We start from the raw sequence: 115343 nt of genomic DNA, 5'->3' as shown, positions 1-115343 counted from the left end.
AAACAACGCGCCAGTCAGGTTGATATTCCTTTACTGGTTCTGGGGTTTGATGATGACCCTTGGGCCAATCCGCGGGCTATTTCCCGGCTGCTGGAACCACTAAGCAAGGCCCCTATAGAAAGGCTGCAACTGGAGCATAAAAAGCTGGGTTTGGTACATATTGGTCACATGGGCTTCTTTCGTAAACGCAATGCCGAGGCACTTTGGCCTATAGTGATCGACTGGCTGATCGCACAAAGCGAATCCGGCCCAGCATCGAACTCGTAACGTCTAACCGATACCTATCCAGCCGTCGCCGAAATGAGCCAGAAATCACAGCCACGTTTTGTCTTTTTGTTGAACCACGCCCACAAAGCATTGCAGCGCTGGATTCAAAAGCAGCCGTCGGCCTGGACAGATATCAGCGCGGCCCAAGTTGGCATGCTGTTTTTGATTCGCTCTCAAGGCTCGGTCACGGTGGGAGAAGCAGCCAGCGCCTTGCAAGTCGCACCGGCTGCGATTACAGGATTGTCCAAACGCATGCAAGCAGCAGGCCTGATTCAACGCCTGACTGACGACGTGGATACGCGCAAGATTTGCTTGACGCTGACTCCTGCCGGAGAAGAAGCCAGCATCAAGGCCAAATCGACCTTGCAGGACTTGAATCGGCAATTGTCCGATGGCTTTACTGAAGATGAGCTGAAGGTGGTGGCACGCTGGTTGGGTCAAGTAGTGAATCTAGACCAGCCTGCTGACAAAGATATCGCTCAGAAGGACGAGCAGCCTGCCTGATCGGATTGCAGTCCGCAACGACGCAGCTTGAACCCAAGGCATTGTTGCGGGCCACAAAAGCAGAATGATCGCGCTTAAACCTCCACCTGCTCGAAGCGCGCGGCCGCATTCATCACCGCCACCACACTGGCCGTAATGATATTCGCATGTTTGCCTACGCCAAATTTCACGCCTGGCACACCGGGCATAACCGCCTCCACAATGGCCATCGCGCACGCATCCGCACCAGAACCCAAACTGCGTTCCTCGTAACTGTCGATACGCAAAGGCAGATTCAAGGCCGCCACCGTCGCCGCAATCGGGCCATTGCCTGTTCCGGTATAGGTTTCAGTCTCGCCATTGGCACTCACGCATTGCAGCTCTATGCCCTGCTGCCCTTGCGCCTCATCGAACAGACGGTGCGCACGGTAGCTGGTGTGCCCTTGACGCTGATTGGCTTGCAGGTAGGTGGTTTCAAACAGTTCCCAGATCTGCTGACTGTTCAACTCCGTTTCGCTGGAGTCCGCTATCTGCTGAACGATGGCACTGAACTCCACCTGCATACGGCGCGGCATCACAATGCCGTAGTCGCGTTGCAGCAGAAAAGCGATGCCACCTTTGCCGGACTGGCTGTTGACACGCACGATGCTGTCGTAGGTGCGGCCCAAATCCTTAGGGTCGACTGGCAAATAAGGCACACGCCACGGTGCATCCTCTTTCTGCACCGCAAAGCCCTTGGCAATCGCGTCCTGATGAGAACCGGAAAAAGCGGTAAAGACCAGATCACCCACATAGGGATGACGCGGGTGGATAGGCAAGGAGGTCGCCTCTTCCGCAATACGGGCCACCGCCGAAATATCGGAGAAGTCCAGGTTTGGAGAGATGCCCTGGGTATACAGATTCAGAGCCAAAGTCACCACATCCAGATTGCCGCTACGCTCGCCATTACCAAACAGGCAACCCTCGACACGCTGTGCACCGGCCAGCATGGCTTGTTCAGCGCAAGCAACGCCTGTGCCACGGTCGTTATGCGGATGCACCGACAAGACGATATGTTCACGTCTATCCAGATGGCGATCCATCCATTCAATCTGATCGGCAAAAACGTTCGCGGTCGTCACTTCCACCGTGGTGGGCAGATTGATGATCATGGGTCGCGTTGGCCCCGCGGCCCAGGCATCAATGGCCGCGTTGCAGACAGCCAGCGACACGTCCAGTTCTGCCATGCAAAAGGTTTCAGGCGAATACTGCAACACCCACTCCGTTTCCGGGTGCTGGGCGGTCAGGCGCTTGAACAGCTCCACATGGCGCCGCACCATGTCGATGATGTGCGGCACCTCCATCTTGAAGACGATTTCCCGGAAAGCGGGGGCAATTGCATTGTAGAAATGCACAATCACACGACGCGCCCCCGCCACGCTGCGTACCGTGGTTTGAATCAGATCTTCACGCAATTGGGTAATGACCATAGGCGTGACGTCGTTCGGGATCATGCCCTCATCAATCAGTTGCCGGACGATATCAAAATCCGTTTGCGAGGCAGACGGAAAACCCACCTCGATTTCCTTGAAACCAATGCGGACCAGCTCCTGAAACAGGCGCAATTTGCGGTCGCGATTCATAGGCTCGAACAGGGCCTGGTTGCCATCACGCAAATCGGTAGACAACCACACAGGCGCCTTGTTCAGGGTACGTTGGGGCCACTGGCGATCAGGCAAGTTGACGACAGGAAAGGGACGGTATTTGTGGGAAGGATCAGTCAGCATGAGAACCTCGAATATAGGGAATGACATACCTGGCTTCCCTACTCCAAGGAGCTGGCTACAGTCGGGGTCTGGGGAAACCAGGATAGGACCATTCGCACACACAGGCGTACGGACCCCGACCGGATGTCAGGGCGAGTAGGCCTAGCGATAGCAAGTGCAAATGAGTCACGGCAGGTCCAATCCCAAAGTGCTTGATGAAGACGATAAAAGCACTTTAGACTGCAAGGCACTTGGCCTTCTATCAAAAAATAGTCATTTGTTTTATTTTTTTGGACATTTCTGAATATGGGCTACGCATCCCCTGAACGCGGTGGGCGAGCGCTGGACTTGTCTCACTCCGATACCTCGCCCTTGCTGGTCAGCGGGGTGATCGAGCATTACCCTGCCGGGCATGAAGTCCCCCGCCATAGCCACCACTGCGGGCATCTTTTGTATGCCACTGAAGGGGTGCTGCTGGTGCAGGCCGATACCGGCCAGTGGCTGGTGCCCCCTACTACGGCCGTCTGGTTGCGGCCCGGTGTGCCGCATCAGCTCAACGCCACCACCGCAGTGAATGTGCATGGCTTGTTTATTGATGAAATTCTGGCCGCGCAGTTACCGGACCATGATTGCGTGCTCCATGTCACACCACTGGTGCGTGAATTGATTGCTGCGCTGGTACAGGTGATTCCGCAAGCAGCCCCACCTTTACGAGACGCTCTGCTGGGCCAGCTATTGCTCGAAGAGCTGCGTGTGCTCCATCCCCTGCCTTTTCATTTACCCTGGCCGAAAGATGATTTAATGCGGCGGATTTGCGCAGATCTGGTGCGCTCGCCAGCTCTGCAGCAAACAATGATTGAGGTGGCACAGCAATACGCCTTGACGCCGAAAACCTTGCATCGGCGTTTTCTGAAAAGCACGGGGATGAATCTGGGGAAATGGCGGCAACAGATGCGGCTGATGGCCTCGATCCAGTTGCTGCTGCAAGGCAAGTCCATCACGCAGGCGGCGCTGGAAAGTGGCTATGAAAGTTTGAGCGCTTATTCAGTAGCCTTTAAAAAGACCTTTGCCTATCCACCTTCGGAGTTTTTGGCGACCTTGAGCCAATACCCAGATACAGGACAGGATGTTGGCATGGTCTGAAGCCGATCTCTACGACAAGAATATCTGGCAGACTGAAGTAGCCACTCAGTCTGCCGGCCTGCTTCCTGGCTGATTCAATGCTCTATGTCGATATTCATCCGACCACCCCCAGGCTCTACAAGACCCATCGCCCTCTTGAGCACGTCAAGAAATTGGCCGCTGAGCAGAAATAAAAATACGGTGTGGTCAGGCTAGAACCACGATAGCAACCAAGTATCATCAGCTCTTGCAGACTTCCTGCCGCAATTGCTCTGCCGAGAGCTTGATCATCTTACCGTTCTCCACCAACACCACCGAGGTATTGGTTTGCATGGCCACAAAACGTGCCGACTGTGCGGCACGCTCCAAGGCGGCCAGGGACGCCCGCAAGTCCGGGTTCTTTGCTTTGGAAATATCTTCTTTATTCATCTTTCGCTCCCCACTCCAACAGGACTGGCGCACTGCCTGCGTTATCGTACAAACTCCAAAGCAGTTTTTCAGGCAATAAAAAAGCTCCTTGAGCAGGATAAACCTTCCCAAGGAGCAGGCGGGGATGCCCCGCTATCAGGCAATAGGGACTGATTTACTGACGCTTTTTCAGCGGGCAGGTGCTCAGACCCAGCATGGGGTACAAGGGGCAAAAACCAACCAGGCCCGTGATCAGGGGAATCAGGCCCAGCCAACCCCACCAGCCGATGACATTCGTGACTGCCAGCGCAATCAACACCACACCGACAAGGATACGGATAATACGATCTACACTACCGACGTTGCTTTTCATGACTCATCCTCTCAACAAAAAAGTAAGGAAAAAACGGAGCGGGTGAAGGTACCTACACGCAGGATACTGATGCTGCCCAGCCCCCTAACACCCGCCAGTTCAGGGACAAAAAATATCCTTCAAGGTGCCAATCAACTTGGCGACGTTCGGGTCCTCAATCCGGTAATACAGGGTTTGCGCCTCGCGCCGGTAGCTGACCAAACCTTCCTGGCGCATGCGTGCCAGATGCTGCGACAAGGCCGAAGGGCTAAGCGTCACCATCTCGTTCAAGGCTCCCACACTCATCTCGCCTTGCTGAATCAACAGACACAAAATGACCAGACGCTTGGGATTACCTACCGCCTGCAACAAGGCGGCCGCCTGATCAGCACTTTCTTGCAAAAGCTCGATGTCGGATTTGCGTTGCATCATGGTTTATCCAACTTTTTTACGCATTAATTTAGATAAATCTTAATTTAGCATATACTGAATTAATGCAGTCAATAATTTCAGCATTTCTTTGCTTTTGTTAAGTACAAAGGACCTTACGCATGAGTGAAACCAGCTACAAACAATTAACCCACGGTATTTCCAGCAATCTGGCGCAACTGCGCCAGACACAACCCGATGTCATGAAGGGCTTTGGGGAAATAGGCAAGGCAGCCATGAGCGGTGGCGCTATTGATGCCAAAACCAAGGAGCTGATAGCCTTGGCAATTGGCGTGGCCACGCGCTGCGAAGGGTGCATTGGCTTTCACAGCAAGGCACTGGCGCACATGAATGCCAGCCTGGAGGAAGTCCATGACGCCTTGGGCGTTGCCATTTATATGGGCGGTGGCCCGTCCGTGATGTACGCCGCCAATGCGGTTGCCGCTTTTAATGAATTCAAGTCTTGAACCGGAAACAAGGAGAACTGTGATGCCTAAACCCGCTGCTTTCGTATCCACGCTGTTTCATGCCCAGGGCAATCCCGACAAAGTGACCGTGGCTCTGACCATGGCGGTCAATGCCGTTCAGAAAGGACATAGCGCCTGCCTGATTCTGATGGCTGAAGGGGTCGCCCTGGGTGTACCCGGCGCCGCTGACCCGATCCGTATTGGCGAGCCTTTTGAACCGGCAGCAGATCTATTGAAGAAGTATCTGGAGCAAGGTGGACGCATCGCTGTGTGCAAGTCCTGCATGGTGCATAACGGTCTAAGCGCCGAGCAGATGGACCCACGCTTTGAAATTATTACCGCACCGGATGTGATCGACCTGCTGATGGGTGCAACAGGGTCCTTACAGATTTCCTGATTCGCTGCATCGCCCAATGCCATGCAGGCCAACACCCTTTCTGTGTGTTGGCCTGCTTTTTTCTGCACGACGAGATATTGCTATTGCGTACGGCAATCGTGCTTGGCATCCTCGTTTTATGGACCGGCCTTACGCCAGGAAACGTACACCATCGATCGCGCGGCCCCCTCGATCACGCAAAGGGGCAAGTAACCGAGCTATCAGTCCATCAAGCCAAATGCGCCAACAAAGCCTCCAGCAAAAAGAAGCTGGCGCAAGCCGACTCCACTAACTCCGACTGCCCCGGCGCAACCTTATAAAGATGCCCCACAAAACGACCTGTCTCACTTAACTCAGGGGTCAGCAAGGCATCCAGATACAGGCGCGATTGCTCGTGCAGCCATGGTTGCTCCGGCAAAATCTGCCACAGCTCATACATAGCCAAAGAAGCAATCGCCCAGGCCGAGCGGTCCACCGGACTCAGTGGGGACTTCTGCCTCAAAAAGCCATGTGCATATTTCCCCCAACGCTCGTGCCAATAGCGACAAGCCTTCAAAGCCGCGTGAGCATAGGACGCTCTGTCGTACAGTCGCGTGGCGCTTGCCATGCCCAACATGGCCCAGGCTTGCCCTCGTTGCCAGGTTTGAGCGCCCTGCTCGGCCAGCACATCGTTCCCGCGTAGCAAGACGGTATCGCGCCAGGCTCCACTACGCTTTTGCAAGTAACGCAGACAAGCATCCACATGCCATTGCCCAAATTGACGCGCCACCGGCCCACCCTGTGCATTCAACACCAACAGCGTCGGCGCCAACGCATCCACATTCAACATGTGATTACCTGATTCTCCGCCCCCCATCCCAGAACCCAGGGGCCAGAAGCCACTGGAGGCATCGAAACTGTTCAGCAAGGCTTGGGCCGCCAGATCTACATTCGCTTCCGCCTGCCTACTCCCATGCCAGATACTGCCTAAGCCAGCGCCATACCAGAACACAAAGCTGCGATTGATACTGGGCTCTTGCAGCCAGACTTGCAGCTTCTGGCTCCAGCGCAGCGCCTGGCGCTTGTCCTGCTCCCGACCGCTGATCAGGGCACGTCGCCACCATAATCCAGCCCAGAAGCCCCCCAACCAGGATCCACGCCGCGACAAGGTCCATTGCTCGGACGAGGACTGTCTGAACAAGGGAAACTGCTCCCCACATTGCTCGGCAACCTGATCCATATTGGCAAAGATAGCCTGTATGCTGACTGATCCCAAGACATCGACAGACATTGCATCACTCTCCTTTCGCGATGCGACGCACCTGGTACAGAATCAGGCACAACAAGCTGGCGCACACCAAAATACCCATCAAAAACGGCCAGGCGGCGGCAAAACCTTCAGGCGAGCGCAGCAGCACGCCAAACAAGGGCGGGCCAAAGGCGAAGCCACCAAAAAACCCGACGGACAAAAGCCCTGCCGTGCGGGCGGGAGCACCAAAGCGGGCATCACGCAACAACATACTCATGGCAATGGCATTGGTCGCAACCAGGGTCAAGCCAATCACCAAAACCCCTACCCCCAAGGGCCACAGCCTATCCGCGGCGGCCATCATCATCAGCAACAAGGCCACAACCGGGATCACAAACAGGATGCCAAGCAGCAAGGTTTCATCGCCGAAGCGGGCGGCGATAGGCGTCAAAAGAACGCGGGACACAATCCCCATCACCCCAAAGCCACTGACCAGCATCCCGATCCAGTACGGCGACACACCCAACTGCTGGGCAAAAACGCCCAGAAAAGTGATGAAGGACGACAGCACCAGACCCGCGCACAACTGAATAGCCATCAACAGCCAAAGCTGTGGGCTGGGCCAAGGCAAACGCCAAGACATGCTGGCGGCGACGGTATTGGCTCTGGCAGGCAAAAGCTGCAAGGCAAAATAGGACAGGCACAACATGGCAGGCACCCACACCACAAACGCCCCCCGCCACCCCAGCTTGTAGGCCAGGGTGGGCAAGACCAAACCGGCCAGCAAGGCCGAAGCCTGCACGCCGGATTGCTTGATACCGACCAGCCCGGCCTTGCGCTCTGCCGGAACCAACTGGGCAATGGCCTGATTGGTCACCGGGTTCGCCAAGGACTGCGCCAGGCCGCACAAAAGCAAGGCTGTCAGCACGCCCCAGAAACCCGGCAATACCGCGATCAAACTAAAGGACATGGCCACCAGCAGGAACAGCAAAAACAAACCTTGCCGATTACCCATGCGCTGCACCAAGGCCCCCGCCCACGGCGAGAGCAAGGCAGCCAGACCAAAGGTGCTGGTGGTCAACCAGCCCAATTGTTCGCGCGAGATGTCCAGATCCTGAATGATTTGTGGACCCAGGACGCCGATAGCGTAAAACACCATCATGGGCATGCCCATCGCCAGCGTCATCAAACTGGCCAGCACCCAGGGTGAACGACCTGCCCGTGTCGATAACATCATGCGACTGCCTTGTTCATCTCTACTGTCTCTTGAATGGCGGAGTGCGCTTGCAGCAAGTGCTTGCCAACCGTGCTGATCAAGGCATCGTCCGCCCCATCCAGAATGTGCGTGGTACGCGCTGCCCGGTAGATGCCGGACAAGGGACTCCAATCGGCCAACCCTTCGGCCCCCATGATCTGGATGGCGGAGTCTGCCGCCTCGCTGACCGCATCCGACGCCGCCAGCTTGGCCACATTCACCTCCACCGAATTGGGTAAACCCGCATCGAACTTGACAGCCGCTTCGCGCAGCAAGCAACGGGCCGAGGTAATGGCGCGGTACACCTGATAGACCCGCGCCCGAACCAGTTGCTTGTCCGCCAGACGAGCCAGTTCTCCGCGCTCCGAATGAATGCGCTCGCACATGATGTCAAAGCTACGTTGCGCCAGGCCCAACCATTGCACGGATCGCAAAATGCGGCCCAAGGCAAGACGCTTTTGCATCAGGGCCATGCCCTGGCCGGCACTGCCCAAAACATAGTCCTCTGGCACGGTCACATTGTTGAACAGCAACTCGTTTTGCCCCTGGTAACGACCCAGCAAAGGCAAGGGGCGTACGACTTTAAAGCCCGCCGCGTCTGTGGGCACGATCACCATGGACAAGGACTCATTCACTGGGCCATCCGCGCTGCGCGCCACCACGGTCGCAAAGCTGGCCAGTTGCGCCCGGCAAATAAACCACTTGCGGCCATTCACATGCCATTGCCCGTCTTTCAGGCGAGCCTGACATTGCATGGTGGCCGGAATGGAACCAATGCTGTCCGGCTCGGACATGGCGTAACTGGACACCGCATCGCCCTTGAGCAAAGGGGTCAGAAAACGCTGTTTGACGCTGGCCGAGCCATGATGGCTCAACATATACGCGTCCAGCGTAGCGTCCGCCCCGAAAATGCCAGGGCCGTATTCGGAGCGCCCTTCCTGTTCGGCGACGGGCAAGTACTCGACCAAACTGGCGATCCGACCGCCACGATGCATGGGGTAAAAAATGCCGAACAAGCCCGCCTGTTGAGCGCGACGTGTCAGGTCCAGGGTCAGCTCGCGGGCCAGATTGTCCCCTTGGGCCAGAATGCCCTCGTTAGGAATGATCTCGGTATCCACAAACTGCCGCAGCTTGCGGCTCAAGGCCGCACTGGAAATAGCAAAGTGGCTCATGCGGCGATCCCTGCTGCAGTCTTGGCCCCGGAACCTAAAGCGGCAGCGTCAGCAGCCAAGGCGCGCTTGTCAATCTTGCCCGCCGGCGTCAGCGGCAAGCTGCGGTAAAAACGCAGATACTCGGGCAGCTTGTTCACTTCCAGACCCTGTTCACGCAAGAAGTCGGTGATCTCTTTCAAGGAGAAACGCGGCACGCCTTCCCGCAGCGTCACGCACAAGCAAATACGCTGGCCCAGGTCCGCATCGGGGACCGGCACGCACGCCACGGTAACCACATCCGGGTGAGCCATGACCAGCCCTTCAATTTGCACCGGACTGATATTGGCGCCACCACGAATGATGATGTCTTTCTTGCGACCGGCCAACACCAACTGCCCTTGCGTATTGATATAGCCCAGATCACCCGTTTTCACCCAACCCTGCTCGTCCCGATACTGCGCATCCAACTCCGGGGCATTCACATATTGCATGGGGCTCAAGGGACCGCGTGCAGTGATTTCGCCTACTTCACCGTGCGGCACTTCGGCACCCTCGTCATCAATCAGACGGATCTCGCACACTTGCGGATTGGGGGCCCCCACACTGCTCAAGACCACGTCGATGGGATCGTCCAGCGTGTTGTGGCAGTTCACCCCATCAGCCGAGCCGTACAGGCTGATAAAGCCGCACTCAAACGCTTCCACGCAACGGCGCACGGTCACTTCGTCAATGACGGAGCCGCCCACAATCAAGCCGCGCAAACTAGCTTTATCGGCTTTTTCCAGCTCGGGCGCTGCCGCAATACGCTGGAACATGGTGGGCACGCCCAGAATGAAGCTAGGCTTGAAGGCATTGATGGCGGCAATCGCACTAGGTACATCAAACTTGGGCAAGACCACCAAAGAACCACCTAACCAGCACAGCACGCCAAAGGTGGCCGTAGAGCCAAACGACGAGCCCAGCGGCACCAGATACATGCCCCGGAACTCCACATCATTGGGGGAAATGCGTTGCAGGAATCGGCCGCGCCCGCCCACCAGGGCATTGTGCGAATACGCCACCAGCTTGGGCTCGGATTCGGTACCGGAGGACACCAGCAAACGTACAGGCGAATTGGGGGACACCTCGGGTAATTCGGACAAGGCCAAAGGCTCGCCCTCGAACAGGGAATCCAAGGTCATCCAGCCCGGACGCGATGGGCCTTGCACGATCAGAACACGCAAGGACAGCAACGTCGGCCGCAAGGACTCGATCACGTCGCACAAATCAATGCCTGCATATTCATGCGGCACAATCACCGCCCGTGCATCGCAACGACGCACCAGCGATTGAATATCCAGCTTGCCCCGTCCGGGTGGGAAAGGCGCCACAATCGCCCCCAACGCGGCGGCGGCCAGGTCAATGGCGCAGCACACCCAATGGTTGCTAAGCTGATAGGCCACCACATCGCCCGCCATAATGCCCGCACGACGCAGATTAGCTGCCAGACGCAAGGCCGCGTCCATCAAGGCGCTATAGCTGATATTGCCTTGTGGCGAGAGCACCGCCAGCTTGTCCGGATGGGCCTGGGCTTTTTCCGCGAACAGCGTAAAGACCGGCTTGTTCGGGTAGGTACCGTCCTCTATCCAGCGTTGGCGCAATGACGCGGGGACCAGATCGATGATGCCAGCGTGATTCATACAAACCTCCAGGGAGAATTAACAGACGAATAGCCCTTGTCATGGAAATGGGACGCCAGGCGTGGATCAGCACGCAGTTGCGCCAGATTGCCTGGGACGTGGCGAGCCGGTATGCCCAGCACATCCAGTTGCGCCTCCAGGCTCAGGGCAGACTGGGACAGAAGACGATCCGGCAAGACCGTCCAAACGGCATCGGGCGACACATTCAGCCACCCGGCCAGCGCGTGCAAATGCGTTTGATCCTGGCAGTCGATGACCATAAAGCCATCGCCCGTCTGGAACACCGCCGACACGCCGGTTTTACTAATAGGAGAGGCGGCCTGGGCCAGATGATCGGCCGTGGCCAGCAAGGAACTGTCTACCCGCAAGCCCGACCCGCTCAGGCCCCGGCGCAGCAAGGCGGCACTGATACCCAGCGCGGCCATCACGCCGCCCAGCACATCCAGCACCGTAAACAAAGACCCACCCCGTGCATCCGAGGTTTGAGAAATGGTGTGAGCAATGCCCGACCAGGCTTGCACCGTGAAGTCCGTGCCCGGTGCGTCCACTTGCTCCTGCCCCCAACCGCCCGCATAGGCGTAGACCAGATCCGGGCGCACCGCATGCAAGTCCTGAGCATCCAGTTGCAGTTCGGCCGCCTTGCCCGGCGCCCAGTTATGCAGGAACACATCGGACTGACTCACCAGCTCGTAAATGGCCTGGCGGCCTTGAGCCGACTTGATGTCCACTTCCTGCACCGTCTTGAGTTGATTGAGCGCATCAAAACGCACCGAACAACCATCCACGCAAGGCGGCATAGCACGCAAGGGATCGCCACCGGGCGGTTCCAGACGGATCACTTCCGCCCCCAGGAGCGCCAGCAAATGACCGGCAATCGGCCCTTGAATCCGGCGGCAAGACTCCACTACCCGCAAACCTCGCAAGGGCAAATCGGCATTAGACGGCAAGGTGCGCAAGAAGGAGTCAGACGCGGCATGAATCTGATGCTGCCACAGACCGGCCAAGGCCGCATAATCACTATCGCTCTGGCGTTGAGGCGGTGTACGCACCGGCAAAATGGCCATTCCTGTTTGCACGGCCAATTCCTGCAAGCGGGCAAAGTTCAACGCTCGCAAACGGCGTAAACACGTCTCTGGCATAGGGCACACCGCCTTGGCATAACGCAGCAAAAAGGCTTTCCAGGCCTGACCAGCCAAATCAGCCGGTACGCCCACCGCTTCCCAAAAGGCGCGCCAGGGTCGGGGGTCCAGCGTTTCCAACTCGAAGATCACACCGTCTTGCGAGACAAAGGGCGGCCGCAAGCCGGGATCGTAGCTGCCTGCCAATAACTGCTCGGGATCCTGGGCCGCCGTTGCCCCGGCCAGATACTGACCGATACTGAGCAAGCCACAAGCCAAGGGCGAGACCGACACCGTGGAGAAACGTCCGCCACGCAACTGGCCCAAGGCGGCTGCCAAGGTCGCCTGCAAGCTCATGGCTGAACTGAGTACAGCCAGATAATCCAGGCCCAAGGTACCCGACGGACCACTGGAGCGTCCATGCACGGACAAGATACCGCTGGCAGCCTGCATGCTCAGCTCGCTGATCGCGGCTTGCGTCATGCCGCCTGCCTCGGTTTCCAGACGCGTGCTAATCGTTCCAAAATCAGGCGAATGCAGGCTGAATGCTGCTTCGTCTTGCTGGCCTGCGGTTTGCTCGGACAAACCCAGCAATCGGGCCTGACGGCTCAAGGCAGCGGGCAAGCCCTGCCAGTACGGGGGCGGTGAGCCCATCTGCCAACGTAATCCGCAGCCATGTAGTAATTCAGACATAGTTCCAAACCAGAGTGATGCACACGCCAAGTGCTGATTGCAGAAACCAGCACTTGCACCATGAAAATCCAGACCAGGCGGTCTTAGCCCCCTGCCACGGCAGGCAGTACGGTCAGGCTGTCGCCAGCGCAGGTGGCGGTTTTCAGGCCATTGCTGAAACGGATGTCCTCTTCGTTTACGTAAATGTTCACAAAACGGTGCAGGTCTTCGCCGCTCATCAGACGTGCCTTGATGCCGGGAAACTGACCGTCAAGATGCTCGATCACTTCGCCTACCGAAGTGCCCTGGGCCTGGACTTTCTTCTCGCCATTCGTCAATGGACGCAGTAAGGTCGGAATAGAGACTGAAATGGACATGCTTAAAACTCCTTTGAAATAGTGGTTTCCAACAGCCGGGACGCACGCCCCCTTAGGAGCGACGCTGTTCCCTAGACAATCACAATGGTTTCTTCGGTCACACCGCCATCGATAATCCGGAAGGATCGAACCGGCACCGTGGCCTGATCCCAGGTGGACACGATCAGGTAATGCAGTTCGGGATGGCCCGCAAAATCAATGTCGTCCTTGCTGGGAAACGCCTGGCTGGCGGTATGAGAGTGGTAGATCACGCAGCACTCCTGATCGTCCTCATCCAGACGGCGGTAGACCTGAAATTGCTCGCGCGAATCGAACTGATAAAACACCTCCGAGGCCGCCCGGTTTTGCATGGGCAGCACACGTTCAGCCACCAGCGAGCGTTCCTGGGCGGCAATCAGTCCGCATGCCTCGATGGGGTGATCCTGCTTGGCATGATTCAGAACTTGTTCCAAGGCAGAACGACGAATCTGCAAGGCCATGATGTGCTCCTTCCCGAACTTAGTAAGACGCCAATTCGGGAGCGACCTGCTCTACCCAAGCCAGCACGCCACCTTCCAGATTGCACACCTTGGGGGCATTCAACTTGATCAACTCTTCGCACACGGCCTTGGAGCGCGCACCGGAGCGGCACGAGATCACCAGATCCGCATTCGGACCAAAGGCAGCCAGAATCTCGGCAGCGACGGTGGGAGACTTGGGCATCAGAATGGCGCCAGGAATGTTCACGATTTCCCATTCATTGGGATCGCGTACGTCCACCAGGACGGGGGCTTGCACTTGGTCCAGCCGTTCTTTCAGCTCCAACACCGTCATGACAGGCACGGGAATGGCCATAGCATCAGCAGGTGGGTTCAGGCCGCAGAAGGTTTGGTAGTCACCCAACTCAGTGACCGGCGTACGATTGGGCAGGCGACGGATAGGCAGTTCGCGGTAGCACATATCCAATGCGTCATAAGCGATCAGACGACCGATCAAAGGATCACCAATGCCGGTAATCAACTTGATGGCTTCGGTGGACATGATGGAGGCAATCGAGGCGCACAAGACACCAAACACCCCGCCCTGCGCGCAAGAGGGAGCCAGCTCGGGGGGTGGCGGTTCGGGGTACAGATCACGATAGTTCAAGCCTATGCCACCGGGCGCGTTTTCCCAGAACACCGAGACCTGGCCTTCAAAGCGGAAAATCGAACCCCAGACATAGGGTTTGTCGGCCAGCATGCACGCATCATTGACCAGATAGCGGGTCGCGAAGTTATCGGTGCCGTCCAGAATCAAGTCGTAGCGCGAGAACAGCTCGACCGCCATATCCGGTTCCAAGCGGTCGGTATAGGTTTCTACCTTGATGTGGGGGTTGAGCTGGTGAATCGCACGCTTGGCGCTTTCCACTTTCAGCTCGCCAATGCTGTCTACGGTGTGAATGATCTGGCGCTGCAGGTTGGATTCATCCACCCGGTCAAAGTCGATGATGCCCAGTGTGCCCACCCCGGCCGCGGCCAAGTACAGCAAGGTGGGCGAACCCAGGCCCCCCGCCCCGATGACCAGCACTTTGGCATTTTTGATGCGGCGCTGGCCTTCCATGCCCACATTGGGAATCAAAAGGTGACGGCTATAACGGTTCACCTCTTCGCGGCTTAAGGGCTCACCGGGTTCAACTAAAGGGGGCAAGGTCATCATGACTCCTGGTTAAATACATATAAATACGAACAAGACTTATTCTCAAATATGACTGAAAATGACACAATGGCCTTCGGGCTCTAATTTCTATGCAAAACGGAGCAAAAACGATGAACGCCAACGCAGCCTATGTACGCCGGCGTTTTCAGCAGAGGATTTACTGGCTGCGCAGCAACACTTCAGTGCTGGCACCAACGCTGTGGCGGACGCGCCAAGCCAGTACAAAGGCGAACAGAACGCCTAAGGTCAAGGCACCCAGCATGACGACTTGCCCGAAGCGGTCCAGCACAATGCCCGCCGCAATCGGGACAGCCATGCGCGCCAAGGTGAAGATGGTCGACTGCAAACCGTAGTCGGAAGCATTGCGCTGTCTACGGGTGAAAAACATAGTCAGGCCAAACAGCAAGGCCGACACCGCCCCCATGCTGGCAGCAATCAACAGGGCACTGCTGATCAGCCACACCGGGCCCAGCTTGGCCCAGACCGAGACCATCAGCAAAACCAGAGACAGCAAAGCCGCCAGCAGATAAATAGGAATGGCACGCGCGGCACCCAGGAATGAGGCCAAACGACCACCAATCAGGCTGAACACGGCACCGGTAATGCCACCAGCAATCCCGACCGTCCAGGCTACCTCTTCCAGGGGCATGCCCTGGTCCAGCATCAAGGGTTTCAAGTAAAACCAGACGGCACCAATAAAGGGAAAGCTGGTCAGCAGCAAGCTGGTCCATTGCTTGGCCCCTTCCTGCCCAAAAAAACTGACCCAATCAGCGACAAAACCAGGCGGCGCCTGCTCGGCCTCTGCCACGTGCAAGCCCGCTTTAGAGCGCAGAAACACAAAGGGCAAACAACCCACAACCAGCCCCAGGCCCATCAAGGCGAACGGTGCCCGCCAACCCCAGCGGGCCTGCACCAGCACCATCACCCCTGCCCCAACAATCGCGCCCAGAAACAAGGCGGCAGAACGAATACTGCCCGCACGCAACTGTTCCTCGCGCGGCAGGTATTGCACGGCCAAGGCATTCAAAGGGATGTCCATCCAGGTCGCCACAATGCTGATGGCAAACGTCAGGGCAAACAGCAGGGTCCGCTGATCAATCAGATTCTCGCGGCCTATGCCTACATACAAAGCCAGCAACAAGACCGCCATCAACCACAGCCAATGCACAAAATGCCCGCCCCCCAGGCGAACGCGCTGCACCGGCATGGCCAGCACCAGCTTGAAAACAGCGGGCAAGGCCGCCAACTGAAACAAGCCTATCTCGGTGCCGGACCAGCCATGCTGGCGCATCACCAGGGGCAGGCCCAGCATCAAATAAATACTGGGGACAGCCAGCACCAGATTCATCCAGCCAAACAGCAGCTGTGCCCCCCACGCTTTCCACGTCTTCATTCTCATCACCCTTTGCACGCCTTGCGCGCAATCAATGCAGTGACGGGCGCAACCGGAAAGCGCACCTCATCAAACTGCTGAACCTCATCAAATCCGGCTTGTTCCAGCAACTGGGCCAACTGCCCTTCCGGCAGCACCTGGCGGCCTTGCATACGCATATGCAGGTAGTAATGCAAAATCCGTTTGGCCTTGCTGACTTCCTTATGCACTTCGGCGTGACAGCACACCAGCACCCCACCGGGGCGCAAGGCGCGATACAGACGGGCCAGCAAAGCGGGAATGTCCGGCACAAAATGCAGCACGGAGGAGCACCAGATCAGGTCGTAATCCGCCCCGAAATCGTCCACCAGCAGATCACCGGCCAAGGTGCTGACACGCGTTTCCAGGCCGGCATCAAGAATTTTTTGCTGAGCGACGGCCGCCGCTGCTTCGTACTCGAACACCACGGCATTCAAGTCCTGCTGCTCTTGTGCCAAGGCAATAGCCACCAGGCCCGGCCCACCGCCCAAATCCAGCAAACGTTGCGCCCGCCAGAACTGCGGCACGGCCCCAAAAATCTCACAGGCCACCTCAGCCGTTACCGCCGTTTGCTCCTGGGCAATTTGCGAGCGCGCCGCCGCTGCCCAACCCTGCTGAATCAGGGCCGGATCCGCCGGAGGAGATTTGCCATTACGCAGCAGCTCTTCCAACTGATTGCCCACCTGGCGCAAAACGCCATGCCGAAACAGCAAGGCATCGCCACAATATTGCGCCGAACCCGGATTCAGATAACGCGCCGTTTGGGGCAGGCTGCGATAGCGTCGCGGACAGGTCCACTGACACTCCAGCAGTTCCAGACTCCACAACAACTCCAGCAGATAAGCGGTGTTGTCAGCGTCCCACTTGAGCACAAGCGCCAACTCCTGGGCAGCGATAAACTGATCCAGATGCGCAAACACCCCATACCCCAAAGCCAGGTTCAAGGCATCGGCACTTAAGCCCGCCAATTGCGCGTCCCAACAGGCTTGCAGCGCATGCGACTGCAACAATTGCTCCGGCAAAACAACGTCTCCTTGCGATCGATCCAGCACTGTTTTTCCCTCCGTAAATTCCACAATGGCCCTTCCCTCTGCCATGACAGCTAGAAATGATATATATTTAATGAGAATTATTTGCATTAAGATCTATGCTGAACGGAGCAATTCATATGCGAGGCGCTTTTAGCAGGAGAAATGATGAATACGCGCAAATGTGGCTATCGCTTAACCACGGATGAACCCAGATCATGCCGCGCTCTGAGCGATGGCCGAGTCCGGCTGCAACTTCCCGAAGAACTGGGCCACTGCTATTCCGAATGCGTGGAGCTGGAACACGGGTTTTTGTTAGGCCGTTTGCACTATCACCCCAGCCGATCGCTGGTTGAAGAAAGCAACGGCCCTCATACGGGCCGTGTCATTGTGGTGACCGTGGGTCTGCAAGGACAGTCGGCCTATCAGGGACGGGAGAGTTCAGACCTGCTGTTCAAGGCAGGCCATACCACGGTGACAGCTTTCCGATCCCTGCGGGGGGAACGCCACTATCAAGAGGACCAATCCGTATCGCAATTACGGCTGGTCATCAGCGAGGCGGCCTTGAACAAATACGTGGGCCCGGAACGCGCCACCCAACTGATGGATTGCGTAGGACTGCATCGTCTGTCTTTTCATGCCAGCAGCCAGGCCACCATGGCCCATGCTGCGGCACTGGCACGCTATATGCAGCCGTGCACCCCGGAGCAGCCCATTCATCACCACAGGCTGAACCTGCAAATCCATGCACTAAGCTTGCTGGCCGAGCAGTTCAACCGCCTGGCTCCGCCCGACGCCCCCAACAGCGCCCCGCTGTCGGTAGATGATATTCAACGGGTTGAGCGAGCACGCGATTTGCTCAGCTCGCAACTGGATCAACCTATCACGGTGGAGTATCTGGCCACGACAGTAGGCATTAACGAGCACAAGCTTAAAGAGGGTTTTCGCTATCTGTACGACAACACGCCTATCGGCCTGCTGCTGGAACTGCGTATGCGCAAAGCCTATACCTTGCTGGAGTCCGGCCAACAAGTGGCCCAGGCTGCCTGGCAAGTGGGCTACAAATACCCCAATAATTTTTCCGTCGCCTTTACACGCTACTTTGGCCGCTCACCCAAATCCATTTTTGGCAACAAGCGCGCCTAAACCCTTGTATTTCCGCTGTTTTCGGCCTCTTTATTCATAGAGGCCCACCCTTCTTTTCGGGCCGCCCCCTGCGGCCCTCTCCCTGAAAAGTTCCCCTTCTGCTTTGACAAGTTCCTGCCATTGCAGCGGATTTCCGGTTCTGCATAGGAATTGCTCCGTCCCGCATATCAATCTAAGTGATAATTATTCTCATTAATAGGAATAATATCCCCGTGCCATTCCCCACCTTTTGAGACAAGGGGTGAACCTGGCCAGCAAACGGGAGCCTTTCCCCACGACAGATTGTTATTTTTCACACGGAGCCCTGGTTCGTTCTATGTCCGCTACCCTTTCCCCCCTACACAAAAAACACGCGCTCAAGCCGCTGGTGTATGCCTTGATTCTGGCCTCCTGGGCCGGGCAGACACAGGCTCAAAGCGTGGGCAGCGCCCCACCCTCTTCCCGTCAGGATGAGAGCCAGGATGACACGGACCGAGCCACTCGCCTGGACACCATTACCGTCGTACGAGAAACCCGCGATGAGGCGGGTAAAACCGATGTATTCGAGAAAGACGTCTCCAATGTGTACGCCGGCAAGGAGGAAATCGAGCTATACAAGGGCAGCTCCGTGGGGGACTTGTTCAAGGGCCTGAATGGTGTGTATGCGGGGGACTCGCGCAATAGCGGCGCGCTGGACCCGAACATTCGCGGTATCCAGGGTGAAGGCCGCATTCCACTGACGATTGACGGCACGGAACAGGCCACATCAGTCTGGCTGGGACCGGCCGGGGTCGCCAACCGCAACTATGTTGATCCCAATATGATCAGCAGCATTCTGGTGGAAAAAGGCGTGTCGGCGACGTCGGGCGCCAGCGGGATTGGCGGATCGGTGCAGATCCGCACGCTGCAGGTGGAAGATATTGTCAAACCGGGCGAGACCTTCGGGATTGAGCTGAAGGCGGAGACAGCGACGAATTCAACCAAGCCGAATGAGCGGGCTTTTGGGATTTTCGGAAAGGACTATCGCGATATTCCGGGGGCGGTCTTTGATAGAGGAGGCCTCAACAGCGTTGTTCTACCTGAGTACATTTCTGCAGACCGTATGCCGAAAGTCGGGAATAGCGGCAAGAACTTCAACTTTGAAGATCACTCCTATCGTCTGGCCATCGCCACGCAACAAGAACATTTTGACCTGTTGGCCGCCTACAGCTACCGCAGTCGCGGCAACTATTACAGCGGTAAAAAGGGTAGCGAGAAGTACGAGAACGACACTTGGCAAGAGGACGCAAATAGCGACTACAACCCGTCGTACTCCTTCCCCAGAGTGAGCTACATCGCCAAGTACTACCGTCCTGGTGAAGAAGTTCTGAACACATCCAGCGAACTGGAAACCACGCTGCTGAAAGGCACGTTGCGCCTACCTCATGATCAAGCCATTGATATGAGCTACATGCGCAGCAACCATACCTTTGGCGAAAACGTGCCATGGAACGTGGTCTGGGCCATCCACGCCCTGGATGGCTATGGCGAAAAAAATATCCTCCAAACCGAAAACCCGTATAGCAAGGTCAAACAAGACACCTGGAACCTGAACTACTCCTGGAATCCCGAAGGCAGTCGTTTCATCAACTTGAAGGCCGGAGCCTGGATTACCCAAAGCGATAGTGAGCGTCATCAGAATGGCGACGTCATTTATGGGATTCAAGGCCAAGGTCTTAATTACGGACGCGATGGTGACTGGGACAACTACACAAATTGCCATGTCCTGGGCACAAACGGCTCTGAATGCGCTTGGGTACCGCCTACCGCCCCAGAAAAGCTGCCCAATACAGACGGACGTTTCAACATCATCCCCAGAGCCTTGCAAATTACCGACCATAGGCGTAGCGGGCTGAACCTTAGCAACGCCATGACTTTGCACCCAACTCTGGATCTGAGCTTATCGGCTGATTTCACACGAGAAAAGCTCAAGCAGCATGACGCGTCGGAGAAGCTCGAGCACCTGAATGAATTGACCTGGGGCGTGAACCACATGGGGCCTCGCTCGGGGACACGTCAGCAATGGAATTTTGGTTTTAACTTCGACTGGCGGCCTGTGGACTGGCTGCAGGTGAATGCTGGTGCACGCTATAGCGACTACTGGTCGTACGACGACAAGCTGGCCGAAATGCGTAGTCAGCAGCATAAAAACTGGGCAATTCAGCCTGCTCTGAAAGGCTATAACTACCAGGTTCAGCGCTTAATGAGCAACCAAGAAGTTGCTGATTACGAAGGCCAAATCATTGAAAGAGAACTCCCCCTGTACAAGCAATATGAAGAAGACTGGCAGTTCATTTCCGATTTAGATCCGAGCATGCTGGAGGCCGTTTTCGGGCATACAAGCAAAAAATCATTTGAAGAAATACTAGGCGATTCATTTCATAAAGGAAAAATTAACGGCTATCGCTATACCGAAGAAACGGTTTTTGTTCCCTCTGGCGAAAGTCACAAAGGTTTTACTGCCAATAACCCCTTTACCAATGGCGAAATTGACTCAACAGAGCAAGTCACCGATGCGCAGGGACAAAAAGGCACAGTAGACAAATACATTGCCTCGATAAGCAATCGCAAACCTGTTTACCAAGACGAATCTGAAATACCCAACAAATGGGAAGAACCTAAAAAACAAAAAGACCATGCTTGGGTTCCTCACATCGGGCTGACAGCCTTCATTACAGACGATATTCGTCTTTATGCCCGTTACAACGAATTTGTACGCTTTCCAAGCCTGTTTGAATCCTCCATGGCATTGGCTGGCGGCAGCAAGCGCTCGACCGGGGCAGCTACTCGTCCTGAACATGCCTACAACTGGGAAATCGGCTATGTCCACAATCTGAGCAGCTACTTCCCAAGCCTGGAATATGCAGACGTCAAGATCAATTACTTCAACAACCGGATCAAAGACTATATAGACCGGGACTGGGACTTCAATACCGTGCAGTTTGCCGAGAAGAAAATGTCCGGTATTGAACTGCAAGCTCGCGTGGATAGCGGTAAATACTTTGCGAACTTTGGCGGCACATACCGCTTGAAGCAACAGCTCTGCGACGCCGACTACGCCCAGACGTTTATGCCCATCCCTGGAGCCGCAGGAAGCGACAACATTCCTGCCTGCGTTGATGGAGGCTTCCCTCGCACCTTTGCCAGAACCAGTCTGCAACCGCAGTACTCCCTGAATCTGGATGTCGGTGCACGCCTGCTGGAAAAGAAACTACTGCTCGGAGCACGTGCGGTGTATCACAGCGCTGCGAAAAACAAAGATGAAGGCCATTTTGGTGGCCTTGGCTGGGCATTTAACAGAACGAACTACTGGAACCCCATTTTGGTGTTCGATGCCTACGCCAGCTATCAGGTACAGAAAAACCTGAATGTGGACGTGGCAATCAGCAATCTAACTAATCAGTACTACCTGGACCCTATGGCCCGCACCTCTATGCCGGCCCCTGGACGGACAGTGCGTGTCGGTATGACAGCACGTTTTTAAGTTAATCGGTTTTTTTGGTCGTTTTCGTAAAAACGCCCTTTTTCTTCACTTAATGGAGTTCGTAATGAAAGCAAGTCTGAATGTACAAAAACTGGCTATTGTTTCGGCTTTCCTGCTGGCCTCCGCCAGCAGCTTCGCTGCCCCCGTCGCTGGTGGTTCCTCGAAAGCATTTGTAGTGGCTAATAAAGAGTCCACAATGATGGCTCAAGGCGAAGCTGGTATCTCCATGCCAGGTACTGACCCATATGACGCCACCAAACAATCGGGTGTGGTGAGCTTCAAAAGCGGTCCTCTTTGGCAAACCAATCAAGTGCTGGGTGGTGCTGATGGCAACGGATATATTCAAATGCCCTTGGGAACAAACATTGCTGAAACATGGCGCCATACCATCACCAGCGGTGTAGGAACAGGCACTCAAATTTACGCCTATCGCCAACTGAACAATCCTCTGCCGGGCTACCCCCACTTCGGTGGCGAAGTAGTTGCCAAGGTTTCCGGCCAGGAAGTGTATTTTGGTGAGTGGGCTCCCCGCATAGCCGGCACACCTCCAGCAAGCAGCACGGATCTGAACCTGAGCCATGCTGACCGCACGGTGTTCTACACTGGCGAAAACCCAACTACAGCCATGCCTAACCTGGTCAATGCCAAGTACGATGTTGTAGGCGTCAACCAGTACAACCCTGGCACTCAAGCAGGTATCTCCAAAGGCACCCTGACCGCCAACTACGGTGGTGGTACAGGTACCCTGGCTGGTCTGGTTGGTACTGTTTTGTTTAATGGCACAACCATTGCTTCCGATGGCTCTTTCGCTAAAAACTTTAGCGGTAGTACAGCCAAAATTGAGGGCCAATTCTACGGCGCAGCCGCTGACGCCCTGGCAGGTATTTACTACAACCCAGCCAACGGTGCCAATGACATGGCCTTCGGCGGTGCCAAACAGTAATCCGCCTCTGACAACACCCTAGTGTTGCCATAAGAAAAGGGGGATCGACAAGCTCGATCCCCTTTCTCTCCGGACCCTGCGTCCATCTCCCCTTTTTCTTGCAAGGTTTTCATTCATGCATGGGCGAGCCCTTCCCCTTTTGTGCCTGCTGCTGGCCATGGCATCCAGCGCGGTGCAAGCCAACGACGACGATACGCGCCGACTTTTGAATCAAATCGACCGCAATCTGAACGAACGCGAACGCTCCCATTTAGTGGAAGAAACCCCGCCCGATGTGGACCCCTCGGCCCTGATCACCATCAACGGCACAACCTATAGCGTTGATGCCACGCTGACCGATCTGGAACCGGCCATTTATGTCGCCATCAATCTGCAGCAGTGGGCCAAGGTGGATCAGTTTGTAGAAAAGTATCAGGAGCTGCCCGGCCACAACCCTGCTTTGGTGCTGATGGCTCAAGGGATGGTGGCCCGTAGCAAGGACAATCACAGCCTGGCGATCAGCAAGCTGCGCCAAGCTCAAGAAAGCGATCCCAATATGATGCGCGCCAAGCTCGAACTGGCCCGCGTACTGTTCGAGGACTATCAATCCAGCGAAGCCAAGGAACTGTTCAGCCAGATTTCCTCTGCCGGTATTCCGGATGAAGTGCGACCCGTGATCGAAGGCTTTCAGGGTGCCCTGCAAGACCGCAATGCCTGGCACGGCTCTGCCTCGATTGGCCTGGGCTACAACAGCAATATCAACAAAGAAAACGGCCAGCAAGACACCTTCCTCACCTGCTATTTCTTTGGGTGCTTTCCGTCGGTACGCAAGATGCCGGACCCGGTCAAATCCACGGCCATGGTCTACGACCTGACCTTGAACCGGCGTTTCCAGCTCAGCGGCAACCACAATCTGCTGCTGCGCGGCCTGAGCTACGGCAATCTGTACGACAAGCACAAGCAAGCCGAGCCCAAGGACATTTATTACAGCGACAACACCAGCATTATTTACGCGGGCTACAACTATCAGGACGCTAAAAACGACCTGTCGATTACGCCCTTGTTCGAGAACAATTACACCAACCGTCGCACCAGCTATCAGTCCTGGGGTGGGCGCGTGGACTGGAAGCACAATCTTAGCGACAGGCTGCAAGTGGGCGTGAATGCCCAGCACAAGAGCCTGTCCTACAAAGGCGATTTACGGCAGTACTTTGAAGGCGTCAAAGAGAACCAGATAGGCTTGTACGGCTCGTATCTGATCGATGCAAAAACCGTGGTCTACGGGGGCCTGAATTACACCCGTAATCTGCAGTCTCAGCAAACCGCACAAAGCCGCAGCTATATGGCAAATCTGGGAATTTACAGGGCCTTTGATGCAGGCTTGAACATCAACGCCACGGCACTGTACCGGCAGACCCGTCACGATGCCGAGGACTTGTTCTTGGGTGGGCTGCGCAAGGACCGGCAACAGATTTATATCCTGAACGTGGGCATGCCACGCTTTGCGTTCCAAGGCATTACGCCCAATCTGTATCTGAAGCACACCTTCAACAACAGCAATATCGACTGGGCTTTCAAATACAAGCAAACCGAAGTCGCGCTGAAGCTGGAAAAGCGTTTTTAAGCAGGGACTTCTTCGACCTTGGCAACTGATCTGGTGCAGTCCCGTTTTAGCATCAAGCGCCTGAAGCAACAGGTATCTTTTTTAGTGACAGGGGGCGTCGTGTCACTGTTGAGAGAAGCGTTTCCAATGAGCTATCGGGGTTCTGTGGCAGGTCTCCAGGCCCAGCCACAGCTTGTAGATCAGCGCCTTTCTCGGATGCTGATCCAAGAAGCAGGACGATAGGGTCTTGTTCTCCCGATCAAATACCAAACAAGCATGAGACTATGACGAACATGCAGGGCAAACCACCCTGCTGTTGATTTGTCTGCCTGCTCGGAACGCGCTTGGGCGCCCCCAGCCCGGACAAAAAAAACCACAAAAATTGCCAAGTGAAAGCCCGGTTGATCATCAGTCGGGATATAGTCGAGCAATCGATTTTCCTTAGCAGACAGAAACGTATCCCTTGGAGTCTTCACCCATGCTTGGCCAAGAAAAAGAAACTCGCTCTGATACCAGCCCTCAAGATAGCGCCTTTCTGGAAGAAAAAGCCTTCCGCGCCCGTACTGTGCTGGTCTTTGGCACCATCACGGATAAGCTCGCCTCGGAAACCGTGCGCAAGCTGCTGGCGCTGGATGCCGAATCCACCGCCCCCATCACCATGATCGTGTCCTCGCCCGGTGGTCACCTGGAATCGGGCGACGCCATCCACGATGTGGTGCGTTTTATTTCCTCGCCCGTCACCATGGTCGGTACCGGTTGGGTTGGCAGTGCTGCCACCCACCTGTTCCTGGGCGCGGCTCGCGAGCGCCGCGTATGCCTGCCACAAACCCGTTTTCTGATTCACCAGCCCAGCGGTGGCGCCGGTGGTCAGGCCAGCGATATGGCCATTCAAGCCCAGGAAATCATGAAAGCGCGCGAACGTATCGCTCAAGTGATTTCCCGTGAAACCGGCCAGCCTATCGAGCGTGTGCGCGACGATATCGAGCGCGACAAATGGATGAGTGCCGAGGAAGCCATAGAATATGGCCTGATCTCACGCATCATTGAACGCCGTGACGAACTGCTGCCTGCCAACAAATAATCTGCGCCTCAGAGCCCCTTCATGCTGACCATTCTTGGCAGAGAATCCTCCATCAATGTGCGTAAAGTCATGTGGACCTGCGCGGAGCTAAGTCTGGAGTTTGAGCGGCAGGATTGGGGCCTCGGTTTCAAGGACGTCAACACGGACGAATTCCTTGCGCTGAACCCTAACGCAAAGATCCCCGTCCTGCTGGATGGGGATCGCGTGCTGTGGGAGTCCCATACCATTGTGCGTTATCTGGCCAATCGCCAAGCGCCCACCGCCTTGTATCCACAAGATGCCTGGCAACGGGCCAAGGTAGATCAATGGATAGACTGGCAGGCGTGCGAGCTGAACCCATCCTGGTCCTATGCGTTTATGAGCCTGGTACGGCAGTCACCCCAACACCAGGATGCGGGGCAGGTCCAGGCATCGTTATCGGCCTGGGCACAGATGATGTCCATTCTGGATAAACAGTTGGCTCAAACCCAAGCCTATGCAGCCGGACCGGCGTTCAGCCTGGCCGATATTATTCTGGGCCTGTCCATTCACCGCTGGCTGAATACGCCGTTTGATCGCCCGAAACTGCAGGCGGCCGAAGACTACTACCACCGCTTGGCCTCACGGCCTGCGTTTCTAGAACAATGTGCCGGTTTTCCCTAAACGCTGCTTTGTCTTAGCTAAGCCAAGCCGCCCCCTGTGTTCGCGGCTTTTTTTACGTGTGATTGACGCTCGGGGCCACTTGACGCCCTTTTAACAAACTAGAGACGTAGACATGGACGAAACCATACGAGTGGGCTGCGGTGCAGTCATTATGCAAAACGACAAAATCTTGCTGCTCAAGCGCGTACGTGAGCCGGAAGCCGAGCACTGGGGCATCCCGGGCGGCAAAGTGGACTGGCTGGAAACCCTGGAGCAAGCCGTCAAACGCGAAATTATGGAAGAAGTGGGGTTGCGTTTGGATAGCCTGGAGCTGCTGGTCAATGTGAACCAGATTGATGCCAACAAAGGAGAGCACTGGGTTGCGCCTGTCTATTGGGTGACATCTTTCACCGGCCAAGCGGTGGTGCAGGAGCCAGAAAAGCACAGCGGCATGGACTGGTTTGCATTGGACCAACTGCCAGGGCCTTTGACGGTGGCGACCCAACTAGCCGTCGCCGCTATTAAACAGCGTAAAGAGTGAAACACTTAAAGTTTGGCGCCAGATAACTGACAAACACCTCATCTGTCGGCCACCTCTTTTGTAATATACTTTTCCGCATGCGCGCCCTGGGTCCCCATTTCGTTTTTCGCGAAATCCGAGTCTGGCAATTTCTGTTTTGCCTGGCTCTGCTAGCCTACGTCTGTCGCGCCATCGTCCCAGCAGGCTATATGCCTACCCGCTCTGCACAAGACAATGGTTTTGCCATTACCTTCTGTACAGCAGGCAATTCAGCCAATACGCTCTGGATTGATCTGATCGGCCAAGATGGCCAGGCGGATTCCGATACACATCAAAACCAGCAGGATTGTCCCTTTGGTATCGCGGCGTCCCCCGCCTTGTTGCCGACCTTGGATGCGCCTGTCCTGATCAGCCTGATTACATATCAGCCGGTTTTGTTGGCCGAGAGCAATCAAACCCGGCCCCCGCTACCTGCACAAGGCCCGCCTTTAGGTTCACGCGCCCCGCCCTTACTCCTCGCTTGATAGGTCCCCGTCCTTTGACGGTCTCTTTTTTCTTATCTAGCCGAGGTTTTCAATGTCGATTTCTTCTATGTCTTCCCGTGCCATTCTGGGCATGGCTGCTGTGCTGTTCGCCTCTTGCGCTGTTGCACACGTTTCCCTGCAAACCAAGCAAGCCCCGGTGGGCAGCAGCTACAAGGCTGTTCTGTCCGTGCCGCATGGCTGCAAAGGCTCTGCCACCACCAAAATCCGTGTCCGTATTCCTGAAGGCGTGGTCGGCGTCAAACCACAACCCAAAGCAGGCTGGACGCTGGAAACCGTAAAAGGTGACTACAAGCAGGCCTATACGCGTTGGGGTGCCAAGGTCAGCTCCGGTGTTCAGGAAGTGGTCTGGGCTGGCGGCCCTTTGCAGGACGAACACTATGACGAGTTCGTGTTCATCAGCTACTTAGGCGATGAGCTCAAACCCAATAGCACGCTCTACTTCCCGGTTGTGCAGGAATGCGAGCAAGGCGTGGAGCGCTGGATTGATCAAGCGGCACCGGACACCCAGAAAGCGGCTGACCATTCCGACGCCCCTGCTCCCGCGCTGCAACTGTTGCCCAAACCGTAGACACCCAGGCGGCGGCTGCCCTTGGACATCAGCCTAAAGGAGATCTTATGCAAACCCAGTCCCTGCATAGGCAGGCATGCTGCCACCCATTGCTTGTGCTGCTAATCGCCTTGCTTTTGCTGGCCTGGGTGCCAGCTCTGCATGCTCATGCGTCCTTGGTGGCCAGCAAGCCCGATAGCGGCACAATACTGGCCCAGTCGCCCAGAACCGCCAGCCTAAGTTTCAATGAGTCCGTCTCCCCCTTGCTGATGGCCTTGATTCGTCCCGACGGTTCCTCCGAAGAACTGGGGGACGTTTTGATGCAAGACCAGCGGCTGGAACTGGCCTTGCCGCCCATGGAGACCGAGGGTACTTATGGACTGAGCTGGCGAGTCATCTCTGCCGACGGCCATCCCGTCGGCGGAACACTGACATTTGCCATTGGAACGCCCAGCGCAAACCTGATGGACAGCACCCGCAGCAATCCCGTCAGAAACGGCCTGATCTGGCTGGCTCGACTCTTGGGCTATCTGGGTCTGTTTACAGGGATAGGCTGGGTGGTCTATCGGGCGCTGACCTCAACATCAAACCAGACCTCAGCCCAGCAAAGTCGTCTCGCACCGCGCATGCTGGCTTTAGGTGCCATAGCCTTATTGCTAAACCTGGGTTTGGTCGGTGTCGATGCGCTGGACTTGCCGCTGTCCGCCTTGTTCGGCACGACGGCCTGGAAAACGGCTGTATCGACCTCGATGGGCGTGGCCGTGCTGCTGGGCTGGGTCGCCCTGGCCTGTGCCGCCCTTTCCTGGCAGGCAAGGAGTCCCACTAGCCAGAAATGGCTGGCCGCCTTAGCGCTGACTCTTTTGGGGGCTTCTCTGGCTTCCAGCGGTCATGCCAGCACGGCAGATCCCGCCTGCTTGTCCCGGCTCAGTGTCTGGCTGCATGTTGTGGCGCTGACATTGTGGATGGGTTCTTTCCTGCCTTTGGCCTACGCGCTTGAACAGGCTCAGGAATCCCGCTTGCTGACCCTGTTCTCGCGCTGGATTCCCGCCATCCTGCTGGTCCTGATCCTGAGCGGAGCCGCACTGATCTACGTGCAATTCGATCAGCTCGCCTCGCTATGGGAAAGCCGATATGGGCAAGTGCTCAGTGCCAAGCTGATTCTGGTTCTGCTCTTGCTGGCTCTGGGAGCCTACAACCGCTATCGCCTGACCCAAGCTGTCTTGCAGCAGCGTAGCGATGCACGACAGGCTCTGCGACGTGTGGTTCGTCTGGAATATGTGTTGGCGGTGCTGATCCTGGCCGTGGCCGCCTTGTGGCGCTTTACCCCACCTCCGCGCGCCTTGGCCCAGCTCGTCTCCCCCACCATTTCCAGCCATATCCATACTGAAGCAGCAAGGGCGGACCTGTTGTACATTCCGGCCACCGCCCAGCGCCCGGCCATTCTAACCGTCTCTTTATACGAACCCGATTTCAGTCCCTTGAAGGCTCAAGAGGTGGAGGTGATTTTCAGCAACCCGCAGGCTGGAGTGGAATCCATTACCTTTCCGGCGAAACTCACGCGACAGGATCAATGGGAAGTCAATACTCTCGAGCTGCCGCATCTAGCCAGTTGGAACATTCGCATTCAAGTGTTGATTTCAGACTTTGAACGCATCCACCTGGATAGCACGCTGGATTTGCAAGCCAACTAAATCGCACACAAAAACAGGCCGCATCACACGGCCTGTGGTCCCTCTTTTGATCTGACTTCCTCTTTCTGGCAGCCATGCCGCCCGCAATTTAACGGGCCAGTAAACGACTGGCCTCAAGCCTGGCTTCGCCTTCATCAACGACAAAGCTGAATTGCAGGCCCAGCACCCGGCCCAAGGTCTGCTGTGCCAGGCGTGCTGCAGCAGGAATGGCCCGCCCCTTGCTGATCACTACCATGCCAGCGCACAAATCCTTCAAGCGCTGCTTGTTCTGCTTGAAGAACAAGGCGCGTTGCTTGCGATCCTCGTGGCTTTCCTCATGGGCATGGTCCCCACCGCCCAACCTGTCAGTCAACAAGACAAAGCGTTGGCCCCGATTCAACAAGGCCTCTAATTGATCCTGCGCCTGTTGCGGTGTTTGCTGTGGGCTGTGTTCTCTTAAAAACACCAATGGAAACTGCGTGTCATCGACTTGCATAAGCGGCTCCTTGCCATCAATAAAGACAGCCACTATCAAAGCGGCGCACGCCTAAATAGGGGATGCCTCCAAAGGCACGCATCAAGCCGCCGGATAAATACAAGCAGGCGGTATCGCGCAGCCAATACGGACGAACCGTTGCGCCTTCACCTCTCATCACAGCCTGGACTCCACAAAATCACGCAATTGAGGGTCCCGAATCTCCAAGGCATCAAACAAGCCCAAGGCTTTCAAGGCTGGCAAGGCCGCCACAATATCGTTCAAGGCACGCTGACGTTGTGCATCGCTGACACCAGGCTGGCGCAACGTCGCTGCATTGGCCAGAAAGGCGCCAACCGTGCCTTTGCGAATAGTGGTGCCAGCAATCTGAACTTCGCTGGCGTGATCGGGAAGAATGTCATGTGCTTGCATGTATCGCTCCTTTGTTCATCAAGGCTTTCAGTGTAAGCACAAAGGTTTTGGCAGATGTACACTGTATCGGTCAATGAATAACAAAATTACGCCATGCCTGAACGAAAAATAGGTCTGCATGATTTTCTGAACTTCCCCGAGCATCCTGTGCTATTCGCCGTCACCGGTAATCACGACTCGGAACTATCCTCGCGCTCCCATCAGCACGCTCGCGGGCAGTTGTTCGGTTCTCTGCGCGGCTTGCTTTCCGTCGGGGTGGAAGACGCCGTTTGGGTGGTGCCCGCTATCCATGCCGTCTGGTTGCCGCCGCATGTCCTGCACTCGGGCCAATCGCACGGCCCTTATCATGGCTGGAGCGTTTATATAGACGAAGCGGCCTGCGCCGACCTGCCCGCCCACGCCTGCACCTTGCGTACCTCGGGCCTGTTGCGTGAAGCCGTGCTGCGCGCCTGCTCCTGGGAGTTGATTCCCGCTGCCCCCTTGCCCCAAGAACAAGCGCATATTGCCTCCGTTATCCTGGATGAAATCCGTACCCTGCCCGTCGAGCCTTTTGGGCTGCCGCTCCCCCGGGACCCGCGCTTGCAACGCATTGCTCGCGCCCTGATTGCCGACCCCAGCAACAACCAGGGCATGGAGCACTGGGCGAGCTGGGCAGCGGTCAGTCTGCGTACCTTAAGCCGCCGTTTCGTTACAGAAACCGGCTTTAACTTCACCGCCTGGCGGCAACGCGCCCGCCTGATGCGCTCCCTGGAAATGCTGGCAGCCGGTGTTCCAGTAGCCACCATTGCCTATGATCTGGGTTATTCCAGCCCCAGCGCCTTTATCAGCCTGTTTCGGCGCAGCTTTGGGCATACCCCGGCCAATTACCGTCACCAACTTTCAACCTAGCCCCTTCTGCGCTGTACGACGCATCGGAAATGTCATAAAGTGATTGAACGAAAACCAAAACATCACTTTTAGACATAGGACAGCCGGTATGGAAATGCGCCAATTACGGATTTTTTGTGCGGTTGCCGAGCATGGCAGCTTTACGGCCGCTGCCCAGAAAGTGCACACCGTGCAATCCAATGTCACCATGCGCGTCAAAGAGCTGGAGGCAGAGCTGGAACAGCAATTGTTCATACGCCAGAAAAGCGGCGTGGTGCTAACTGCGGCTGGCCATACTTTTCTGGACTACGCCCGCCGTATCTTGCAACTGACCGATGAAAGCCGTGCGGCCCTGCAAGACACGGGCACGCCCAGCGGTCTGCTGCGCCTGGGTTCCATGGAAACCACGGCTGCCATCCGCCTGCCCCAGGTTCTGATCCAATACCGCGAGCGCTACCCCCAGGTTCAGTTGTCCTTGCAAACCGGCACCACGGCAGAGCTGATTAAAGCCATCGAGACCCACCAGCTAGATGGTGCTTTTGTCGGTGGTTTTCATCAAAACCCGGCCCTGATTCAAGAAGAGGTGTTTGAGGAAGAGCTGGTGCTGGTCAGCAGCAAGACGGTGGAATCCTTGTCTGCCCTGATCGAAACAATCCCCCAACAAACGGTTCTGGTCTTTAGAACCGGCTGCTTTTACCGCTCTACGCTGGAACACTGGTTTTACCAGGCCGGGCTGGTGCCCAACCAGATCATGGAAATGGGGACGCTGGACGGTATTCTGTCCTGCGTGGCCTCGGGCATGGGCATTACCTTGCTGCCCAAAGCCATCGCCCAGAACAGCAGCTTGCGCTTGCCCGTGCAATGCCACGAGCTACCACCTGAGCTTGCGCGGGTGAAAACCGTGTTTATCCGTCGTGCCGATACCAATCCTGGCTCTGCCCTGCGCAGCTTTGTGGCCCTGGCTCAAGCGCAGTTCGCCCAATTTCCCAAGCCAGATCAAGGCCATGCCGAACTGCCTGCTCTAACCGGCCAGCCTGTGGGTCCGTCCAACAACGTCGCACAGACCTTGCCACAGTAAGCCATCAAGGCAGCCCCAAGACCAGCTCCTCAACCCGCTCTGCCGCTGGCACAATGCTGTGAATTTTGCCCACGCCCTGACCTGCATACAAAGACAGTTTCCTGGCCATTCTGTCCTTGTCAATCGCCCGCGCCCCGCCCCCGACCCAACGCAGCACATTCCACTTGTCGCGGTTGGGAATCACACGATGCGGGGTGCCATAGGGCCAGCCAAAGGAATAGCCGGTGCGATATTGCGTATCGTCCGTACTAGCTTGCAGAATCTTTTGCTTGTAGAGCGGGTGTGCATTGGACTCCTCGCTGGCCAGAAAGGCCGTGCCCACCAGTACACCAGAAGCCCCCAGAGTCATGGCCGCCCTGACATCCTGGCGGGTAACAATTCCGCCTGCGGCCAGTACGGGACGGCCCTGCGCACCGTCCAGAATGGCAGGTAGTAAAGACATCAGGCCAATCGTGCCGCGATTCAGGTGACCACCGCCCTCACTGCCTTGGGCGACGATAATGTCGGCCCCCTGCGCCATCGCTTGGCGAGCCAGTGCCACCGTGCCGGTTTGCACCATCACGATCATGCCGGCGTCTTTGGCGCGGGGAATCAGGTCGGCGCAATAGTCCTCGGCATAGAACAGCGACAAGATGCGGGGGCGCTCCTGCAAGATCACCTGGAACTGGGCCTCGAACACTTCCGGGCCACCAAACTGCGGCACGATATTCACCCCAAAAGGCCGGTCCGTCAGCGCTTTAGTTTCCCGCAGCCAGTTACGCAACGTCAAGGGAGCCAGACGCAAGCCGCCCAGCACGCCCACCCCGCCCGCATTCGCTACCGCCGCCACCAATGGTGGCCCTGAGATCGCAGCCATGCCCGCCAAAAAGATCGGGTATGGCACACCACACATCTGCGTGATGACATTGCCCGCAAAGACTCGGTTTGCTTCGCTCATGATTTACAACTCCACCTGTTTGCCCAGCATTCGCCGCAGGGCCAGATTTTTGAGCACAATATGGTTTTTGAATGCCCCGAAAAGGTGCAAGGCCAACCCCAGCAAAAAGACAGTGGCGCCAATATTGAACAACACATCGACCACGGCTTTGAGCTGCTCATTCGGGCTGATCAAGGTCGGCAAGGCCAGACCACCGGGCAGTTCCACCGCCACCCCCGCTGCCGCTCGGGACAGCCAGACAGCAACGGGCAGCAGCACCATCGCCAAGGCCAGGGCTATCGCCACTGAACGGGCCACTATCACCTCTACCGGATTGGGCGAGCCCACCGGCAAGGGATGAAAAGACGTCACCCGCGCCCAGAAACGGTAGATGGAGATCAGGAACAGCAGCGTCCCCAGCAGATTTTGCAACAGCACCAGCCGCGCCTCACCGGGGCTTTGGGCGATGGCCACCTCCAAACCCAGAATGGAAAACAGCAAGGCCGCAATAAGCCAGTGCAACACAATCGTGATGGGCGAGAACCTGAGTCCGTTGTCTCGCAGTTGCATGATTAGCTCCTTGAAAAGGTCATCGAGGACAAGTCCTTTACCGTGCAATACCCAACGTGATACGTCGTGGGCCGCCTACCCAACACGCACAAGCGGCCAGCTTCGGTCATCACCTTGCCTCCTGCTGGTCTGGGCCTGGGTCACGGTGTCCTCAGAGCCTTGGCTCTGCCAAGGACCGGCGTTTAAGAGCCTTGACGATAGGCGCAGCCATCAATCAAGTAAAATGATGAATATTGATAAATAAAATCTTTTTTAGTGATCGATGAACAGATAGTTTTCCTCATGCCCTCACGCGGCAGACGGGCAACCCTCATCATCTCAGCCCTCTGGCACTGGCTCCTACCTGCAGGCCGTCTGCAAGTACGCCTAAAGCTCGTCCAGACCACGCTTATAGGAATCGCCATTTAATCATTATTAATGATCCATAAATTCACTATTCATCATTTTACTTGATTCATTCAGTCTTCTATCTTCCCTATGGATAGCGCCGCTATCTCAACCTCAAACTAGGAGACTGATACCGTGACTCACCCTGCTGCCTATCTCGTTGACTGTACAAATAGCCACGTCTTGCCTGGCTTTTGATTTGTATGTTGACAGACGCTCAACGCGACATCATCAAGGCGGCTGTGCCGCTGCTGGCAAGCGACGGTGAAGCCTTGACCACCTATTTTTATGAATTGATACTGCGCGACTCCCCACCGCTGAGTCCCTTGGCCAGCCAGATCACCAACAATCGCGTTGCTCTCCAAATCCAGTCCGAGCGTGCCCCACATGCGGACACTTTCCTGCTGCAAGCCCTACGCGAAGAGCTGATCGAGAGGATGGCCAGCAACGAGCTTATTGATGAATGGGCCGCCGCTTACCAGCAACTATCAACCTTGCTCATCGAAGCCGAACGCCTGATGTACGACGATATGGCTATCACTCCCGACGGCCTTGCAGACCGCACTTCCTATCAAGAATGACCCACCATGCCACTACTGAAATTTGACCTGATCCAAGGCCGCAGCGACGACGAACTACGCCAGCTACTGGACACCACGCACCAAGCCATGGTGCACGCCTTTGATGTTCCTGCCAGCGACCGCTACCAATGCGTCACCCAGCACCGTCCCGGCGAGCTGGTGCTGGACGACACCGGCCTGGGCTACCCACGCAGCGACAAAGTAGTGCTGCTGCATATCGTGTCCCGCCCCCGCAGCGAGAGTCAGAAAGTCCAGTTCTACCGTTTGCTGGCAGAGCGACTGGAACAAAACTGTGGCGTATCACCCGATGATCTGATCATCGCCCTGGTCGAGAACAGCGATGCAGACTGGTCCTTCGGGCGTGGGCGAGCGCAGTTTTTGACGGGGGAGTTGTAGGCGAAAGACAGGTATACTCGCCCAGACCGTTTTAACAAGAACGGTCTTTTCACCGAGGGGAGCCTGGCGAGCAGGCTGAGAAACTGCCCGAGCAGATTGCACCGCAGTGACCCGTTGAACCTGATCCGGGTCATGCCGGCGAAGGGACGGGTATGTACCTGCTCGCCGCTTGCTGCCGGATGGCTATCCTTGACTAGGAGTTGCTATCTTGTCGTCTGACCACTCTCCCGCCCCCGTCGGCCCGGTTGCCGCCACCCTGGCTGCCGTCATCCGTCAAGACCAGATTTTGCTGATACGCCGCGCCAATCGGCCCGATGCCGGACGCTGGGCCTTTCCGGGCGGCAAAATCCGCGCGGGCGAAACCATCATGGCGGCGGCCCATCGGGAGTTGGCCGAAGAAACCGGCATACAAGGCCAGGCCTTGCAGGTCTTTGATGCGCTGGATGTGTTTGACCGCGAGCCCAGCACCACACCCTTGGCCTATTCACACTTCATTCTGATTGCTGTGCTGTTTCGCTGGCAGCAAGGTGAGCCACAGGCAGGCGATGATGCCCTGGACGCACGCTGGTTCAGCAATGCGGAACTGAACAGTCTGGATGTGGCACACAGTTTTGACGTCGTCCGAGTTGCCCGTCAGGCATTGGCATTGGCTGCCACTCAAGATCAAGCAGGCCAAGCATGATTCCGAATGTATTGAGTATTGCGGGCACAGACCCGACCAGCGGCGCTGGTATTCAGGCTGATCTGAAAGCCATGTACGCCTTGGGTGCCTACGGCATGAGCGTAATTACAGCCGTGGTCGCGCAAAACACCCAGGGCGTGCGGCGTTTTGTGGCGCTGGAGCCGGACTTTGTGGCGGACCAGTTGGACGCGGTGTTTGAGGATGTGCGCGTGGATGCCATCAAGATCGGCATGATCGCCAACGTAGGGATTGCGGAAGCGATTGCAGACCGCCTACACCATCACGGCCTGGACTGCCCGATTGTGCTGGACCCGGTCATGGTTGCCAAAAGCGGGGACCGTTTGCTCAGCCCCGAAGCCGTCTCCGTGGTGCGCGACAAGCTGCTGCCCATGTGTACCCTGCTCACCCCCAACTTGCCCGAAGCAGGCGATTTGCTGCAAAAACCGGAACCCGCCTCGCTGCAAGAAATGCACAGCACTTTAAAGGATTTGTGCTTGCTGGGCCCTGAATGGGTGCTGCTCAAGGGCGGCCACCTGGACGGCCCGGACAGTGTGGATCTGTTGCAAGGTCAGGGGCAGAACCATGTTTTTCAGTCGCCCCGCATCCCGACACGCAACACACATGGCACGGGCTGCTCACTATCTTCTGCCATTGCGGCCCTGCTACCGGGCCGCAGCGTGCCAACTGCGGTGGGTTTGGCCAAGGAATACCTGAATGGCGCTTTGGCCGCTGCCGACCAATTGCAGATCGGCCTGGGGCAAGGTCCGGTGCATCACTTCCATGCTTTATGGCCTCTCAAGTAAGCTCTCTCCCATTACAACTGATCGCTATGCGATGTGCAGTCTGACTGCCCTGCAGTTTTACGAGTGCGAACAGTCAAGCGGCTCCATTGAATGAGACAAACACTACAGCACGGTGGGATTGGGCACATCCCCATACACTTCTTTGGGATCAAAGGTCTTGGCGGACTCGACAAAGACCAGATCCTGACCTTTGCTATGCTCGGCACCCACCGGCACCTGCCGGTAGAAACAGGAGTAATAGCCCACGTGGCAACTGGCCCCGGAACCGGCTACCCGCACACGTAGCCACACCGCATCCTGGTCGTCGTCGATGCGCATTTCCTCTACCGTCTGCACCAGTCCGCTGCTGGCACCTTTATGCCAGAGCATTTGACGCGAGCGGCTCCAGTAATGGGCTTGCCCTGTCTGTATGGTTTTCTCCAGGGCTTCCCGATTCATGTAACCCAACATCAAGACCTCGCCATTGCTAGCGTCTGTCGTGATGCAAGCAATCAAGCCGTGCTCATCAAACTTGGGAGCCAGTTCGTGGCCCTCTTCCACTTGCTCTACCGAAATTCGGCGTCTTATTTGTACTACCGTATTTTCAGCAGACCTGGTTTCTTGTCCTTTAGTCTTCACGTTTCTTCCTTGTCATCATAGGTTCCGGGCGATATTCGCAATCCGGTGTCAGGCAACGGCCATACAGCACATGGCTATGTTCCAGAACCTGAAAGCCCCGTTCTTGAGCAATCGCTTTTTGTCGCTGCTCAATAGCTTGGTCATGAAACTCCTGCACACGTCCGCAGTCCGTGCAGATCAAGTGATCATGGTGTTCGCCGTCATCCAGCTCATACAGCGCCCGGCCAGATTCAAAATAAACCTGCTTTAGCAAGCCTGCCTGTTGCAACTGGGTCAACACACGGTAGACCGTCGCCAGGCCGATCTCGCTGCCTTGTCGTATCAATTGGCGATACACATCGTCTGCCGTCAAATGACGAATGCCGGGGGCCTGGAATATCTCAAGAATCTGGATACGGGCTGTGGTCACCTTCAAGCCACGCTCTTTAAGCTCTTTTGAATCCGTCATGGCGCACTCCTGATTGAATGGGCGGCTAAGGGACGTCCAGAAAACGCAGCGGCCTGCCTTGCGCCTGCCCTTCCAAGGCTTCATCACGAACCACACAATGGCCGCGCACAATGGTGTGAATTGGCCAGCCTACAACGGGCATACCGTCGTAGGGAGACCAGCCGCTGACACTGGCAATCCAGTCATTGCGGATACGGCGGCGTGCCTTCAAATCCACAATGCTGAAATCCGCATCAAAGCCCACAGCGATGCGTCCCTTGCCTTCCAGACCAAAAATCCGGGCAGGCCCGGCACTGCTCAAATCCACCAGCCGTTGCAGACTCAAGCGACCTGCATGGACATGGTTCAACATCACGGGTAGCAAGGTCTGCACGCCGGTCATGCCGCTGGGTGAAGCGGGATAGGCTTGGGATTTCTCCAGCAAGGTATGTGGCGCGTGATCGCTACCAATGACATCCACCACACCCGAGCGGATCGCCTGCCACAGCGCATCTTGATGAGCTTGCTCGCGCACCGGCGGATTCATTTGCGCCAAACTGCCCAGACGCTCATAGCATTCAGGGGCTTGCAAACTGAGATGATGCGGGGTCACCTCTACGGTCACGCGGTGTTTGTGGGCGGCCAGAAACTGCATTTCCTCTGCGGTGGACACATGCAGCACATGCAAGCGGCGATTCACCTCTGCCGCCAGACGAACAATGCGTTGGGTCGCCTTCAAGGCACTTTCCACATCACGCCAAACCGGATGTTGGCGCACGTCGCCGCTATCCAGAGCGATCTGTTTGCGTTCACGCAGCCTGGCCTCATCCTCCGCATGCACCGCCAGCCGTCTACGGCCATGACGCAAGATACGACGCAAGACGTCGTCCTCATCCGCCAACAGGTCCCCAAAAGAGCTGCCCATAAAGACCTTGATGCCTGCGCAGCCTGGAAGCTGCTCCAATTCCTGCAAAGACTCAGCATTCAAGGCGGAGCCACCGATATAAAAGGCGTGATCACACCAGCTACGGCCTTGAGCAGCATCCAGCTTGGCTTGCAAGTCAGTGGCTCCCAAGGTCAAGGGATGGGTGTTGGGCATCTCGAAAACCGCCGTCACCCCGCCCAGGACCGCGCCCCGTGTCCCCGCTTCCAGATTCTCTTTGTGCTCCAGCCCCGGCTCTCGGAAATGCACCTGGCTGTCGATTACCCCTGGCAATACGTGCAGCCCCGTAAGGTCCAGCACGCAGTCCGCACTCCAGCCGGGCTGCAAATCGCCCAGAGCCATAATCCGACCTTGCACACAGGCGATATCGATAGGCTCGGCCCCGTTAGGGGTCATTACCGTACCGCCACAGAGCAGCAAATCAGCATGGCGCAGATTATGCCGCTTGGTCGTTTCTGCGGTCCGGGAGAGAGGGGCCTTCGGGATTGCTGGTGTCATGGTTTTGCCTTTGCGGCTTCTGCATCCAAAGCGGCTTGCGCCTCCAAACGAATCCGCTCCATCATGTGAAACAGGCCATTGGCACGATTCGGTGACAAGTGCTGCTCCAGTTCAATTGCCTGTAAAAAGTCAGGGGGATGGGACAGGATTTCTTCAGGCAAACGCCCCGAATACACCTTCATCAATAACGCCAACAAGCCGGTGACGATGGCGGAATCACTACGAGCTTGAAAAAACAGCTTGTGATCACGCAATTCAGAGATCATCCAGACCTGTGCCTGACAGCCATGCAAGCGGTTCGCCTGCGTACGCCATTTTTCTGGGAAGTCCGGCAAGGAGCGTCCCAGATCAATCAGATATTCGTAGCGCGCCATCCAGTTACCCAGGCACTGGAAACTGTCCACAATGGATTGCTGCGCCTGGGCTATGGACTCTGGTGCTGCGCTCTTATCCACGGCCATCTCCTGAATGCTTGGGCGTTTGGCTACCCTGATCGCCACGAGCCGGAACAGGGTCATGCCCGCCCGGATGCCAGGGGTGACAACGGACAATACGCCGTGCGGCCAGCCAGCTTCCTTTGAGTGGGCCGTGCGTCTGCAAGGCTTGGATCGCATATTGCGAACAAGTCGGATAAAAGCGGCAACGTGGCCCCAGCAATGGGCTGATAAAAAGCTGATAGCCGCGAACCAGCAAGATCAGGGCAGAGGCAAGAAAGGTTTTCATCGCCGCTCCGATACACGAAAGCGAACCACTCGCTCAGACGGATTAATCGTGATCTGGTTTGTCCTCTCCAGCGGCAAGGACGCGTGAGGGTGCAGTAGTGTTTGGCAAGGATTGATAAATACTAAAACACTCATGACGCCACGCCCCCGTTCAATCGCGCAAAAGGCGTCTCTGTCATCAAAGGCGTTTTAAACGCCACCGCATCATGGGGGTGCAAACTCTCCAGATGGCGGACCTGAATGCCAGCGTTCTGATAGTCCACCAAGGCCGCTTCTATACGACGCGCCGCGTCCTCCACAAACATCAGATTCTGGCCATTCAAGGCCGCAAAGGCTTGCTCATCGGCCCGTTTGACGGCCGTTTGCAAAGGTGTTGCCAGTGCCTTCTCGACACGATCAATCAAGGCTAAAAATCCGAAATCCTCGCTATCTTCCGATACCTGAACCTGAACCAGAGCCTGACTGCGCTGGCTGTGCGCAGTAGCCAGGCTGGCGTGCTTGTGCAGCCAGGCCGCTACCTCCTCAGCACGCAAGTCAGGCTGCCGTCCAAAGGCCTGCATAAAGCCCTGTTCAATCAATTGCCGAGCCAGCGCAGCGGAACAAGGACAGGTCGACGAATAGCCAATCTGAACCTGCATTTTGCACACAAAACTGCCGTCCACGAGACGGGCTTCCAGCACAACGGGATAGGACTTCCATCCTGCCAAGTCCTGCGTCACCAGGGCAGGCCGTCGCAGCAATAAATCAAAGCTGAAACCCAGTCGCGCACTGCGCGTGCCGCAGTCCTCCTGGCTATCCACCATGCTTTGCAAAAGACGCCGCAGCCCCAACAGCGACAAGGCCTGTTCTGGTGGCACGTCATTGAGCAAGCGATACAGCCTGGACATGTGTATCCCTTTCACATGTGCCAGCGGCAAATCAACCTGGGCATCGACACGCGCATGAAGTTGGCGCGTATAGCCCGGTTCGACCACGGTAATAGGTAAATCGATTCCCTCCATGCCCACCCAGGACAGCGGAGTCAGGCCATAAGTGGAATCGTTCAAAGCCGGGTCGGGAAGGACAACAGTCATACTCAACATCCAATCAAAAGGTCTTGCCCAAGCCGACAGGGACTAGGCAAGACCTCATTCCATCAAGGCCAGTCTGAGAACGGATTCGTCCATGTTGTCCAGGTGCTGGGACCGCTGGCCATTTCTTCATCACTTAACAGGCAGGCATCGAAACGGGCACGCAATGCGGCCTCGTCCATATCCATGCCAATCAGAACCAGCTCCTGACGCGCGTCCCCGACGCGCTCATCCCATTTTTCCTTGATCAGGGCTACCGCTTCGGGGTCTTCCGGCCAACGTTCGGGCGGCATGGAAGCCCACCAGTAACCCGCCACGTGATAGCGAGCCACCGCACCCGCCTGTGACCAGGAACCGGCCAAGGTCGGGAAATTCGCCAACCAGAAAAAGCCTTTGGAACGCACCACGCCGGGCCATTCGCTTTCAACGAGCTCCAGAAAACGCTGCGGATGGAACGGGCGGCGGGCGCGGTACACAAAATTGCCTATGCCGTACTCCTCCGTTTCCGGGGTGTGAGTGCCACGCAATTCCTGCAACCAACCGGGGGCTTTGGATGCCTCTTCAAAATCGAACAAACCGGTGTTAAGTACGCGATCCAAGGGCACCTTGCCGAACTCGGCTGTTTCAATACGAGCACGGGGATTAAGGCTATTCAGAATTGCCATCAGGCGTTCACGCTCTGGTTCGCTGATCAAGTCAATCTTGTTCAGAACCAGCACATCACAGAACTCGATCTGCTCAATCAGCAGGTCCACGACGGTGCGCGCGTCGTCTTCTCCCAGGGATTCGCCACGGGACTGAATACTGTCTTGCGAACTGTAATCGCGCAGAAAGTTAAAAGCGTCTACCACCGTGACCATCGTATCCAAACGAGCGACCTCACCCAGGCAACGACCATCCTCGCCTTCAAAGGTGAAGGTTTCAGCCACGGGCAGCGGCTCTGAAATACCGGTGGACTCAATGACCAGTTGATCAAAACGCCCTTCCTTGGCCAGACGGTCGACCTCCAGCAACAAGTCCTCACGCAAGGTGCAGCAAATACAGCCGTTACTCATCTCCACCAGCTTTTCATCCGTGCGCGATAGCTCCGCCCCACCATCACGGACCAGAGCGGCATCAATATTGACCTCACTCATATCGTTCACGATGACGGCGACACGGCGGCCTTCGCGATTGTTCAGGATGTGGTTCAGCAAAGTCGTCTTGCCCGCTCCCAGAAAACCGGACAAAACCGTTACGGGAATGCGGGCCGAGGGATCGACCGGCGTGTTATCGGGGTTCATCGTCATTTCTCTTCGTCCTTGAGCCATCAATGGGCGGTTCCTTGCAAAGGACTCTCGCCAATTATGATATGTTATAACATAACAATAATTGATCAGGAAAAAACCCTCTTGTAAGGAGGGCTTGAAGCGCAGGACGGAGAAACTGGTTCTCACAGAGCGACGTAGCAGGGATCAGGAAACAAGAAGCAGGTGTCAGGTGTCAGGTGTCAGGTGTCAGGTGTCAGGTGTCAGGTGTCAGGCACATAGCTTAGCTCTGTTTGTATTTCGCGCCACTGCTTGAACAAATCAGCCCGATGCCGAGGATAAGACTCTTCCAGACTGACCAATCCTCGTATCCTGTCCGTGCGGAAGTGCCGGAAATCCCCTTTCAATTCACACCAGCCCACCAGAATCCGAAAGTGCTGAAAGTAGCCCAAGGAAAAAGGCCAGATCACTCTCTCCGATTCTTGCCCTGCCCCATCTATATATGTGATGCTCAGCTTGCGCTGCAAACGAATCGCTGTACGCGCAATGCCAAGATCAACACGCTCAGTATCCTGAATCACCCTGGGCCCAACCCGTAAAGCGGTACTGTCCAGGCTGTCTCTCAAGCTATCCGGCAAGACCGTCGAAATCTTGGCCATAGCATCGCCAGCCGCTTTGGTCAGCGGTTCATCCGCGAACTTTTCTACCCAGCGAAAGCCCAGTACCAAGGCATCCAGCTCCGCTTGAGAAAACATCAAAGGGGGCAACATAAAACTGGGTCGCAGCACGTAACCCACACCGGGTTCCCCTTCTATATCAGCACCTTGTGCCTGCAAGGAAGCAATATCTCTATACAGCGTCCGAATGCTGATGCCCAGCTCTTGAGCCAGCCGCGCACCACTTACCGGACGCTTATGTCGGCGTAGCACTTGTAAAAGGGAAAGAAGTCGTTCCGCTCGGGCCATGCTAGATACTGCCATTTTTTGGCAGTATGGTCACCCATAATGATCTTCTCAATAACCATGTTGGAGCGATCATGAATCACCCAAATCTTTTGCTGCTCTACGTCCAAGACCCCGCTGCCAGCCGCCTTTTTTACGAAAAACTGCTACAAAAAGCGCCTGCTGAATCCTTCCCCACCTATGTCGCCTTTGAGCTGAACAAGGGCTTGACGCTGGGCTTGTGGTCTACCCAGGCAGCCAGCTTTGTATCATCCGGAACCGGCCATCGCTCCGAGCTCTCTTTTTTAGTAGACGATGATGCGGCTGTTGATCAACGGCATCAAACCTGGGTAACAGCGGGTATCCCCATAGAGCAGGAACCCAAGACAGCCGTTTTTGGGCGCACATTTGTCGCTCTGGATCCCGATGGGCACCGACTAAGGGTCTGCACGGCAGCGTAAAACGGAAGCTGCCTTGCCTGCAAAGCCGCCAAGATCAAGCAACAAGGGCTATCCAAGACTTAGTCCTGATAGCCCTTTGCTCACTCCATACTTAGTAAGCCGCACCAATCAATCTGCCACCATCGCTCTGCGCATGATTTTCTGCGCGACTGACAAGGACGTTGTCATTCCCAAAGTGCCGTAATGCGCCCCCCAAGTTCCAAGCTCCCCGGAACTACGCGTACTTAAAAACACATCCGCCACTTCCTGCGGGCTATAGCGCAACAGCTCAGCGGCCTGCAAAACACGGGCGACGGCTTCGGTCATAGGGCGGGCCAGGAACTCATCCTCAATCGCGGCTCTCACCAGACGTTCAGTGTGCTGTACCAGGGCATCGAAGCGCTTGTCTTGCCCGACCAAGGGTCTGATTTCATTGAAAACCGCCTCCACCGTGAGCGGATCTCTGATCATGGCGCGCCGCACATCCATGCACATCATATTGGCCGTCCCTTCCCAAACGCTGTTCAAGGGGGACTCTCGATACACACGAGCCATGGGGTTTTCTTCAATAAAGCCATTGCCGCCGTGACACTGCAATGCCTCGTTCGCAATAGAAGGCGCGCGCGAACAATTGAAGTATTTAGCCGCAGGCGTGGCCACCCGCGCCAGCAGCCTTTCGTGTTCACTGCCTTGCATCAGGTCAGTGGTCTTGGCGACTCGCAAGGACATCAAGGTTGCCGCTTCCACTTCTACCGCCATATCCGCCAGCACATTGCTCATCATGGGTCGGTCGGCAATAGAGGTCCCAAAAGCCTTGCGTGATGTGGTGTGACGCAGGGCCAAGGTCAGCGCCTGCCGCATTAACCCCGCCGAGCCAATCGCAAAATCCAGACGTGTCAAATGCGAGTGCGACAGAATTTCCCGAATACCGCGCCCCTCTTCCCCTACCCGAATTGCCAGCGTGCCCGCATATTCCACCTCACTGGATGCGTTGGAGCGATTACCCGCCTTGTCCTTCAGACGCTGCACAAAAAAACGGTTATAGCTGCCGTCCGGCAAGGTACGGGGCAAGAAGAAACACGTGACATCCCCATTGACCTTGGCCAGCGTAAAAAAACCATCGGACTGCGGCACCGAACAAAACCATTTATGCCCCGTCAGCTCATACCAATGCGCCGTGGCACCGTGATAATCCACACTATGGGAGAAGCGCGCGGTCGTCTGCGTCTCGCGCAGATCTGAGCCGCCCTGCTTTTCTGTCATCGCATAACCAATCACCACCGAGGGTTTGACCCCCACTTCGCGGCGACTGTATTCATAGCGTGTCCCTTTGAGCTTGTCCGCCCAGATCGCCAAAGCAGGCTCGGCCTCGAAACCAGCATAAGCCGCATAAGCCATGCCAGTCGGGCAGCCCGTACCGTGCTCCACCTGATTCCACAGATAGGACAAGACGGCGCGGGCGAAGTGGCCGTTTGCCTCTTGGGTACGCCAGCTTAAATTGGGCACCTCGTGCTGCCAGGCCAGGCCCATCAACTCATGCCAGCTAGGGTGAAATTCCAACCAATCAATCCGGTTGCCGAAGCGATCATGCGTTTTAAGCTCAGGAATATGGCGGTTCGCCAAACGAGCCAGTTCCTGCACATTTTCATCGCCGGCCACCGCCCCCAAAGCCTGACAGCGCGATGCGGCCCAAGGGGCTTCACGGCTAATGGCATCACGTAAAACCTGATCGCCCGTAAAAGCATTGAAACCACTGGCGGGCAAGGCCTGATTCAAAACCTGATGTGTGCTGTAACGATCCTCGGGCGCATTCAACATGCTGAGGGAGAGCGGCTGGTTCATGGTTGTCTCCAAACTGTTTTTCTAAGACGTGGCAGAAAGGACTGCCACACTGGCACACGCCATCTGGGCAATCTGGTCAGCCAGCGCGGCCACTTGGCGCTGGTAACTGTCCGTGCCATCGTGCTGCTGACGGCTTAAAGGAGAAAGCGGGCCAATCAACCCTTCCATGAAACCGCCCACGATGACGGTCGCCGCAATATCGGGCTGCACATCCTGGCGCATTTCCTGCGCGTCCTGACCTGTGGAAACAATGGAGTGGATGACCTGGCTGATCGCGGCGCGGTACACCAGACGAGCCGCGTCGATTTCCTTGTCGCAAGGCTCGGCAATCAAGGCATAGGCCAAACGAGGATTACGCATGGCGCGCTTCACAAAAGTGGAGACAGCGGCATGCAGGCGCAACATGGAGGAACCATCGGCCTGTGCAATGTCCGTGAGCACATCGACCTCGCGCTGGGACACCAGCGACAGGACTTGCGCGAACAGCTCGGCTTTGGAGGGGAAGTAACGATAGACCGTCCCCGTGGCAATACCGGCAGCGGCCGCCACACTGGCCACCTGCGCTTCCTGCCAGCCTCCTTCACTGACCAAAGCGCGAGCGGCTTCCAGGATACGGCTGCGATTGTCTTGCAGACGGGCTTGAACGGCGGGGGTTTGACGGTAGGCCATAAAGAAGTGAACCAAAATTCATTACATGAGTGAATCCTAGTTCATTTCTTTGTCATGGACAAGAATTTCTTTAATCAGGGGTGTAAATAGACTCGCCTACTGGCATTGCAGGCTGCTCGGGAGCATCTGTTATTTGAAACCCAGTCCCTAGAGCCTAGGGTTTGGCGTTTGGGCAGTGGAATTACTCATCGCTCTGCCCTTTCTTCCGCCTGTCCTCCCTTTATGCCCGACCCGCCTTAACACCAGGAGCACTGAAGAAACAAACCCAAGGCCCCCAGCAGACCTCCGAAACACGCTGCATTATGTTGCCAAGGCCGGCGCACATGGAAGGATCAACACAATCAGTCGCCCCAATAAAACTGCCCCCAGTCACAGCGATGGCAAAGCCATCAATACTGTTTGCTGGGGGCAGTCTGAACGAGCTAGCGTGCAGGCATCAAGCCTATCAGGCCGACAGTTCCTTACGAACGATTTCAGCACCGGCGCTCAGGGCGTGCAACTTGCCGCGAGCCACGGCACGTGGCAAAGGTGCCATACCGCAGTTGGTGCAGGGGTACAGCTTGTCCGCGTCTACAAACTTCAGCGCCTTGCGCAGTGTGTTGGCCACTTCGTCAGCGGTTTCGATCACGTTGGTGGCTACGTCAATGGCGCCAACCATCACTTTCTTGCCACGGATCAGTTCGATCAAATCCATAGGAACGTGGGAGTTCTGGCACTCCAGGGAAATGATGTCGATCTTGGATTGCTGCAGCTTCGGGAAGGACTCTTCGTACTGACGCCATTCCGAACCCAGCGTCTTTTTCCAGTCCGTGTTGGCCTTGATGCCATAGCCGTAGCAGATGTGCACAGCGGTTTCGCACTTCAGACCTTCAATGGCTCGTTCCAGAGTCGCAATACCCCAGTCGTTCACTTCGTCAAAAAACACGTTGAAAGCGGGCTCGTCAAACTGGATGATATCCACGCCTGCAGCCTCCAGCTCTTTGGCTTCCTGGTTCAGGATCTTGGCAAATTCCCAAGCCAATTTTTCACGGCTCTTGTAGTGGTTGTCGTACAGCGTATCGATCATGGTCATGGGGCCAGGCAGCGCCCATTTGATCGGCTGCGAGGTTTGCTGACGCAAGAATTTGGCATCATCCACAAACACGGATTTGGGACGAGTCACGGCACCCACAACGGTAGGAACACTGGCGTCGTAACGGTCACGAATACGCACAGTCTCGCGCTTTTCGAAGTCCACACCTTCCAGATGTTCGATGAAGGTGGTGACGAAGTGCTGGCGAGTTTGTTCGCCGTCGCTAATCAGGTCAATACCGGCGTGCAATTGTTCTTGTAAAGACAAGCGCAATGCATCTTTCTTGCCTTCGACCAGGTCCTCACCTTCCAGTCTCCAGGGCGACCACAGCTTCTCGGGTTCAGCAAGCCAGGAGGGTTTGGGCAAACTGCCAGCGGTGGAGGTGGGTAGCAATTTTTTCATAATTAAATAACCTTGTTGTTTTTGATGAATCAAAGCGCGTAACTGGCTGCCCATTGATCAAGAATCACTTTGTATGGCTTGATAAAACTTTCTTCGGTAAACCGGCCCTGTTCAACCGCCAGACGGCTACGTTCTTCGCGATCGTAGACAATTTGCGTGATCGAGTGATCGGAATTTTTCAGGCTGGGCTGATAGCGCATTCCTGCGGCCGAGTTGGCATTGTAAATCTCAGGGCGATAGATTTTCTGAAATGTTTCCATCGTGCTGATGGTACTGATCAATTCCAGATTCGTGTAGTCACTGAGCAAATCACCACGAAAGTAAAAAGCAAAGGGCGCAACGCTATTTGGGGGCATGAAATAGCGAACCTGCAGGCCCATTTTTGCGAAGTACTCATCCGTAGGCGAAAACTCATTTTGCTGATACTCAATGCCCAATACCGGATGCTGGTTCCCCGTACGGTGGTAGACCTTGCTGCTGGACACGCTCAGGCAAATCACGGGGGACTTGTTGAAGTTTTCTTGGTACAGCGCAGAATTCACGAAAGACTTAAACAGTTTGCCGTGCAAATCGCCAAAGCCTTCCGGGGCGCTGAAGCCATTTTTGTTCTTGTTGTGCTCCTGCAGAACCACGCTGAAGTCGTAGTCACGCACATACGAAGAGAAGTTGTTGCCGACAATCCCGTCGATACGCTTGTTTTCTTTGTGATCGACGATATTGGTTTTCAGGATTTCAATGGTAGGGAAAGTGGAACCATTACCTTCAACATCAATATCAACAGAGACAATATCCAGTTCGACCGAATAACGATCTCCATTAGGATTGTCCCAATGTGCCAGATTGTTGAAGCGATTGTTAATCATCGCCAGGGTATTGCGCAAGTTTTGCTGACGGCTTTCACCACGGGCCAAGTTGGCAAAGTTGGTGGTGATGCGTGTGTTATTGGATGGACGGTAGTTTTCATCAAAACGAATGCTCTTGATGCTAAACGCGAATTCTTTATTCATTTTTTATGTATGCCCTGATTTCTGATTTCAATCTCGAATTTATTTTTAGTTAATACGTTAATGTATAAAAATAAATTCATCTTATTTATGTATGCCTTGCGCTGATTGTCTGGCCGACTGCTGGGGCCACACTGTTTGCCCTCTTCTTCCTGGTAAAACCAGAAAACAGTGTTGAATCGCCTCCAAACAAAGTCCCGGCTTTGGCCGGGACTCACCGCCAAAACGGTTCCCGACTCAATCAGGCACTTGCCCGCAAGACTTTGGCTGCCGCCACCATATTGGTCAAAGCCGGAATCACCTCAGCCCATTGACGTGTCTTCAAGCCGCAGTCGGGGTTCACCCACAGACGCTCTGCTGGCACGCGCTCGGCGGCTTTCTTCATCAAATTCACAATGTGCTGCTCGGTTGGAATATTGGGCGAGTGAATGTCGTACACGCCGGGGCCAATCTCGTTGGGGTACTGGAAAGTCTCGAAGGCTTCCAGCAACTCCATGTCCGAACGGCTGGTTTCAATGGTGATCACGTCCGCATCCATATCCGCGATGGAGGAAATGATGTCGTTGAATTCCGAGTAGCACATATGTGTATGGATTTGCGTCTCGTCACCCACGCCGTTGGCGGCGATGCGAAAGCTCTCCACCGCCCAGTCCAAGTAGCTTTGCCATTGCGATTTACGCAATGGCAAGCCTTCACGCAAGGCAGCTTCGTCGATCTGGATCACATGCACACCGGCCTTTTCCAGATCCAGCACTTCTTCGCGAATGGCCAGCGCCAGTTGCAGGCAAGAAGCCGAACGAGGCTGATCATCACGCACAAAGGACCAATTCAAAATCGTCACGGGGCCGGTCAACATGCCCTTCATGGGTTTTTGAGTCAGCGACTGGGCGTAGGTAATCCATTCCACCGTCATAGCCTGAGGGCGGCTGATGTCACCAAACAGGATGGGTGGTTTCACGCAGCGCGAGCCGTAGGACTGCACCCAAGCAAACTGAGTGAATGCGTAACCGTCCAGTTGCTCACCAAAGTATTCGACCATATCGTTGCGCTCGGCTTCGCCGTGCACCAACACGTCCAGACCCAGTTTTTCCTGCTCACGCACGCTGCGCTCAATCTCGGCACGCATGGCGGCCTGGTAGCTGTTCTCGTCCAGACGACCCGCCTTGAACTCACTACGAGCACGACGGATTTCTACTGTCTGCGGGAAAGAACCAATCGTGGTGGTGGGGAATGCAGGCAACTTCAAGAACTCAGCTTGCTTGGAAGCGCGCTGTGCGTAGACGCTCTTGCGCTTGCCCAGCTCGGCCGAAATACGAGCTACCGCTGCTTTCACCGCAGGATTGTTCACTCGAGGCGAGTTGCGACGGGCCGTCAACGCGGCCAGGTTCTCGGCCAGCTCTTCCTTGACAGCCTCACGGCCTTGGCTCAAGGCTTTGCCCAATACGCGCAGTTCGTCCAGCTTTTGCAAGGCAAAGGCCAACCAGGACTTCACATCGGCATCCAACTGTTGTTCGCTGTCCAGATCAACTGGCACATGCAGCAGCGAGCAGGAAGGAGCAATCCACAGACGATCGCCCAATTGCTTGGCGATAGGCTCAACCCAGTCCAGTACGGCGGTCAAATCTGTTTTCCAGATATTGCGACCATTGATCACGCCCAGAGACAAGACTTTCTCGTCACCCAAAAGCTTAAGCAATGCCTCCACGCCATCACGATCGTTGATGGCATCCACATGCAGACCGGCAACAGGCAAGCTGGCGACCAAAGCAGCATTTTCCAGCAGCTGACCAAAGTACGTCGCTACCAGCAACTTCACGTCAGCAGACTTCAACTGCTGATAAGCGGTCTTGAACGCTTGCTGCCAATCGGCATCCAGCTCGGTAACCAGAATAGGCTCATCAATCTGCACCCACTCCACGCCTGCTTTGGCCAGCGTATCCAGCAATTGAACATACACAGGCAACAAGCGATCCAGCAGGGCCAGCTTGTTGGATTCATCCTTGGCCTTGCCCAGTGCCAGATAGGTCACGGGGCCAATGATCACAGGCTTGGCGTTCACGCCTTGCGCCTTGGCTTGCGCCAGTTGCTCCAGCAGATGCGAGGCATCCAGCTTGAACTGGGTATCAGCCGTAAATTCAGGGACGATGTAGTGATAGTTGGTGTCGAACCATTTGGTCATTTCACCAGCAGCCACACCACCGCAGCAGGCGCCGTGATCTTCCAGACCTTTGGCCGATCGACCCCGTGCTACGCGGAAGTAGTTATCCAGCTCGTCACCCTGAAAGCCCTGCACACGCTCAGGCAAGTTGCCCAGCAAGAAGCTGGCATCGAGCACCTGATCGTAAAAAGAGAAATCGCCCACGGGCACCAGATCCAGACCGGCCTGATTCTCCCAATGACGCTGGCGCAGTTGGGCACCCAGAGCCTTGAGTTCGTCACGCGAAGACTCGCCCTTCCAGTAGGACTCCAAGGCGAACTTCAGTTCCCGTTTGGCGCCAATGCGCGGAAAGCCAAGATTATGAATCGTCGTCATGTGATGCTCTCAATAGGCCAGTGGATTAAAGAATGACTTGCATTGTAGGAAGCCCAATCAATGAAGTAAAATGGTCTTATCTCACCAATCCATGAATATCATTCACGTATCATGTTAGAGCGCATCCATCTGGCCGTCGTCCAGCAAGTTGACAAGCAAGGCTCCCTGACCGCCGCCGCCGGCGTGCTGCACGTTACCCAATCCGCCCTTAGCCACACCATGCGAAAACTGGAGCAGCAACTGGGCACCGAAATCTGGCGCCGCGAAGGCCGCAACCTGCAATTGACGCAAGCTGGGCAGTATCTGCTGGCCGTTGCCAACCGCGTTCTGCCCCAGTTGGATCTGGCCGAAGAACGCCTGGGCCAGTTCGCCCAAGGCGAGCGAGGATCACTGCGTATCGGCATGGAGTGCCACCCCTGCTATCAATGGCTGCTGAAGATCGTCTCGCCGTATCTCAGCGCCTGGCCAGACGTGGATGTGGATGTGAAGCAGAAATTCCAGTTTGGCGGCATCGGCGCGCTGTTTGGCTATGAAATTGATCTGCTGGTCACCCCAGACCCGCTCTATAAACCCGGTTTAAAATTTGAGCCCGTGTTCGACTACGAGCAGGTACTGGTGGTCAATAAAGACCATGCCCTGGCGAACGTGGACTATGCCAAGCCCAAGGACCTGGACCGGGAGGTGCTGATCTCCTATCCGGTGGACATAGATCGGCTGGATATCTACAACCAGTTTCTGCTACCTGCAGGCATCGCCCCACGACGCCACAAAGCGATTGAGACAACAGACATCATGATGCAGATGGTAGCCAGTGGACGGGGGGTCGCCGCCCTACCCCGATGGTTGGTGCAGGAGTATGCAGAGAAACTGGATGTGGTGCCGGTAAAGCTGGGCAAGCACGGCATCGCCAAGCAGATTTTCCTGGGAATGAGGGAAACGGAAGCAGTGATTGATTATCTGCAGGCGTTTATGGATCTGGCTCGGGGGGCTGGCCCGGGCGGCGTGCCAAACAGTCCTAACGCCTAAGCTCAGGCAGTCAACGCTAAGGCATAAGATGGGCTGCCAATGAGCGGGGTGGCTTCGTTACAAGCCCTCGGCAGGATAATCCGATTGTCAGCGTCCATGATATTAGGTTTCGTTTGGCAAGATTGAGGGCCTGACGTTGCCAAAGAACAATAGCGATCTGTCAGCTTGCTAGGATGAGGCATTCCGTGTCCTGCACACCCATTAACATGAAACCATCACTGCCGTTTTCAACGATCGTATGCGCCAACGCAATCAGGGAACTGGCTTTTCATCGTTAGCGAGATTCTTGCGAAAGAAAGCAAGCACTGTGCTGTTGAGTTCCGTATGGAAGACCTGACGGTCAAACCCAGGGGGATCTGAACAAATTTCGGGGGCCCGCTTCGCCATTTCGGGAGTGCACGGCGCTAAGAAAGCAAAATGTTCGGCAGCAGCCACGGTATAAAACTCGACTCTTTCTGACAATGCGTGAGCGATGGCAGCAACGCTTTCGGGCGTTACGCCATCACCACCCTGCTCAGAGCGCCAGAGTTGCACGGGCACCTTCACATTTTTGAAACTCTCAACCGTGAAAAAGTCACTGAGCGGATCAGCGACCACGGCAGCCTTGATGCGCGGATCATGGGTAAGTGTCAGCAATTCCCCCTGTTTCGCCTGCTCACAGGCCGGGTTGTCTTTGTGTTTGCATAACAACTCACCAAGTGGATTGGCACCGATGCTAACCAACCCGGTGTAGCCGCCACGTGAAAACCCAAAAAAACCGACACGCTGGGCATCAAGCTTGGGCGCATCGGGCCATGAGTCAAGCATGAAGTCAATCAAACGCCTGATATCAGTTGGCCTTTCGACCAACACAGACAGGTCTCCGTAACGCCTTGGATTCAGTGCGTTGTCACCATGATTAATGGCGGCAACGACAAAACCAGCATTCGCCAAAGTCTCGGCAATGCCCCGATGACCAAGGAACGTGCCACCCCAACCGTGCGAGATCACCACGAGCGGAAGATGGCGACCAACGACTGGGCAATCCTTGGCAACGGACATGACGTAAGGACCAATCTTTACCTCCTCCAAGGGCTGCGAACATGGATACCAGACAGCACCTTTTAGTGCAGGACTATCCGATTCGGCCGGAATTTCAATACGATGAAAGCCAGCCGCATGGGCAACGATCGTCGTAAAGCTCAAAGCAGCAGCAAGAACAAGTTTTAGAGGATGCATTTATGTATTTTATTCTGAATATGAATCATCCTTAGCGCAAAACTGGACTTCGATTTTTATCTATTTGCTCATGATGTAGGCTGTTCTCAGGGAGCTAAATAATTTCACTCTGTCTGAACGCAGCTCACCCCGCGACGATAGGTGCCTATACCCGGCCCACCTCGCTACGCAAAGCTCTTGGCATGGATCGCAGACCTCGATGTCGCACTACCCTATTACCATTTCCGACGCCAAACAGCCCGCCATTGGCATTGGGTGACAGAAACCCAAAGGAGGCCTTTCTTTGGCGAAGACGACGCACAACAGTTCCTGAAGGGTAAGAACACGCCGAGTCAGAAATGCAGACAAGTGCTCACACCGAGCTGCCCACCGCCTGGGCGCCTTCGCGTAGCAATGAAATTGATAAGCAGCCAAAAGAAAAGACAGGCAAGACGGGGAGCTGCTTGAAAACAGAGAAACAGCAACACTTATGTTTGAAACTGACTCACTCTGCCGAGCAGCACCATTCCAAAAACAAAAAAGCCCGCAATTACGCGGGCTTAGCAGCACTTTCATGCCATGTGGTGCCTGGCTATGCCAGACGTGGGATCATTCCCACTCGATTGTAAACAAGCACACAAAACCCTTTAGTGACAACAATTTGCAAGAACTATCAGGCTCAGTGCCATGAAAAATACCATGACCAGATCATGAGGTTGAACACGGCTTGCGCCGGCAGCGTTCACGCTCCTGGTCGGCGATCTCGCCCGGCTGCAATGCTAGCTCAGCATCGGTCATGCGCTCCAGCACGTCGCGTAGGCGGATGGTGCAAGGAATGGGCGGCAGCTCGAACTCATAGCCGCCGGCGATCATTTCGGCCGCAATCTCCTCGGTGATGAAAAACGGCTCGTCGTCTTGGTTCGGCTTCTTCATGCCCTTTCCTCCTGGCGCTCATCCTGGCCGACAGCGGCCAGGGCATCGGCTTCCGTCAATGCGTCCTCCACGAACGCGCCGTGCTGCTTCGCTTCGGCCTGGCTGACCTCGGCCCATATCCGTTTCACCTGGGCCGCACTGTACCCGGCCAGCTCGGCGGTCTTGTTGATGCTGTAGCCGGACTTGCGCAGCGCGACAACTTGGGCGCGGCGCTTCGGATCAGCACGGCGGCCCTTGTACCGCCCGGCCTGGCGGGCCAACTCAATGCCTTGGCGCTGGCGTTCGCGCCTGTCCTCGTAGTCGTCGCGGGCCATCTGCAAGGCCAGGCGAAAAAGCATGATCTGCACGGCTTCCAGCACGATCTTGGCGACGCCCTGGGCCTCGGCCGCCAGGTCGGATAGATCGACCACGCCAGGGACGGCCAGGCGTGCGCCTTTGGCCTGTATCGAGGCCACCAGGCGCTCGGCCTCGGGCAAAGGTAGGCGGCTGATGCGGTCGATCTTCTCGGCAATGACCACCTCGCCGGGCTGTAGGTCGCCGATCATGCGCAGCAGCTCAGGCCGGTCGGCGCGTGCGCCGGATGCCTTCTCACGGTAGATGCCGGCGACGTAGTAGCCGGCGGCCTTCGCGGCCGTAGTGATCGCCTCTTGGCGTTCCAAGTCCTGCGCGTCGGTGCTGACGCGCAGATAGACCCGCGCCACCATCGGCGCGGCTACTGGCTTCGTCCTGCGCATACTTGCGGGCTCCTTTGGGCATACTCAAATGCACCCATCTTAAACTGGCAGGCCAATTTATCACATATCGATCTAAATGCGCCTAGCTCATTTTTACAGCTTAAATGAGCTATTGAGCACACTCCATATTTCGACTATTATTGAAACATGGAAACGATAAATGCTGTAGCCGCCCTGGCGGCCATCGCTCAAGAATCGCGCCTCGCGGTGTTCCGGCTTCTCGTCCAGGCCGGCCCCGCCGGCATGGCCGCCGGAAAAATCAGCGAAGCGGCCGGCATCCCGCCGTCTTCGCTATCCTTCCACCTGAAAGAGCTGGCACACGCCGGCATGGTCACGTCGCGGCAAGAAGGCCGATTTGTGATCTACGAGGCGAACTTTTCGACGGCCACTAACCTGGTGGCCTTTCTCACGGAAAACTGCTGCGGCGGCCAGGTGTGCAACCTGTCTTGCACCACGGAAGCCGGGAAGGTGTTGGCATGAGACTTCGCCATCTTTCCGACCCCGATTCTTTGCCCGCTTTGGACAAATCCTTTGCCATCGAGCGCCCGGCGCTCGGGCTGGCACCCGACGCCCCGCCGGTGCGTATCCTGCTGCTGTATGGCTCGCTGCGCGCCCGCTCGTTCTCACGGCTGGCCGTCGAGGAAGCGGCCCGGCTGCTGCAATTCTTTGGCGCAGAAACACGCATCTTCGACCCGTCCGATTTGCCGTTGCCCGATCAAGTGCAAAGCGACGATCACCCGGCCGTCAAGGAGCTGCGCGCCCTGTCCGAGTGGTCAGAGGGACAAGTCTGGTGCAGCCCGGAACGCCACGGTCAGATTACCAGTGTCATGAAGGCGCAGATTGACCATCTGCCGCTTGAAATGGCCGGCATCCGGCCGACCCAAGGCCGCACCCTGGCCGTGATGCAGGTATCCGGCGGCTCGCAGAGCTTCAACGCCGTGAACACCTTGCGTCTGCTCGGCCGCTGGATGCGAATGTTCACCATTCCGAACCAGTCGAGTATCGCCAAAGCGTTCCAAGAGTTCGACGCGGCGGGCCGCATGAAGCCCTCGCCGTACTACGACCGAATAGCCGATGTGATGGAAGAACTGGTGCGCTTCACGGCGCTGGTACGGCCGCACCGTGAAGCACTGACAGACCGCTATTCCGAACGGAAAGCGGCCGGCCACGTCATCGACGAGGCCACCGATCTTTCATCCATCGCCATTGCTCCCCAGCCACTACCAGAAAGCGAAACATCATGACCGAAAGAATCTATAACGTCCTCATCCTCTGCACCGGCAATTCGGCGCGCAGCATCATGGCCGAAGCTCTCATCAACACGATGGGGCAAGGGCGCTTCCGCGCCTACAGCGCCGGCAGTCACCCAACCGGCAAGGTCAATCCCTTCGCCGTCGAAAAGGTGGAGTCGGTGAATTACCCGACCGAGAATCTGCGCAGCAAGAGCTGGGACGAGTACGCCACGCCCGACGCACCGAAGATGGACTTCATCATCACCGTCTGCGACAACGCCGCCGGCGAAATGTGTCCGGTGTGGCCTGGTCAGCCGATCTCGGCGCATTGGGGATTTGAAGACCCGGCCGCCGTCGAAGGCACTGACGCCGAGAAGCGCCGGGCCTTCGAACAAACCTTCCGGCACATGATGAACCGCGTCCGCCTGTTCGTGAATCTGCCTCTCAAAATGCTTGACCAGACGGCCATCAAGCGCGAGCTGGCGAACATCGGCAAGACCGAGCAGGAAGCATGAGCGCCGGCGCACAGGCCATCGCCGCGAAGCCGCGCCAGGCCCCGATGAGCGGCTTCGAGCGTTACCTGACGCTGTGGGTGGCCCTGTGCATCGTCGCCGGTGTTGCGCTCGGCCAGGGCCTTCCTGACGTGTTCCAGGCCATAGGCCGCATGGAAGTGGCCCAGGTCAATTTGCCGGTGGGCCTGCTGATTTGGGTAATGATCGTCCCGATGCTGGTCAAGATCGACTTCGGGGCGCTGCACCAGGTCAAAGAGCATTGGCGCGGCATCGGCGTCACGCTGTTCGTGAATTGGGCCGTCAAGCCATTCTCGATGGCCCTGCTGGGGTGGCTGTTCATCCGACAAGTGTTCGCTCCGTTCCTGCCGGCCGATCAACTGGACAGCTACATCGCGGGCTTGATCTTGCTGGCCGCCGCGCCCTGCACGGCAATGGTGTTCGTGTGGAGCCGCCTTACCAACGGCGACCCGCTTTTCACGCTCTCGCAAGTGGCTCTGAACGACGCCATCATGATCGTGGCCTTCGCGCCCATCGTCGGCCTGCTGCTGGGCATGTCCTCGATCTCGGTGCCTTGGGACACGCTGCTGATTTCGGTCGTGCTCTACATCATCGTGCCGGTGATCCTGGCGCAGCTCTTGCGGCGGCATCTGCTCAAGCAAGGACAGGCCGCCTTTGAACGGGCCATGCAGAAGATCGGGCCGTGGTCGATGGCCGCGCTGCTGCTGACGTTGGTTCTACTGTTCGCCTTCCAGGGCGAGGCCATCATCCGGCAGCCGTTAGTGATCGCCATGCTAGCCGTGCCGATCTTGATTCAAGTGTTCTTCAATTCCGGGTTAGCCTACTGGCTGAACAAGCGGGCGGGGGAAAAGCACTCTGTCGCCTGTCCTTCGGCCCTGATCGGTGCCAGCAACTTCTTCGAGCTGGCCGTGGCGGCCGCCATCAGCTTGTTCGGTCTGCACTCCGGCGCTGCATTGGCAACCGTGGTCGGCGTCCTGGTCGAAGTGCCGGTGATGCTGCTGGTCGTGCGCGTGGTGAATCGCTCGAAGAGCTGGTACGAACGAGGTTGAACATGAGTAGGAAAAAACTGAGGAAATGATTGCAGATTGCCGCGCCGGCCGCTTCCTGGCGCATTCGATCACTGACCTGGAACACCTAGTATCCATGCTTGCTGAGGTCGCCCGATGACAGACCCAAAGAACCTAGAGAACAGGCTGCATGAGAAGGCCGACCCGGCCCGCGCCGTTTCCACTGGTCGGGTGCGCTACACACTGGCCGAACTACTGGCCGACGCGGAAGCATCCGGGGCTTACCCGCTGCCGCCGGAGGAACGCGAATGGATGGATGCGCCGTCTGTGGGTCGGGAATGGCCAAACAGTGAAGATTGAAAAAGGCGGCCAGTTCGAGTGGCCGCCCTTTCGTCATTAGCTGCACGCTTGGCGCAAGGCGTTCATTGCTTCTTGAAAATCAGCCTGTGTCGCCCGGCCCGTTTCAGCTTGGTAGTACACCACCATAAAAGCATTAGCGACGGCTTCGGCCAATGGCCCAAGGCTCCGCGCTTCCGCTTGGTTGATGTACTCCAAAGAAGAAAGAATAGCCGCTGCTTGATGCACTGCTTGCCCTGGTTCGATAATATGTTGTGTTGTCATAATTCACCTCTCCAGTAGGTGTTGATTGAAAGTGCCGGGCTGGTTGTGGCCAGCCCGGTGCGCCTACAGGTACAGCCCCGCCGCCTCCGCGAATGCTGACCGCTCATTCCTGCCGCCATTAACCTCAATACTTATCGGCTTAGTTTCGCTCTCTCTCATAGGGTCTGGCCGTGATACAAAAGCGGCTGTTTCTGTCTCTGCATCGACCTCGGTCGATTGATCACCCAGCGGCGAAATAAATACCTGGCTGACTTCTTCCCTTGGCGCTTCATCCAGGGCCGCCAATGCGGCCATGTATGTTGATGTCGTCATCGTGCTAACTCCTGACTTCGTTACTATCTGGGCCAGAATCGGCGCCCAAGCTATTGCCCTCGAACTGGCCAGATTGGCTTGCTTCTTTCGGCTCCATGCTTTCGCGTATCGAAGCAGCCAGTTTTCCGCCTGTGGTTTCGCTCACTCGCTCCTGGAATCCCTGCTTCACTTGAGAGCCGACACCCTTGGCTAACTCGGAGGCCGTGCCTGTGGCCAGCTTCGCGGCCTTGGCAAAGCCGCCACCGCTTGAGCTACTGCCGCTGTCACCAAAGCCAGCCGCTTGGGCGAATGGGCTACTGCCAGCAGTACCCGCTTCACCACCACCGTTTCCGCCACTGCTGACAACTGACCCCATGCTGGACATGTCACCGCCGGTTTCCATACTCGCTGATGCTTTCTGAAAAGCCGCTTGGAGTGCACTTGCACCTCCGGCTGCACCGGCTGCGGCACCCATAACCGCTTTACCTGCCAGGGCAGCGCCGCCAGTTGCCATACTGGCCGCCGTCACCGCCGCCCCAACTGCCGCACCCGCACCGAAGTTTCCAATTCCACCGGCTGCGCCAATACCACCACCAGACACAAGACCAGAAATCATCGGCGGAACTTTGTTGACCAAGAAAAGCAAGATGACCGATATAACCAACATCACGGCCAGTTCCTGGGATGCCATGTTCTCGCTGATTTGCGTGTAGTAGTGATTGATGAACTCTTTGCCAATCGCAACCAGAAGCACCATTGCCATAAGCTGTGCGGCCAGGCCCAGCACGGTCTTGTAGTAATTGATCGCCATGTCGGAAGTCCAACGACTTCCACCAAAGCCAAGGAAGAACACACCGGCATACAACAGAATCCAGGCTGATGCGAGCAACAGCAACAGGTTGACCGCAATCAACGCCAGGACAAACAAAACAGCCAGGGCCATTAGCTCCATGACCAGAGCAGTTGCCATCTGCCGCCATCCCAGCTCCGAGGTGGCCTGTACTGTGCGGTTGTATAACTCGAAACCAAGATCAAGGATGCTGGAGGGCCCAAGATTGCTATTGGAAAGTCCCCCCGCCTGCGCGCCCAGAGTTTGCAATGACTGAACAATCGTACCGGCGATATTCATGCCCTGGTTCGCATTCGTCAGCAACCACCAGAAAAAGCCGGTGAAGATCGTGAAGCGAACGAACTCCGCGAAGAACTCGCCAATGTCGGCCTTGCGCAAAGCCATCATGCCGAATGTCCAGACCATCGAAATCACAACCAGCGTCCAGAACAAACGCGATGCAGCGGACTCAATAGCTGGCCCCCATGTTGCGGCAGCATCATGAAAACGCTTGAGCACATCATTCATAACACCGCTGCTACTTAGCTCCTGCGCCATTGCAGGTTCAGCCAGCACCATTGTGGCGACCATCATCAAGCCACCTAGAGCAATTTTCTTTCTCATGGCGACCACCTCAATAATCATCTTTAGGGCTGGGCTTGAACTCCCACTGACGCATCTGCTTGGCCTTCTGGAATGCTCTGCATTCCTCGGTAAAGGCCTCTCGGTTCGCTTCGCTGCGCATTTCATTCAGTGCTGCCTGGAACGCATCGGGGGCACACGTCGCCGCATTTGGTTCGGGCATCCTTTCCTGTTCACATCCAGCCAACAACAGCAACGTAGCCGCGGTAGTAAAAAAGATTTTTTTCATCTCACCGCCTCCCTAGTAGTTGTCTGCCGGACTCGGGCGAAACGTCCAGGTACGCATTTGCTCGGCCCTGGCATCACCTCGCGCCTCGGCATCGAGTTCTGCTGCAATCCGGGCTGCCTCCGCGTTGTGTTGGGCGGTCAACATGGTGCGAATCTGCAAGAGCTGATTGGCCTGCTGGCTGGCGAGCTGGTTGGCGTAGCCGATGGCCTGTAGCTGGCCAGTTGCACCCTGGGCCGCGCCTTGCAGCCGCTCCAGGGTACGGGCGTCATCCTTCAAAGCCTTTTGCTGGTCGGCAACGGTCTGGAACAGGGCATCGTTGGCCTTCTTTTGCGACTCTGACGCCAGGCGGCGGTTCTCTTCCATCGCTGCCTTTTCGGCCGGCGTGCATCCGCCGCTGCCGTTGAAGCATGGCGAGCTGCGGTAATAGGCCACGTCCTGAAACTTGGCCAGGTAACGATCCAGGCTGCCTAGCTGGTTCTCGTAATAGGCCAGCGTGTTTTGCGCGGCAATCAGCCGGTTGATCGTAGTCTGCGCCTGATCCCAGATATACGCGGCTGGGGCCATCGTGTTCTGGAGCTGATTTTCGTACTGCTGCAACTGGGTCTGGTACTGCTCAATCTGCTTGAGCGTCTGCGCCACCGACTCGATGGCCGTCATGATGTTCTGGGCCAGGTTGCCGCCGTCGATGACGGGGATACCAGCTTGCACAGGGGCGGTGGTAGTGGTGATAAAGCCGGTTGCGAGTGCAACGGCTAGAGCGGTTTTTTTAGCCGCTAAAATTTTGGACTTCATGGTCGTACTCCGTCGATGAAAAGAAGGCATTGCCTTGACCAAGCGTTGTGCTTGTTCTCGGCAACGTTTCATCGAAGAGCTACGCCACTAGCTGATCGGTATTGCCCTTGGCGCTGAGGCCCGGACTTACAAACGTAAAACTACTCTGTTTTTTTATCGCTTTCGGACAAGCCAACTTCCCGGCCAATCTCTTCAAGCTCTAGCGGCTGTACTGCCGCCGTCAGTATTTCGCGTATTTCCGCGTCGGTGCTCCTATCGTTGAGCGCTGCTCGAACTTTCAACGCACGGTGCACCTCGGCGGGTAAATTCCTGATAAGCACATTTGCCATATCAATACCCTTTTGGTGTACCCGACAACCATGCTATCAAAGATATTAAAAATAGCAAGACCTATACTCTTGCAACCGGCGGTAGCCGATCAGCCCCGCAGGGCAGGATTCCCGTTGAGTGCCCCCGGCGCGAATAAGGGACAGTGAAGATAGATAACCGGCTTGCCGGTTAGCTAACTTCACCCATCCTGCCCGCATTTCACCCACTATTGAAAATCTAGCGCATATCGAACGTAAAGCGTTTTATCGTCAAACAAACACCGATTCTTGGCAACATAACCGTAATCGTCACCAAATCGGCCTGCAATCGACATAGTCGCTTCAAAATCGCTGCTCAATCGGCTTTAAATCGGAACCTAAAATGCCAACAATCGACACAAACCATTCGCCCCGATGGGGCGAGTTGGACGCCAAAAAAGAAGGGCATAACCCGCCCCTCAAGTGTCAATGAACACAAGAAATTTGCCTCCCCTCCCGTCATACCACTAAGGCGACGTATTGATACTTGAGGGGCAACCTTTCCTGATGTTGACACCTTCACGCAGGTTACTGGTTATGGGCGTCCAACACACACGGCTCATTCCTGCTTGGTAATAATAAGAATAATAATCTTCTTATTATTCTTACCGAACGAATGGGCACTGCTTAGCCATTTCACGTTTCGAGCCAAGGTTTCAGTACAGATAACTACAAGTGCACACAGCGGCCCTCCAGCACCGTTAGACGCAGATTCTGCTTCAGCTCATGGAATAAGGGACTCCGGGTTGTTTTCCCCTCTCACAAGGCGTTTCAGCGGCCACTGAAGCCGCCTTCTCTTCTTGGCGTTAAACCATCGGCCTATGGCCGATTGATAAAGCCCGCCAGGGCTTTATTGGCAAGGTCAGAACGCGCCCTCAAGGCGCGAGCTGCACCGCGCATGATGGATTATCTTTAGATAATCTTGGATGGATTTCCCAAACTGCCCGCAAAGCAGCGCACCGTCTGGGTTTTCCAAATTGGGACGGGGAACGTTACGACGGCAGAAGGGGAGCGTTACGACGGTAACAAGGGAACGTTACGACGGTAAACGGGTGCAGTTGCCGTGGGGCCAGGCCTCTTGATCTCCCATTTTCCCTTGGCGTATTCGTTCACTACCCAACCCACGGCGGCAAGTTCGGCCAGTGCCTTCCGGGCAGTCTGACGGCGTTTTTTCATAGCTTCGGCATTGGCTTCATCTGGCCAGACATAGCCGCAAAGCGTGTCCAGTTCCACGCGCCCGGATTTGCCGGGGTCGATCCAGCCGCATAGCCGTTGGTGCATCAGCCGTGCCGGATCAGTCTGTAGCACCCGCACTTCCGCCATGTCGATACGGGCATATGGACGATGCCCCAGGATCGCTTCGGCAATACGCGGATTCAGGGCAACCCATAGCCTGCCGTCCGTCTCGTCAAAAGCATGACTCATCAGGTGGAACGCGGCTTGCCGCCGTCCCTTCGTCACAAGGATGGTGACGTTCGACATGCGCAGCAGGCTGGCTTTGAGCGCCTTGATGTTGTCGCCGCTATCCGTCATGCCCGTTTCTGAGAGCAGTTTGGTCAGGCTCTCACGAACCACCAAGCCGTCTTGCTCAATGGCTTCGAAACGGGGTTCAAGGAATAGCCGTAGCTGTCGCCCCGTCTCACTGGTCGGTTCCGGGGTTAGCAAGATGCCGTTCGGGCCGCCAAGGGCCACGATGCCTTGCAAAAGACGCATATCATCGGCCCCGAGAGGTTCGAATCCGACGAAACGCATGGATTCGTCCTCGCCAAAGGTGTAGGTCACGTCCAGCTTGCAGCGTTTGCGATCGCCACGCTTGAGGCTGCGGAACAGGCCAGGTGCCAAACAGTGCGCGGGATCATGTCGGACGTGGGTCAGGTCATGCTTAGGCTTCTTCACGCTGTCTCCTTTTCACCTTGCACTGCCGCTCCAGTACAGCAGGCTTCAACACGCCGCCGTCGTGCCGTCTAAACCAGAGTTCTTGAAAAGGTGCGCCATAGTTGGCCTTGCTGACGCCAAAGCGGACAAAATACCCACGCTGACAATCATCGACCCCCAGTATCTCGGCCTCGCCTTGCGTCATGCCGGATAGGTACGATTGCCAACGGATGTTATCAACCAGTACGGACGATCCACGACTGGCCTGCTGTTGATCGCCCGACCCCATCATGGCTGCGCTTTTACTCGCGTGGTGCAGAAACACAATGGAGCAGCCTGTATCAGCGGCTATGGCCTCCATGTGCCCAACAACCTGCGCCATCGGCCCGCTAGCGTTCTCCTCCTCAATGTGGAAGCGCCGCAAAGTGTCCAAGATCATCAAGCGACGACCTTCAGCGGCTCGTTTGAGAGCATCGAACCAGCTAGCAGCCATGATGTTTGGGCATTTACCGATCAAGGGTTCAATGAGCAAACCATCAGCCACGGCTTGCCGTTCCGCTGCGCTGAGGTGTGCCCCAAGGGCGTGCAGACGATGGTGAATAGCGGCCGGTGGATCTTCAGCAGGCAGATAGACCACTTGCCCGGTGGGAAACTCGCCTATTTCAAGTAAATCAGGCCCGCCTGCAATCTGTGCAGCCAATTGAAGGGCCAACATGGATTTACCAGCCCCACCAGGCGACACAAGAGCACCAACAGTGCCAGCAACCATATTAGGCAGAACATAATCAATGGGTGGCGGCAATTCCGTGAAAGCCGCCATAAGATCAAGAGCCATATAACTAGCCCTCTATAGGGCCAGGTCGCGCAGCTTGATCACCCGATGATTTACGTGCCTCAATCCACTCTTCGACCTCTGACAAATCCCAGGCGACATTTCTACTGGTTAACGCGATACGGCGTGGAAAATCCCCTCGCTGCTCCAGGTTATAAATTGTTCGTGTCGAAAGCGGGATCATCTCCAGGAGCTTCTTCCTGTTGATGAGGGTCTTTATATTTTGCATGGGTCAATACCTCTCAAATGAATAGTTGCTATTCATCGAGTAGCTGCGCGAAGCAGCTAATCGGTAATTGACCTGCCCGATGCCAATGGCGGCCTTATTTATAAATTCACGGCATCAACTTCAATGCTATCAAAGATAGCAAAAACATCAACCCTTACTGCCTCCCGAAGTCCACTCATCAATCATATCGGCCCAATCCTGCAACATCGCCGCCCGCTGCTCGCGGTACTCAGCCTTGTTGTAGACAGCCCTCACGCCCTTCTGCTCGTGCGCCAGGCACTTCTCGATCCAGTCGGTGTTGTAGCCGGCCTCATGCAACAGCGTGCTGGCTGTGCGCCGCAAATCATGCGGTCCGAACTTGGTAAGTGACTTCCCATCTTTCTGCGCCGCCTTGTAAGTCAGCGTCAGCACCTGGTTAAGTGTGGCAGCGCTCATCGGCGCATCCGAGTCGTACCGTGATGGCAAAACGAAGTCGGAACCACCGGCAAAGGTTTTCATGGCAATGAAAATATCCAGAGCCTGCTGGGACAGAAATACCAGGTGCGGGTTACGGCGTTTCATCCGCTCCTTTGGAATCGTCCACAACGCTTCGCTGAAATTGATCTCGCTCCAGGTCGCATTGGTCAGCTCGCTCTTGCGCACCATCGTCAGCAATAACAGCTTGGCCGCCGCACGGTTTGTTGGGCTTGTGCCCACTCGCTCCATGTACTGGTACATCAGCCCAATTTCTTCTGGCGTCAACGCTCGGTCACGTGGCTCGAATCGAGCGATGCTTGTTGGGCGCACCAGTTCTGCCGGGTTTTCGACCTTCTGCCCACGCTCGATGGCCCAGCGAAATACCTGCAACACGATTTCACGCACATGAACGGCGGTGGCCGGTGCGCCTCGCTCAACAATGGCATCAGCCAGCGCCCGCAAGTCTTCGTGGGTGATCTCCACCAGCTTCTGATTGCTGAATTTCGGCTTCAGCTCACGCTCATAAACCGAGCGGCGCATATCGCGGGTGGAGTCGGCCATCTGGTAGCCACGCAGCCACTTCTCCGCCCAGGCACCGAACGTCTCTGCATCTTTCACCCGCGCCTTGTCTCGGGCTTTCTCCTTGGCCGGCGACTTGCCCGCCGCAACCATCTTCTTGGCGTCACCCAACAGCTCGCGGGCTTCGGCCAGGGTGATGCCACCGACACCATAACGCCCAAAGGTGATGGTCTCCTGCCGACCGTTGATTGAGTAGTTGTAACGGAACGAGATGGAGCCGGCTGGAGTCACTGCCACATAGAGACCTTCCCGGTCATTCACTTTGTAGAGTTTGTCCCTGGGCTTGAGATTGCGCAGCTTGGTATCGGTCAGCATGTACCTTGTCCTTCTTCGTCTCCGATACCATGCTGAAAAAATCTCGAATTTATCGTATTTTTTCTTACGAAACAGTAACTTATAGAATATTAATACCATGAACACACAAAAGAACGCAGCATGGTATCGGCATCAATCATGGCATCGCCAAACCATAATACCAGCTTTAATGCCATGCTCAAACGGTGCTTGGCGCTTCCTCCCGTTGCCAGATCGTGCCAAACACAAACAAAAAAAAGCCCGCAATTACGCGGGCTTAGCGGCATTTCATGCCATCAGGTGCCTGGCTGTGCCAGACGCGGAATCATTCCCACTCAATCGTCGCTGGCGGCTTGCTGCTTACGTCGTAGGTCACACGATTAATGCCGCGTACTTCGTTGATGATGCGGCCAGAGGTACGCTTGAGCAGCGAGTATGGCAGTTCAGCCCAGTCAGCCGTCATGAAGTCGGTTGTCTGTACTGCGCGCATGGCAACAACGTATTCGTAGGTACGGGCGTCGCCCATCACGCCTACGCTTTTCACGGGCAGGAAAACAGTGAAGGCCTGAGAAGTCAGGTCGTACCAGTTCTTGCCGGTTTCTTGGTCGACGGTGTTGCGCAACTCTTCGATGAAGATGGCATCAGCTTGGCGCAGCAGGTCTGCATATTCGCGCTTGATTTCACCCAGGATACGGACGCCCAAGCCTGGGCCTGGGAAGGGGTGACGGTAGACCATTGCGGGTGGCAGGCCCAGGGCTACGCCCAGTTTGCGCACTTCGTCTTTGAACAGTTCGCGCAGGGGCTCCAGCAACTTCAGGTTCAGCGTGTCTGGCAGGCCACCCACGTTGTGGTGGGATTTGATGCCAGTGGCTTTACCGGATTTGGCAGCGGCAGATTCGATGACGTCCGGGTAGATTGTGCCTTGGGCCAACCAGCGGGCGTTGCTAAGTTTCGCGGCTTCTTCCTGGAAGATTTCCACAAATTCGCGGCCAATGATCTTGCGCTTGGCTTCTGGATCGGTAACACCGGCCAGTTTGCCCAGGAAGCGGTCGGAAGCGTCGATATGGATGATTTTCAAACCCATATTGTCGGCGAAGGTGCTCATGACTTGCTGGGCTTCGTTCAGACGCAGCAGGCCGTGATCCACGAATACGCAGGTCAGCTTGTCGCCGATAGCCTGGTGGATCAAAGCGGCAGCAACGGAGGAATCCACACCACCGGACAGGGCCAAGATAACTTCTTCGTCGCCAACTTGTTCACGAATATTGGCAATAGCCTCTTGCACGTAGTCCGGCATGTTCCAGTCGCCCACGCAACCGCAGATGTCGCGCACAAAGCGTTGGAACAAGGCAGCACCTTGGACGGTATGGGTGACTTCGGGGTGGAACTGGACAGCATAAAAGCCGCGATCTTCATCGGCCATACCGGCGATGGGGCAGGTGGGCGTGGAAGCCATCAGTTTGAAGCCAGGAGGCAGCGCAGTGACCTTGTCACCGTGGCTCATCCAGACTTTAAGCATGCCGTGGCCTTCTGCCGTGGTGAAATCCTGGATACCGTCCAGCAGCTTGGTGTGGCCGTGAGCGCGGACTTCGGCGTAACCGAATTCACGCTTGTCCGAGCCTTCCGTAACGCCACCCAGTTGGCGGGCCATGGCTTGCATGCCATAGCAAATGCCCAGAACGGGTACGCCGGCATTAAAAGCAGCAGCGGGCACTTGAAGGGCGTCTTCGGCGTAGACAGAAGCGTGGCTGCCCGACAGAATGATCCCTTTCAGGCCTTCTTGGGAACGGATGAATTCATCGCTGACATCACCGGGGTGAATTTCACAGTAAGCACCGGCTTCGCGTACACGACGCGCAATAAGCTGGGTGACCTGGGAGCCGTAATCAAGAATCAGAATTCGCTGGTGCATGAAAGTATCGAGCCAATAATAAAGCGGTAAAGGATCTATTTTACGCTGTGTAGCGCCGCTTAGGGAGCCGCAGAAATACTCCAGGCTGAAATTGTCCTGCATCACTGGTATTCATGCGGCAAGGCAGCTACAGTACATGCAGCCATTTTGGGAGTTTCAGCATGTCTTCGAGTCGTACCCCTCATCCGAGCGAGCTCAATGAACACCATGAATCCCGACCTGCACAGGCCGGTCCACAGCAAAGCGGCGGCAGCTATATCCCTGCTCCCGGTCCCGCCAGCGATCGCTCGCACAGCTTTGCCTACGAATGCCAGGAAGATACCGACGAGGTATCCGACAGCCTGACGTTTGTGCTGGTTCACGGCGCCTGGCATGGTGGTTGGTGTTGGTCCCGGCTGGCCTCACGGCTGCAGGCCAAAGGCCATAAAGTCTATACCCCTACGCTGACCGGCCTGGGCGAACGCAGCCACTTGCTCAACCCAAACATCACCCTGAATACCTTTGTGGACGATGTCGCTAATTTGATACGTTGGGAGGAACTGTCCAATGTCATTTTGGTGGGCCACAGTTTTGGTGGACTGGTGATTAGTGGTGTGGCCGATGTCATGCCCCGTTGCATACGCCATCTGATTTATCTGGATGCCTTTATCCTGCCCAATGGTACGAGCACGTTTGATACCCTACCTGAAAAAATGGTGGAAAACATGATCGCCTCGGCCGGCCAAAGCACAATCCCCGCCGTCCCCCCTCCTCCCCTTAGCGCGTTGGGCTTGCATGCTACAGAGGATTTGCACTTCGTTGGAAACCGCCTGACGCCGCAGCCGCTTAGCGTTTACAAATCGGCTTTGCTATTGCAGAACCCGGTTATCGGCAATTCCCGGCCCTGCTCCTATATTTCCTGCACGCAGCCGACTTTTCGCGGCGTAGACACGTCTCGCGAGTGGGCCCGCCAGCAGAAGGATTGGGAGTTCCGTGAATTGGAAAGCGGACATAGCGCGGCGATTACCCACCCGGATCTGCTGAGCCGCTTGCTGTTAGAGATTGCAGACTAGTCAGCCTGTGGGAAAACCTGGCCGCCAGGACAATAGAATTTGCGTGGAGCACTTTCTCATATCGCCGGACAGCGGCGGCCCTCATGCACTCAATGGTATCGACCTGGAGCCAAGCCTCTGAATAACAAGCTTACGGCCCAACTTTTCAAACCCTACCATAAGCGCTATTCCCCAAAACGGCTTCTTCAATAAACTAAAAAACCTGAGTCCTTGCACTGGACTCAGGTTAAAACACATCATGACCAGAATCGGCTATTGAATCGATTCAATCCTTCTCCCACGCAGCGTCTGCGATATGGAAAAGCAATCAAAGCGAAAGAAGCTATTTCTTAGGCTTACTAGGTTTAAGGGCTGACGTATTTCCAGGGGTTTGTTTGTTGTCACGACGACGCTGATCGAGCTTACCCGTTGATTTGGCAACAGGTTTAGGGCCAGGCTTAAGTTCCATACATACTCTCCTTTACATATCTGAATGATGAGTAAAAACAGGAAAACAAGGAGCGAAGCTAGTCATGAAAATCGCGTTAATTGTGCAGGCCGCTAGATACATTACCCGCACGGTGCTCCACACGATAAGCCATGGTAATAGAATTTGACTGTTGTGCCAGCATCTCCAAACAGTTAGCTAGCCACCTTCACGCCCTGATCAAAAACAAGGCCACCCTCTATCATCCGATCAGCCAAATTTGACATAAAAAAACCGCCAACCAAAAGGCTGGCGGTTTCTGGCATGCAAGAGACTGGCTAAGATCAGTCCGCGCGGTAGTTCGGCGCTTCCTTGGTGATCTGCACATCATGCACGTGAGACTCACGTACGCCCGCAGCCGTAATTTCCACGAACTCGGCCTTGGTGTGCAATTCCTCAATGGATTTGCAACCGCAGTAGCCCATGGAAGCACGGATGCCGCCAATCAGTTGGTAAATAATGGCAATAACACTGCCCTTGTAAGGTACACGGCCTTCAATACCTTCTGGAACCAGCTTGTCAGCGTTGTTCGAAGGATCCTGGAAGTAGCGGTCAGCCGAACCATCGACCATGGCGCCCAAGCTACCCATACCGCGGTAGGACTTGTACGAACGGCCCTGGAACAGCACCACTTCGCCGGGAGACTCTTCGGTACCGGCAAACATACCGCCCATCATGCAAGCGGATGCACCCGCGGCCAAAGCCTTGGACACATCGCCGGAGAAGCGGATACCGCCGTCAGCGATCAAAGGTACGCCAGTACCTTCCAGTGCCTTGGCAACGTCAGCAATTGCTGTAATTTGAGGGACCCCCACACCGGCCACGATACGAGTCGTACAAATAGAGCCAGGGCCGATACCGACCTTGACGCAATCTGCACCGGCCTCGACCAGAGCACGAGCGGCATCAGCGGTAGCAATGTTGCCGCCAATAACCTGAATGCGAGGGAAATTCTTCTTGACCCAGCGAACGCGTTCGATAACACCACGGGAGTGACCGTGGGCAGTGTCCACCACCACCACGTCCACACCGGCTGCGGCCAGTTTTTCGACACGTTCTTCGGTACCGTCACCCACACCGACCGCAGCGCCAACGCGCAACTGACCGTGGCTGTCTTTGCTGGCCAGAGGGTGCTCGGTGTTTTTGACAATATCCTTAACCGTTGCCAGACCACGCAGCTGGAACTGATCGTTAACGATCAGCACGCGCTCCAGGCGGTGGCGGTGCATCAGGGCCTGCGCCTCGTCCAGCGTGGCGCCTTCGTGCATGGTGATCAAACGCTCTTGAGGCGTCATGACATCACGCAAAGGCAGATCCAGGCGGTCTTCAAAGCGCAGATCGCGGTTGGTAACAATACCTACCAACTTGCCGGCTTCCACCACAGGCAGACCGGAAATTCCGTGTTGACGTTGCAGATTGATGGCATCGCGCACCTTCATGGTGGGCGTGACAGTAACCGGGTCAATCACGATACCGAACTCGTGACGCTTCACACGTGCAACTTCACGTGCCTGGGCATCAGCCGTCAGGTTCTTATGGATGATTCCGATACCGCCTTCCTGTGCCATGGCAATAGCCAAGCGCGCTTCGGTTACCGTATCCATGGCAGCCGAAACCAGAGGAATATTCAGGGTGATGTCCCGCGTAAAGCGGGTGAGCAAGGATGTATCACGAGGCAGAACCTCGGAGTAAGCGGGAACCAACAACACATCGTCGAAGGTCAGTGCTTTCTTGATGAGACGCATGCTTTTATAACTCCGTCCAAAAATCGATTATACGCGTAAGCAATTACGCAATCCAGACCCGAGCGTTGCGAAACATCCGCATCCAGGGAGTAAATCCACCATTTGCCATCTGATCAGCCCCCTGATCGGCGGCGCCCCACTGCTCTGGCGTCCAGGACATCATGACGTTACGCGTCACGCGTTCCGGGTGAGGCATCATGATGGTAAAGCGGCCATCTGCCGTGGTGACACCCGTCAAACCGTAAGGGCTGCCGTTGGGGTTCAGTGGGTATTGCTCGGTGTGTTGACCACGGTGATCCACAAAGTGAACCGCAGCGGCGACCTTGGAGACATCGCCTTGACGCTGGAAGTTGGCAAAGCCTTCACCGTGAGCAACAGCCACGGGCAGGCGCGTACCTTCCATGCCCTTGAAGAACAAGGATGGCGAAGCAGCGATTTCCACACTGGAGAACCGAGCCTCATACTTTTCCGACTGGTTACGGGTAAAGCGTGGCCAGAACTCCGCACCTGGAATCATGGGAGCCAGGGCAGCCATCATCTGGCAACCATTACAAATACCCAGACCGAAGGTGTCGCTGCGACCGAAGAAGGCTGCAAACTGGTCGGACAATTGATTGTTGAAACGAATGGTCTTGGCCCAGCCTTCACCCGCGCCCAGAACGTCGCCGTAGCTGAAACCACCCACGGCCACCATGCCCTGCATGCCTTCCAGCGATGCGCGACCCGACAGCAAGTCGGTCATGTGTACGTCCACAGCATCGAAACCGGCGGTGTCAAATGCCCAGGCCATTTCGACTTGGCTATTGCACCCCTGTTCGCGCAAGATTGCCACGCGGGGGCGCTTGCCGGTAGCGATGAAAGGAGCAGCAATATCTTCCTGCGGGTTGAACAGGACGCGCGGCGTAATACCGGGGTCTTGCACGTCTTCCCAGCGATCAAATTCAGCCTGTGCGCAAGCGGGGTTATCGCGGCGCTCCATGATGCGGCGGCTAACTTCACTCCACTGTTGCGCCAGTTCCACACGAGGGGCCTGGTAAATGCAAGCGCCATCACGGTAGAACTCGACCTGATCGGTCTTGTTCAAGCCACCAATCACGTGGGAGTGGGCCGACAAGCCCGCTTCACGCAGGGTTTGCATGACCTGATCACGCTGGGCCAACGGCACCTGAATAACCGCACCCGCTTCTTCATTGAACAAGGCACGCAAGGTGATTTCATCACGCTGTACGGAAACCTGTTCGGCGCGAATCTTGTAGTCACCCCAATCGGCAGCATGCGGATCGATGGTCAGCATATCCAGATTCACGGACACGCCTGTGTGACCGGCAAAGGCCATTTCGGCCACAGTCGCGGCCAAACCCCCGTCGGAACGGTCGTGGTAGGCCAGAATCAGATCCTGATCGGCCAATTGGCGAATCACCTTTACAAACGCCAGCATGGCTTGGGCATCCTGCATATCCGGTACGGACTGGCCAACCTGATTGAAGGCATGAGCCAATACGGAGGCGCCCATGCGCTGCTTGCCCTGCCCCAAGTCGATCAAGACCAGCGCGGTGTCGCCCACATTGGTCTGCAGTTGAGGGGTCAGTGTGCGACGCACATCGGCCACTTGGGCAAAAGCGGTCACAACCAGGGAAACGGGCGAGATCACCTGACGGGATTCACCGTCTTGTTCCCAACTGGTACGCATGGACAAGGAGTCCTTGCCCACCGGAATGGACAGACCCAGGCTCTGGCACCACTGGCTGACAGCCTGAACGGTGTCGAACAAGGCAGCGTCCTGGCCATCTACACCGCAAGCGGCCATCCAGTTGGCGGACAATTTGACGTCTTTCAGGTCACGCACATCGCTGGCGACCAAGTTAGTCAGGGCTTCAGCCACAGCCATACGGCCCGAGGCAGCAGCGTCGATCATAGCGCTAGGGCTACGCTCGCCCATGGACATGGCTTCGCCACGCACGCCTTCAAAATCGGCCAGCGTCACAGCACAATCGGCCACAGGCACTTGCCAAGGGCCAACCATCTGATCGCGGCTGCACAGGCCACCCACACTGCGGTCGCCAATGCTGATCAGGAAAGTCTTGTTGGCCACGGTGGGGTGGCGCAGCACCCGGTGCATGGCTTCAGTCAACGGAATAACGGTCAGGTCCAACTGTTCGGCCACGCCGTCCAGACGCTTGACGTCACGCTCCATGCGCGGGGCTTTACCCAGAATCACATCCATAGGCACGTCAACAGGACGCTCCTCGATGCTTTTGGGGGTGTGCACTTCGTCCACACCCGGCAGGCCCTCGCCGAAAGTCACGCGCAATTGACGCTCTTCGGTTGCCACGCCCACTACAGCAAAGGGGCAACGCTCACGCTGAGCGATACGCTCGAAGCGCGACAAGTCCTGGGGCAGAATGGCCAGGACGTAACGCTCCTGGGATTCGTTGGACCAGATTTCAGCAGGCGACAGACCCGACTCTTCCAACGGAACGCGAGTCAATTCAAAAATGGCGCCACGCTCGGCATCGTTCACCAGTTCAGGGAATGCGTTGGACAGACCACCCGCCCCCACGTCGTGGATGGCAATAATGGGGTTGTTCTGGCCTTGCTGCCAGCAGCGGTCGATCACTTCCTGAGCACGGCGTTCCATTTCCGGGTTGCCACGCTGCACGGAGTCAAAATCCAGTTCGGCACGGTTCGCCCCCACACCCATACTGGAAGCAGCACCGCCACCCATACCAATACGCATACCGGGGCCACCAAGCTGAATCAGCAAGGCGCCCACGGGTAGCGGGTCTTTGTGAGTCAGGCGATCGTCAATCGAGCCCAGACCACCGGCAATCATGATGGGCTTGTGGTAGCCCCAGCGCTGATCGCCTGCCGTTTGTTCAAAGGTACGGAAGTAGCCCAAGAGGTTAGGACGACCAAATTCGTTATTGAAGGCAGCACCACCTATCGGGCCTTCAATCATGATGTCCAGCGGGCTGGCGATACGGTCAGGAATGCCATGGGAGTCTTTTTCCCAAGGTTCCATTTGCTCAGGGAAACACAGATTGGACACGGTAAAGCCAGTCAAACCCGCTTTGGGCTTGGAACCACGACCGGTTGCGCCTTCGTCCCGAATTTCGCCACCGGCACCGGTAGACGCACCAGGGAATGGAGCAATTGCGGTGGGGTGATTGTGGGTTTCCACCTTCATCAAGGTATGCACCAGCGCGTCATGGCGCTGATACACGGGCTCGTTGGCCTGATCGTTGATACCGGCGTGGAACAAGGTGGCAGGGCCACCCGTCATGATGGCAGCGTTATCCGCATAGGCCACCACGGTGTTTTCAGGCTGAGCGGCGTGAGTTTCGCGGATCATGCCAAACAAGGTCTTGCCCTGGTTTTGACCGTCAATCACCCACTGCGCGTTAAAAATCTTGTGACGGCAGTGTTCGCTATTGGCTTGTGCGAACATCATCAGCTCCACATCGTGCGGGTTACGACCCAGACGTGTGAAAGCATCCATCAGGTATTCAATTTCGTCCTCGGACAGCGCCAGGCCCATTTCCTCGTTGGCCTGCTTCAAGGTTGCCACGCCACCGCCCAGCACATCTACGGTCTGAATAGGTTTGCCTTCCAACTGCGTGAACAGGTCCTGACCGTCAAAATCCAGGCCCACTACCGTCTCGGTCATGCGATCGTGCAGCAAGGCAGCCAGTTGCTCCAGCTGCGCCTGATCCAGCTCTTTAGCGCCTAACAAGCCACGCTTGGGGGTGATGATGTAGCGCACGCCACGCTCGATACGGCGTACCGCTTGCAAGCCACAGTTATGGGCGATGTCAGTCGCTTTACTGGCCCAGGGCGAGACGGTCCCCAAACGAGGAACGACTCGCAGAACCAGGGCGCCTTTAGGCGGCTCAGGGTCCAGCGCAGGCAGACCATCGTCCAGCAGATCGCTCAGGTGCTGGCGCGCACTGGCATCCAGACCGGACTCTTCAGTCCAGACATAGTATTCGTGCAAGGCAAGAATGTCGGCAACAGGCAGTTGGCGCTGCTCGACACGCTCTAGCAAACGCTCACGACGAAATGCGGAGAGCACGGACGAACCGGGGAAGTACAGGATTTGGCTCACGATACGGGAGGGGCAAAAAAGGTGGGAGAAATAGAAAACACGCCATTTTAACCGGAAGCGACACAAGAGGTCACATCGGCAAATGGCGTGCAGAAAAAGGGAAGATTCAGTTCAAACAAAGGTGACGCGACCCGGGCTGAAGACACAGCGCACCCGACAAGCTCGACAAGACGTCTTGAGGGGCCGGAGCGATTGGCGCCCCGTAATCTCCAATACGGACCCGGTACGGCGTTCAAATCGGGCTGTCTCCATCCAGATCAGGGGCTGGCGCAGGCTCGGGATAGGACACTTCCAGAATATCCAGCTCTTCCTTGCCAGCCGGGGTACGCAGCACCACGGTGTCGCCTTCACGCGCCTTGATCAGAGCGCGGGCCACCGGAGAAATCCAACTGATGCGGCCTTGCAGCGGCTCGGCCTCGTCCACCCCCACAATGGTGATGGTGAACTCTTCGCCCTGACTATCGCTATAAACAACCGTCGCGCCAAAAAACACCTGATCAGGATTGGGCTGCAAGCCGGGATCGACCACCTCGGCAATTTCCAGACGCTTGGTCAAGAAACGGATACGGCGGTCAATTTCCCGCAGGCGCTTTTTGCCGTACAGGTAATCGCCGTTTTCGGAACGGTCACCGTTGGAGGCAGCCCACGAGACAATCTGCACCACTTCGGGACGTTCTTTGTTCATTAAATGCGTCAGTTCGCCACGCAAGCGGCGGTAGCCCAAGACTGTCATGTAATTCTTGGTGCCACTGGGCAACGCACTGGCCGGGGAGTCCAGATCGTCGTCATCGTCCTGATCGGACTCTTTCACAAAGGCTTTATTCATCGCTTTCAAGGCTCCTGCTAGAGCCACTCCTGCCAAACGGGTTTCAACCCCGAGGGCAAAGGTGGTAGACCGCCTAAATCCACACGCCCTTCGTTGGGACCATGAAAATCCGACCCACAGGACACTTCAAAACCATAGCGACGTGCTACCTGGGTATACACGCTGTATTCCTGCGGTGTGTGGCTGCCCGTCAGCACCTCAATACCCACGCCGCCCAGTTCTAGAAACTGGGCATATAAGGCATGACTGCGGGTATCGTCCAATTCATACCGTGCGGGGTGAGCAATAATGGCCTTGCCGCCAGACTCGCGTATCCAGCCCACCGCCTCTTCCAGCCTGGCCCAGACCGTTTCTACTGCGGCGGGCTTGCCATCTGCCAGATAGCGGCGAAAGGCTTCATTCATATCAGCGCAATATCCTTTCTGCACCAGGAAACGGGCAAAGTGCGTACGGCTGATCAATTCAGGGTTGGCCGCAAATGGGACGGCCCCTTCATAGGCATCGGGGAAACCCAGATTTGCCAGGCGCTCACCCATTTGACGCGCGCGCTGTCCACGGCCAGCACGCACATCATGCAGCGCCTGCTGTAAGGCAGAATGATCGGGGTCCACCCCCAAACCCACAATATGAATGGTCTTATTTGCCCAAGTGACGGAGATTTCCACCCCATCCACAAAACACATGCCCAGCTCCTCGGCATAGTGCCGGGCCAGTTTCAAGCCACCGATTTCATCATGATCCGTCAGGGCCCACAGTTTCACACCGTTAGCATGCGCACGCGCGGCTAGCTCCGCCGGGCTGAGCACACCATCTGAATAAATGGAATGGCAATGCAAATCAACGGGCAAGCGGGCCTGAACACTCATAAGGGGCTATCCAGCAAGAAAATAGTCGATGGGGTCGATTTGCTCGGCATTGCGCAGCATGGGCGCATGCCCCACATTGGGAATGGTCACCAGTTGCGAATTGGGATTACGCTGCAACATGTCCTGTACCACTTCCGGTTTCAAAAGATCGGACTGTTGGCCGCGTACGATCAGCACCTTGTCAGGCAAACTCTCATAAGCGCCCCACAATAAAGCCTGTGCCGCGTCCAAATCCACGTCCGCCTGGTGAGCAAAGGCAAGCGACAGGCGCAAGTCGTAATGGCGGCGCCATTTGCCTTCATGCTCCACAAACACATGGCGGGACATTTCCGCCCACTCTTGGGCCGAATGCTCGCCAAAGGAAGCCGAAACAGAGCGTACATACTCCACCGCCTGCTCGAACGTATCAAACAGCACGGACTGACCGACGTACTCACTGATGCGTTGCAAGCCTGTCATATCCAGCACCGGGCCTACATCGTTCAGAACGACTCGACCCAAGGGCAATGTCAGTGGCTCGGTACCCAGACCGGGGCCGGGGCGAGCCGGACGCAACAAGGCCGACATCGTTTGCGCTCCGTGTAAGCCCAGGGCAATCAAACCGCCCATGGACGTGCCTACCCAATCCAGTCGCGCCGGTTGCAAACGGGCAATCAGCACCAACATGTCGGCGACGTATTGGGGGATAGCGTAAGCGGTCGGATCAATCAGCCAATCCGAGCGACCACGCCCGACAATATCGGGGGCTACTACGCGGTAGCGTTTGGACAGACGCTGGGCCAATTGATCAAAATCCCGGCCCGTGCGCGTCAAACCATGCACGCACATCAAGACGTGGTCGTTACTTGGATCGCCCCACTCCCAGTACGCCATACGGTGCGTACCCGAGGCACTGGCACACATAAGCCAATTAAGGCGCGGCTCCTGAAGATCAGTTGTCATGAACGCTCAGACCAGAATTTGACGGATAAAGAACCATTGTAGCCCAGCCCGAAGGCTTTACTGTGCCGTTTCTATCCTGCTGTCAGGGTGGCACAGGAGATTGCCAGTAGCGAGCATAGCGATCACGCTCTCCAAAATAATAGAGCGCCGAGGGGCGCGACTCCACCGTCAGGGCACCCCATTGATCAGTACGCAAGAATAAAGCGCCGGACCGTTCCCAACGCGCTTGTACCAACGGATACGGATGGTTAAAGCGGTTCCACCAACCCAATTGAGCAATCGCCAACCCGGCCTGCATCTGTTTGACGAAATGCGCCCCCGAGGACGTGCGGGACCCGTGATGCCCGACCACCACGACATCAATAGGTCCCAAACCTGCCGCCACAATGGCCTGTTCCTGTGCCACGCCCGCATCGCCCAACAGCAAGGCACTGTGTCTGGGGCCTTGGACCTCCAGCACACAGCTAATGGCGTTTTTGTCTTCCTCGCGCCCATAGGCAGCCTTGAAACTGGCCTCGTCAGCAGGCGGCCACCAGAACCGGAAACGTACACCGTCTACCTCCCAGCTCACATCCTGCTCGCAACGCAAGGCCTGCTGCGGGCGCATAGAGGAGCCAGCAGGCACACTCAGTAAACGCTCCTCCCGACTCAAATGAGCGTCCAGGTCAAAGCTGCTATAGGAGCGACCAACCGGCACCGCCGCTAATACGCTGCGCGCTCCACCCACATGGTCCATATCCGCATGAGACAGTACCAGCGTGTCTACCCGCCCTATTCCCTTGGCCTTCAACCAAGGCGCAATGCTGCGCTTGCCCTCATCAGAATCGGGGCCATAGCGGTTTCCAACATCAAATAACAACACCTGACTTCGAGTACGCAGCACCACGGCACTGCCTTGGCCGACATCCAAGGCGAACAGGTCCCAATCCCCTTCCTGCAACAAGGAGGGGCGTAAGGTCAGTGCGGGCAACAACAAAGACAAGCCGCTCAAACGGGACACGAAACCTTTAGGCAAGAGCATCAACAAGACCCCCAGCAAAGCCAGAACCGTCCACGCCCAATGCTGGGCAGGCACGGGCACGCTGGCAAGACTGTGCTCGGCCAACCAGACCGTAGGCTGCATGGTGAAGTCCAACACCGCATGAGCAAAATAGGCGACAGATTCGCACCAGGTCGGCGGGGCCTGCAGCGCCGCCAGAAGCAACAAGAGCAGCACCAAAGGCGTCACAATCGAACCAATCAAGGTGATGGCGTAGGCGTTCGCAGGCAAGGAGGCTAACGAAATCTCATGAAACAAGGGCGCCAGTGCTGGCAATAAAGCTAAAGTGATCAGCACTTGCAGTTGCGTCGCAACCCAGATTCGCCGCCCCCAGCGCTGCCACCACGATCCCGGCTGCGGCACTTGCCCCATCAAATAGCCAAAAGCAAACAGGACGGAAACAGCGGCGAAAGAAAGATAAAAACCCGTGGTCAACCCCGACCACGGATCGTGCAAAACCACACACAGGGCGGCAATCAGCAAGGTACGGCTGGCTCCCAAATGCAATCCCCGAATACGGCAGACGCCCAGCACCAGCAACATCAAAAACGTACGCTGCGCGGGGACGCCCCAGCCCGCTATCACGCAATACGCGCCCGCTGCAGCAATACCTATGTAAGTGGCGGCAACTGGAGCGGGTATCTGTTGGGCCAATACCCAGCGCCCCCAACGAAGCCGTCGCCAGCACCAGGACACGACCGCAGCCAGCAACACGGCCAGGAACGTTACGTGCGTGCCGCTGATGGACACCAAATGCGTCAGCCCAGTGCGATTGAAGATCAGCCAATCCGACGGGGCAATACTGGCCTGATCACCCAAAGACAAGGCCAGCATCACCCCGCCCCAGCGCCTTTCTTGCACATAGGGCCCCAACGTGCCGCGCAAATGGTGACGCAGGCGCTGCGTCCAGGTGGACCAGGACTGCGCCGGATCAAAGGCCAAGCGTTCGGGCTGACCTCGCACACTGCCCACCGCCCGCCAGCCCTGAATCATGGCATGACGTTCCGCATCAAATCCATGGGGATTGCGCGCCCCTTGAGGCGGACGTACTAATAAAGACATACGCCAACGTTGACCGGGCATCAACTCCGGAAAGTGCTGCACAGACGGTTCGCGGTATAAGGACCGATGACCTTGAGCCGCAGTCCAGCGAACCAGAATCTGCTCGGGCAGACCGGGGGGCTGAGAGCGCAAGACCTTGGCTTGAAACTGTCGGTAGTTCGATCCGGCCTGTATCAAGGACTGAATCTCCAGCTCTACCCGGCTGACTTTATTGATATCCGCTGCCGGGACAAATTGAGCAAGTCGATCTTGTATATGCCAAACGCTATAGCCTGCCCCCACACAGGCGAAGACCAACACGTAGAAAAAAGAAAAACGCTGGGCCAGAAAAAGGCTCAAAACAGCGCCACCTAGCCACAGCCAAACAGGAAAAGCAAGATAAGAAGGCTTCAGGAAATGGGTGAATGTTGCTGCAAGCACAAAAGCGGCTAAACACGCACGCCCTATCATGGGCACTGCCCTGTCATCGCGAACTCCATGCAAATCTATAGCGTAGAGTTCAAGGCTGCTTCAGACCGCTGGGAAAAGGACTCTTTGCTCACATCGGCTTATACCCATAGACAAGAAGACCCTCTTAGCTAAAAGATGGACTATGTGCAAAGACACAGGCAAAAGTAGCAAGAAGAAGAGCAGGGAGTTTCACCGCAACCTTAGTGGGCAGAGTTAATGGCAGCGGCCTGCCCTAAATAGAGGCAGCGATAGAACCGGGGGGAATGATGAGGCTGAGGAAAAGGTAAGAAGCGAGAAAGCTAGATGGCTTGAGATGAAGCGATTGGACAAGCAAGCACAAAGTCAGCCTCAAACACCTCAGACTGCAGAAAAACAGCCCCGACAAGCTCAAAAAAAAACTGAATTCAGCCTAAAGCCCTTGGCTAGCTAAAAACGCATCCAGCCGTGGCAAGACTCGTCGTGCTGTCGCCCCGGTCTGGGCAATAACGTCGGCCACGTCCATCCCTCTCAGTTGCGCCAGACTTGCCGCGATGCCCTTCACTTCAGCCGGCTCATTACGAACCGAAGCCAGCGGCGTTCCCGGCTCCACCAGCCAGGACGGCGCCAGATCCGGCGCATCGGTCTCCAGCACCATATCAGCCAGGCTCATGTCCTGCGCCAGACGGCGAATCTGCTTGGCCCGGCCAAAGGTCATGGCCCCGCCAAAACCCAAGGCACAGCCCTGACGTACAAACATCTGCGCCTGCTGCTCGCTCCCGTTAAACGCATGAGCGATTCCGCCTACTCCCGGAAACTGCCGCAGATATTTCAATACCCTATCCTGGGAGCGGCGTACATGCAGAAGTACAGGCAGGCCATAGTGTTGCGCCATGGCCAATTGGGCTTCATACAACCATTCCTGATGACGGCTGGCCTGATCGGTTTTCAGCTCTGGCACAAAGTAATCCAGACCGATTTCACCCAGAGCAACAAAACGCGGATCATCCAGACGCCGCTGGATTTCCTGCTCCAGGGCCTCCAGATCCGCTGCCCCCGCTTTAGGTGTAAACAGGGGATGAATACCCAAGGCATACACACCACCGGGCGCCGCCATGGCTGTCTCGCGGGCGGCCTGAAAATCGAATACCCCTACGGAAGGCACCACAATCGAACAGACGCCCGCCGCACGGGCACGCTCAATGACCTGCTCTCGGTCTTGAGCAAACTCGGGAGCATCCAGATGGCAGTGCGTATCGATAAGCATAGCGAGACTCTCCCCCAAAACCAGGCCGAGCCGACAAGGAACGGGACGCGGCGCGACGGGCCACGTCCTTGCTAGCGATCAAGACCGACGATCGGCCTTGATTTCCTGAGTCAGGTAACCCTTGTCCATGACCAATTGACGATGGGCCAAAGAAGCCAAGGCCTGGTCATGGGTCACGATGACAAACGCCGTGCCGAACTCTTCATTAACCCGGCTTAACAGCTCAAACATGCCCTCAGCGGTGTAACGATCCAGATTACCGGTAGGCTCATCGGCCAGCACGCAGGCAGGTCGTGTCACCAAAGCACGCGCCAAGGCAACCCGCTGGCGTTCGCCCCCAGACAATTGGCCCGGATAGTGATGCACACGCTGCGACAAACCCACTTGCTCCAAAAATTGCTGGGCCTGTTCGCGTGCGTCTGCGCGCTTCATGCGGCGCACGATCAAAGGCATGGCCACATTATCGAGCGCATCAAACTCAGGCAACAGGTGGTGGAACTGGTACACAAAGCCCAACACTTTGTTGCGCAAGTGACTGCGCTCGCTTTCATTCAAGCTTTCCGTCTGGGTGCCGTTGACCTCGATGCTGCCTGTATTGGGTTTGTCCAGCAGACCCAACGCATGCAGCAAGGTACTTTTACCCGAGCCGGAAGCACCAATAATGGCCACCATCTCGCCACGGCACACTTCCAGATTTACCCCGGAAAGCACGTGGATGGTATTGCCGCCTTCCTCGTACTGGACGCTGACATCACGGGCGCGCAAGACGGTTGGAGCGATAAGATCAGTCATGGCGCAGTACCTGTGCAGGTTGAAGCTTGGACGCACGCCAGCTTGGGTACAGCGTGGCCAGAAAGGACAGAACCAAAGAAACGATGGCAATCAGCACAATGTCGTAGACCTGCGGATTGGACGGCAGCTCGCTGATGAAGTAGATCTGCTGAGGCAGGAATTTACGGCCCATCAGGTTTTCAATAAAGGGCACGATGACGTCAATATTGTAGGCAATCAAGGTGCCCAAACCGACGCCCAGCAAGGTGCCCACCACGCCAATCAAGGCCCCTTGCACCAGGAAAATACGGGCAATCTCACTGGGGGTAGCACCAATCGTGCGCAAAATCGCAATATCCGACTGTTTGTCTTTTACCGCCATTACCAGCGAGGACAGCAGGTTGAACGCGGCCACGGCCACAATCAGCGCCAGGATCAGAAACATCATGCGTTTTTCAGTTTGAACGGCGGCAAACCACGTGCGATTATTGGCTGTCCAGTCGGACACCAGCACGTTACGCGGCATTTTGCTGGCCAACTCCTGAGCCACCATCGGCGCCTGCTGCATGTCTTTGATACGCAGACGCACGCCGCTATTGCCGCTGTCGCGGAAAATCTTGGAAGCGTCTTCCACGTTTACAAAAGCCAGGCTGGCATCGTATTCGTAATAGCCGGAAGAAAACACGCCGCTTACTGTGAACTGGCGCATGCGGGGCGAAAAACCGGCCGGTGAGATCGATCCTTGCGGGGCCATCAGCATGACCGTATCGCCCGTGTTGACACGCAACTGATTGGCCAACTGCTCTCCCAACACAATGCCGAACGTGCCTGGCTGCAGACTTTCAAGTCTGCCCACCACCATTTGCTGGGCCAGCTCGGACACCTTGCTTTCCTGGTCAGGCTCAATGCCACGGACCTGCACACCCATCAATTGATTGCTGCGCACCAGCATGCCCTGCCCGGCCACATAAGGGGCCGAGCCCACCACCGCCGGATTGGTCTGGGCGTTTTGGGCCAGCGTTTTCCATTCATTCAACACTTGTTGATGGTCTGCATTGCGCACAATCAATTCAATATGCGGCAAGACCGACAGCATGCGATCGCGCACCTGAGTCTGAAAACCGTTCATGACAGACAGCACCACAATCAGCGCGGCAACACCTAAGGCAATCCCCGCCATTGAGCTGCCCGCAATAAAGGAGACGAAACGGTCTTTTCGTCCCCCACGCCGTTTGCGACCCTTAGCCAGGCCGGCATACCGCGCCCCAATCCAAAATTCGTATCCCATGCGAGCTGCTATCGCCTCAAAGAAAACACTACAATCGCTATCATGCAGATCGTAATCAACGGTGCGCTGCCGGAACCGGCCATCGCGCGCGAACTCATCAAACACTTGCCCCAGACGGCCCCTTCACTGGTTCAGTTACTCACTCAGGGCAAGGGGACGCTGTCGGTACGTGATCCGTCCGAGGACCTGTGCACGCCAGCACAATCCTGGCTTTTGCACGCCCATCACTTTACGGCGCACCAAGCCCAGCATCTTAGCGCAGGTCTGGCCCCTTTGCGGCTACGCCAGTTGAAACAAATCCACTCAGTGGCACCGGACCAAGCGGTCTGGCTGGCAGAGCTGGTTCACATCGCCCCTTCTCGCGAGGGCGCCATGCTGATACCGGCGCCACAGCTGACCTTGTCCGAGTCCTATAGTCGGGCCCTGCTGGCGGCTATTGGCCCCTATCTTGAGGACACCGGCTTTCAGTTCGAGTACGTTAGCCCCGAGTTATGGCGCGTCACTCCACCGGCTGATTTTACGGTGCATGCGGCCTCTACAGAATTGGTCAGCCAAAGCAATTTGAATAATTGGTGGACACAGGATGTGCAAACCCGCCCCTGGCGTCGCCTGATCAATGAGTTCCAGATGCTGACCTTTGCGCTCCCGGACAATCAGGAACGCGAACAGGCGGGCCTGCCCAATGTGAACAGCTTGTGGCTGTTTGGCGGAGCCACCTCTCAACAGCTAGGCCCCGAGCCTGCCGGGCTGCGCATTATTGATGATTTGCAAGACAGCCTGATACGACAAGACTGGGGGCTTTGGCTGCAACAACTGGCCGAGCTGGATCGTACCGTGCTCGCCCCCCTCACGGCAGGGCCCATGCCTGAGCTGGTGCTGACCGGACTGGACCGCTACGCTCACGTCGGTCCTGCCTCGCGCCGTCTCTGGCCTCTGTCCCTGTTCAAACAAACCTCTAACTGGAGTCAGTGGTGGTCACCCCTATCCTGAAAAACCGTCCCGCCCAAGAAGCCGCCAGCCAAGCCCTGAAGCAGGCCGGGATTCACGATTTAATGGCCCGCTTGCTGGCCTCTCGAGGTGTGACCGATGCCGCCCAGATCGATCCGGCCTGGCGCAACATGATTCCGCCCAATATGCTGACCCAGGCGCGTGAAGCCGCCGTCTTGCTGGCCGATGCCATTGCCCGTCGGGATCGCATGCTGATCATTGCCGACTACGACTGTGACGGCGCTACCGCCTGTGCCGTGGGCCTGCGTGCACTTCGCAGCATGGGCGCTGTCGTGGACTTTCTGGTGCCAAACCGCTTTGAAACCGGCTATGGCTTATCACCCGCCGTGGTGGAACTGGCTGAGCAACACCCCTCGGGCAAGCCGGATCTGCTGATTACGGTGGATAACGGCATTGCCAGTATTGATGGCGTGCAAGCCGCCCATATGGCGGGTATGAAAGTTCTGGTCACAGACCATCACTTGCCTGGTGATGAATTGCCCGATGCTCTGGCGATTGTGAACCCCAATCAGCCCGGCTGTGAATTCCCCTCCAAGAACCTGGCCGGTGTGGGCGTTATTTTTTACCTGATGCTGGCTTTGCGTGCCGAGCTGCGCCAGCGCGGAGTGTATGAAGCCAACGCCGGCCCACGCCTGAACGAGCTGGCTGATCTGGTCGCCCTGGGTACTGTGGCCGACGTGGTCAGCCTGGATGCCAACAACCGCCTGATCGTCACTCAAGGGCTGGAGCGCATGCGCAAGGGCCAGATGCAAGCCGGACTGCGCGCCCTGTTCCAAGTTGCAGGCCGCGATCCGCGTCAGGCCAGTGCCTTTGATCTGGGTTTTGCCTTGGGCCCACGCATCAACGCCGCTGGTCGACTGGCCGATATGGCCTTGGGCATACGCTGCCTGATCACGGACGACGAGGATGAAGCCGCCAATCTGGCCCGCGAACTGGAAGAAATGAACCAGGATCGCCGCTCGATTGAGCAGTCCATGCGCGAAGAGGCGCTACGCGCGGCCGAGCTGGCTGAACCGGACACCAGTGCCACGGTGTGCGTGTTTCACCCGGAATGGCATCAAGGCATCGTCGGACTGGTCGCCTCACGTCTGAAAGAGAAATACTGGCGCCCTACCCTGGCCTTTGCCCAAGGTGACGAAGGCGAGATCAAAGGTTCGGGCCGTTCTATTCCCGACGTGCATCTGCGCGATGCGCTGGACTTGGTCTCCAAACGCTATCCCGGTCTGATTCTGAAGTTTGGTGGTCACGCCATGGCAGCCGGCCTGACCATTGAAGAGGACAATTACGATGTATTCGTACAGGCTTTTGAGGAAGCAGTGCAGGAGCTGACAGGCCGCTTTCAATTTGACCCCATCATCGAAACCGACGGTTCGCTGGAACCTGAACACATCAATATTACGGTGGCGGGCATATTGCAAAAACAAGTCTGGGGTGCAGGTTTTCCAGCGCCAGTATTCCGTGACCGGTTCTTTGTGCGCCAGCAGCGCCTGCTGAAAAACAAGCATTTGAAACTGAGCCTGGAGCGTAACGGCGAATACTTCGATGCCATTTGGTTCAATCGCGATACCTTGCTGCCTGAAAATATCGAAGCCGCCTATCGCCTGGATCAGAACGAATGGAATGGGAATGTCAGCGTGCAATTCATTATTGAATTTGCTCAGGGACAAGACTAGGCCTTATCGCTTCCACCAATATTTCTCTTCCTGAACCGCTGCTTATGCAGCGGTTTTTTTACGATTTCACCCGAGCCGGCAAAGTCGCCAACACCAAGCCCGCCAAAGCCAGGATGAAAGCGTATACATGCACGGTGGTAAAGCTCTCGCCCAGCACCAGCACACCCACTGCCGCCGTGCCTAAAGGCATCAAAACCATAAATACGGCGGCTTGCGAAGCAGGCACGGAACGCACACCCGTCATCCACAGCCAAACCGTCCAGACACTGGCGGCCAGGGAATAAAACACCAGCAAAGGCCAGATCCAGCCTGCCGGTGCTGTGAAATCAAAATCCCAGGCGGCGTATAAGCCTAGCGGCGTAATCAGGGCCAGACTGCACAGATTGATAATGGCGCTGATACGCTTGGGGCTAAGCACAGCGGTCAAACGCTTGCCAATGACGGCATAGGCTGATTCGCACACGACGGCACAAAAGATCAGTGCATTGCCCAACCACATTTTCCCCGTATCCAGTTGATCCACACCGTGGTCATCAGCCTGCACCAAAGCGAGCAAGGCAATACCGCCCATACCCAGGGCCAGCGATGCCCACGTACGCGGGCCTATGCTTTCTTTCAGAAAATACCAACTAAACAAGGCCACCATGCCGGGGATAGCTGACAAGATCACGCCTGCCGACACCGCGCTGGTCATGCTGATGCCCGTCACCATGCACAGGGTGAACAGAAAATTGCCCAGGAAAGACTCCAGAAAGATCAAGCCACGGGTGCGCAAATCCAACGTGGGTTCATTCGCGGGTTTACGTAGCCAGCGCAGCATCGCTAACCCACCAATCCCAAAGCGCAACCAAGCCAACAAGAACACCGGCAGTGCCGTCACCAAGGGCCGAGTCAAGGCGATATAACTGCCTACCAAAGACATGGACAAGGCCAAACAGGCGTAAGCCGCCAGACGTGATCCCGCTCTATTCACCCACCTTCTCCCAATACACACATTTGCAAGCAAGCTAATCAAAATACCCTGGTGACCAGGGTCTACAATACGCTCGAGCCCGGCCTTCCAGGATAAAAAAACATGGCCTGCCATGTTGCCCGTTTCGCCCACCACCCCCTGTACAACTGACCTTACCCAGATCTGCCCGTACAGCCCCGTGCTGCCAGCGCTTTATCCCACCCTACCGGAAAGTCGTATCGCCAGTCCTTAAGCAGGTCTGCGATGGACGGTCTACACCTGGCCCGCCCCATGCTGCTCCCCATAACAGACTAATCCGCACCACGCCGGCCTACCGGCCTGCCGTGCTCCTTGAAGGATATTTCATCATGCAGGCTATCGCCCGCCTGAGCCGTTTTGTTGGCAATACCTTTGCCATCTGGGTTCTACTGTTTGCCATTTTGGCCTTTTACTTTCCCGACCACTACCGCTGGTTAGGCGCTTATATTGTTCCACTTCTGGGCATCATCATGTTCGGTATGGGGCTGACTTTATCGCGCCAGGACTTCGCTGAGGTGTTCGTACGCCCGGGCCGAGTGGCTGTGGGTGTTCTGGGTCAATTCCTCATCATGCCCGTCTTGGCCTGGTCCCTGGCCTATGCGTTTTCCTTGCCGCCCGAATTAGCGATTGGCGTCATTCTGGTTGGCTGCTGCCCTGGCGGGACCTCATCCAACGTAATGACCTTCCTGGCACGTGGTGACCTGGCCCTGTCGGTTGCCATTACCTCGGTCTCCACTTTGCTGGCGCCTATCGTCACCCCCGCCCTGATTTACATGCTGGCCAGCCAATGGCTGGAGGTCAGCGCCTCGGCCATGTTCTGGTCCATTGTTCAGGTCGTGATTCTGCCCATTGCCCTGGGTGTTATTGTGCAGTCCCTGCTGGGCGAAAAAATCAAAGCGGGCGTGGCTGCCCTGCCCCTGGTCTCTGTCGTGGCAATTGTGGCTATCGTAGCTGCGGTTGTAGCCGGCAACCAGGCCAAGATTGCGACCAGCGGCCTGCTGGTATTTTCGGTCGTTGTCGTGCATAACACCCTAGGCTACATACTGGGCTATGTACTGGCCCGCCTGAGCGGCATGCCGTTGCCACAACGCAAAACCCTGGCAATTGAAGTAGGCATGCAAAATTCCGGTCTAGGCGTAGCTCTAGCCAGTGCCCACTTCTCGCCTCTGGCCGCCGTGCCCAGCGCCATTTTCAGTGTCTGGCACAATATTTCCGGTCCTTTGGTCGCGACGATTTTCCGCCGCATGGGTAATGGCAAGTAACCCTCTGCTGGCACGTTCAAGAACTTGAACCCGAGCCTACAAAGTAAAAAAGGACGCTCTACCGGGCGTCCTTTTTTCGCTGGAGCCCCCCAATACCAGGTGCTCTCAGGCCTTAGCTTTTACGTGACGATACATAAATTCCGCCCACAATCAGAAGGAACGCCGCGCCGTGGTAAAGCTTGGGGGTATCGCCCAGAATAAAAACGGACATCAAGGCCGCAAATACCGGCATCAGGTTCACGAAAAAACCGGCGGTTGCGGCACCGACTCGTTGGACAGCCACCCCCCAGCAGCGCAAGGCAATCAAGGCGGGACCGGTGCCCACATACAAAATAGCCAGCAGTAAGCCCCAAGACCAATCGATATGCCAGTCCGTGAATGTCCACTCCATGGCGGCAAATGCACCGGACCAGATCAAGCCAAAAAACACCTGCGCCATCACGACGGTGGCCCATGTCTGTGCGATGACACCCTCATGGCGACGCGTACTGAGCATCCAGCTATAGATCGCCCAGGCAATGGTGGCGATCACCATATAGACATCGCCCGGCACAAAACGGAAGGCCATCAGCTCTTGCCAATCCGCGCGAGTCAATACCAGAACCACGCCCAGCAAAGACATCAAACCACCGACCAGTTGCCGCCCATTGACTGTAGATTTGAAAAACAGGCGGCCGATCACCAGCATCCAGAACGGCAAGCTGGCATTGACCAGCGTCACGTTAATGGGGGAGGAACTTTGCAGTGCCAGATATTGCAAAGCGTTATAGATCCCTATGCCCAGCAAACCCAAAATGGAGTAGCGTTTCCAGTTGGCCCACAAATTGCTGCCGCGTCGCAGCACTTGCCGTCCCACAAAAAGCAAGATGGTGAACGCCACCAACCAACGAAAAAAATTCAGGGTAATAGGCGGCACCTGATCATGAATCAAGCGTCCGACGATGGCGTTACTGGCCCACAAAATCGTAGGTAAAACCAGTAAAGCCGTCGTGCCAGGGGTCAGTTTCTGAGTGCTCACAAGCATGTCCTAAAAAACGGCAACGGCGCGTGTGATCCCTGCTCAGGTCAACACGGCGCCGCTACGATGGGGCTAGTATATAGGCAAGCATGCCCTGCCCTCTACGCCTTTACCCGCCTGCTTGTGACCATGCAGGCTGGTCAATCTTTGACCAATCCATAAATATTATTTATAATCATACAATTGTCACGTCATGGCGCTGATTGAGTTTTATTGGCCCATCCCATCCACGCTCGTCTGGCTTTGACAACATCAGATGCAGCTACCCAGGGTAAATCGACCTTGAAACACCCCCACTTTTGGGAATAAAGCTTGACCCGATCAAGCGCCCCAAGTGCATTACTTGGCACCACAACCAGCACTCTTAACCGCAAGGGACTGTCCCGCGCGTCGTTATGCAGGTCTACGTTTCTGGCAAGTATTCGTGTTTTTGCCCGTTTTTCAGGTAGGCAGACCCTGTCTGCCCTGGCCGGTTCTTCCCACGAACGGCGGGCGTGTTTTCAATTTGATCAACCCGACCCTGTCTGGAACCCAACCGTTCTGACAGACACAGATTCACCTCAATTTTCATGGGCCTAGCGCAAGGCTGGACACCAGACACCGTTTGTACGGTTTGTCGGTCTGCCTGGTTGCTACGCCCGTCCCCGTCCCGCCCAGCAGGGCCTGACGGGAATCATTATTTTTAAAGGAGTCCCGATTTATGGCCAAAGAAGAGCTACTTGAAATGCAAGGTTCCGTCACCGAAATCCTGCCTGACTCACGCTTTCGTGTCACCCTGGACAACGGTCACGCCGTTATCGCCTACACGGGCGGCAAAATGCGCAAGCACCACATCCGTATTCTGGCTGGCGACAGCGTCACCCTGGAAATGTCGCCCTACGACCTGAGCAAAGGTCGCATCATTTTCCGCCACTTGCCCAAGCGTGTTGGCGCCCCGACCTCTGCCCCTCGCCGCCCCCCCCACCGTCGTTAAGACATAGCGCCACACCCCTGTCACAATCAGATGCAAAGATAGGTGCGCCTGACAGGGGTGCGACAAGAGCATCAGCGCTTGGGTGCACCCCACTCTTTGTGGGAGTCGCCTTGAAAAAACTACTGACGCTCAAAACCGGCTTTATCGCCTACTTTGCAACCCTGAGCCTGTTTTTAGTCCTGATGCTGATTGCCCTGCAGCACCTGAGCAACAGCATCGAACAACGCAAGCACCTGGAAGCCCAGCGCCACGACACCACGGCGCTTAGCAAAGACTTCAAACGCATCAGCGAATTGCTCAGCCGTCAGGCCATCGCCTTTGTCTCCAGCGAGCAAATTGAATTTCAGGATAACTTCCGCCGTCTGCTGGCGGTGTTTACCGGTGCCCAAGCCGATCAGGAAGGGGTCACCTTAGCAATGCTGGACCGTTTCAGGGATCTGGAGCTGGAGCCGGCTGAGCAGGATTTGCTGCGCTCTGCCTATGAACAGACCCTGACCCTTAGTCAGGTTCAGTCCGAGGCCATTCAAACGGCCAGTGGCCAGTTTGAAGATGACAACGGCACGATCCGCATTGCCTTGCCCAATGCCTTGATGGCCAAAGTGCTGGTGTTCAGCCAGCAATACATTCAAGCCTCCGCCCAAATCACACACACACTGGATGAATTCGAGCATCAATTCAGCGAACGCCTGGACCGTTCTCTGGATCTGGCTGGCCGCAGCAGCGATCGTGCTTTCAGCCTTGCACTGGCCGCTCTGGCTCTGTTTTTCATCGCCAGCTCAGCGGCCCTGCGCTTGCTCTATCGCTCCATCAAACACCCCCTGGATCAAGGCGCAAATCTGGCCAAGGAACTGGCCAAGGGTAAACTCAACGCCCAGCTCAACGTCCGTCGTCACGACGAGTTCGGCACCTTGTTAAGCGCCCTGAACGGAATTGGGCAGGGCGTGCAAACCGTCGTACATCAGATCCGTGAACAAACTGGCCTGATCCGCGATGGCTCAACAGCAATTGTGTCGGCAAGCCATAACCTGGGCGAACAAATTCTAGAGCAGTCCACTGAGCTGAACCAAACGGTCAAAACCATGAATCAACTGGCCGATACCGTCAGACAGAACGCCAAACAGGCCCGAACGGCCGACCAACTGGCTCAAGACACGTCCAGTCAGGTCGCACAGGGCAACCAGGCCGCCCAAAACTTGCTCGATACCATCAACGCCATTGCCGACAGCTCACACAAAATGAGCGAGATCACCAAGCTGATCCGCAGCATTGCCTTCCAGACCAATATTCTGGCCCTGAATGCTGCCGTGGAAGCCGCCCGAGCGGGTGTGCACGGTCATGGCTTTGCGGTGGTTGCCGCTGAAGTGCGTAATTTGGCTTTGCGCTCCACCGATGCCTTGCAACAGGTTTCCACCTTAATTTCCAGCTCGGTCGAACAAACCGAACAAAGCTCGGCGGCCGCGCGCGGCATGGCGCAGGTCATGGCCAGCACACAAGACAAAGTCAATGAAATGCGCAGTATTGTGGCCGATATTGCCCAGGCCTCTCAGGATCAGGCGACACATATCGAATACGTAAACCAGGTCATGACGCGTCTGGACCAGCAAGGTCAGTCCAACCGCCAACTGCTTGAACACAGTGCCCACACGGCCCAGGAGCAGTTGGAACAAACGACGTTTCTAGCCCAGGTGGTGGCCCATTTCAGCCTGGATAGCGATCTTGCTGAACCCTCCGCCCCCACTGTGCCCACCCTCTCACACCGACCTTCCTATCAATCTGCGTCCACCTATCGCACCGCTGCTTGCACAATGTCCAGTTCGTGAGCGGCCAATACGTGCCATAGACCTCCGATAAGGGTAAAATCGGAAGTTTGCCGCGCGCCGCCCTGCTGGCTGGCGCGGATGGCACCTCAAATATAGGAAAGCCGCTGAATCATGGAATCGGAACGACTTAATCAACTGGAAGCCCGCCTTGCCGATTATTCGGAGCGGGAAAATGCCTTACGGAGGTATCTTTGACTACGATGACAAAGCGCATCGTTTGCACGTAGTCAATGCCGAACTCGAGGACCCCAACGTCTGGAACGACCCTCAACACGCCCAGGATCTGGGCCGCGAAAAGAAAAGCCTGGAAAACGTGGTGCATGTGCTGGACGCCTTGCACACGGGCCTGAAAGATTCACAGGATCTGTTTGAGCTTGCCGCGATGGACGATGACGATGCCACCATCGCCGCCATCGAGGAAGATTGTGCCGCCATGGCCAGCCGTATTGAAGAGCTGGAATTTCGCCGCATGTTCTCCAACCCTGCCGATCCGCTCAATTGCTTTATGGATATTCAGGCCGGTGCGGGTGGTACCGAAGCCCAGGACTGGGCCTCCATGCTGCTGCGCATGTATGTGCGCTATGCCGAACACAAAGGCTTCAAGGCTGAAATCCTGGAACAGTCTGACGGTGACGTTGCCGGTATCAAATCGGCCACCATCAAGATTGAAGGCGATTACGCCTACGGCTTTTTGCGCACTGAAACCGGCGTGCATCGTCTGGTTCGCAAAAGCCCTTTCGACTCGTCCAACGGCCGTCACACCTCGTTCACCAGCGTATTCGTCTACCCGGAAATCGATGATTCCTTTGAAGTGGAAATCAATCCGGCCGACTTGCGTATCGACACCTACCGTGCCAGTGGTGCGGGGGGTCAGCACATTAACAAAACCGACTCGGCCGTTCGTATTACACACGAACCCAGCGGTATTGTGGTGCAGTGTCAGAACGACCGCTCGCAGCACCGTAACCGTGCTGAAGCCATGCAAATGCTGAAATCGCGTCTGTACGAGCTGGAAATGCGCAACCGCATGGCCGAGCAGCAGAAGCTAGAAGACTCCAAGAGCGATGTGGGTTGGGGCCATCAGATCCGTTCCTACGTGCTGGACCAAAGCCGCATCAAGGACTTGCGTACCAACTACGAAAGCTCCAATACCCAGAAGATTCTGGATGGCGACCTGGATGCCTTTATTCAAGCCAGCCTGAAACAAGGGATTTAATATGCACACTTCCACGCTGACTGTTCTAAGCGGTGCCTCTCGCGGTCTGGGCTTGTCCCTGGCGCGTCAGGCGCTGGCTGCTGGCCATCAGTTGATCACTCTGGCCCGCAGCGAACTGCAACTGGATGCGCCCCAAGGGGCTCATCAGCATCTGCAAGTGGATCTGGCCAGCGCGGAAGGCGCACAAGAAGCTGCCAAGGCCCTGCAAGCCTTGATCAGCCAGACACAGGCTCAACGCTACGTCCTCATTAATAATGCAGGCACGGTTGATCCCGTTGGGCAGGCCAGCCACCTGCTCGATGCCCAGGCCATTACACAGGCGCTGCAATTGAATGTCGCCAGTGTCATGAGCCTGACCGCCGCCTTTTTGCAAGGCGCCCCCAAGGATGCCCAGCGCCAGGTGCTCAATATCTCCTCGGGTGCTGGCCGCAAGCCCGTTTCGGGCTGGGCCGTGTATGGCTCCAGCAAGGCAGCACTGGATTTCTATACGCAAACCCTGAAACTGGAAAATCCCGAGCTGGCCGTTTGCTCTCTGGCTCCGGGCGTGGTCGATACCGATATGCAAGGCCATATCCGTAGCCAGTCCCGCGATCAGTTCCCGAACCTGAGCCGCTTTATCGACCTGCATCAGCAAGGCCAGCTAAGCAGCCCGGACGATACCGCAGAGCGAATTTTGCGCCACCTGAACAGCCCGGAGTTTGGCCAGCACGTCCTGGACGACATCCGCCACTACGAATAAGTACTGACACAATGACTGAATCGCTAGACACTTCCGCACCCGTCGTAGACGAAAACCGCCTGATCGCCGAGCGTCGTTCCAAGCTGGACCGCCTGCGCGAAAATGGCATCGCCTACCCCAACGATTTTCGCCCTGATGCCCACGCTGCCGAGCTGCACAAGCAATACGGCGAGCAGGACAAAGAGGCGCTGGCTGCAAGCCATAAAGTCGTGAAAGTGGCTGGCCGCATGATGCTCAAGCGTGTCATGGGCAAAGCCAGCTTTGCCACGCTGCAAGATGCCTCCGGCCGTATCCAGATCTATCTGGACAAAGCCGCACTGGGTGAAGAGAACTATGCGCAATTCAAGGGTTGGGATATCGGTGACATCCTGGCCGTGGAAGGCACCGTCTTCAAAACCAATAAGGGCGAACTATCCGTGCACGCCTCCAGCGTGCGCCTGCTGGCCAAGTCCCTACGTCCCCTGCCCGACAAATTCCACGGTCTGGCCGACCAGGAATTGAAGTACCGTCAGCGCTACGTCGACCTGATCATGGGTGAAGACACCCGTCAAACCTTCCTGGCCCGCAGCAAGGTCATGAGCAGCCTGCGTCAGCACATGGCCCAGGCCGATTTCCTGGAAGTGGAAACCCCGATGCTGCACCCCATTCCGGGTGGCGCATCGGCCAAACCCTTTGTGACCCACCACAATGCGCTGGACATGGAAATGTACCTGCGTATTGCTCCCGAGCTGTACCTGAAGCGTTTGATCGTGGGTGGTTTCGAGCGCGTGTTCGAGATCAACCGCAACTTCCGTAACGAAGGCGTCAGCCCTCGTCACAACCCCGAATTCACCATGATGGAGTTCTACGCGGCCTACACGGATTACCAGTGGCTGATGGACTTCACCGAAAACCTGATACGCGAAGCCGCGATCAGCGCCCGTGGTACCGCTACCCTGCAATACCAGGAACGCGAGCTGGATCTGAGCCTGCCTTTTGATCGCCTGACCATTACCGGCGCCATCATGAAGTACGCGCCTTCCTACCAGATCGAACAACTGGAAGACATCCAGTTCCTGCGTACTGAGCTGGCTCGCCTGAAGGTGGACGTGAACTCGCCCCCGCTGCGTGATGCCGGCCTGGGTGCCTTGCAACTGGCTCTATTTGAAGAAACAGCCGAATCCAAGCTCTGGCACCCCACTTTCATCGTGGACTACCCCGTAGAAGTGTCGCCGCTGGCACGTGCCTCGGACACCCAGGAAGGCATTACCGAGCGCTTTGAGCTGTTCATCACGGGTCGCGAGATTGCCAATGGCTTCTCGGAGCTGAACGACCCTGAAGACCAGGCCGCTCGCTTCCAGGCTCAGGTTCAGGCCAAGGATGCTGGCGACGAAGAAGCCATGTTCTACGACGCGGACTACATCCGCGCTCTGGAATACGGCATGCCTCCTACAGGCGGCTGCGGTATCGGTATCGACCGACTGGTCATGTTGCTGACCGATAGTCCTGCTATCCGTGACGTGATCCTGTTCCCGCACCTGCGTCGCGAAGACTAATCACAGTCTCAAGACAGAAAAACGCGCGGCCTTGACCGCGCGTTTTTCTTTATGCATCGTCGCCCCCCATACGCACATACGCACATACGCACATACGCACATACGCAGCTATTCTGTCTGTTCGGGAACCGCCCCCCCACTCCCATCGCCGCATTAGCCAGCCCCAAGCCCGTAAGGGCAAACATCACTCAGGTTTGATACCAGCAACGGCCGCTACGTCACGAAACAAAGCAATATCACGCGCCACAATCTGATCCAGCGACTCAGCCGATCCAGGGGCGATCACAAAGCCCAGTTCCTCCAGAGGAGCAGCAAACTCGCGGGAACCAAGTACAGCCGTAATATCGCGATTCAGCACAGCGACGACCTCATCGGGCGTGGCACGTGGCACAAAGATGCCCTGCCAACTTTCGATCACGAAATCAGATACACCCAACTCATGAAAAGTGGGAACATCCGGCAAAACCTTCGAACGCTCCAGCGACGTCACCGCCAGAGGAATGAGCTCACGCTTGTGAATGTTCTGGGTTGCCCCAGAGATATCAATAAGCGCCGCATCTACATGCCCGCCTAATATGTCCAAAACAGCCGGCGCCCCTCCCGCGTAGGGGATGTTATTGGTTTGCGTACCCAAACGCTGATTAAGCATCTCGACAGCCAGATTATAGATACTGCCATAGCCAATCGGCAGCGCGGCGGATACTTCGCCAGGTCGCTGTTTAAGCAGCGTCACGTACTCATCAAAATGGCTGACACCCAAGCCTGGGCGAACCACCAACACCTGCGAATTAACAATGGTACGAGTTACGCCACGAACATCGGTCGGGCTATAAGGTAGTTTGCGGCCAAGGGCAGCATTGATCGCGAGCTGGTCACCACTGGACAACAACGTGTGGCCGGTCGGTGCCGCGCGAACGACCCGGTTGACACCAAGACTGGTGTGCGCGCCGGGCACATTGTCCACAATCACTGTTTGTTGCCACAATTCGGCAAGGCTTTGCGCCAGCATTCGCGCAATGCGATCGGCGTTGCCACCCGGATTCACCGGAACAACAATGCGCACGGGCCCCGAAGGGAAGTCATCGAGCTGCTGCGTGTGTGCCGACGCCGTAATAAATGCAGCACCTAGTGAGGAAACAGCACCTCCAAGCCGGGCAAGCATACCCGCACCCATAGCATTCAAGATCATGCGACGATTCAAGCCTGCCTCCGGTATCTCCACACTACCCTATTGACTGAACGACATTGTGTTGCGATGCTTGCAAATCACGATCGTAGTCTAGAGAAGCCCCGCCCACGGATCAAGCAGACCTTTCCCGTGTCATTGATCAAGGCCCTGCCAGGGATGTTCGTACAGTCAGGGAAACTGGCCCAGCGAACCTCATGTGAAACAAAAAAGGACGCTTTTAAGCGTCCTTTTTTACTGCCACCACAAGGTTTTTAAATAAACCTTGCAAGGCCTGTACGTCCATCCCTGCACAATCAATCCACCGGCAAACGCATCACCGCCTGTGCCCATTTATGGGCCACTTCGGGCGAGGAGAAACACGAAGCCTTATCTGCCACCACACGCACCGCGCGTTCCAGCAACTGGATGTCGGCCTCGTGCTGACGTGCGACGTGCGGGTCCTCGAAGAAGATCACACGCTGGCAACGGTTTTCCAGTACCAGCTCGGCAATTTGCGCATCGCCGCCCAAAGGACCGCTTAGATAAGACTGAATCCAGGGGGTTTCCTTGGGCCAGCCTTTGGACCAAGCCAGCTCGTTCAACAAGCGACTGGTCGTCCCTGTTCCCACGCGTTGGCCAAAACGGGACAGCAGGTCGAAATGCTTGTCAGCGAACTCAACCATCTTGTCCTTGAGTGCATCGTGCGCGATCAAGGCCAGAGTTTGGTTGGGGAAGTCAAAAATACGTTTGCAGCTGGAGTCGGGCCACAGGCCACGACTGACTCGCTCCACTTCAATCCATTCAATCGCCCCCATCAGGGTCGAAATAAAAGGACGACCATGCGTAATGCACTGACGCTTGAGCGCCAATGCTTCCGGGAAAATGGAAGATGGGTCTACCGGGTCAATCAGATAAATGGCGCCATCAAAAGGCGGAGTGCCATCCGGGCTTTGTGTGACCCGGGCAACCAGCTTCATCAAGCCGCCATCACGACCGTAAGGATAGCGAACCAGGCCGCCATAGCCTTCCAGCAGGCCCGAACGCTCGATGGCATTACAGGTACGACCCACCGTATAAAGCTCAACTTCCAACTCGCGAATACCGCTGGCTGAGCGCCGCAACCACTGAAACAAAGCCGCATCTGCCGAATCATGGTGCAACTGATTGGCCGCCAAACCGAAACGTAATGACATGAGTTCCTACACGGTAAACGATTCGCCACACCCGCAGGAGGCTTTCTCGTTTGGATTGATGAATTTAAAACCTTCATTGAGGCCATCGCGGCCATAATCCAGACGCGTGCCATCAATAAAGGGCAGGCTCTTGGGATCAACAAACAGTTTAACGCCGTGCTCTTCAAACAGTTGATCGCCTTGAACCGGCTCATCAACAAAATCCAGCTTGTAGGCCAGACCCGAGCAACCGGTCAGACGTACACCTAAACGTAGCCCCAAACCGCCCCCGCGTTTTTTCAAATGACGCTGGATATGTTCTGCGGCGGGCTGAGTAAGAGAAATAGACATAATCTTTTCCTTTCTATAAACCTGAAGGGGATTCAGCCTTCAGGCTTGGACAACTAAAACGCGCCTTTGTTCTGTACCGAGGCAACGGCAGCCTGAACCGCCTCCTGGACCAACAAAGCACAATGCACTTTGACCGGTGGCAATTCCAATGCTTGCTGCACATCCGTGGACGAGAACTGGGCCGCTTGCTCCAGACTGCGATCTTGCAGCCATTGCGCCGCAAATGAAGCAGCTGCGATGGTACAGCCACAGCCATAAGCCTTGAAACAGCTCTCCTGAATCTGACCCTGCTCCGATACCTTGAGCTGGATACGAATCAAGGCCCCGGTTTGGTAGCTTCCTGCCTCCCCCGTGCCTACGTCAGCATCACTGCTGTTCATGACACCCACATGACGCGGGCGCAGAAAATGCTCCATGACAGCGTCACTATATCTCATTGCGTGAACGGCTCCGAAGCGGACTCGCTCCATAAAGGAGAGATGGCCCGCAATTGTTCAACCACACGACCGATGGCGGCAATCGTGTCATCAATGTCCTGCTCGGTCGTGAAACGGCCCAGACTCAAACGCAAGGAACTGTGTGCCAACTGATCGCTACGACCCAAGGCCGTCAATACATAAGAAGGTTCCAAACTGGCCGACGTACAGGCCGAGCCACTGGACACGGCCAAATCAGTCAGGGCCATCATCAGGGCTTCACCCTCGATGTAATCCACACTAATGTTCAGGTTATGTGGCACACGCTCATCGAAGGTGCCGTTCAGGTACAAATCTGGGATCTGCTGCAAACCAGCCCACAGCCGATCACGCAGCGCGGTGATGCGCTGATTGTCTGTCTCCATTTCCTGGGCGGCCAACTCAAACGCACGTCCCATGCCCACGATCTGATGTGTGGCCAAGGTGCCGGAACGAAAGCCGCGCTCGTGACCACCACCATGAATCTGCGCTTTCAGACGCACCGCCGGTTTACGGCGGATATACAAGGCACCTATCCCTTTGGGACCGTAGGTCTTGTGGGCCGACATGGACATCAAATCCACCGGCCATTCCTGCAGATTGATCGCCACCTTGCCGGTAGCCTGGGCGGCGTCCACATGGAACAGCACCTTGTGCTCACGGCAAATTGCACCCAAAGCCTGCACATCCTGAATCACACCAATTTCGTTATTCACCAGCATGACCGAGGCCAGGATGGTATCGGGACGAATGGCTTGTTCAAACGCCTGAGGATCAATCAGACCACTGGGCAGGACATCCAGAAAGGTGACTTCAAACCCTTCGTCCTGCAAGGCCAGACAGGTATCCAGCACAGCCTTGTGTTCCGTACGGACGGTAATAATATGGCGGCCCTTGGACTGATAAAACTGCGCGGCACCCTTCAAGGCCAGATTGATGGCTTCGGTAGCACCGGAAGTCCAGACGATTTCTCGCGGCTCTGCCCCGACCAGGGAGGCAACCTGACGACGCGCCTGATCCACGGCCTCTTCCGCATCCCATCCATAAGGATGGCTGCTGGAGGCGGGATTGCCAAATCGTTCCGTCAACCAGGGAATCATGCTGTCGGCCACACGCGGGTCTACCGGTGTGGTGGCGGCATAATCCATATAAATACGCTGAGCGCGACTCATACAAAACTCCGGAGTCAGTAGCGGCGACTGCCCACTACAAAGTACATTCTTCTGGCTGACCGGCTTCCTGAGCGGCCAACTTGAGCTGACGCAGGCGCTGCTGATCAACCAAGTCCTGTAGCGAGACAGAGTCCAGATAATCGACCATTTTACGACTAAGCGTCGCCCAAAGCTCGTGAGTCATGCACTCGCCTTTCTGCCCATTTGTGCCCTGCTTGCAATTACCCTTGCCACCACACTGGGTAGCATCAACGGGCTCATCGACCGCAAACACAATGTCAGCAACGGTGATGTGGCGGGCCAGACGCGCAAGCGTATAGCCACCACCCGGACCCCGCACACTATCGACCAGTTCATGGCGGCGCAACTTGCCAAATAACTGTTCAAGATAGGAGAGCGAGATACCCTGTCGCTGGCTGATGCCTGCGAGCGTCACCGGTCCACTTTGCTGGCGCAGCGCAAGATCGATCATCGCGGTTACGGCGAAACGCCCTTTTGTCGTCAAACGCATGATAGTTTCCTTGCCAAAGGCGAAAGCGGCCGGATTGCCAAGGGCAAATCCGACCAATTTGGTCCAGTATAGCAAATACAGGGGAAACTACCGTGCTTGAGCGTGTGTTTTTACACTTATACTGCAGTGTTATTTTAGTCGCTCAGGCAGCACGGTAATTGGGTACGCGCTTGCGAACCAACTCGAATACGCCCTGGCAGGCATCCTCAATATAGTCCATGACCTTATTGAAGCCATCCTGGCCACCATAATAAGGATCAGGCACGGTAGCCGCTTCGTAATCAGTGGCAAAACGCATCAGCAACATGAGCTTGTGACGGTACATGGGAGGACACATTTGCTGCAAGGCAGCGTGATTTTCCCAGTCCATGCTCAAGATAAGGTCGAAGTTGCGAAAGTCCTCGCGCTGGACCTGTCGGGCCTGATAGGTAGAGATGTCATAACCGCGTTTACGAGCGGCTATCTGTGCGCGTGTGTCAGGATGCTCGCCAACATGAAAGCCATGCGTGGCGGCTGAGTCCACCAAAATAGCCTCCGACAAACTGGCTTGGTCAACCAGTTGGCGCAAGACACCTTCGGCGCTGGGGGAGCGGCAAATATTCCCTGTACAGACAAACAGAACCTTACTCATAATGCGTCAAAGTCTGCGGGAAAACCCCAAATAAGGCAAGACGGAGCAAGGGCCTAAAACAGGTCTCCGATACGGCCTTGGAAACAGCAAACCCGGATCGTTTGGGGGCTGCAAATAAGAACAGTACGCCGGTGCTTGAAGTTTGGAATAAACCAAAGGCGCGGCACCCTTTGCTTAGCGGATACTGCGCCTTCGCGAGATGAGATAAATCAAGCAATACACCTGAGCGATGAAAGCCGGTAGCGGAACCGTGCTTTTACTGTCTTTTCGTCCAAGCCTAGTTGCGAATACACAACAGCAACAAGCAAAGATGAAAAAGCTCCACGTTCCCAGGAAGGGGTTAAGCCTGATACCGACACACACACGCCCCATCTGGTCCAAGCGAAGGTTTGCGCTCCTGCCCAAGGCACACTGCAAGGGGCAAGCCCTTGCCTGATGCCATTAGGCCAAGGGCCGTCACGCCATCAGCAACTTGGCCTTGAGCCTTTGCAACTTGTCGCGCGCAGCCGCAGCTTGTTCGAACTCCAGGTTACGGGCGTGATCCATCATCTCTTTTTCCAGACGCTTGATCTCACGTGCTGCCGCCTTCTCGTCGCGAATCAAGGCTTCTGGCACGTCCTCGCGCAAGCTGGCGGTAGGATCCGAAGCCACAACGCCGTCAATCAATTCGCGTACCGCCTTGTTCACGCCGCGCGGCGTAATGCCATGCTCTTCGTTAAAGGCGATCTGCTTGGCACGACGACGCTCGGTTTCCTCGATAGCGCGACGCATGGAGTCTGTCATTCTGTCGGCATACAAAATGGCCTTACCGTTCAGATTACGCGCTGCCCGACCTATGGTTTGAATCAGGCTGCGCTCGGAGCGCAGGAAGCCTTCCTTGTCCGCATCGAGAATGGCCACCAAAGACACTTCAGGCAAGTCCAGGCCCTCGCGCAACAAGTTGATCCCGACCAGCACATCGAATACGCCCAAGCGCAAATCACGGATAATCTCGGCCCGTTCCACGGTATCAATGTCCGAATGCAAGTAACGCACCCGGATGCCATTCTCGGACAAGTAATCCGTCAAGTCTTCGGACATACGCTTGGTAAGCGTTGTCACCAGCACACGATCTTGCTGCGCCGTACGCAACTTGATTTCACCCAGCAAATCATCGACTTGGGTGGTGGCAGGACGAACTTCAATTTCGGGATCCACCAGGCCGGTAGGCCGCACCACTTGCTCGACCACGTTGTCGGCATGTTCTTGCTCGTAAGCAGCCGGTGTGGCCGACACGAACACGGTTTGCGGCATGCGACGCTCGAACTCTTCCAGCTTCAAGGGCCGGTTATCCATGGCCGACGGCAGGCGGAAACCGAATTGCACCAGCGTTTCTTTACGCGAGCGGTCACCACGGTACATCGCTCCCAACTGCCCGATCGTGACGTGGCTTTCATCAATAAACATCAGGGAGTTACGCGGCAGGTAATCAATCAGCGTTGGTGGCGGATCGCCGGGCGCCGCCCCTGACAAGTGGCGGGAGTAGTTCTCGATGCCTTTGCAAAAACCCAGCTCCTGCAGCATTTCCAGATCAAAACGAGTGCGCTGTTCCAGGCGTTGGGCCTCGACCAAATGCCCTTCCCGCGTCAAAAATTCCAGACGCTCACGCAGTTCCAGCTTGATGGTTTCAATTGCCCGCAACACCGTTTCACGGGGGGTCACATAGTGCGAACTGGGGAACACAGTAAAACGGTTCAGCTTCTGCACCACTTTGCCAGTTAGCGGATCAAACAGTTCCAGCTCTTCCAGTTCGTCATCAAACAGACTGACCCGCAAGGCCAGCTCGGCATTTTCCGCCGGGAAAATATCGACCACTTCGCCACGGGCCCGAAACACACCACGCTGGAAGTCCAGGTCGTTGCGCTCGTACTGCATGGCAACCAGTCGGGCCAGCAGCTCCTGCCGAGCGATTCGGTCGCCCTTGCGTAGCGTCAGCACCATCGCATGGTAGTCGCCAGGATTACCAATACCGTAGATGCAAGAGACCGTGCCCACAATAATGGTGTCCGGTCGCTCCAACAGGCTTTTGGTGGCCGACAAACGCATCTGCTCGATGTGTTCATTGATGGACGAGTCTTTTTCAATAAACAGATCGCGCGATGGCACATAGGCCTCGGGCTGGTAGTAATCGTAATAAGAGACGAAGTATTCCACGGCATTGCGTGGGAAGAACTCGCGCATCTCTGCGTACAGTTGCGCGGCCAGGGTTTTATTGGGTGCCAGAACAATGGCCGGACGCCCTGTCCGAGCAATAATGTTCGCCATGGTATAGGTCTTGCCCGAGCCCGTTACCCCCAACAGGGTCTGGTACATCAAGCCGTCATCAATCCCCTCGACCAACTGCTCAATTGCCGCTGGCTGGTCACCAGCAGGCAAATAAGGTTGGAAAAGCTTGAAGGAACTCCCTGGAAACTCTTGAAAGGCAGGCTCAAATTTCATGCTAGACACACTTTAGGGTAAGCCCGTATTATCACATTAATGCTTTGTTTTTCTACCTTTCTGCGCTAACGCCCCCATATCATCATGACATCGCTCTTCGAAACCGTCGAACTGGCTCCACGCGACCCTATTTTGGGTTTGAATGAACAATACAATGCCGACGAACGCAACGGCAAAGTTAATTTGGGAGTCGGTGTTTATTACGACGATCAAGGGCGTATCCCGATTTTGCAGGCTGTTCAACAAGCTGAAGACGCCTTGATGAGCAAGGCCGCTGCACGCAGCTACCTGCCTATCGAAGGTATCAATACCTACAACCTGGGTGCTCAAACCCTGTTGCTAGGCGCCGACTCCCCCGTTATTGCCGAAGGCCGTGCCTTGACGGTGCAATCCCTGGGCGGTACCGGCGCACTGAAAATCGGTGCTGACTTTCTGCACCAACTGCTGCCACAGTCCGAGGTTTACATCAGCGATCCAAGCTGGGAAAACCACCGTGCTCTGTTCGAGCGCGCCGGCTTCAAGGTCAACACCTACGCGTACTACGATGCCACCACTCATGGCCTGAACTTTGAGGGCATGATCGCTTCGTTGCGTGCCATGCCTGCCCAGTCCATCGTGGTCTTGCACGCGTGCTGCCACAACCCCACCGGCGTGGACCCCAGCATGGAACAATGGGCCCAGATCGCCGAACTGATCAAAGAGCGTCAACTGGTTCCTTTCCTGGACATCGCCTATCAAGGCTTTGGTGCCGGTCTGGAGGAAGACGCCAGCGTGGTACGCCTGTTTGCCAAGCTGGGCCTGTCCATGTTCATCAGCTCTTCTTTCTCCAAATCCTTCTCGCTATACGGCGAACGCGTCGGCGCCCTGACACTGGTCACGTCCAGCAAGGACGAAACGTCCCGCGTGCTGAGCCAGGTCAAGCGCGTGATTCGCACCAACTATTCCAACCCGCCAACACACGGCGGCAAGGTTGTAGCCACTGTCCTGAGCTCACCCGAGCTGTTCCAGACTTGGGCTACCGAACTGGCTGGCATGCGTGATCGCATCCGTGACATGCGTGCACAACTGGTTGCCAAGCTGAAAGAACATGGTGCCACCCAGAACTTTGACTTCGTACTGCAACAGCGCGGTATGTTCTCCTACTCCGGCCTGACGGCCGAGCAAGTAGAACGCCTGCGCCAGGAACACGGCATTTACGCCGTCAGCAGTGGCCGTATCTGCGTTGCTGCGCTCAACAGCCAGAACATTGATGTCGTGGCCAAAGCCATCGCTCAAGTCCTGAAATAAGCTGGCCGTCCTTACCGCCTCCAACGCCCTTCTTCGGAAGGGCGTTGTCGTTCCGGACCTTGGAGTACCCCATGACAGACGCTATTTCCCTGCACACCGAACGCCTGATCCTGCGCCCCTGGAAACCGACCGACCTCGAGCCCTTTTACCGATTAAATAGCGACCCCCACGCGCTGCGCTTTTATCCGGCCACCCTGGACCGCGAACAAAGCGATGCTATCGCCCACCGCAGCCAAAGCCTGATCGAAGAACATGGCTGGGGGCCCTGGGCTGTGGAGCTGAAGGAAAAAGGGGCCTTCATCGGTATGGTCGGCTTGAACCGCCCAACTGCTGAGCTCTACTTTCAGCCTTGCGTAGAACTGCTCTGGCGTCTTCTGCCTGAATACTGGGGCAAAGGCTACGCCACCGAAGCCGCCCGAGCCTGCATGGATTTTGCCTTTAACGAACTGGACCTGGAGCAAATTGTGGCGTACACCGCTCAGTTGAACCGGCCTTCGCAAACCGTCATGCAACGCCTGGGCATGACAAAACAAGCCGGCACCTTTGCTCATCCTGGCGTACCTGTGGGCCACCAGCTTGTCCCTCACGTGCTGTACACGCAGGATCGCAAAGACTGGTCTCCATCTGCCTGAACAGACCTCGAAGGGTCGAAAATTAAGCCTTTAAGGTCCCCAAAGCTTGCAAAAACGGCAACTGTAACGCACAATCTTTACTGTATATATATTCAGCAGACAATACTATGACCGCCAAGCTCACTGCACGCCAGCAACAAGTGCTGGACATTATCCGTTCTGAAATCGAACGGACGGGTTTCCCCCCCACTCGCGCAGAAATTGCTCAAGTGCTGGGTTTCAAATCCGCCAATGCGGCCGAAGATCATTTGAAAGCTCTGGCCCGCAAAGGCGCGATCGAGCTAACCGCCGGTGCCTCGCGCGGCATACGCCTGCTTGGCACGGATACACGCGACCATGCTGCGCCCAATAGCAGCCCATTGGCCAATCTGACTGACGCCCTCTTACTGCCCATTATTGGCCGCGTTGCTGCCGGTAGCCCTATTCTGGCTACTGAGCATATCGAGCGCGAAATTGGTGTTGCCCCTACCCTGTTCACCCAAACGCCTGATTACCTGCTACGTGTGCGCGGCCTGAGCATGAAAGACGCCGGAATTTTTGACGGCGATCTGCTGGCCGTCAAAAAAGCTAGCGAAGCGCGTAATGGGCAGATCGTGGTGGTCCGCATTGGTGATGATGTCACCGTCAAGCGCCTGTCGCGCTCCAGCAATCAGGTCATCCTTTTGCCTGAGAACCCGGACTTTGAACCCATCATCGTCACCGACCCGGACTCTCTGTCCCTGGAAGGCATTGCTGTAGGCCTGATTCGTACCAGCCCGCTGCATTAAACCTTGTCTCTCTAGGCTACCAGGCCTGTTTTATGAGCTTGGTGCACCTGATAAGAAAAAACCCCATATACCGTTTGGTGCATGGGGTTTTTTTACTGGTCAGAGTGCATGCCGCTATACAAGTTTGAGCAGATTAACGGCGACAAGCGCTTTGCCTATGGCCATCACGGTATGTCTGCAGTTGCAGTCATGGCTGCAACTGCAGACATACCTAGCCCCCCACATACCTGCATGCCTACATACCTGCATGCCTACATGCCTACATGCCTACATGCCTACATGCCTACATGCCTACATGCCTACATGCCTACATGCCTACATGCCTACATGCCTACATGCCTACAGCAAGAGTTGAGCAGCCGTAAACCTCTCGCGCAAGCTTGCGACCCTCACCTTCCTCATATCATTGCCCAAAGATCTGGCTCCCACTGCTGTCAACATGGCTAACCTCAAAGCCACGATCAGTCTGACCAAAATGCAAACAGGCTACCTTGGGTTCAAGGTAGCCTGTTTCACTGCTTGCTTACTACTGCTGATGCTTAGTGCTTGAAGGACTCCGAGCCCGTGCCTGCGGCACGAGTGGCGGCCAAAGCCTCAGCAGCCAGGCGAGCCACCTCTTCGTCGCTCAGAGGCGTGACGGCGTCTTGCAGGGCCACTTCCAATACACGATCAATCCAACGCACTGGAATGATCTCCAGCGTGTTCTTCACGTTATCTGGAATGTCGGCCAAGTCTTTGACGTTTTCCTCCGGGATCATCACCGTTTTGATGCCACCGCGCTGCGCTGCCAACAGCTTCTCTTTCAAGCCGCCAATAGGCAAAACTTCGCCGCGCAAGGTGATTTCACCCGTCATGGCCACATCAGAGCGAACCGGAATACCCGTCAGACTGGACACAATAGCCGTGGTGATGGCGATACCAGCCGATGGACCATCCTTGGGCGTAGCGCCTTCAGGAAAGTGCACATGCAGGTCGCGCTTCTCGAACACCGTGTTGGGGATGCCCCATTTCTGGGCACGCGAACGCACCACTGTGCGGGCCGCCTCAACGGACTCTTTCATCACATCGCCAATCGAACCGGTGCGTAACACATTGCCTTTACCGGGCATATCGGCCACTTCAATGGTCAGCAGATCGCCACCCACCTCGGTCCATGCCAGGCCGGTCACCTGTCCAATCTTGTTCTCCTTCTCGGCCAGGCCGAAGGAGTAGCGACGCACACCCAGGTACTCGTTCAGGTTCTCCGAATTGACCACCAGAGTTTCCTGTGTCAGGGCCTTGTTACGGGCAGCACGCGTACCAGCCTGTGGATTGGCCACCAGCAGCTTGCGAACCACCTTGCGGCAGATCTTGCTGATTTCACGCTCCAGCGAGCGTACACCCGCCTCACGCGTGTAGTAACGCACGATGTCGCGTACAGCATCTTCGGTGACTTCCAGCTCACCAGCACGCACACCGTTGTTCTTCATCAGCTTGGGCAGGAGGTAATCAAAAGCAATGCGTACTTTTTCGTCTTCGGTGTAGCCAGACAGACGAATCACTTCCATACGATCCAGCAAGGCCGGTGGAATATTCAGGGTGTTACTGGTTGCCACGAACATCACGTCGGACAAGTCGTAGTCCACTTCCAGGTAGTGATCCTGGAAGGTGTGGTTTTGTTCAGGGTCCAGAACTTCCAGCAATGCCGAGGAAGGATCGCCACGGAAATCCGCGCCCATCTTATCGATCTCGTCCAGCAAGAACAGCGGATTACGTACACCCACCTTGCTCATGTTCTGAACAACCTTGCCGGGCATAGAGCCAATATAGGTACGACGGTGACCACGGATCTCGGCCTCGTCACGTACGCCACCCAAAGCCATGCGAATGAACTTGCGGTTCGTTGCCTTGGCAATGGACTGACCCAGCGAAGTTTTACCGACGCCTGGAGGGCCAACCAAACACAGGATCGGAGCCTTCAATTTGTCCACACGTTGCTGAACTGCCAGGTACTCAACAATCCGCTCTTTGACTTTCTCCAGACCAAAATGGTCCGCATCCAATACTTCCTGAGCATTGCTCAAGGAATTATTGATACGGCTCTTTTTGCGCCAAGGCAGACCAACCAGCGTTTCAATGTAGTTGCGCACCACCGTGGCTTCAGCTGACATGGGCGACATCAGCTTGAGCTTCTTCATTTCAGCTTCAGCTTTCTTGAGCGCCTCTTTGCTTAGCTGAGCCTGCTCGATGCGCTTTTCCAGTTCCTCGACATCGGCACCGTCCTCGCCTTCGCCCAACTCTTTCTGAATCGCCTTGACCTGCTCGTTCAGGTAGTAGTCGCGCTGGCTCTTTTCCATCTGCTTTTTCACACGGCCGCGAATGCGTTTTTCGACCTGCAAAATGTCGATTTCACCTTCCAATTGCGACAGCAGGCCTTCCAGACGCTCCATGGCCTTGGGTGTTTCCAGCATGCCCTGCTTTTGCTCCAGCTTCAACGGCAAGTGAGCAGCAATGGTATCGGCCAGCCGGCCAGCGTCATCGATCCCGGTCAGGGAAGTCAGAATTTCCTGAGGGATCTTTTTATTCAGTTTGACGTACTGCTCGAACTGACCCAGCACAGCGCGGCGCAAGGCTTCCGTTTCAGCCGCATCACCAGCATCGCCAGGCACCTCAACCACCGAGGCCATAAAGTGGGTGTCAGCATCCTGAACCTGGGTGATACGAGCGCGTTGCAAGCCCTCCACCAGCACTTTTACGGTGCCATCAGGCAACTTGAGCATTTGCAAAATACTGGCCGCACACGCAATTTCGTAGAGATCCTCAGGAGCGGGATCGTCCTTGCCTGCGGACTTTTGCGCCACCAACATAATGTTATTGCCGGACTCCATCGCCAGCTCAAGGGCTTTTATCGAGCGAGGCCGACCAACAAAAAGCGGAATCACCATGTGAGGGAACACCACTACATCGCGCAAGGGAAGCAGCGGCAGCTCAATAGGTTCCGTAGAAAGAATCTGGCTCGCAGACATAGTCATTTCCTATAAATGTCCTTAGACGCAAAAGGGAAGCCTGGGCTTCCCTTTCACGGTTTAACCTGTTGTAGCTCAGATTGTGGCGAATTTTGATATTTCAAGTAGGCCGTACGAACATTAGAACAGAACTTCACAGAGTTAAAGAGAGACAAATTTTTATGTCTGGTGGCCATCATGAACACCCACTCTTTTCTCTTTACCTTCGCCTGTCGCCCGGTCTTGCCTGTGCCCTTCCGGTCAGAGCCAGACAGAGCACAAACAAGGAGATATCTCTAAGCTACTGCGTTCTTCAAGGGCGACTCAGTGTCACTGGCTTCACTATCGGACAAAGTGCGACCCAAAATCAATTCGGGTTTACTCTTTCCGGCAACGGCGTCCTCGGTCAGCACCACTTTGCTGACATCCTTGCGCGACGGCAACTCGTACATCGTGTCTAGCAGCGCTTGCTCGACAATGCTGCGCAAGCCGCGGGCGCCTGTACGACGTTTGATGGCACGCTGGGCCACAGCACGTAGCGCGGCAGGTTGAACTTCCAGCTCCACACCTTCCATGCTCAGCAGTTTCTGGAACTGCTTGACCAAGGCATTGCGTGGCTCGGTCAAAATGCGGATCAAGGCATCTTCGTGCAGCTCTTCCAGTGTGGCGACCACAGGCAATCGTCCTACCAGCTCAGGAATCAGACCGAATTTGATCAGATCCTCGGGCTCGGCCTCTGCAAACAGCTCACCTACGCCACGCTCGGATTTGGCTTTCACCGAAGCGGAAAAACCGATGCCGGATTTTTCTGTACGGTCACGAATCACCTTTTCCAGGCCATCAAAGGCGCCGCCTACGATAAACAGGATATTGGTGGTGTCGACCTGTACAAAGTCCTGGTTCGGGTGTTTGCGACCACCTTGTGGAGGCACCGAAGCCACGGTACCCTCGATCAGCTTGAGCAGTGCCTGTTGCACGCCCTCACCCGATACGTCGCGGGTGATCGACGGGTTATCCGACTTGCGGGAAATCTTGTCGATTTCATCGATATAAATAATGGCACGCTGCGCTTTTTCCACATCGTAATCGCAGTTTTGCAGCAGCTTCTGAACGATGTTCTCGACATCCTCACCCACGTAACCGGCTTCGGTCAGGGTGGTCGCATCGGCCATCACAAAAGGCACATCCAGCATGCGGGCCAGCGTTTGAGCCAACAGCGTTTTGCCCGATCCGGTAGGCCCGATCAGCAAAATATTACTTTTGGACAGTTCCACATCGTCACGGCCTGCCTTGCCGCCACGAATCCGTTTGTAGTGGTTATATACCGCTACGGCCAAGGTGCGCTTGGGCGTCTCCTGGCCAATAACATAACCGTCCAGAAACTCTTTGATTTCCTGGGGGGTGGGCAATTCTTTACGTTCACCATCAGGAGTGGCGCCCGCAGCTTCGTCACGAATGATATCGGTACACAGATCAATACATTCGTCGCAGATGAACACCGACGAAGGTCCAGCGATCAGTTTCTTGACCTCATGCTGGCTTTTATTGCAAAACGAGCAATGCAGAACTTTCTCGTCGGCCGATTTCTTTTCGGACATAAATTTAAATTTCACTTCAGGATGGTAAAAGGACGGGAACAAGTCCCGCCCCCGAACAGCCATAGTACTGCTTCAGATCGATCCCTGTTGGGACGGATGATTACTCGTCACGCGTATTCATCACCTTGTCGATCAGGCCATAGGCCACAGCGTCTTCAGCTGCCATGAAGTTATCACGCTCGGTATCGAGCTCGATACGCTCGACAGGCTGGCCGCAGTTCTCGGCCAGAATCTTGTTCAAGCGTTCACGCAGACTCAGGATTTCCTTGGCCTGAATCTGGATATCGGAAGCCTGACCACGCGCACCGCCCGAAGGCTGATGAATCATGATGCGCGAGTTAGGCAAGGCAAGGCGCTTGCCCTTGACGCCCGAAGACAACAAGAAAGCACCCATGCTGGCAGCCATGCCGGTACACAATGTCGAGACTTCCGGCTTGACGAACTGCATCGTGTCGTAGATGGCCAGGCCTGCGTAGACCGAACCACCGGGCGAATTGATGTAGAGCGAAATATCTTTCTCGGGATTTTCCGACTCCAAAAACAGCAGCTGGGCCACAATCAGGTTGGCCGAGTTGTCATGAACCGGGCCCACCAGAAAGATGATGCGCTCGCGCAGCAGGCGGGAGTAGATGTCGTAAGACCGCTCTCCACGACCAGACTGCTCAATCACGATGGGCACGTAGCCCAGACCCGTAGGGGCAACGGACTGCCCCCCATGCATTGAAGCGTAGAAGTCGACAAAGGTTGACGACATTAGTTGGTTCCCATGATTTGGTCGAACGCCACCTCCTCGTCGGACACCTTGGCCTGGGACAGTACGTGCTCGACGACGTTGTCTTCGAGTACCACTGCCTCAATCTCGGCGCGACGCTGGCGATCGGACAAGTAGTAGGCCACCACTTGGGCGGGCTGTTCATAGTTCTGGGCAAACTCTTCGATGCGGGTACGAACCTGCTCGGGCTTGGCTTGCAGTTCAGCAGCCTTGACCAGCTCGGAGACCAGCAGACCCAGACGCACACGGCGTGTGGATTCTTCCTGGAAAGCCTCGGCAGGGATAGGCATCTTGTCTGCGTCGGGCACGCCACGGTCTTTCAGTTCAGCACGAGCCGAAGCGATACGGCCTTGGACATCGTTGTCTACCAGAGCCTTGGGCACCTCAAATTCGCTGGCGGACAACAAAGCGTCCATCACGGCGGATTTGTTGCGAGCATGCACACGAGCCTTGATTTCGCGCTCGATGTTGGCACGGATGTCTGCCAGCAAAGCGGCTACATCACCTTCGGCCTGACCCAGGGACTTGGCAAATTCAGCATCCAGCTCGGGCAGAACGGGCTGGGCCACGTCTGTCACGGTGATCTTGAATTCAGCGGTTTTGCCAGCCACTTCCTTGCCGGTGTAATCGGCCGGAAATTCCAGGGGGAATGTTTTGGTTTCGCCTGCTTTCATGCCGGCAACGGCAGTTTCAAACTCGGGCAGCATGCGGCCACGACCTTGCAGGTATTGGAAACCTTCAGCGCTACCACCTTCGAAAGGAACGCCGTCAATGGTGCCCACAAAGTCCAGAGTGATGCGATCATCTTCCTGGGCTTCGCGATCAGCGCTGGACTCGTAGTTGGCGCGTTGCTTGCGCAACACGTCTACGGTGCGCTGGATGTCTTCGTCGGTCACAGGCGTAGTGGCACGCTTGATTTCCAGCTTGGACAGATCGGGCAAGGCCACTTCCGGATAAACTTCGAAGGTCGCGGTAAAGGCCATCGTGCCTTCAGCAGGCTCGCCTTCTTTGGCTTCCAGATTAGGAGTGCCGGCTACGCGCAATTTGGAGTCCTGGATCACTTTGTCCAGGGCTTTGCCGATTTCTTCGTTGATGGCGTCGTAACGAATACCAGGGCCGTGGCTGCGCTCGACAACGGACAAAGGCGCTTTACCGGGACGGAAGCCCTGTACCTTGGCCGTGCGAGCCACACGCTTGAGCTGGGCCTGGACTTGTTTTTCTACGTCGGCCACCGAAACGACCACATCGACTCGGCGCTCCAAGCCGGACAGAATTTCAACCTCGGGCTGCATTGAAGACCTATATTAAATTGAGTAATTGATAAGAGTAATCCGGCATTTTACCGGAAACTGGCACGGTAAATCCAAACAAACGTATTTTGAATCATAATTTCCTGTCAAGACAATACAGCCGTGCCGGACTATGATCCCTTACTTTACCTTCCCTACGCAAGACTGATATGCACATGACTACCCCTTTGGGCGGCATCCGGGTCCTGGAACTGGGCCAATTGATCGCCGGCCCCTTTGCTGCCAAGATCCTGGGCGAATTTGGCGCGGACGTGATCAAGGTTGAATCCCCTAAAGGCGGCGACCCCTTGCGTAAATGGCGTTTGCTGCATGACGGTAACTCGGTCTGGTGGGAGGTGCAATCACGTAACAAAAAATCGCTGGCCTTGGACCTGCGCCAAGCGCAGTGCCAGGACGTGATCCGGGCATTGGTAAAAGAGTGTGACATCCTGATCGAAAATTTCCGTCCCGGTGCCCTGGAAGAATGGGGGTTGGGTTGGGAAGCCCTGAAAGCCATCAACCCAGGCTTGATCATGCTGCGCGTGTCGGGCTACGGCCAGACAGGCCCTTACAAGGACAAACCTGGTTTTGGCGTGATTGGCGAAGCCATGGGTGGTTTGCGTCACCTTAGCGGTGAAGCCGGACGCCCACCGGTACGGGTTGGCGTCTCCATTGGAGACTCTCTGGCGGCCTTGCACGGTGTCATCGGCATCATGATGGCCCTGCGCCAACGCGAGCAAAACCAGGGTGTAGGTCAATATATTGACGTGGCCCTGTATGAATCCGTTTTCAACATGATGGAGAGCCTGCTGCCGGAATACTCGGCTTTTGGCGCAATACGAGAACCGGCCGGCAGCAGCCTGCCCGGTATCACCCCCAGCAATGCCTATGTCTGCAAAGACGGCAAATATGCCCTGATTGCCGGTAATGGTGACAGCATTTTCAAGCGTTTGATGAACGCCATTGGCCGCGCCGATATGGCAGAAAATCCCGACTATGCTCACAACGATGGTCGCGCACGGCATGCAGGCGTGATTGATGCCGCTATCGGTCACTGGGCCAGCGCCCTGGAGCTGGACAAGGTACTGGAGATTCTTGACCAGGCCGGCGTTCCGGCAGGCCGCGTGTATGACATCGCCGATATTGCGACCGACCCCCACTACCAAGCCCGCGAAATGCTGTTGGACAGCCGCTTGCCAGATGGCACACCGCTTAAAGTGCCGGGCATTGTTCCCAAGCTTAGTGACACTCCCGGCGGTATTTACCGCCTTGCTCCCCATCTGGGCCAAGACACCGAAGAAATCCTGAATCAGTTGGGCATCAGCGCCGAGCAACAGGCCGACTGGCAAGCACGTGGATTGATCGCAAAAAGCCCAAAACGTCGATAAAACAAAGCGGTACAAAAACGTTTGAGGGCCACATCAGGATGGCCCCTAATCAATTTGCTTCCCCATAGGGCGGACTACTTGCCTAGGGTGAAAATCCACGCTAGAATCTACTTCTTTCGTGTTGCGAACGTGGCGGAATTGGTAGACGCACCAGATTTAGGTTCTGGCGCCGAGAGGTGTGAGAGTTCGAGTCTCTCCGTTCGCACCAAAGCATGAAAACCGTTGATTCAAAAAAAATCAATTTTAAGTAAAATCAACAGCTTAGCTTCTTCTCTAATGGCTTTTGATAGCCTGTTTTCAAGTATTCAACATCGTAGGCCCCATAAAAGCCCCACGAAAACAGCTTATAGCCAGCATCAACAAACACACTTCTGGGTATCGAACCCGGATAAAACTGCCCCCTGCTGCGCAATCAGCCCCCCCTTATCGGGAACGCCGGATCTTTTCGACCAAACAGGAAACGCAGACCTGGGCGATGCAACGCGCGCTTTACCTTATCTCCCCTACGTTTGAGACCGCTCGCCTTGAATCGGCATAAGATGACACGCTCATCGTTGGCATCAAAGCCGCACGCCTGGCCAACTTCAAAAGTAGCAAAATGTGCAATCGACCCAGTCATTTCTCAGAGCCCACACAAGTCTGCAATGAGGGTCGCTGCGCTTGCTCAAACACAAGCTTCAGACACAAAAAAGCCGCTCTTGGTGAACGGCCTTTTTATTTGGGTTTGAGGACTATTCCTGCCTATCATGCTTGCCGGGAAAGTCACTAGGCCAACGCATGGGCTTAGGTTCCGGATCGGGCCTGGGGGCTGGATTGGGAGAAGGGATACCATTCACGTCCGAACCTCCTTCACATAACAATCAAAAGTGTGCAAGGCCACGCATTAATTGCACTAAATACTATACCAATGGTGGAAGATCACCAGCCTTCTAGTATTAACCCCAGTGCAACATGGCACCACGTCCCCAGATCAAGCGTTCTCCGGGAAACGTAGTAC

110 protein-coding genes, 1 tRNA gene and 1 riboswitch (1 of these 112 running past the window's edge) are annotated in these 115343 nt (G+C 56.1%); of the genes, 42 read left to right on the top strand and 69 right to left on the bottom strand.

All coding sequences use genetic code 11. The annotated features are described in order from the left end of the window. Together AC6I6N_RS02155 and AC6I6N_RS02150 are read left to right on the top strand one after the other, a co-directional pair. Window positions 1–267, top strand: the final stretch of a protein-coding gene (locus AC6I6N_RS02155) for an alpha/beta hydrolase family protein (protein WP_441382340.1). Its footprint begins 609 nt before the window's first position; 267 of the gene's 876 nt are visible here — the last part of the coding sequence; its start codon lies off the left edge, out of view; it ends in the stop codon at window positions 265–267. 33 nt (window positions 268–300) lie between these two features. Beyond that, complete coding sequence (locus AC6I6N_RS02150) at window positions 301–771, top strand: MarR family winged helix-turn-helix transcriptional regulator (RefSeq protein WP_376912848.1); 471 nt, start codon at window positions 301–303, stop codon at window positions 769–771. A 74-nt stretch (window positions 772–845) separates the two neighbouring features. Here AC6I6N_RS02150 and leuA read toward each other — a convergent pair whose 3' ends face one another. Continuing rightward, entirely contained in the window at window positions 846–2516 is a 1671-nt protein-coding gene (gene leuA / locus AC6I6N_RS02145) for a 2-isopropylmalate synthase (RefSeq protein ID WP_376913142.1), read from the bottom strand. Window positions 2517–2801: 285 nt separating this feature from the next. Between leuA and AC6I6N_RS02140 the strand changes: the two genes are divergently transcribed. Beyond that, the gene (locus AC6I6N_RS02140; protein ID WP_125277843.1) at window positions 2802–3638 is read left to right on the top strand and encodes an AraC family transcriptional regulator; all 837 of its coding nucleotides are present in this window, start codon (window positions 2802–2804) and stop codon (window positions 3636–3638) included. Window positions 3639–3857: 219 nt separating this feature from the next. Here AC6I6N_RS02140 and AC6I6N_RS02135 read toward each other — a convergent pair whose 3' ends face one another. The 3 genes from AC6I6N_RS02135 to AC6I6N_RS02125 all read right to left on the bottom strand — a co-directional run bounded on the left by AC6I6N_RS02135 (window position 3858) and on the right by AC6I6N_RS02125 (window position 4809). Beyond that, the gene (locus tag AC6I6N_RS02135) at window positions 3858–4046 is read right to left on the bottom strand and encodes a hypothetical protein (protein WP_009454580.1); all 189 of its coding nucleotides are present in this window, start codon (window positions 4044–4046) and stop codon (window positions 3858–3860) included. Between the two features lie 154 nt (window positions 4047–4200). Then, entirely contained in the window at window positions 4201–4398 is a 198-nt protein-coding gene (locus tag AC6I6N_RS02130) for a YgaP family membrane protein (RefSeq protein ID WP_094196498.1), read from the bottom strand. A 99-nt stretch (window positions 4399–4497) separates the two neighbouring features. Next, window positions 4498–4809, bottom strand: a complete 312-nt coding sequence (locus tag AC6I6N_RS02125; protein ID WP_094196497.1) for an ArsR/SmtB family transcription factor — start codon at window positions 4807–4809, stop codon at window positions 4498–4500. A 119-nt stretch (window positions 4810–4928) separates the two neighbouring features. On the opposite strand from AC6I6N_RS02125, the gene AC6I6N_RS02120 reads away from it, so the two are divergent. Together AC6I6N_RS02120 and AC6I6N_RS02115 are read left to right on the top strand one after the other, a co-directional pair. Next, window positions 4929–5273, top strand: a complete 345-nt coding sequence (locus tag AC6I6N_RS02120; RefSeq protein ID WP_108727377.1) for a carboxymuconolactone decarboxylase family protein — start codon at window positions 4929–4931, stop codon at window positions 5271–5273. 22 nt (window positions 5274–5295) lie between these two features. Then, complete coding sequence (locus AC6I6N_RS02115; protein ID WP_094196495.1) at window positions 5296–5670, top strand: DsrE family protein; 375 nt, start codon at window positions 5296–5298, stop codon at window positions 5668–5670. Window positions 5671–5878: 208 nt separating this feature from the next. On the opposite strand, the gene AC6I6N_RS02110 is transcribed toward AC6I6N_RS02115, so the two are convergent. From AC6I6N_RS02110 to AC6I6N_RS02065, 10 genes are all read right to left on the bottom strand, one after another. Continuing rightward, complete coding sequence (locus tag AC6I6N_RS02110) at window positions 5879–6919, bottom strand: glucuronyl hydrolase (protein ID WP_121738779.1); 1041 nt, start codon at window positions 6917–6919, stop codon at window positions 5879–5881. A 4-nt stretch (window positions 6920–6923) separates the two neighbouring features. Further along, window positions 6924–8114 (bottom strand): MFS transporter, encoded by a 1191-nt coding sequence (locus AC6I6N_RS02105; RefSeq protein WP_497942923.1) that lies wholly within the window; start codon window positions 8112–8114, stop codon window positions 6924–6926. Further along, complete coding sequence (locus AC6I6N_RS02100; RefSeq protein ID WP_406611933.1) at window positions 8111–9304, bottom strand: acyl-CoA dehydrogenase family protein; 1194 nt, start codon at window positions 9302–9304, stop codon at window positions 8111–8113. Before AC6I6N_RS02100 ends, AC6I6N_RS02105 begins: the two co-directional genes overlap by 4 nt. Next, a complete protein-coding gene (locus AC6I6N_RS02095; RefSeq protein ID WP_497942921.1) occupies window positions 9301–10962 on the bottom strand; it encodes an AMP-binding protein in 1662 nt (553 codons plus the stop codon). The genes AC6I6N_RS02100 and AC6I6N_RS02095 overlap by 4 nt, the downstream gene beginning before the upstream one ends. Further along, window positions 10959–12773, bottom strand: coding sequence for a CoA transferase (locus AC6I6N_RS02090; protein WP_249462218.1), 1815 nt, complete (start codon window positions 12771–12773; stop codon window positions 10959–10961). Before AC6I6N_RS02090 ends, AC6I6N_RS02095 begins: the two co-directional genes overlap by 4 nt. A gap of 83 nt (window positions 12774–12856) precedes the next feature. Beyond that, a complete protein-coding gene (locus tag AC6I6N_RS02085; protein WP_264672750.1) occupies window positions 12857–13129 on the bottom strand; it encodes a MoaD/ThiS family protein in 273 nt (90 codons plus the stop codon). A 71-nt stretch (window positions 13130–13200) separates the two neighbouring features. Continuing rightward, window positions 13201–13608, bottom strand: a complete 408-nt coding sequence (locus AC6I6N_RS02080; RefSeq protein ID WP_497942919.1) for a M67 family metallopeptidase — start codon at window positions 13606–13608, stop codon at window positions 13201–13203. Window positions 13609–13627: 19 nt separating this feature from the next. Then, window positions 13628–14800 (bottom strand): molybdopterin-synthase adenylyltransferase MoeB, encoded by a 1173-nt coding sequence (gene moeB / locus AC6I6N_RS02075; protein WP_497942917.1) that lies wholly within the window; start codon window positions 14798–14800, stop codon window positions 13628–13630. A 160-nt stretch (window positions 14801–14960) separates the two neighbouring features. Beyond that, the gene (locus tag AC6I6N_RS02070; protein ID WP_264672749.1) at window positions 14961–16196 is read right to left on the bottom strand and encodes an MFS transporter; all 1236 of its coding nucleotides are present in this window, start codon (window positions 16194–16196) and stop codon (window positions 14961–14963) included. Between the two features lie 5 nt (window positions 16197–16201). After that, complete coding sequence (locus tag AC6I6N_RS02065; RefSeq protein ID WP_240631588.1) at window positions 16202–17266, bottom strand: class I SAM-dependent methyltransferase; 1065 nt, start codon at window positions 17264–17266, stop codon at window positions 16202–16204. Between the two features lie 144 nt (window positions 17267–17410). On the opposite strand from AC6I6N_RS02065, the gene AC6I6N_RS02060 reads away from it, so the two are divergent. The 10 genes from AC6I6N_RS02060 (at window position 17411) to AC6I6N_RS02015 (ending at window position 29420) form a co-directional block, all read left to right on the top strand. Next, a complete protein-coding gene (locus AC6I6N_RS02060) occupies window positions 17411–18388 on the top strand; it encodes a helix-turn-helix domain-containing protein (RefSeq protein ID WP_497942914.1) in 978 nt (325 codons plus the stop codon). A 316-nt stretch (window positions 18389–18704) separates the two neighbouring features. After that, window positions 18705–21890 (top strand): TonB-dependent receptor domain-containing protein, encoded by a 3186-nt coding sequence (locus AC6I6N_RS02055; protein WP_264672747.1) that lies wholly within the window; start codon window positions 18705–18707, stop codon window positions 21888–21890. A 64-nt stretch (window positions 21891–21954) separates the two neighbouring features. Further along, window positions 21955–22833, top strand: coding sequence for a Slam-dependent surface lipoprotein (locus tag AC6I6N_RS02050; RefSeq protein ID WP_094196484.1), 879 nt, complete (start codon window positions 21955–21957; stop codon window positions 22831–22833). A 115-nt stretch (window positions 22834–22948) separates the two neighbouring features. Then, window positions 22949–24436: a surface lipoprotein assembly modifier gene (locus tag AC6I6N_RS02045; protein ID WP_230018475.1), complete on the top strand. Its 1488-nt coding sequence runs from the start codon at window positions 22949–22951 to the stop codon at window positions 24434–24436. A 457-nt stretch (window positions 24437–24893) separates the two neighbouring features. Beyond that, window positions 24894–25496, top strand: a complete 603-nt coding sequence (locus tag AC6I6N_RS02040) for an ATP-dependent Clp protease proteolytic subunit (protein WP_230018476.1) — start codon at window positions 24894–24896, stop codon at window positions 25494–25496. A 21-nt stretch (window positions 25497–25517) separates the two neighbouring features. Next, window positions 25518–26138 (top strand): glutathione S-transferase family protein, encoded by a 621-nt coding sequence (locus AC6I6N_RS02035; RefSeq protein ID WP_249462207.1) that lies wholly within the window; start codon window positions 25518–25520, stop codon window positions 26136–26138. Between the two features lie 112 nt (window positions 26139–26250). Continuing rightward, on the top strand, window positions 26251–26658 hold the full coding sequence (locus AC6I6N_RS02030) for an NUDIX hydrolase (protein WP_230018479.1): 408 nt from the start codon (window positions 26251–26253) through the stop codon (window positions 26656–26658). A 77-nt stretch (window positions 26659–26735) separates the two neighbouring features. Further along, complete coding sequence (locus tag AC6I6N_RS02025) at window positions 26736–27161, top strand: DUF2946 family protein (protein ID WP_326833645.1); 426 nt, start codon at window positions 26736–26738, stop codon at window positions 27159–27161. Window positions 27162–27213: 52 nt separating this feature from the next. Continuing rightward, on the top strand, window positions 27214–27750 hold the full coding sequence (locus AC6I6N_RS02020; RefSeq protein WP_108727363.1) for a YcnI family copper-binding membrane protein: 537 nt from the start codon (window positions 27214–27216) through the stop codon (window positions 27748–27750). A gap of 47 nt (window positions 27751–27797) precedes the next feature. Further along, on the top strand, window positions 27798–29420 hold the full coding sequence (locus AC6I6N_RS02015) for a copper resistance CopC/CopD family protein (protein WP_497942903.1): 1623 nt from the start codon (window positions 27798–27800) through the stop codon (window positions 29418–29420). An 88-nt stretch (window positions 29421–29508) separates the two neighbouring features. On the opposite strand, the gene AC6I6N_RS02010 is transcribed toward AC6I6N_RS02015, so the two are convergent. From AC6I6N_RS02010 to AC6I6N_RS02000, 3 genes are read right to left on the bottom strand one after another with little or no spacing between them, the layout of a single operon-like run. Further along, on the bottom strand, window positions 29509–29895 hold the full coding sequence (locus AC6I6N_RS02010) for a hypothetical protein (RefSeq protein WP_230018485.1): 387 nt from the start codon (window positions 29893–29895) through the stop codon (window positions 29509–29511). A 16-nt stretch (window positions 29896–29911) separates the two neighbouring features. Further along, the gene (locus tag AC6I6N_RS02005; protein ID WP_159086112.1) at window positions 29912–30055 is read right to left on the bottom strand and encodes a hypothetical protein; all 144 of its coding nucleotides are present in this window, start codon (window positions 30053–30055) and stop codon (window positions 29912–29914) included. After that, window positions 30052–30306, bottom strand: coding sequence for a hypothetical protein (locus AC6I6N_RS02000; RefSeq protein WP_094196473.1), 255 nt, complete (start codon window positions 30304–30306; stop codon window positions 30052–30054). Before AC6I6N_RS02000 ends, AC6I6N_RS02005 begins: the two co-directional genes overlap by 4 nt. A gap of 93 nt (window positions 30307–30399) precedes the next feature. Here AC6I6N_RS02000 and AC6I6N_RS01995 point away from each other — a divergent pair, with 93 nt between their 5' ends. Together AC6I6N_RS01995 and AC6I6N_RS01990 are read left to right on the top strand one after the other, a co-directional pair. Next, on the top strand, window positions 30400–31194 hold the full coding sequence (locus AC6I6N_RS01995) for an AraC family transcriptional regulator (protein WP_497942899.1): 795 nt from the start codon (window positions 30400–30402) through the stop codon (window positions 31192–31194). Window positions 31195–31282: 88 nt separating this feature from the next. Beyond that, the gene (locus AC6I6N_RS01990; protein WP_497942897.1) at window positions 31283–32251 is read left to right on the top strand and encodes a LysR family transcriptional regulator; all 969 of its coding nucleotides are present in this window, start codon (window positions 31283–31285) and stop codon (window positions 32249–32251) included. Between the two features lie 4 nt (window positions 32252–32255). On the opposite strand, the gene AC6I6N_RS01985 is transcribed toward AC6I6N_RS01990, so the two are convergent. Beyond that, window positions 32256–33188 carry an NAD(P)H-dependent flavin oxidoreductase gene (locus tag AC6I6N_RS01985; RefSeq protein WP_497942895.1) on the bottom strand — a complete coding sequence of 311 codons (933 nt, stop codon included), beginning with the start codon at window positions 33186–33188 and terminating at the stop codon, window positions 32256–32258. A 3-nt stretch (window positions 33189–33191) separates the two neighbouring features. After that, window positions 33192–33737 (bottom strand): cytochrome b, encoded by a 546-nt coding sequence (locus AC6I6N_RS01980; protein ID WP_497942891.1) that lies wholly within the window; start codon window positions 33735–33737, stop codon window positions 33192–33194. Window positions 33738–34327: 590 nt separating this feature from the next. Here AC6I6N_RS01980 and AC6I6N_RS01975 point away from each other — a divergent pair. From AC6I6N_RS01975 to thiD, 4 genes are all read left to right on the top strand, one after another. Beyond that, window positions 34328–34705, top strand: coding sequence for an NO-inducible flavohemoprotein (locus AC6I6N_RS01975; protein ID WP_406611923.1), 378 nt, complete (start codon window positions 34328–34330; stop codon window positions 34703–34705). Between the two features lie 6 nt (window positions 34706–34711). Continuing rightward, the gene (locus tag AC6I6N_RS01970; RefSeq protein ID WP_094196468.1) at window positions 34712–35101 is read left to right on the top strand and encodes a tautomerase family protein; all 390 of its coding nucleotides are present in this window, start codon (window positions 34712–34714) and stop codon (window positions 35099–35101) included. Window positions 35102–35146: 45 nt separating this feature from the next. Beyond that, window positions 35147–35265, top strand: a riboswitch (TPP riboswitch). Window positions 35266–35309: 44 nt separating this feature from the next. Continuing rightward, a complete protein-coding gene (locus AC6I6N_RS01965) occupies window positions 35310–35783 on the top strand; it encodes an NUDIX hydrolase (RefSeq protein WP_108727355.1) in 474 nt (157 codons plus the stop codon). Beyond that, window positions 35780–36586, top strand: a complete 807-nt coding sequence (gene thiD / locus AC6I6N_RS01960) for a bifunctional hydroxymethylpyrimidine kinase/phosphomethylpyrimidine kinase (protein ID WP_497942884.1) — start codon at window positions 35780–35782, stop codon at window positions 36584–36586. The genes AC6I6N_RS01965 and thiD overlap by 4 nt, the downstream gene beginning before the upstream one ends. Before the next feature lie 102 nt (window positions 36587–36688). Here thiD and hisI read toward each other — a convergent pair whose 3' ends face one another. From hisI to AC6I6N_RS01920, 8 genes are all read right to left on the bottom strand, one after another. Continuing rightward, window positions 36689–37204, bottom strand: a complete 516-nt coding sequence (gene hisI / locus AC6I6N_RS01955) for a phosphoribosyl-AMP cyclohydrolase (RefSeq protein WP_497942882.1) — start codon at window positions 37202–37204, stop codon at window positions 36689–36691. After that, window positions 37194–37652 carry a ferric iron uptake transcriptional regulator gene (fur, locus tag AC6I6N_RS01950; protein ID WP_125277858.1) on the bottom strand — a complete coding sequence of 153 codons (459 nt, stop codon included), beginning with the start codon at window positions 37650–37652 and terminating at the stop codon, window positions 37194–37196. The genes hisI and fur overlap by 11 nt, the downstream gene beginning before the upstream one ends. A 25-nt stretch (window positions 37653–37677) precedes the next feature. Next, entirely contained in the window at window positions 37678–39072 is a 1395-nt protein-coding gene (locus AC6I6N_RS01945) for a dihydroorotase (protein WP_497942877.1), read from the bottom strand. Next, a complete protein-coding gene (locus AC6I6N_RS01940) occupies window positions 39069–39527 on the bottom strand; it encodes a SufE family protein (protein WP_321278339.1) in 459 nt (152 codons plus the stop codon). The genes AC6I6N_RS01945 and AC6I6N_RS01940 overlap by 4 nt, the downstream gene beginning before the upstream one ends. Next, window positions 39520–39795, bottom strand: a complete 276-nt coding sequence (yidD, locus tag AC6I6N_RS01935; protein WP_108727350.1) for a membrane protein insertion efficiency factor YidD — start codon at window positions 39793–39795, stop codon at window positions 39520–39522. Before yidD ends, AC6I6N_RS01940 begins: the two co-directional genes overlap by 8 nt. Before the next feature lie 130 nt (window positions 39796–39925). Then, the gene (gene folE2 / locus AC6I6N_RS01930; protein ID WP_230018508.1) at window positions 39926–40867 is read right to left on the bottom strand and encodes a GTP cyclohydrolase FolE2; all 942 of its coding nucleotides are present in this window, start codon (window positions 40865–40867) and stop codon (window positions 39926–39928) included. Window positions 40868–40929: 62 nt separating this feature from the next. Beyond that, the gene (gene zigA, locus AC6I6N_RS01925) at window positions 40930–42147 is read right to left on the bottom strand and encodes a zinc metallochaperone GTPase ZigA (RefSeq protein WP_166727098.1); all 1218 of its coding nucleotides are present in this window, start codon (window positions 42145–42147) and stop codon (window positions 40930–40932) included. Window positions 42148–42374: 227 nt separating this feature from the next. Then, on the bottom strand, window positions 42375–43076 hold the full coding sequence (locus AC6I6N_RS01920) for a helix-turn-helix transcriptional regulator (protein ID WP_094196458.1): 702 nt from the start codon (window positions 43074–43076) through the stop codon (window positions 42375–42377). Between the two features lie 71 nt (window positions 43077–43147). Here AC6I6N_RS01920 and AC6I6N_RS01915 point away from each other — a divergent pair, with 71 nt between their 5' ends. Next, window positions 43148–43513 carry a VOC family protein gene (locus AC6I6N_RS01915; protein ID WP_094196457.1) on the top strand — a complete coding sequence of 122 codons (366 nt, stop codon included), beginning with the start codon at window positions 43148–43150 and terminating at the stop codon, window positions 43511–43513. 108 nt (window positions 43514–43621) lie between these two features. Here AC6I6N_RS01915 and AC6I6N_RS01910 read toward each other — a convergent pair whose 3' ends face one another. From AC6I6N_RS01910 to metE, 5 genes are all read right to left on the bottom strand, one after another. Continuing rightward, window positions 43622–45334 carry an acyl-CoA dehydrogenase family protein gene (locus AC6I6N_RS01910; protein WP_094196456.1) on the bottom strand — a complete coding sequence of 571 codons (1713 nt, stop codon included), beginning with the start codon at window positions 45332–45334 and terminating at the stop codon, window positions 43622–43624. 21 nt (window positions 45335–45355) lie between these two features. Further along, on the bottom strand, window positions 45356–46003 hold the full coding sequence (locus tag AC6I6N_RS01905; RefSeq protein WP_094196455.1) for a TetR/AcrR family transcriptional regulator: 648 nt from the start codon (window positions 46001–46003) through the stop codon (window positions 45356–45358). 445 nt (window positions 46004–46448) lie between these two features. After that, window positions 46449–47477 carry a methionine synthase gene (locus AC6I6N_RS01900; RefSeq protein ID WP_094198328.1) on the bottom strand — a complete coding sequence of 343 codons (1029 nt, stop codon included), beginning with the start codon at window positions 47475–47477 and terminating at the stop codon, window positions 46449–46451. 29 nt (window positions 47478–47506) lie between these two features. Continuing rightward, entirely contained in the window at window positions 47507–48484 is a 978-nt protein-coding gene (locus AC6I6N_RS01895) for a DUF1852 domain-containing protein (RefSeq protein WP_094196454.1), read from the bottom strand. A gap of 238 nt (window positions 48485–48722) precedes the next feature. Beyond that, a complete protein-coding gene (gene metE, locus AC6I6N_RS01890) occupies window positions 48723–51014 on the bottom strand; it encodes a 5-methyltetrahydropteroyltriglutamate--homocysteine S-methyltransferase (protein ID WP_094196452.1) in 2292 nt (763 codons plus the stop codon). A gap of 111 nt (window positions 51015–51125) precedes the next feature. Between metE and AC6I6N_RS01885 the strand changes: the two genes are divergently transcribed. After that, window positions 51126–52040 carry a LysR family transcriptional regulator gene (locus tag AC6I6N_RS01885; protein WP_094196451.1) on the top strand — a complete coding sequence of 305 codons (915 nt, stop codon included), beginning with the start codon at window positions 51126–51128 and terminating at the stop codon, window positions 52038–52040. A gap of 252 nt (window positions 52041–52292) precedes the next feature. Here AC6I6N_RS01885 and AC6I6N_RS01880 read toward each other — a convergent pair whose 3' ends face one another. After that, a complete protein-coding gene (locus AC6I6N_RS01880) occupies window positions 52293–53258 on the bottom strand; it encodes an alpha/beta hydrolase family protein (protein ID WP_497942870.1) in 966 nt (321 codons plus the stop codon). A gap of 338 nt (window positions 53259–53596) precedes the next feature. Between AC6I6N_RS01880 and AC6I6N_RS01875 the strand changes: the two genes are divergently transcribed. Further along, window positions 53597–53866, top strand: a complete 270-nt coding sequence (locus tag AC6I6N_RS01875; RefSeq protein WP_497942868.1) for a hypothetical protein — start codon at window positions 53597–53599, stop codon at window positions 53864–53866. Between the two features lie 79 nt (window positions 53867–53945). Here AC6I6N_RS01875 and AC6I6N_RS01870 read toward each other — a convergent pair whose 3' ends face one another. Then, window positions 53946–54170, bottom strand: coding sequence for a hypothetical protein (locus AC6I6N_RS01870; protein WP_000743213.1), 225 nt, complete (start codon window positions 54168–54170; stop codon window positions 53946–53948). Further along, the gene (locus tag AC6I6N_RS01865; protein WP_001366550.1) at window positions 54167–54904 is read right to left on the bottom strand and encodes a recombinase family protein; all 738 of its coding nucleotides are present in this window, start codon (window positions 54902–54904) and stop codon (window positions 54167–54169) included. The genes AC6I6N_RS01870 and AC6I6N_RS01865 overlap by 4 nt, the downstream gene beginning before the upstream one ends. 147 nt (window positions 54905–55051) lie before the next feature. Between AC6I6N_RS01865 and AC6I6N_RS01860 the strand changes: the two genes are divergently transcribed. From AC6I6N_RS01860 to arsB, 4 genes are read left to right on the top strand one after another with little or no spacing between them, the layout of a single operon-like run. Beyond that, window positions 55052–55384, top strand: a complete 333-nt coding sequence (locus tag AC6I6N_RS01860) for an ArsR/SmtB family transcription factor (protein WP_000447876.1) — start codon at window positions 55052–55054, stop codon at window positions 55382–55384. Further along, window positions 55381–56148: an arsenical resistance protein ArsH gene (gene arsH / locus AC6I6N_RS01855; protein ID WP_001239389.1), complete on the top strand. Its 768-nt coding sequence runs from the start codon at window positions 55381–55383 to the stop codon at window positions 56146–56148. The genes AC6I6N_RS01860 and arsH overlap by 4 nt, the downstream gene beginning before the upstream one ends. After that, window positions 56145–56651 carry an arsenate reductase ArsC gene (locus tag AC6I6N_RS01850; RefSeq protein WP_000140066.1) on the top strand — a complete coding sequence of 169 codons (507 nt, stop codon included), beginning with the start codon at window positions 56145–56147 and terminating at the stop codon, window positions 56649–56651. The genes arsH and AC6I6N_RS01850 overlap by 4 nt, the downstream gene beginning before the upstream one ends. Next, on the top strand, window positions 56648–57715 hold the full coding sequence (gene arsB / locus AC6I6N_RS01845; RefSeq protein ID WP_001272375.1) for an ACR3 family arsenite efflux transporter: 1068 nt from the start codon (window positions 56648–56650) through the stop codon (window positions 57713–57715). The genes AC6I6N_RS01850 and arsB overlap by 4 nt, the downstream gene beginning before the upstream one ends. Before the next feature lie 354 nt (window positions 57716–58069). Here arsB and AC6I6N_RS01840 read toward each other — a convergent pair whose 3' ends face one another. The 11 genes from AC6I6N_RS01840 to guaA form a co-directional block, all read right to left on the bottom strand. Beyond that, window positions 58070–58294, bottom strand: a complete 225-nt coding sequence (locus tag AC6I6N_RS01840) for a type I toxin-antitoxin system ptaRNA1 family toxin (RefSeq protein ID WP_000211355.1) — start codon at window positions 58292–58294, stop codon at window positions 58070–58072. Between the two features lie 63 nt (window positions 58295–58357). Continuing rightward, the gene (locus AC6I6N_RS01835) at window positions 58358–58606 is read right to left on the bottom strand and encodes a hypothetical protein (protein ID WP_000213809.1); all 249 of its coding nucleotides are present in this window, start codon (window positions 58604–58606) and stop codon (window positions 58358–58360) included. Between the two features lie 4 nt (window positions 58607–58610). Then, window positions 58611–60038 (bottom strand): P-type conjugative transfer protein TrbL, encoded by a 1428-nt coding sequence (gene trbL / locus AC6I6N_RS01830; RefSeq protein ID WP_001405816.1) that lies wholly within the window; start codon window positions 60036–60038, stop codon window positions 58611–58613. Between the two features lie 10 nt (window positions 60039–60048). Further along, complete coding sequence (gene trbK / locus AC6I6N_RS01825) at window positions 60049–60285, bottom strand: entry exclusion lipoprotein TrbK (RefSeq protein ID WP_000718002.1); 237 nt, start codon at window positions 60283–60285, stop codon at window positions 60049–60051. Between the two features lie 12 nt (window positions 60286–60297). Next, window positions 60298–61077: a P-type conjugative transfer protein TrbJ gene (gene trbJ / locus AC6I6N_RS01820; RefSeq protein WP_000836966.1), complete on the bottom strand. Its 780-nt coding sequence runs from the start codon at window positions 61075–61077 to the stop codon at window positions 60298–60300. Between the two features lie 140 nt (window positions 61078–61217). Then, entirely contained in the window at window positions 61218–61406 is a 189-nt protein-coding gene (locus AC6I6N_RS01815; RefSeq protein ID WP_000024442.1) for a FitA-like ribbon-helix-helix domain-containing protein, read from the bottom strand. Window positions 61407–62438: 1032 nt separating this feature from the next. Continuing rightward, window positions 62439–63320: a replication protein C, IncQ-type gene (repC, locus tag AC6I6N_RS01810; RefSeq protein WP_000743064.1), complete on the bottom strand. Its 882-nt coding sequence runs from the start codon at window positions 63318–63320 to the stop codon at window positions 62439–62441. Beyond that, window positions 63307–64134, bottom strand: coding sequence for a helicase RepA family protein (locus AC6I6N_RS01805; protein ID WP_001162384.1), 828 nt, complete (start codon window positions 64132–64134; stop codon window positions 63307–63309). Before AC6I6N_RS01805 ends, repC begins: the two co-directional genes overlap by 14 nt. 4 nt (window positions 64135–64138) lie before the next feature. Next, on the bottom strand, window positions 64139–64360 hold the full coding sequence (locus AC6I6N_RS01800; protein ID WP_001179606.1) for a helix-turn-helix transcriptional regulator: 222 nt from the start codon (window positions 64358–64360) through the stop codon (window positions 64139–64141). Between the two features lie 147 nt (window positions 64361–64507). After that, window positions 64508–65710, bottom strand: coding sequence for a tyrosine-type recombinase/integrase (locus AC6I6N_RS01795; protein ID WP_000954590.1), 1203 nt, complete (start codon window positions 65708–65710; stop codon window positions 64508–64510). A 304-nt stretch (window positions 65711–66014) separates the two neighbouring features. Further along, window positions 66015–67601 (bottom strand): glutamine-hydrolyzing GMP synthase, encoded by a 1587-nt coding sequence (guaA, locus tag AC6I6N_RS01790; protein ID WP_094198327.1) that lies wholly within the window; start codon window positions 67599–67601, stop codon window positions 66015–66017. A 161-nt stretch (window positions 67602–67762) separates the two neighbouring features. On the opposite strand from guaA, the gene AC6I6N_RS01785 reads away from it, so the two are divergent. Continuing rightward, window positions 67763–68653 carry an alpha/beta fold hydrolase gene (locus tag AC6I6N_RS01785; protein WP_094196448.1) on the top strand — a complete coding sequence of 297 codons (891 nt, stop codon included), beginning with the start codon at window positions 67763–67765 and terminating at the stop codon, window positions 68651–68653. Window positions 68654–69403: 750 nt separating this feature from the next. Here AC6I6N_RS01785 and guaB read toward each other — a convergent pair. The 9 genes from guaB to AC6I6N_RS01740 form a co-directional block, all read right to left on the bottom strand. After that, window positions 69404–70864, bottom strand: coding sequence for an IMP dehydrogenase (gene guaB / locus AC6I6N_RS01780; RefSeq protein WP_094196447.1), 1461 nt, complete (start codon window positions 70862–70864; stop codon window positions 69404–69406). Between the two features lie 43 nt (window positions 70865–70907). Next, window positions 70908–74969 carry a phosphoribosylformylglycinamidine synthase gene (gene purL, locus AC6I6N_RS01775; protein ID WP_230018548.1) on the bottom strand — a complete coding sequence of 1354 codons (4062 nt, stop codon included), beginning with the start codon at window positions 74967–74969 and terminating at the stop codon, window positions 70908–70910. A gap of 232 nt (window positions 74970–75201) precedes the next feature. Continuing rightward, window positions 75202–75795, bottom strand: coding sequence for a transcription elongation factor GreB (greB, locus tag AC6I6N_RS01770; protein ID WP_094196445.1), 594 nt, complete (start codon window positions 75793–75795; stop codon window positions 75202–75204). Window positions 75796–75812: 17 nt separating this feature from the next. Continuing rightward, the gene (locus AC6I6N_RS01765; RefSeq protein ID WP_094196444.1) at window positions 75813–76661 is read right to left on the bottom strand and encodes a PHP domain-containing protein; all 849 of its coding nucleotides are present in this window, start codon (window positions 76659–76661) and stop codon (window positions 75813–75815) included. Between the two features lie 6 nt (window positions 76662–76667). Beyond that, window positions 76668–77564, bottom strand: coding sequence for an alpha/beta fold hydrolase (locus AC6I6N_RS01760; RefSeq protein ID WP_094196443.1), 897 nt, complete (start codon window positions 77562–77564; stop codon window positions 76668–76670). 121 nt (window positions 77565–77685) lie between these two features. Continuing rightward, entirely contained in the window at window positions 77686–80154 is a 2469-nt protein-coding gene (locus AC6I6N_RS01755; RefSeq protein ID WP_497942830.1) for a DNA internalization-related competence protein ComEC/Rec2, read from the bottom strand. Between the two features lie 409 nt (window positions 80155–80563). Then, the gene (locus tag AC6I6N_RS01750) at window positions 80564–81397 is read right to left on the bottom strand and encodes a TatD family hydrolase (protein WP_125278093.1); all 834 of its coding nucleotides are present in this window, start codon (window positions 81395–81397) and stop codon (window positions 80564–80566) included. A 78-nt stretch (window positions 81398–81475) separates the two neighbouring features. Beyond that, entirely contained in the window at window positions 81476–82189 is a 714-nt protein-coding gene (locus AC6I6N_RS01745; protein WP_108727337.1) for an ABC transporter ATP-binding protein, read from the bottom strand. After that, window positions 82182–83456: a lipoprotein-releasing ABC transporter permease subunit gene (locus tag AC6I6N_RS01740; RefSeq protein WP_094196439.1), complete on the bottom strand. Its 1275-nt coding sequence runs from the start codon at window positions 83454–83456 to the stop codon at window positions 82182–82184. The genes AC6I6N_RS01745 and AC6I6N_RS01740 overlap by 8 nt, the downstream gene beginning before the upstream one ends. Before the next feature lie 42 nt (window positions 83457–83498). On the opposite strand from AC6I6N_RS01740, the gene AC6I6N_RS01735 reads away from it, so the two are divergent. Together AC6I6N_RS01735 and recJ are read left to right on the top strand one after the other, a co-directional pair. After that, window positions 83499–84446, top strand: a complete 948-nt coding sequence (locus AC6I6N_RS01735; protein ID WP_094196438.1) for a hypothetical protein — start codon at window positions 83499–83501, stop codon at window positions 84444–84446. Then, window positions 84428–86137, top strand: a complete 1710-nt coding sequence (recJ, locus tag AC6I6N_RS01730; protein WP_346548753.1) for a single-stranded-DNA-specific exonuclease RecJ — start codon at window positions 84428–84430, stop codon at window positions 86135–86137. Before AC6I6N_RS01735 ends, recJ begins: the two co-directional genes overlap by 19 nt. A gap of 58 nt (window positions 86138–86195) precedes the next feature. Here recJ and AC6I6N_RS01725 read toward each other — a convergent pair whose 3' ends face one another. Next, window positions 86196–87110, bottom strand: a complete 915-nt coding sequence (locus tag AC6I6N_RS01725) for a DMT family transporter (protein ID WP_497942823.1) — start codon at window positions 87108–87110, stop codon at window positions 86196–86198. Window positions 87111–87457: 347 nt separating this feature from the next. Between AC6I6N_RS01725 and AC6I6N_RS01720 the strand changes: the two genes are divergently transcribed. Further along, window positions 87458–88390, top strand: a complete 933-nt coding sequence (locus AC6I6N_RS01720; protein ID WP_094196435.1) for a bile acid:sodium symporter family protein — start codon at window positions 87458–87460, stop codon at window positions 88388–88390. Between the two features lie 112 nt (window positions 88391–88502). Here AC6I6N_RS01720 and AC6I6N_RS01715 read toward each other — a convergent pair whose 3' ends face one another. After that, complete coding sequence (locus AC6I6N_RS01715; protein ID WP_094196434.1) at window positions 88503–89414, bottom strand: DMT family transporter; 912 nt, start codon at window positions 89412–89414, stop codon at window positions 88503–88505. A 694-nt stretch (window positions 89415–90108) separates the two neighbouring features. Here AC6I6N_RS01715 and infA point away from each other — a divergent pair. The 5 genes from infA (at window position 90109) to lysS (ending at window position 95691) form a co-directional block, all read left to right on the top strand. Beyond that, window positions 90109–90381, top strand: a complete 273-nt coding sequence (infA, locus tag AC6I6N_RS01710) for a translation initiation factor IF-1 (protein ID WP_094196433.1) — start codon at window positions 90109–90111, stop codon at window positions 90379–90381. A gap of 110 nt (window positions 90382–90491) precedes the next feature. Next, window positions 90492–92201 (top strand): methyl-accepting chemotaxis protein, encoded by a 1710-nt coding sequence (locus AC6I6N_RS01705; RefSeq protein ID WP_497942820.1) that lies wholly within the window; start codon window positions 90492–90494, stop codon window positions 92199–92201. Between the two features lie 111 nt (window positions 92202–92312). Continuing rightward, a protein-coding gene (prfB, locus tag AC6I6N_RS01700; protein WP_123049043.1) for a peptide chain release factor 2 occupies window positions 92313–93417 on the top strand; the annotation gives its coding sequence in 2 pieces (ribosomal slippage) (window positions 92313–92393 and window positions 92395–93417; 1104 coding nt in all). A gap of 1 nt (window position 93418) precedes the next feature. Further along, entirely contained in the window at window positions 93419–94156 is a 738-nt protein-coding gene (locus tag AC6I6N_RS01695; protein WP_094196432.1) for an SDR family NAD(P)-dependent oxidoreductase, read from the top strand. 11 nt (window positions 94157–94167) lie between these two features. After that, on the top strand, window positions 94168–95691 hold the full coding sequence (lysS, locus tag AC6I6N_RS01690) for a lysine--tRNA ligase (RefSeq protein WP_094196431.1): 1524 nt from the start codon (window positions 94168–94170) through the stop codon (window positions 95689–95691). A 184-nt stretch (window positions 95692–95875) separates the two neighbouring features. Here the strand turns inward: lysS and AC6I6N_RS01685 are convergent, their stop codons facing one another. From AC6I6N_RS01685 to uvrB, 8 genes are all read right to left on the bottom strand, one after another. Then, window positions 95876–96892, bottom strand: coding sequence for a Bug family tripartite tricarboxylate transporter substrate binding protein (locus AC6I6N_RS01685; RefSeq protein ID WP_497942818.1), 1017 nt, complete (start codon window positions 96890–96892; stop codon window positions 95876–95878). A gap of 281 nt (window positions 96893–97173) precedes the next feature. Further along, window positions 97174–98052, bottom strand: coding sequence for a methylglyoxal synthase (locus AC6I6N_RS01680; protein WP_042479804.1), 879 nt, complete (start codon window positions 98050–98052; stop codon window positions 97174–97176). A 6-nt stretch (window positions 98053–98058) separates the two neighbouring features. Further along, the gene (locus AC6I6N_RS01675) at window positions 98059–98382 is read right to left on the bottom strand and encodes a HesB/IscA family protein (RefSeq protein WP_094196429.1); all 324 of its coding nucleotides are present in this window, start codon (window positions 98380–98382) and stop codon (window positions 98059–98061) included. Window positions 98383–98435: 53 nt separating this feature from the next. Further along, window positions 98436–98819, bottom strand: a complete 384-nt coding sequence (locus AC6I6N_RS01670) for an iron-sulfur cluster assembly scaffold protein (RefSeq protein ID WP_094196428.1) — start codon at window positions 98817–98819, stop codon at window positions 98436–98438. Next, window positions 98816–100009: an IscS subfamily cysteine desulfurase gene (locus AC6I6N_RS01665; protein WP_497942815.1), complete on the bottom strand. Its 1194-nt coding sequence runs from the start codon at window positions 100007–100009 to the stop codon at window positions 98816–98818. The genes AC6I6N_RS01670 and AC6I6N_RS01665 overlap by 4 nt, the downstream gene beginning before the upstream one ends. 34 nt (window positions 100010–100043) lie before the next feature. Next, window positions 100044–100520, bottom strand: coding sequence for a Fe-S cluster assembly transcriptional regulator IscR (gene iscR, locus AC6I6N_RS01660; protein WP_021446710.1), 477 nt, complete (start codon window positions 100518–100520; stop codon window positions 100044–100046). A 142-nt stretch (window positions 100521–100662) separates the two neighbouring features. After that, the gene (locus AC6I6N_RS01655; protein WP_162988252.1) at window positions 100663–101154 is read right to left on the bottom strand and encodes a low molecular weight protein-tyrosine-phosphatase; all 492 of its coding nucleotides are present in this window, start codon (window positions 101152–101154) and stop codon (window positions 100663–100665) included. Between the two features lie 453 nt (window positions 101155–101607). Next, window positions 101608–103629: an excinuclease ABC subunit UvrB gene (gene uvrB / locus AC6I6N_RS01650; protein WP_094196425.1), complete on the bottom strand. Its 2022-nt coding sequence runs from the start codon at window positions 103627–103629 to the stop codon at window positions 101608–101610. 84 nt (window positions 103630–103713) lie between these two features. Between uvrB and AC6I6N_RS01645 the strand changes: the two genes are divergently transcribed. The 3 genes from AC6I6N_RS01645 to lexA all read left to right on the top strand — a co-directional run bounded on the left by AC6I6N_RS01645 (window position 103714) and on the right by lexA (window position 106315). Next, complete coding sequence (locus AC6I6N_RS01645; protein WP_094196424.1) at window positions 103714–104916, top strand: amino acid aminotransferase; 1203 nt, start codon at window positions 103714–103716, stop codon at window positions 104914–104916. Window positions 104917–104987: 71 nt separating this feature from the next. Continuing rightward, window positions 104988–105548, top strand: a complete 561-nt coding sequence (locus AC6I6N_RS01640; RefSeq protein WP_094196423.1) for a GNAT family N-acetyltransferase — start codon at window positions 104988–104990, stop codon at window positions 105546–105548. A gap of 107 nt (window positions 105549–105655) precedes the next feature. Next, window positions 105656–106315, top strand: coding sequence for a transcriptional repressor LexA (lexA, locus tag AC6I6N_RS01635; RefSeq protein ID WP_094196422.1), 660 nt, complete (start codon window positions 105656–105658; stop codon window positions 106313–106315). A 539-nt stretch (window positions 106316–106854) separates the two neighbouring features. On the opposite strand, the gene lon is transcribed toward lexA, so the two are convergent. From lon to tig, 4 genes are all read right to left on the bottom strand, one after another. After that, complete coding sequence (gene lon, locus AC6I6N_RS01630; RefSeq protein WP_094196421.1) at window positions 106855–109320, bottom strand: endopeptidase La; 2466 nt, start codon at window positions 109318–109320, stop codon at window positions 106855–106857. A 275-nt stretch (window positions 109321–109595) separates the two neighbouring features. Continuing rightward, entirely contained in the window at window positions 109596–110897 is a 1302-nt protein-coding gene (gene clpX, locus AC6I6N_RS01625) for an ATP-dependent Clp protease ATP-binding subunit ClpX (protein ID WP_094198325.1), read from the bottom strand. A 100-nt stretch (window positions 110898–110997) separates the two neighbouring features. Next, a complete protein-coding gene (clpP, locus tag AC6I6N_RS01620; protein ID WP_021446711.1) occupies window positions 110998–111651 on the bottom strand; it encodes an ATP-dependent Clp endopeptidase proteolytic subunit ClpP in 654 nt (217 codons plus the stop codon). Beyond that, on the bottom strand, window positions 111651–112961 hold the full coding sequence (tig, locus tag AC6I6N_RS01615) for a trigger factor (RefSeq protein ID WP_108727325.1): 1311 nt from the start codon (window positions 112959–112961) through the stop codon (window positions 111651–111653). Before tig ends, clpP begins: the two co-directional genes overlap by 1 nt. A 173-nt stretch (window positions 112962–113134) precedes the next feature. Between tig and AC6I6N_RS01610 the strand changes: the two genes are divergently transcribed. Together AC6I6N_RS01610 and AC6I6N_RS01605 are read left to right on the top strand one after the other, a co-directional pair. Next, window positions 113135–114346, top strand: coding sequence for a CaiB/BaiF CoA transferase family protein (locus tag AC6I6N_RS01610; RefSeq protein WP_321266182.1), 1212 nt, complete (start codon window positions 113135–113137; stop codon window positions 114344–114346). 123 nt (window positions 114347–114469) lie between these two features. Then, window positions 114470–114554 (top strand) — tRNA-Leu (locus tag AC6I6N_RS01605). Window positions 114555–115343: the final 789 nt, after the last annotated feature.

The sequence above is a fragment of the Alcaligenes sp. LTN-3 genome (assembly GCF_059735605.1).
This window is presented reverse-complemented; position numbering and strand designations above follow the sequence as displayed.

Coding starts and splice junctions, on each gene's coding strand:
- AC6I6N_RS02150 (WP_376912848.1), top strand. CDS start 301: ATGAGCCAGAAATCACAGCCACGTTTTGTCTTTTTGTTGAACCACGCC.
- leuA (WP_376913142.1), bottom strand. CDS start 2,516: ATGCTGACTGATCCTTCCCACAAATACCGTCCCTTTCCTGTCGTCAAC.
- AC6I6N_RS02140 (WP_125277843.1), top strand. CDS start 2,802: ATGGGCTACGCATCCCCTGAACGCGGTGGGCGAGCGCTGGACTTGTCT.
- AC6I6N_RS02135 (WP_009454580.1), bottom strand. CDS start 4,046: ATGAATAAAGAAGATATTTCCAAAGCAAAGAACCCGGACTTGCGGGCG.
- AC6I6N_RS02130 (WP_094196498.1), bottom strand. CDS start 4,398: ATGAAAAGCAACGTCGGTAGTGTAGATCGTATTATCCGTATCCTTGTC.
- AC6I6N_RS02125 (WP_094196497.1), bottom strand. CDS start 4,809: ATGATGCAACGCAAATCCGACATCGAGCTTTTGCAAGAAAGTGCTGAT.
- AC6I6N_RS02120 (WP_108727377.1), top strand. CDS start 4,929: ATGAGTGAAACCAGCTACAAACAATTAACCCACGGTATTTCCAGCAAT.
- AC6I6N_RS02115 (WP_094196495.1), top strand. CDS start 5,296: ATGCCTAAACCCGCTGCTTTCGTATCCACGCTGTTTCATGCCCAGGGC.
- AC6I6N_RS02110 (WP_121738779.1), bottom strand. CDS start 6,919: ATGTCTGTCGATGTCTTGGGATCAGTCAGCATACAGGCTATCTTTGCC.
- AC6I6N_RS02105 (WP_497942923.1), bottom strand. CDS start 8,114: ATGATGTTATCGACACGGGCAGGTCGTTCACCCTGGGTGCTGGCCAGT.
- AC6I6N_RS02100 (WP_406611933.1), bottom strand. CDS start 9,304: ATGAGCCACTTTGCTATTTCCAGTGCGGCCTTGAGCCGCAAGCTGCGG.
- AC6I6N_RS02095 (WP_497942921.1), bottom strand. CDS start 10,962: ATGAATCACGCTGGCATCATCGATCTGGTCCCCGCGTCATTGCGCCAA.
- AC6I6N_RS02090 (WP_249462218.1), bottom strand. CDS start 12,773: ATGTCTGAATTACTACATGGCTGCGGATTACGTTGGCAGATGGGCTCA.
- AC6I6N_RS02085 (WP_264672750.1), bottom strand. CDS start 13,129: ATGTCCATTTCAGTCTCTATTCCGACCTTACTGCGTCCATTGACGAAT.
- AC6I6N_RS02080 (WP_497942919.1), bottom strand. CDS start 13,608: ATGGCCTTGCAGATTCGTCGTTCTGCCTTGGAACAAGTTCTGAATCAT.
- moeB (WP_497942917.1), bottom strand. CDS start 14,800: ATGACCTTGCCCCCTTTAGTTGAACCCGGTGAGCCCTTAAGCCGCGAA.
- AC6I6N_RS02070 (WP_264672749.1), bottom strand. CDS start 16,196: ATGAAGACGTGGAAAGCGTGGGGGGCACAGCTGCTGTTTGGCTGGATG.
- AC6I6N_RS02060 (WP_497942914.1), top strand. CDS start 17,411: ATGAATACGCGCAAATGTGGCTATCGCTTAACCACGGATGAACCCAGA.
- AC6I6N_RS02055 (WP_264672747.1), top strand. CDS start 18,705: ATGTCCGCTACCCTTTCCCCCCTACACAAAAAACACGCGCTCAAGCCG.
- AC6I6N_RS02050 (WP_094196484.1), top strand. CDS start 21,955: ATGAAAGCAAGTCTGAATGTACAAAAACTGGCTATTGTTTCGGCTTTC.
- AC6I6N_RS02045 (WP_230018475.1), top strand. CDS start 22,949: ATGCATGGGCGAGCCCTTCCCCTTTTGTGCCTGCTGCTGGCCATGGCA.
- AC6I6N_RS02040 (WP_230018476.1), top strand. CDS start 24,894: ATGCTTGGCCAAGAAAAAGAAACTCGCTCTGATACCAGCCCTCAAGAT.
- AC6I6N_RS02035 (WP_249462207.1), top strand. CDS start 25,518: ATGCTGACCATTCTTGGCAGAGAATCCTCCATCAATGTGCGTAAAGTC.
- AC6I6N_RS02030 (WP_230018479.1), top strand. CDS start 26,251: ATGGACGAAACCATACGAGTGGGCTGCGGTGCAGTCATTATGCAAAAC.
- AC6I6N_RS02025 (WP_326833645.1), top strand. CDS start 26,736: ATGCGCGCCCTGGGTCCCCATTTCGTTTTTCGCGAAATCCGAGTCTGG.
- AC6I6N_RS02020 (WP_108727363.1), top strand. CDS start 27,214: ATGTCGATTTCTTCTATGTCTTCCCGTGCCATTCTGGGCATGGCTGCT.
- AC6I6N_RS02015 (WP_497942903.1), top strand. CDS start 27,798: ATGCAAACCCAGTCCCTGCATAGGCAGGCATGCTGCCACCCATTGCTT.
- AC6I6N_RS02010 (WP_230018485.1), bottom strand. CDS start 29,895: ATGCAAGTCGATGACACGCAGTTTCCATTGGTGTTTTTAAGAGAACAC.
- AC6I6N_RS02000 (WP_094196473.1), bottom strand. CDS start 30,306: ATGCAAGCACATGACATTCTTCCCGATCACGCCAGCGAAGTTCAGATT.
- AC6I6N_RS01995 (WP_497942899.1), top strand. CDS start 30,400: ATGCCTGAACGAAAAATAGGTCTGCATGATTTTCTGAACTTCCCCGAG.
- AC6I6N_RS01990 (WP_497942897.1), top strand. CDS start 31,283: ATGGAAATGCGCCAATTACGGATTTTTTGTGCGGTTGCCGAGCATGGC.
- AC6I6N_RS01985 (WP_497942895.1), bottom strand. CDS start 33,188: ATGAGCGAAGCAAACCGAGTCTTTGCGGGCAATGTCATCACGCAGATG.
- AC6I6N_RS01980 (WP_497942891.1), bottom strand. CDS start 33,737: ATGCAACTGCGAGACAACGGACTCAGGTTCTCGCCCATCACGATTGTG.
- AC6I6N_RS01975 (WP_406611923.1), top strand. CDS start 34,328: ATGTTGACAGACGCTCAACGCGACATCATCAAGGCGGCTGTGCCGCTG.
- AC6I6N_RS01970 (WP_094196468.1), top strand. CDS start 34,712: ATGCCACTACTGAAATTTGACCTGATCCAAGGCCGCAGCGACGACGAA.
- thiD (WP_497942884.1), top strand. CDS start 35,780: ATGATTCCGAATGTATTGAGTATTGCGGGCACAGACCCGACCAGCGGC.
- fur (WP_125277858.1), bottom strand. CDS start 37,652: ATGACGGATTCAAAAGAGCTTAAAGAGCGTGGCTTGAAGGTGACCACA.
- AC6I6N_RS01945 (WP_497942877.1), bottom strand. CDS start 39,072: ATGACACCAGCAATCCCGAAGGCCCCTCTCTCCCGGACCGCAGAAACG.
- yidD (WP_108727350.1), bottom strand. CDS start 39,795: ATGAAAACCTTTCTTGCCTCTGCCCTGATCTTGCTGGTTCGCGGCTAT.
- folE2 (WP_230018508.1), bottom strand. CDS start 40,867: ATGACTGTTGTCCTTCCCGACCCGGCTTTGAACGATTCCACTTATGGC.
- zigA (WP_166727098.1), bottom strand. CDS start 42,147: ATGAACCCCGATAACACGCCGGTCGATCCCTCGGCCCGCATTCCCGTA.
- AC6I6N_RS01920 (WP_094196458.1), bottom strand. CDS start 43,076: ATGGCCCGAGCGGAACGACTTCTTTCCCTTTTACAAGTGCTACGCCGA.
- AC6I6N_RS01915 (WP_094196457.1), top strand. CDS start 43,148: ATGAATCACCCAAATCTTTTGCTGCTCTACGTCCAAGACCCCGCTGCC.
- AC6I6N_RS01910 (WP_094196456.1), bottom strand. CDS start 45,334: ATGAACCAGCCGCTCTCCCTCAGCATGTTGAATGCGCCCGAGGATCGT.
- AC6I6N_RS01905 (WP_094196455.1), bottom strand. CDS start 46,003: ATGGCCTACCGTCAAACCCCCGCCGTTCAAGCCCGTCTGCAAGACAAT.
- AC6I6N_RS01900 (WP_094198328.1), bottom strand. CDS start 47,477: ATGAAAAAATTGCTACCCACCTCCACCGCTGGCAGTTTGCCCAAACCC.
- AC6I6N_RS01895 (WP_094196454.1), bottom strand. CDS start 48,484: ATGAATAAAGAATTCGCGTTTAGCATCAAGAGCATTCGTTTTGATGAA.
- metE (WP_094196452.1), bottom strand. CDS start 51,014: ATGACGACGATTCATAATCTTGGCTTTCCGCGCATTGGCGCCAAACGG.
- AC6I6N_RS01885 (WP_094196451.1), top strand. CDS start 51,126: ATGTTAGAGCGCATCCATCTGGCCGTCGTCCAGCAAGTTGACAAGCAA.
- AC6I6N_RS01880 (WP_497942870.1), bottom strand. CDS start 53,258: ATGCATCCTCTAAAACTTGTTCTTGCTGCTGCTTTGAGCTTTACGACG.
- AC6I6N_RS01875 (WP_497942868.1), top strand. CDS start 53,597: ATGCAGACAAGTGCTCACACCGAGCTGCCCACCGCCTGGGCGCCTTCG.
- AC6I6N_RS01870 (WP_000743213.1), bottom strand. CDS start 54,170: ATGAAGAAGCCGAACCAAGACGACGAGCCGTTTTTCATCACCGAGGAG.
- AC6I6N_RS01865 (WP_001366550.1), bottom strand. CDS start 54,904: ATGCGCAGGACGAAGCCAGTAGCCGCGCCGATGGTGGCGCGGGTCTAT.
- AC6I6N_RS01860 (WP_000447876.1), top strand. CDS start 55,052: ATGGAAACGATAAATGCTGTAGCCGCCCTGGCGGCCATCGCTCAAGAA.
- arsH (WP_001239389.1), top strand. CDS start 55,381: ATGAGACTTCGCCATCTTTCCGACCCCGATTCTTTGCCCGCTTTGGAC.
- AC6I6N_RS01850 (WP_000140066.1), top strand. CDS start 56,145: ATGACCGAAAGAATCTATAACGTCCTCATCCTCTGCACCGGCAATTCG.
- arsB (WP_001272375.1), top strand. CDS start 56,648: ATGAGCGCCGGCGCACAGGCCATCGCCGCGAAGCCGCGCCAGGCCCCG.
- AC6I6N_RS01840 (WP_000211355.1), bottom strand. CDS start 58,294: ATGACAACACAACATATTATCGAACCAGGGCAAGCAGTGCATCAAGCA.
- AC6I6N_RS01835 (WP_000213809.1), bottom strand. CDS start 58,606: ATGACGACATCAACATACATGGCCGCATTGGCGGCCCTGGATGAAGCG.
- trbL (WP_001405816.1), bottom strand. CDS start 60,038: ATGAGAAAGAAAATTGCTCTAGGTGGCTTGATGATGGTCGCCACAATG.
- trbK (WP_000718002.1), bottom strand. CDS start 60,285: ATGAAAAAAATCTTTTTTACTACCGCGGCTACGTTGCTGTTGTTGGCT.
- trbJ (WP_000836966.1), bottom strand. CDS start 61,077: ATGAAGTCCAAAATTTTAGCGGCTAAAAAAACCGCTCTAGCCGTTGCA.
- AC6I6N_RS01815 (WP_000024442.1), bottom strand. CDS start 61,406: ATGGCAAATGTGCTTATCAGGAATTTACCCGCCGAGGTGCACCGTGCG.
- AC6I6N_RS01805 (WP_001162384.1), bottom strand. CDS start 64,134: ATGGCTCTTGATCTTATGGCGGCTTTCACGGAATTGCCGCCACCCATT.
- AC6I6N_RS01800 (WP_001179606.1), bottom strand. CDS start 64,360: ATGCAAAATATAAAGACCCTCATCAACAGGAAGAAGCTCCTGGAGATG.
- AC6I6N_RS01795 (WP_000954590.1), bottom strand. CDS start 65,710: ATGCTGACCGATACCAAGCTGCGCAATCTCAAGCCCAGGGACAAACTC.
- guaA (WP_094198327.1), bottom strand. CDS start 67,601: ATGCACCAGCGAATTCTGATTCTTGATTACGGCTCCCAGGTCACCCAG.
- AC6I6N_RS01785 (WP_094196448.1), top strand. CDS start 67,763: ATGTCTTCGAGTCGTACCCCTCATCCGAGCGAGCTCAATGAACACCAT.
- guaB (WP_094196447.1), bottom strand. CDS start 70,864: ATGCGTCTCATCAAGAAAGCACTGACCTTCGACGATGTGTTGTTGGTT.
- greB (WP_094196445.1), bottom strand. CDS start 75,795: ATGAATAAAGCCTTTGTGAAAGAGTCCGATCAGGACGATGACGACGAT.
- AC6I6N_RS01765 (WP_094196444.1), bottom strand. CDS start 76,661: ATGAGTGTTCAGGCCCGCTTGCCCGTTGATTTGCATTGCCATTCCATT.
- AC6I6N_RS01760 (WP_094196443.1), bottom strand. CDS start 77,564: ATGTGTGCCAGTGCCTCGGGTACGCACCGTATGGCGTACTGGGAGTGG.
- AC6I6N_RS01755 (WP_497942830.1), bottom strand. CDS start 80,154: ATGATAGGGCGTGCGTGTTTAGCCGCTTTTGTGCTTGCAGCAACATTC.
- AC6I6N_RS01750 (WP_125278093.1), bottom strand. CDS start 81,397: ATGCTTATCGATACGCACTGCCATCTGGATGCTCCCGAGTTTGCTCAA.
- AC6I6N_RS01745 (WP_108727337.1), bottom strand. CDS start 82,189: ATGACTGATCTTATCGCTCCAACCGTCTTGCGCGCCCGTGATGTCAGC.
- AC6I6N_RS01740 (WP_094196439.1), bottom strand. CDS start 83,456: ATGGGATACGAATTTTGGATTGGGGCGCGGTATGCCGGCCTGGCTAAG.
- AC6I6N_RS01735 (WP_094196438.1), top strand. CDS start 83,499: ATGCAGATCGTAATCAACGGTGCGCTGCCGGAACCGGCCATCGCGCGC.
- AC6I6N_RS01720 (WP_094196435.1), top strand. CDS start 87,458: ATGCAGGCTATCGCCCGCCTGAGCCGTTTTGTTGGCAATACCTTTGCC.
- AC6I6N_RS01715 (WP_094196434.1), bottom strand. CDS start 89,414: ATGCTTGTGAGCACTCAGAAACTGACCCCTGGCACGACGGCTTTACTG.
- infA (WP_094196433.1), top strand. CDS start 90,109: ATGGCCAAAGAAGAGCTACTTGAAATGCAAGGTTCCGTCACCGAAATC.
- AC6I6N_RS01695 (WP_094196432.1), top strand. CDS start 93,419: ATGCACACTTCCACGCTGACTGTTCTAAGCGGTGCCTCTCGCGGTCTG.
- lysS (WP_094196431.1), top strand. CDS start 94,168: ATGACTGAATCGCTAGACACTTCCGCACCCGTCGTAGACGAAAACCGC.
- AC6I6N_RS01680 (WP_042479804.1), bottom strand. CDS start 98,052: ATGTCATTACGTTTCGGTTTGGCGGCCAATCAGTTGCACCATGATTCG.
- AC6I6N_RS01675 (WP_094196429.1), bottom strand. CDS start 98,382: ATGTCTATTTCTCTTACTCAGCCCGCCGCAGAACATATCCAGCGTCAT.
- AC6I6N_RS01670 (WP_094196428.1), bottom strand. CDS start 98,819: ATGAGATATAGTGACGCTGTCATGGAGCATTTTCTGCGCCCGCGTCAT.
- AC6I6N_RS01665 (WP_497942815.1), bottom strand. CDS start 100,009: ATGAGTCGCGCTCAGCGTATTTATATGGATTATGCCGCCACCACACCG.
- iscR (WP_021446710.1), bottom strand. CDS start 100,520: ATGCGTTTGACGACAAAAGGGCGTTTCGCCGTAACCGCGATGATCGAT.
- uvrB (WP_094196425.1), bottom strand. CDS start 103,629: ATGAAATTTGAGCCTGCCTTTCAAGAGTTTCCAGGGAGTTCCTTCAAG.
- AC6I6N_RS01645 (WP_094196424.1), top strand. CDS start 103,714: ATGACATCGCTCTTCGAAACCGTCGAACTGGCTCCACGCGACCCTATT.
- AC6I6N_RS01640 (WP_094196423.1), top strand. CDS start 104,988: ATGACAGACGCTATTTCCCTGCACACCGAACGCCTGATCCTGCGCCCC.
- lexA (WP_094196422.1), top strand. CDS start 105,656: ATGACCGCCAAGCTCACTGCACGCCAGCAACAAGTGCTGGACATTATC.
- lon (WP_094196421.1), bottom strand. CDS start 109,320: ATGTCTGCGAGCCAGATTCTTTCTACGGAACCTATTGAGCTGCCGCTG.
- clpX (WP_094198325.1), bottom strand. CDS start 110,897: ATGTCCGAAAAGAAATCGGCCGACGAGAAAGTTCTGCATTGCTCGTTT.
- clpP (WP_021446711.1), bottom strand. CDS start 111,651: ATGTCGTCAACCTTTGTCGACTTCTACGCTTCAATGCATGGGGGGCAG.
- tig (WP_108727325.1), bottom strand. CDS start 112,961: ATGCAGCCCGAGGTTGAAATTCTGTCCGGCTTGGAGCGCCGAGTCGAT.
- AC6I6N_RS01610 (WP_321266182.1), top strand. CDS start 113,135: ATGACTACCCCTTTGGGCGGCATCCGGGTCCTGGAACTGGGCCAATTG.